This is a genomic window from Pseudomonas sp. PH1b (assembly GCF_000633395.1).
Lineage (GTDB): Bacteria > Pseudomonadota > Gammaproteobacteria > Pseudomonadales > Pseudomonadaceae > Aquipseudomonas.
Window position 1 is genome coordinate 1 of sequence record NZ_AYMU01000013.1, and the last position, 115,343, is coordinate 115,343.

A 115,343-nucleotide genomic window follows, 5' to 3' on the forward strand; every position below is an offset into this window, starting at 1 on the left:
GCTTTTTTCATGCACGGGCGAAACCTGCAGGAGCGGGCTTGCCCGGGAACGCCAGGCCCTACTTGAACCCCAGTTGCCGCCAGCCTTCATAGACCGCCACGGCCACGGTGTTGGACAGGTTGAGGCTGCGACAGCCTTCGCGCATCGGCAGGCGCAGGCGCTGTTCGCCCGGCAGGGCCTCCAGGACCTCAGCAGGCAGGCCGCGGCTTTCCGGGCCGAACAGGAAGGCGTCGCCTTCCTTGAAGCTGGCGTCGTGGAAGGGCCGCGAGCCCTTGGTGGTGAAGGCGAACAGGCGAGGGTGGCCGAGGCTTTCCAGGCAGCTGGCAAGGTCGGTGTGACGCTGCAGGGTGGCGTATTCGTGGTAGTCGAGGCCGGCGCGGCGCAGGCGCTTGTCGTCCATTTCGAAACCCAGCGGCTCGATCAAATGCAGGTGGCAGCCGCTGTTGGCGCACAGCCTGATAACGTTGCCGGTATTCGGCGGAATTTCTGGTTGAAAGAGGATGACGTGAAACATGCACGGCTCCGAAGAGAAAGACAGGCTGCATTCTACGCCTGAAGCGTACTCGCGGCCGAAGCTAATGCTGCGGGTGTTCGGCTCCCTGGCGATCGCCGGGATGATGGTGGGCCTGATGATCGGTCGCCTGACCCAGCCCGATCCCGTCGAGTTGCAGCAGGTTGAAGTCGCCCCCGATGGCCTGGTGTTGTGGTTCAACCACGAGCCCAAGCTTCACGGTGAACATGTCGATGGCGCCGTAGCGTTGCTGATCGATGCCCAGGGGCATCGGCAAAACGGCCAGTTGCAGGTCAATCGGAAGCAGGTGAACTGGCGAATCCGCCTGGCGGACCAGGGCCTGTTGCTGAACCTGGTGGCGGCCCGGCCGTTGCGCGGTGATTGGGGCGGGGATGAGGTCGATGGGCGCTGGCGCCTGACGATCCACCTGCGGGAGGAATAAAGAGGGAATCCCCGGCCTGCCTGTACCGAGGTTCCCGAAAGCCTGGCCCGTCGCTGTGGGCGAGATGGGCCGGGTGTTAAAGAGGGAATCCCCAGCCTGCCTGTACTGAGGTTCCCGAAAGCGTGGCCCGTCGCTGTGAGCGGGATGGGCCGGGTGTTAAAGAGGGAATCCCCGGCCTGCCTGTACCGAGGTTCCCGAAAGCGTGGCCCGTCGCTGTGGGCGGGATGGGCCGGGTGTTAAAGAGGGAATCCCCAGCCTGCCTGTACTGAGGTTCCCGAAACGCTGGGCCCGTCGCTGTGAGCGGGATGGGCCGGGTGTTAAAGAGGGAATCCCCGGCCTGCCTGTACCGAGGTTCCCGAAAGCGTGGCCCGTCGCTGTGAGCGGGATGGGCCGGGTGTTAAAGAGGGAATCCCCAGCCTGCCTGTACTGAGGTTCCCGAAACGCTGGGCTCGGCCCACGGTGCGTGCCGAACCCGGTATTAAAGCGGGGAGTCCCCGGCCTGCCTGTACCAAGGTCCCCGAAACTGGGTAGTGAGAGGGTTATTGCAGGGGGCGTGCCAATTTTGCCGGGGGCGGGTTCAACTGCCTGGATAAACAGCACAAAGCCCCGTATTCCGGGGCTTTTGCGTTTTCGAAGGAGAGGTTTTCAGATGTGGAACCCAGGTTTTGCCTGTGCCCGATTGCGCTGCGTTGCGCCTTCTGGCAGTGCATGCAACCCATCCTGGTGCACGCTGGACCTTGTTGTAGGAGCCGGCTTGCCGGCGAAAGCGCTTGTCAGCGCGTTGCAAGGGGCAAGGGCCTCTTCGCTGGCAAGCCAGCTCCTACGCAGGGGGGAAGGCTTCAGCCTTCTTCTCCCTCATCCTCGTCGCCACCATCGACCTTCATTCCCAGTTCCTTGATCTTGCGGGTCAGGGTATTGCGCCCCCAGCCCAGCAGGACCGCTGCATCGCGCCGGCGACCGGCAGTGTGCTTGAGGGCTGTCTCGATCATGATCCGTTCGAAACTCGGCACGGCGCTGTCCAGAAGGTTCGATTGGCCCCGGGCCAGGGCCTGGTCGGCCCATTGGCGCAACGCCTGTTCCCAGTTGGTCACGGGGGCCGAATCCTGGGGCAGGCTCAGCAGCTCCGGCGGCAGGTCGCTGATGTGCACTTCGCGCCCCGAGGCCATCACGGTGATCCAGCGGCAGGTGTTTTCCAGCTGGCGCACGTTGCCGGGCCACGGCAGGTTCTTCAGGTATTCCTCGGTTTCGTTCTTCAGCAGCTTGGGTTCCACCGCAAGTTCCTGGGCGGCGCGGCTGAGGAAGTGTCGGGCCAGGGTCGGGATGTCTTCGCGACGGTCTGAGAGGCGCGGGATATGGATACGGATCACGTTGAGGCGGTGGAACAGGTCCTCACGGAACTTGCCGGCGTGCACCAGGGTTTCCAGGTTCTGGTGGGTCGCGGCGATGATGCGCACATCGACCTTGACCGGCGTATGCCCGCCGACCCGGTAGAACTCGCCATCGGCCAGGACGCGCAGCAGGCGGGTCTGGGTTTCCGCCGGCATGTCGCCGATCTCGTCGAGGAACAGGGTGCCGCCATCGGCCTGTTCGAAGCGTCCGCGGCGCAGGTTGGCCGCGCCGGTGAAGGCGCCTTTCTCATGGCCGAACAGCTCGGACTCCATTAGGTCCTTGGGGATCGCCGCCATGTTCAGGGCGATGAACGGCGAGGCTGCCCGCGGGCTGTGGCGGTGCAGGGCGTGGGCCACCAGCTCCTTGCCGGTACCGGACTCGCCGTTGATCAACACCGTGATGTTGGAATGGCTGAGACGGCCGATGGCTCGAAACACCTCCTGCATCGCCGGCGCTTCGCCGATGATCTCCGGGGTGCGGGTCAGGGGCGGGGCGACCTCCAGGCCTTGTTGTTCCTGGGCGTGCTGGTTGGCGCGCTTGACCAGGGACACCGCCTCATCGACATCGAACGGCTTGGGCAGGTACTCGAAGGCGCCGCCCTGGTAGGAGGCGACGGCACTGTCCAGGTCGGAGTGGGCGGTCATGATGATCACCGGCAGGCGCGGGTGCTGTTCGCGAATCCGCGCCAGCAGGTCGAGGCCGCTGGCCCCGGGCATGCGAATGTCGGAAATGATCACGTCGGGAGCCTGGCGGGCCAGGCGGCTCATCACCCCGTCGGCACTGTCGAAGCTCTGGGTGGTCATGCCTTCCTGCTGCAGGGCTTTTTCCAGGACCCAGCGGATAGAACGGTCGTCATCGACGATCCACACGGTTTCACTACGGCTCATGTCGATGGGGCTCCTTGTTCCAGTGGCAGAAAGATCGAGAAGGTGGTGTGGCCGGGATGGCTGTCACATTCGATCAGGCCCTGGTGCTGGCTGATGATGTTCTGGGTAATGGCCAGGCCCAGCCCGGTACCGTCCGGACGGCCACTGACCATGGGGAAGAAGAGCGTGTCCTGCAGCTCGGCGGGTATCCCCGGGCCGTTGTCGATGATCTCGATCTTGGTCACCAGGCGATGGCGCACATGGCCGATGGTGAACTGGCGCATGGTGCGGCTGCGCAGGGTGATGCGCCCCAGGCGCAGTCCATTCTGGCTGCTGATGGCCTGCATCGCGTTGCGCACGATGTTGAGCACCGCCTGGATCATCTGCTCGCGGTCGATCAGTACGTCGGGAATGCTCGGGTCGTAGTCCCGGACCAGGGTGATGCAGCCCTGGCTTTCGGCCTCCACCAGGCTGCTGACCCGCTCCAGCACTTCATGGATGTTGGTCAGCGCCAGGGACGGCAGCTTGTTCGAGCCGAGCATGCGATCCACCAGATTGCGCAGGCGGTCGGCCTCTTCGATGATGACGTTGGTGTAGTCCTTGAGGCTTTCCTCGGGCAGTTCCCGGGCCAGCAGTTGCGCGGCGCCGCGAATCCCGCCCAGGGGATTCTTGATCTCGTGGGCCAGGCCGCGCACCAGCATCTTGCTGGTTTCCTGCTTGGACAGCTGGGCCTCCTCCTTGGTGATCCGCAGCAGGCGGTCTCGGGGGTGCACTTCCAGCAGCAGCAAGGTGGCGCCATTGCTGAGGATTGGCGTCACTGCATAGTCGACGGTCAGGGTCTGGCCGGTCAGGGCGGTGAGCATCGCCTCGCGCTTGGTGAAGGGGTGCGCCTGTTCCACGGCCTGGCGCAGGGAGCTCAGGGCTTCGGCCGATTCGGTGAACAGTTCGCTGATGAATTGCCCATGGCTGCGTTGGCCACTGATGGCCAGGAGCATTTCCGCCGCCGGGTTCATGTACTCAAGGCGCAGGTCGGCGTTGAGCAGGATGGTGGCGGTGGTCAGGTTGTCCAGAAGCAGACGGTGCAGTGGATCGCTGATGGTCATGGGTAGACGTTGACCTCTTTTGAAGCAAGACGATTCAGGGCCGGCCCCGAAATGCGCGCACGGGTTAAGCGCTGATGTGGAGAAAATGCAAAAACCAAACCAAGGCTCCGAAAAGAAGCGTTCGAGCCTTGAAACAGGCGTTTCAAGCCCAATTGCGTGGCGCTTTGCCAGCTCTGGCGGGTATTTTCGAACCAAAATGGGCTGGCAATGGTTCCGGGGCGCATGGTGTTGCACCAATATAGTGCATGATTCCCCAAGGTGCTCGCCGGGTGCGCAGCAGCAGCGGAATCAACGCCCGTTTTTCAGCGGTGGCTGACGGGGAGCGGGTTTAGAGTGTTCGGACTCGATGTTTCAGGATTCAGGATGGAGCCATGGAAAACGCCACTTTGCTGTTCCAGCTTCCCGACGACGACACGCTGTACCAGGCGCTGCTGGAGCGTGATCCGGCCTATGAGGGCTTTGCCTACGTCGGGGTGAAAAGCACCGGTGTGTTCTGCCGCCTGACCTGTGCGGCGCGCAAGCCCAAGCGTCAGAACAGTGTGTTTTTCAGCTCCATCAAGGGCTGCCTCGAAGCGGGTTTCCGTGCTTGCCTGCGCTGTCGCCCCCTGGAGCGGGCCGGGGCCCAGGAGCCCTGGGTCAAGACCCTGCTCGACGCCCTGGAGCATGACGCCGAGCGCCGTTGGTACGAGGGCGACCTGATCCGCCTGGGGCTGGACCCCTCCACCGTGCGGCGGGCGTTCAAGCGTTACTTCGGGGTGACCTTCCTGGAAATGGCCCGCCTGCGCCGCATGGGCCAGGGCATGCAGCAGTTGGCTTCGGGGGAGCCGGTGATCGAGGCGCAGCTCAGTGCCGGCTTTGATTCCGACAGCGGCTTTCGCCGGGCCTTCACGCGCCTTGCCGGCCAGCCGCCATCAAACCTGCGGGGGCGCGAGCTGCTCAAGGTGGATTGGCTGCAGACCCCGATCGGCGTGATGCTGGCGGTGGCCGACGCTCAGGTTTTGCATCTGCTGGAGTTCTTCGATCGTCCGGCCCTGGCCGCCGAGTTGCAGAGCCTGCAGAAAAACAGCGGTTCGAGCATCGGCTTCGGACGCTTTGCCCCCATCGATCAGATCGAGGCGCAATTGCAGCGCTACTTTGCCGGGGAGTCTGGAGACTTCACGACGCCCCTGGCGATGAACGCCTCGCCTTTCACCCGCACGGTCTGGCAGGCATTGCGGGCGATCCCCCTGGGCAGCACCTGCAGTTATGCCGAGGTGGCGAGCCGGATCGGCTCGCCCTCAGCGATACGTGCGGTGGCCCGGGCCAATGGGGCCAACCCGATCGCCATCGTGGTGGCCTGCCACCGGGTGATTGGCAGCGACGGCTCCCTCACCGGCTATGGCGGTGGCCTGTGGCGCAAGCGCTGGCTGCTGGAGCACGAGCGCCGGATGCGCCTTTCCCAGGGAGAGTCAGCGAGCGGCTTGTAGCTGGTTCAGGCAAGTGCCTGCGGCCGGTTCCGTCGGGGCGTCGGCAGCGTGCTGAGGGGGCACCTGCCCGGCCTGCCGGGCCAGCTCATCGGCATCCGCCTGCTCCGCTGTGGACAGCTCGGAGGCGTTGTGGCCGATGCGCTTGAGCAGCAACAGCATGCACACCAGCGAGACCAGGGTGTAGCAGGCCGAGGCGATGGCCACGCCGACGATGCTGCCGGTGCTGTTGAGGATGCTCTGGGCCAGCACCGGGGTGGCGCCCCCCACCAGCAGTGAGCACAGCTGGTAGGAGATCGACAGCCCGCTGTAGCGCACCCGGGTCGGGAAGGCCCGGGCCAGGATACCGCCCACCGCCCCGTAGAACATCGAGTGCGGCACCGTGGCCAGGCACATGCCGAGCACGGCAATCCAGTAGGTGCCGGTCTCCACGGCGAAGAACATCATCGGCATCAGCAGCAACTCTGGCACCACCATCAGCACCATCGCCTTGCGCATGTCGATTCGCGATACCAGTACTGCGCCCAGGGGCTGGGTGATGAACTGCACCACCAGGGCGATGACGATCACGCTGAGGAAGCTGCCCTGGCTGTAGCCCAGTTCCTTGGTGGCCCAGGACAGGGCGAAGGTGCTCTTGAAGTAGGTGACATGGATGATCGGCAGCACCCCGGCGCCCAGCAGCACGATGCGCCAGTGGCTGCGCAGGACTTCGAGAATCGGCAGTTTGACGGTCTTTTTCTGCTCGATCAGGCGCTTCATGTCATCGGACTCCTCGAGCTTGAGGCGGATGATCATGCCGACGATCACCAGCACCGCCGAGAGCAGGAACGGAATGCGCCAGCCCCAGAGCAGGAAGTCCGGCGCTGGCAGGGCGCTGAGGCCGAAGAACACCAGGGTCGCCAGCAGGTTGCCGGCCGGAGAGCCTTGCTGGGCGAAGGCGGCATAGAGGATGCCCTTGCCCTTGGGCGCGCTTTCGCTGGCGATCAGGATTGCCCCGCCCCATTCGCCACCCACGGCGATGCCCTGGATGATTCGCAGTGTCACCAGGGCGATCGGCGCCCAGATGCCGATCTGCAGGTAGCCGGGCAGCAGGCCGATGCAGGTGGTGGCCACGCCCATCATGATCAGGGTGATCACCAGGGTGGTCTTGCGGCCGATCTTGTCGCCCATGTGGCCGAAGATGATGCCGCCGATGGGGCGGGCGATGAAGCCGGCCCACAAGGTCAGGAAAGACAGCAGGGTGGCGGTGCCCGGGGGCAGGTCGGCGGGGAAGAACACCTTGCCGAACACCAGGGCGGCGGCGATCCCGTAGGCGTAGAAGTCGTACCACTCGATGGTGGTGCCGATGAACGAGGCAACGCCCGCCTTGCGGGCTTTCTTGTGGGCGGCAGCTTCCAGGGCGGCGGTCATGTTCAACTCCTGCTTGTTATTTTTATAGGCACCGGCGGCGGGCGCATGGACCTCATGCACGGTCCGACCGCTGGCAGCCTATACAGGCGGGAATCGAAAAATATAATGATTAAATCTTATGGTTTGATACGTGATTTCGTATCGCCAGGCGAGGCTCAAGGCCCCGTGGTTACGGGTGGCAGCAGGGACTTGAGCGTGCCGAGGAAATTCTCGGCGGCGGCCGATGGCTTGGCCTCCAGGCGAATCGCCAGGATCTGCGAAGGCGCGCCCGGGCCTTCGATCTCGCAGTAGCGCACCCCCGGCTGGCCGATCATCGCCAGGGTCTGGGGCACCAGCGCCACCCCCATCTCATGGGTGACCATTGCCACCACGGTTTGCCAGAGCCGGGTTTCGTGACGGATGCGCGGGCTGAAACCGGCCGCTACGCAGCGGGCGATGATCAGGTCGTGATAGTGCGGCGAGACTTCCCGGGGAAACAGGATGAAGTCGTCGTTGGCCAGTTGTGCCAGGTCGATGCGCGACACCTGGGCCAGTCGGTGCCCCAGGGGCAGGCAGCACAGAAAGGGTTCGGCCAGCAGCGTTTCGCTGTGAATGCCGGCGGCAAAGGTGCCGCCATGCACGAAGCCGAGATCGATCTGGCCGCGCTGCAGGGCCTGGGCCTGGTCGGCGCTGTTCATTTCCATCAATACGATCTCGGTGTCCGGGTGGTCGCGTTCGAAGGCCTTGACCGCCTGGGGCAGCCCGCGGTGCAGGATCGAGTTGACGAAGCCCAGGCTCAGGCGTCCGGCAAAACCCTCGGCCGAGCGCTGGGTCAGGCGTCGTGCCTGCTCGGCCCGCAGCAACAGGTAGCGCGCCTCCTCCAGCAACACCTGGCCGGCATTGGTCAGGCTCACGGACTTGTTGTTGCGGTTGAGCAACTGGATATCCAGCTGCCCTTCGAGTTTCTTGATGTCGAAGCTCAGTGCCGGTTGCGAGATGCACAGGCGGCTGGCGGCACGCCCGAAGTGCAGCTCTTCGGCCACCGCGACGAAGTAGCGCAGTTGTTTGAGGTCCATGGCGATCCCGGCTTCTACGATATTGTTTTCTTATCGTAGTTGATGAATTTTGTATTAGATACTTATCGATGGCGGCTCTAGTCTCGGCCTACAAAAATCAGGAGACGCGCCATGACCGCCGAGCCCCGCCCCATTGAAGACAGCCTGAACATCCCCGACAGCCGGGGCATCAACCTTTTCCAGTGCGATGCCGGCCTGGCCGCGTTGCTCAAGGTTTACCTGCCGCCCTCGGTCTATCAGCAATGGCTGCCCAGCCTGCAGCGCCTGGGCGCCCGGGCCGGCGCTGAACTTGATGTACTGGCCCTGTCCGCGGACAAGCACCCGCCGGTGCTGCAGCCGCGCACCCGCCGTGGCGAGAACCTGCAGAGCATTGCCAAACACCCGGACTACGTCGCCCTGGAACGGGTGGCCTACGCCGAGCTGGGCCTGGCCGCCATGAGCCATCGGCCCGGTGGCCCGCCGCCGTTGATCAAGTACGCCCTGACCTACCTGTTCGTCCAGGCCGAGTTCGGCTTGTGCTGCCCGGTGAGCATGACCGACTCGCTGACCCGGACCCTGTGCAAGTTCGGTACGCCGGAACTGGTGGCGCGTTACTTGCCATCCTTGCAGTCCCAGGATTTCGAGCAGTTGTTCCAGGGGGCGATGTTCATGACCGAACAGGCTGCCGGCTCCGATGTCTCGCGTACCGAAACCTGTGCCCGGCTGGAAGACGGCCAGTGGCGCCTGTTTGGCGAGAAGTGGTTCTGCTCCAACCCGGATGCCGACCTGGCCATGGTCCTGGCGCGGCCGCAAGATGCGCCCGCGGGCATGGCCGGGGTCAGCCTGTTCCTGCTGCCGAAGGTGCTGGCGGACGGCTCGCGCAACCACTACCGGATCCAGCGCCTGAAGGACAAGCTGGGCAGCCGCTCCATGGCCAGTGGCGAAATCACCCTGGAAGGCGCCAGCGCCTATTTGATTGGCGAGGTGGGCCGCGGCTTTCAGCAAATGGCCGACATGATCAACATGTCGCGACTGTCCAACGGCGTGCGTGCGGCGGGGCTGATGCGGCGCGGCCTCAACGAGGCCCTGTTCATCGCTCGCCAGCGCAAGGCGTTCGGCAAGCACCTGATCGAGATGCCGCTGATGCAGCGGCAACTGCTGAAGATGATGCTGCCCACCGAACAGGCGCGCTCGATGTTCATGCAGATCGCTACCCTGCTGCCACGGGCCGATGGCGGTGACGAGACGGCGCGCAAGTGCGTGCGCATCCTCACCCCGTTGATCAAGTTCCGCGCCTGCCGGGATGCCCGCCGAGTGACCGGCGATGCCATGGAGGTTCGGGGCGGCGTCGGCTACATCGAAGAGTGGAGCGATGCCCGTCTGGTACGTGATGCCCATCTGGGGTCGATCTGGGAAGGCACCAGCAATATCGTCGCCCTGGACATTGCCCGGGCGGTGACGCGCGAGCAGGCATTGGAACCGCTGCAGGGGTATCTGGCCGGGTTGCTCGCCGAAGCCGATTTGCCCCAGGCCAGCCGCGTGCTGTTCGACTCGGCCCTGCTGCGCAGCGTGACCTGCTTTCACAACGTGGCGCAACAACGCCGGGACGAGCAGGTGCGCCAGGCCGGCAGTGTCCTGTACCACCTGGCCAGTGCGATTTTCATGGCCTGGGAAGCAACGCGCCAGGCGCCGGACTATCGGCGCCTGGCCCTGGCGCACCTGGTGCTGGTGCACAAGGTCCTGCCCCGTGACCCCTTGAATCTGGATGCGCCAATCGACGCCGAGCTGCTGGCGCGCCTGGCCACCGAGAGCCCGCTGTCCCAAGCCGAAGCCATGCGCCTACTGCCGGCCTGAATGACCTTTGTGCAACTCACCGGAGTACTTTCATGACGCTTGCCCAAGGGGCCCTGACGGGCCTGAAAGTCATCGACCTCAGCCGTGTGCTCGGTGGTCCCTACTGTTCCCAGGCCCTGGCCGACCATGGCGCCGAAGTGATCAAGCTGGAGCCCCTGAGCGGCGACGAAACCCGGGGCTGGGGGCCACCTTTCGAAGGCGCCGACGCTTCGTACTATCGCGGCGTCAACCGCAACAAGCAGGGAATCGCCGTCGACCTGTCCCGCCCCGAAGGCCTGGAGTTGCTGATGCAACTGCTCGAAGGGGCCGACGTGCTGATCGAGAACTTCAAGCCCGGCACCCTGCGACGCTGGGGCATCGGTTATGCCGAAGTGCTGAGCCAGCGTTTTCCGGCGTTGATCCACTGCGCGGTTTCCGGCTTTGGGGAGGATGGTCCCCTGGGCGGCTTGCCCGGCTATGACGCGGTGATCCAGGCCATGGCCGGATTGATGAGCGTCAACGGCGAGGACGAGGGTGGGCCGTTGCGCATCGGCCTGCCGATCGTCGACATGGTCACCGGCCTGAATGCCCTGGCGGGGATTCTCCTGGCGCTCAACGAACGTCAGCGCAGCGGCCTGGGCCAGTCCCTGGACATTTCCCTGTACGACTGTGGCGTTTCGTTGCTGCACCCGCATTTGCCGAACTATTTCGCCGCCGGCAAGACCCCGCGGCGCACCGGCAACGCCCATCCCAACATCGCTCCGTACGACAGCTATCGCACGGCTGGCGAGCCGATCTTTCTCGCTGTCGGCAACGACCGCCAGTTCACCCGCCTGTGCCAGGAACTGGGAGCCTGCGAGTTGCTGGATGATCCGCGCTTCGCCAACAACGGCCAGCGCTCGGTCAATCGCGAGGCCTTGAAGCAACAGCTGGAACGGCACCTGCAAGCCCATGATGGTCCCTCACTGGCCCAGCGGTTGATCGGCCTTGGGGTGCCTTGCGGTTCGATTGCCACCGTCGATCAGGTCGTGGCTCATCCCCACACCCGGCACCGCGGCCTGCTGGTGGAGATCGACGACTACCGGGGTATTGGCTCTCCGGTGAAGCTCTCGCGTACCCCGGCCAGTTACCACAGTGCCCCGCCGACCCTGGGGCAGCATACCCGTGCGGTGCTGGAGGGGCTGGGGCTGGATGAGCCGACCATCGCCGCCCTGCTGGCCAGCGGTGTGGTACGGGGTTGAGGCCGGCGCAGGGTCAGGGCCGGCGGGCTCGCAGCAGAGTGAAGGTGAGGTCCGGACTCTGCTGCAAGACTTGCTGCTGGCCGTCGAGCACCTGGACTGCCAGGCGATGCTCGCCCCGGTCGAGGTTCACCAATGGCAGGCTTGGCCCAGGCGTGGCGAGGCCATAGGGCTTGCCGTCCAGTACCAGGCGCAGGCGGTGGGACGCCTGCAGCTCCGGTTGCAACTCCACCTGCACGCTGAAGCTGCCATTGTTGGCCCGCAACGCAGCGTGCTCTGGCACTGCGCTCAACTGCAGCCGGGCGTAGGGCCTGGGGGTGGGTGCTTGCGCTGGCGCTGTTTCCCGGGGCAGTGGCGTGGGGCTCGGCATGCGATTGACCACGGACGTCTCGATCGACGGGTGCCCGGTCTTCGGCGGCTGGTCGCTGTAGGCGCGATGGCCCGTCCCATCGGTGTACTGATAGATCTGGGCGATGGCCGGCAGGGTGATTATCCACAGCAGGCAAAAGACTGCGGCCCGCATGACAGTGCTCCCGGCCGCGAGGGCCTTCGCTGGAAAGGCTCCAGCATAGGGCGCCACACCCATTGGCGTGGCCGTGGTTAACCTTTGAACACACATAACTCGGCCGTGGCGCGGATCATCGCCAGTTGGCGCAGTGGGTCGGTGCTGCTGGTCTTGTTGGCCTGGGCCAGCCATTGCGGGCATTGCGGGTCGGTACGGTGAGGGCTGAAATCGGCCAGTTGCTGCAACAGGCGCTTTTGTAACCGATCGAGTTGCGGACGAATCTGCCCGACCAGGTCCGCCCGTGGCGTATCCGGCGCCTTGCCCTGCAGGTGCCAGGTGGAAAGCCTGGCGTACTGCACCAGTTTGTTGGCTTCGATCTGGGCCGCGAAGAATGGCTCCACCACCTCCTGGCCCAAGTGATAGGTGGCGGCCTGGCTCGCGGCCCCGGCGATCACCTGCTGTTCCCGCGGGCGGTCTTCCACGGCCTTGTGACTGTCCCATTTGCTCAGGGCCACCTGATCGGCAATGTCCAGGCGTTCGCCAATGCTGGCCAGCAGCGGGGCGAGGGCGGTCGGGGCGTCGGCGGCACGGGCGGCGGTGGCGGTGGCGAACAGACTGCAGGTCAGTGCCAGGTACAGCGTGAGGCGTGAGGGCATGGGGAGGCTCGGCTATTGTTCAATGAAGTGGCGCCCATGATGCACGCAACCGCCCTGCACCGGTCAAACCTGCATCCCTCGCCAGCCAAGACTCCGGCTATTTTGCAGGCATAAAAAAAGCCTCCCGAAGGAGGCTTTTTCATCACGCCGTTCGCGCAGGCGCTACCGGATCAGCAGCTGTAGTACAGCTCGTATTCCAGTGGGTGTACGAAGGTACGGACCTTGATTTCTTCTTCGCTTTTCAGGGCGATGTAGGCGTCGATGAAGTCGTCGCTGAAAACGCCGCCTTTGGTCAGGAACGCGCGACCTTTGTCCAGCTCTTCCAGGGCTTCCTTCAGGCTGCCGCAAACTTGTGGGATCTCTTTGGCCTCTTCAGGCGGCAGGTCGTACAGGTTTTTGTCAGCAGCGTCGCCAGGGTGGATCTTGTTCTGGATACCGTCCAGGCCGGCCATCAGCAGGGCAGCGAAGGCCAGGTACGGGTTGGCAGCCGGGTCCGGGAAACGCGCTTCGATACGGCGGGCCTTAGGGCTCGACACGTAAGGAATGCGGATCGAAGCGGAACGGTTGCGCGCCGAGTAGGCCAGCATGACCGGGGCTTCGAAGCCTGGCACCAGACGCTTGTAGGAGTTGGTCGCCGGGTTGGTGAAGCCGTTCAGGGCCTTACCGTGCTTGATGATGCCGCCGATGAAGTACAGGGCGGTGTCGGACAGGCCGGCATAGCCTTCACCCGCGAAGGTGTTCTTGCCGTCTTTCCAGATGGACATGTGCACGTGCATGCCCGAGCCGTTGTCGCCGTACAGAGGCTTGGGCATGAAAGTGGCGGTGCGGCCGTAGGCATCGGCCACGTTGTGCACCACGTACTTCAGGGTCTGGGTTTCGTCGGCTTTCTTCACCAGGGTGTTGAACTTGACGCCGATTTCGTTCTGGCCGGCAGTCGCCACTTCGTGGTGGTGAACTTCGACGGTCAGGCCCATTTCTTCCAGTGCGTTGCACATGGAGGTACGGATTTCGTGGTCGTGGTCGAACGGTGGAACCGGGAAGTAGCCGCCCTTGACGCCAGGACGGTGGCCCTTGTTACCGCCTTCGATGTCCTGGTCGGACATCCACGAACCTTGCTCGGAGTAGATCTTGAACATCGAACCGGAGATGTCGGACTTGAATTTCACCTGGTCGAAGATGAAGAACTCTGGCTCTGGACCGGCGAATACGGTGTCGCCGATACCGGTGGCCTTCAGGTGCTCTTCAGCGCGCTTGGCGATGGCCCGTGGGTCGCGGTCATAACCCTGCATGCTCGAAGGTTCGATGATGTCGCAGACCAGGATCAGGGTCGGTTCTTCGGTGAAGGGGTCCAGTACGGCAGTGCTGTCGTCCGGCATCAGGATCATGTCGGAGGCTTCGATGCCTTTCCAGCCAGCGATGGAGGAGCCGTCGAACATCTTGCCCGCTTCGAAGAAGTCTTCATCCAGCGCATCACGAGCCGGCATGGTCACGTGATGTTGAGTGCCCTTGGTGTCAGTGAAGCGCAGATCAATCCATTTGACGTCATGATCTTTGATGAGTTGAACCGACTTCGACATAGTGTCCTCCGGGTGGCTTCGGGCTTGGTGTTGGAGTGCCCTTAGAATGTGGGTGATGCCGGCGCGAATACTCTGCCATGGCAACCTGCCTCACAAGGGAGCAAATTGCATGCCAGTGCCCCGAGATGGGTTTTCTGCCCCAAAATCACGCTTTATACGGCGGATTCGGTCAAATGCCGGCATCTGGCGCACTGCAATGTAGCGTCTTTGCCAATAAATGACCCGTTTTGGTGCATCGAAAACCTTCTGCACATTAACTGGTTAAACCTTGAGCAATTTCCGCTATAATCCGCGCCCCCCTTTTTCGGCTGGCCCAGCGCGCGCTGTTTTCATGAAACTAATCGTTAAAGTTTTCCCGGAAATCACCATCAAGAGCCGCCCGGTTCGGACGCGTTTCATCCGTCAGTTGGCGAAGAACATCCGTGCCGTGCTCCGCGACCTGGACCCGGCCGTGGTGGTCAATGGTGTATGGGACAACCTCGAGCTGGAAACCGCCGTCAGCGAGCCCAAGGCCCTGAAGGACATGACCGAGCGCCTGGGCTGCATGCCCGGCATCGCGCATTTCCTGCAGGTCGACGAGTACCCTCTGGGCGACTTCGACGACATCGTTGCCAAGTGCCACCAGCACTTTGGCGAGTCCCTGGCGGGGAAGGTTTTTGCCGTGCGCTGCAAGCGTGCCGGCAAGCATGAATTCAGCTCCATGGACGTGGAAAAATACGTCGGCAGCCAACTGCGTCGGCAGTGCGGCGCCGCCGGAATTTCCCTGAAAGCGCCGGAAGTTGAAGTGCGGATGGAAATTCGCGACCAACGGTTGTTCGTGATCCACAGCCAGCACAATGGCATCGGCGGCTACCCGCTGGGCGCCCTGGAACAGACCCTGGTGCTGATGTCCGGCGGTTTCGATTCCACGGTGGCGGCCTACCAGATCATGCGCCGCGGCCTGATGGGGCATTTCTGCTTCTTCAACCTGGGCGGGCGTGCCCATGAACTGGGCGTGATGGAAGTTGCGCACTATATCTGGAAGAAGTACGGCAGCTCCCAGCGCGTGCTGTTCGTCAGCGTGCCGTTCGAGGAAGTGCTCGGGGAAATCCTCGGCAAAGTCGACAACAGTCATATGGGCGTCATTTTGAAGCGTATGATGTTGCGTGCCGCGTCGAGCATCGCCGACCGCCTGCACATCGACGCGCTGGTCACCGGCGAGGCGATTTCCCAGGTGTCCAGCCAGACCTTGCCGAACCTCTCGGTGATCGATTGCGTGACCGACAAGCTGGTGCTGCGTCCGCTGATCGCCAGCCACAAGCAGGACATCATCGACCTGGCCGTGGAGATCGGCACCGCCGACTTCGCCAAGCACATGCCGGAGTACTGCGGGGTCATCTCGGTGAACCCCAAGACCCATGCCAAGCGCCATCGCGTCGAGCATGAAGAGAAAGAATTCGACATGGCCGTGCTCGAGCGTGCGATCGAGCGGGCCAAACTGGTGCCGATCGATCGGGTGATCGATGAGTTGGGCCAGGATGTGCAGATTGAAGAAGTCAGTGAAGCGCTGGCCGGTCAGATCGTCATCGACATCCGTCATCCGGATGCCGAGGAAGATGACCCGCTGGACTTGGCTGGCATCGAAGTAAAAGCGCTGCCGTTCTATGCATTGAACGCCCGCTTCAAGGAACTGGACCCTACGCGCCAGTACCTGCTGTATTGCGACAAAGGCGTCATGAGTCGCCTGCATGCTCACCATCTGCTCAGTGAGGGACATGCCAATGTGCGCGTTTATAGACCGAGCTAAGTGCCCGGGGATGTTTGCCTGTGGCTTGCGTCACCGTCCCCCCGACGCCGCCGTAAAGCTGTAACGGCAAAGCCTGACTCTATTGTTAATCGCTGCCATAACTTGTCAGCACACCGAATCCTCTGATCGAGATACACAAGTGATCGAAAATCTACGCAACATCGCCATCATCGCCCACGTTGACCACGGTAAAACCACCCTGGTAGACAAACTCCTGCGTCAATCCGGCACCCTGGAGCGCAACGAGCTCAACGACGAGCGCGTGATGGACTCCAACGACCAGGAAAAAGAGCGCGGCATTACCATTCTGGCGAAAAACACCGCCATCAACTGGAACGGCTACCACATCAACATCGTGGACACCCCGGGCCACGCCGACTTCGGCGGCGAAGTTGAGCGCGTAATGTCCATGGTCGACTCCGTGCTGCTGCTGGTCGACGCTCAAGACGGCCCTATGCCGCAAACCCGTTTCGTGACCAAGAAGGCTTTCGAAGCCGGCCTGCGTCCAATCGTGGTGATCAACAAGGTTGACCGTCCGGGCGCGCGTCCTGACTGGGTTCTGGACCAGATCTTCGACCTGTTCGACAACCTCGGCGCTACCGAAGAACAGCTGGACTTCAAAGTCGTCTACGCCTCGGCCCTGAACGGCATTGCCGGTCTGGACCACACCGAAATGGCCGAAGACATGACCCCGCTGTACCAGTCGATCGTCGACAACGTGCCAGCGCCAAGCGTTGACCGTGACGGTCCGTTCCAGATGCAGGTTTCCGCTCTGGACTACAACAGCTTCCTGGGTGTGATCGGCGTTGGCCGTATCGCTCGCGGTCGCGTCAAGCCGAACACCCCGGTGGTGGCCATCGACGTCAACGGCAAGCGCCGCAACGGTCGTATCCTCAAGCTGATGGGTCACCACGGTCTGCACCGTGTAGACGTTGAAGAAGCAGCTGCCGGCGACATCGTCTGCATCAGCGGTTTCGACGAGCTGTTCATCTCCGACACTCTGTGCGACCCGACTGTTGTCGAAGCGATGAAGCCACTGAGCGTTGACGAGCCAACCGTTTCCATGACCTTCCAGGTCAACGACTCGCCATTCTGCGGTAAAGAAGGCAAGTTCGTGACCAGCCGTAACATCAAGGAGCGTCTGGACAAGGAGCTGCTGTACAACGTTGCTCTGCGCGTTGAAGAAGGCGACTCGGCTGACAAGTTCAAGGTTTCCGGCCGTGGTGAGCTGCACCTGTCGGTACTGATCGAAACCATGCGTCGCGAAGGCTTCGAGATGGGCGTTGGCCGTCCTGAAGTGATCATCCGTGAAGTTGACGGCGTGAAGCAGGAACCCTTCGAAAACGTCACCATCGACATCCCTGAGGAATCCCAGGGCAAGGTCATGGAAGAAATGGGCCTGCGTAAGGGCGACCTGAGCAACATGGTTCCGGATGGCAAGGGCCGTGTACGCCTGGAGTACAACATCCCGGCTCGTGGTCTGATCGGTTTCCGTAACCAGTTCCTGACCCTGACCAACGGTGCAGGCATCCTGACCTCGATCTTCGATCGTTACGCTCCAATGAAGTCCGGCCACATGTCCGGCCGTCAGAACGGCGTACTGGTATCGGTAGAAACCGGCAAGGCCCTGACCTACTCCCTGGAAACCCTGCAAGCGCGCGGCAAGCTGTTCGTCGAGCACGGCCAGGAAATCTACAACGGTCAGATCGTTGGTCTGAACAGCCGTGACAACGACCTGGGCGTCAACCCTACCAAGGGCAAGAAGCTCGACAACATGCGTGCTTCGGGTAAAGACGAAACCATCGCCCTGGTTCCACCTGTTCGCTTCACCCTGGAACAGGCTCTGGAATTCATCCAGGACGACGAGCTGTGTGAAGTGACTCCTAAGTCCATCCGTCTTCGCAAGAAGATCCTGGACGAAGGCGAGCGTACTCGCGCTGCCAAGAAAGCCAAGAACTGAGTCTTTAGTTCCGGCTGAATGAAAACGCCCCCGGCCTTGCGGTCGGGGGCGTTTTTTTTCGCCCGGAGAAAACGCCGGAGCCTCAGTTGTAGCCGCTGCCGAGCCTGCGATACAGCGACCGCTCGCGCAGCGGCCGCCAACCCGGGCGGCGAGTGCTACCTGAACGGTCGTGGTGGCTGTTTTGCGGCTGCATTGCAGCCGATCGCAGTTGCAGCCTCGGGGCGGCTACAGCAGCGACGGGGGAGGCTCAGAAGCGTTCCAGGGTCCGGCTGCTGGTATTGGTCGGACGCACCTGGGGCTTGGGCTTGTAGGCGCAGTAGCCCGGACGCGGACCGATCTTCGGGTGGTTGCGGCAGGTGTCCGGGCGCTTGTCATAAATGGTGCACAGGCGGCTTTTACGATCCAGATACAGGCAGTCGTTGTTGCTCATGCGCTGCAGGGTGAAGATTTCCGACTTCTGGTTGTAGCGCTCGACGATGCCTTCCTTCTGCAGGCGCTTGGCGATGTTCTTCGCCGGCTCGCCGCGTTCGAATTCATCGACGATGCCAATGCGGATCAGGTCCTTGATCTTCACTTCCACCGGCAGGGTGCAGCAGCTGGACATGCAGGAACCGCACATGGGCGCAGAGTATTTGGCCCAGGTATCGAGACGATCGATTTCCGCGGCGGCGATCAGGTTGGACTTCATCAAGGTGGTTTTTCCGGCATGTTCCAGGGCGCGCGATCATACCGGGACTGGTGGATTTTTGAACAACTTTGTGTCGGATTTTTCGTCATGTGGCGCCGTTCAATGCCTGGCGGCACGGCATCTGCATCTTTTCCCCGGCTGGCGCAGAAGACTCTCTCTTTGACCGAGCCATTTGAAACAGCGTCGAACCAGAGCCTTTGCCTTCTGTCAGACCGACTAGGCTCAGACAATTCCATGCTCACTGTGTATCTCGTCAGAGGTCGTATCGATGACTCAGGAACCCCTTGTTCGTGACGCTGAGGTGGCCGCTTTCCGCGAAGCCGTCTTGACCAAACTCACCTACGCGGTAGGCAAAGACCCGGATCACGCCTTCGACCACGATTGGTTCGAGGCCATTGCCCTGGCCGCGCGGGACCATATGGTCGACCACTGGATGGATCACACCCGGCAGATCTACCGCAAGGGCCAGAAGCGGGTGTACTACCTGTCCCTGGAGTTCCTGATCGGCCGCCTGCTGTTCGACAGCCTGAGCAACCTCGGGCTGCTGGAGGTGGCCCGCGAGGCCTTGACCGACCTCGGGGTGGACCTGGAGCGCATCCGCTTGCTCGAGCCCGATGCGGCCCTGGGCAATGGCGGCCTCGGGCGCCTGGCGGCGTGCTTCATGGAGAGCATGTCGACCCTGGGCATCGCCGGGCATGGCTATGGCATTCGCTATGAACATGGGCTGTTCCGCCAGGCCATCGTCGACGGCTGGCAGCAGGAGCAGACCGAGCACTGGCTGGATTTCGGCAACCCCTGGGAGTTCGAGCGCCCGGAGGTGATCTACTCCATCGGTTTTGGCGGCAGTGTCGACACCGTGACCGACGAGACCGGCAATAGCCGACAGGTCTGGTGGCCGGGGGAAACCGTGCGCGCGGTGGCCTACGACACGCCGGTGGTGGGCTGGCGCGGGGCCAGCGTCAACACCCTGCGCCTGTGGCGGGCCCGGGCCATGGAAGACCTGCACCTGGAGCGCTTCAACGCCGGCGACCACCTGGGGGCGGTGGCAGAAGTGGCCCGGGCCGAAAGTATTTCCCGGGTGCTGTACCCGGCCGACAGCACCGAGGCCGGCCAGGAGCTGCGCCTGCGCCAGGAGTATTTCTTTGTTTCGGCATCGCTGCAGGACCTGTTGCGGCGCCACAAGAACATGCACGACTCGGTGCTCAGCCTCGGCGAGCATGCGGCGATCCAGCTCAACGACACCCACCCGTCTATCGCCGTGGCCGAGCTGATGCGCCAGCTGGTGGACCTGCACGGCATTGCCTGGGATGCAGCGTGGCAGGTCACCGTGGAAACCCTGTCCTACACCAACCACACCCTGCTGCCCGAAGCCCTGGAAACCTGGCCGGTGGGCCTGATGGAACGCATGCTGCCGCGGCACATGCAGATCATCTACCTGATCAACGCCCAGCACATCGACGCCCTGCGGGCCAAGGGCCTGCATGATTTCGACGTGCTGCGGGCAGTGTCGCTGATCGAGGAAGACAACGGCCGCCGGGTGCGCATGGGCAACCTGGCGTTTCTCGGCTCCCACAGCGTCAACGGCGTGTCCGGGCTGCACACCCAGTTGATGCGCAGCACGGTGTTCTCTGAACTGCACAAGCTGTACCCCGAGCGGATCAACAACAAGACCAACGGCATCACCTTCCGCCGCTGGCTGTATCAGGCCAACCCGCAGCTCACCGAGATGCTGGTGGAGGCATTGGGCCCTGAGCTGCTGGACAGCCCAGAGGAACTGCTGCGCGGGCTTGAGCCTTTTGCCGAGAAGCCGGCGTTTCGCAAGCAGTTCGCCGAGCAGCGCCTGCACAGCAAGCGCGCCCTGGCAGCGATCATCCACGAGCGCCTGGGCATCGCGGTCAACCCGGCGGCGCTGTTCGATGTGCAGGTCAAGCGCATCCACGAATACAAGCGCCAGTTGCTCAACCTGCTGCACACCGTGGCGCTGTACCAGGCGATCCGCGCCGAGCCGGAAACCGACTGGGTGCCGCGGGTGAAGATCTTTGCCGGCAAGGCTGCCGCCAGCTATCACCAGGCCAAGCTGATCATCAAGCTGACCAACGATATCGCCCGTACGGTGAACAACGATCCGACCGTGCGCGGGTTGCTCAAGGTGGTGTTCCTGCCCAACTACAACGTCAGTCTGGCGGAGAGCATCATTCCGGCCGCCGACCTGTCGGAGCAGATTTCCACTGCGGGGTTCGAGGCCTCGGGCACCAGCAACATGAAGTTCGGCCTCAATGGCGCCCTGACCATCGGTACCCTGGACGGCGCCAACGTCGAGATGTGCGAGCAGGTCGGCGCCGAGCACATGTTCATCTTCGGCCTCAGCGCCCAGCAGGTGGAGGCACGCAAGCGCAACGGCGAATTCAGTGCCGGGCCGGACATCGCGGCTTCCCATCGTCTCAACGATGTCTTGCAGGCCATCCGGGGCGGGGTGTTCTCCCCGGATGATCCGTCGCGCTACACCGGGCTGATCGATTCGCTGATCGACTACGACCGCTTCCTGGTCTGCGCCGACTTCGATGCTTACTGGAGTGCCCAGGCGCGGGTCGAAGAGCGTTGGCACGACACCAAGGAGTGGTGGCGCTCGGCGGTGCTCAACAGCGCGCGGATGGGCTGGTTCTCCTCGGACCGGACCATTCGCGAATACGCCACGCAGATCTGGAAGGCGCTGGACTGATTGACCAGGAAAACTCTGGAACTGTGCGCGAGGCCCAACGTTTGTTGGGCCTTGTCGCTATACTGACGCGGTTTTTTAGCCCTCTGTTCGTGTCTTTTGGCGGATATTCAACTTCAAACACAAGCGCATGCCTGCCTGCAGGCGTAGGCTGGCCGCAATGCCGCCAGGGCAAGGCGCATAACAAAACGCTGCTCCTGTCCTTCAATGGACTGCTTAGGGATGTCGACACATGCAATGGATGTTCATGGTGTTGGGGGTCGTGCTGGGCTGGATCGTTGACGAGTCGTTCGGCGATGCCCTGATTGGCGCGTTTGTGGGCCTGGCCATCGGCTTGGCCTTGCGTCTCGGCACTGTGCAGCGACAGGTCGCCGGCCAGCAGCGTGAACTGGAGCAGGCCAAGGTGGCCCTCTCCACGCTGGGGCAGCGACTGGCTCAGCTCGAAGCCGCTGGCCCTCCACCTGCCGAGCCGATGCCCGAGCCGCAGGCTGCCGCCAGCCATGCGCCGGCTCCGGAACCGGCCAGCGCCTTCAGCCCGGCAGCAGAGTCGGCACCGCTGCCAGAGTTCATTCTCGACGAAGTCCAGCCCGTTGCACCGGCACCCGCTGCGGTGGAACTGGTCTGGGAGCTGCCGGCCGCAGTACGGCCGGCAACCGACAGCAGCCAGCCCTTGCCCGATTCGGTCTGGCAATCCCAGGTGCCACCTGCGCCTGGGCAGCCACTCGAGCCTGCGCCAGCGCTTCCACGGGAACCGAACCTGATCGAACGCGCCATCAACGGTGCGCGCAACTGGCTGTTCGGCGGCAATACCGTGCTGCGGGTCGGTGCGGTGCTGCTGTTTCTCGGCCTGGCCTTCCTCCTGCGCTATGCCACTGAAGGCATGGTGGTGCCCATCGAACTGCGTTACGCCGGGGTCGCCGCCTGCTCCCTGGGCCTGCTGGGCCTGGGCTGGTGGCTGCGCCGACGCAACAGCAGCTACGCCTTGATGCTGCAAGGCACCGGGATCGCGGTGTTGTACCTGACGGTGTTCGCGGCGATGCGCCTGCACCCGTTGCTCGACCCTTCCGCCGCCTTGGGCCTGCTGGTGGCGGTGACGCTGTTTTCGGCGATCCTGGCCGTGACCCAGGATGCCCTGGGCCTGGCGGCCGCTGCGGCGCTGGGCGGGTTTGCCGCGCCGATCCTCACCTCCACCGGCGCCGGCAGCCATGTGGCGCTGTTCAGCTACTTCGCCCTGCTCAACGCCGGCATCCTGGCCATTGCCTGGTTCAAGGCCTGGCGCCTGCTGAACTTGATCGGCTTTGTCGGCACCTTCGGCATCGGTTTTGCCTGGGGCCTGCGTTCCTATGCCCCGGAGCTGCTGTGGAGTACCGAGCCGTTCCTGATCCTGTTCTTTGTCATGTACCTGGCCATCGGCCTGCTGTTCACCCGGCGCAAGCTGCAGGAGATGACCGATGCACCGGCGGACGACAGCCGCCAGGCGCTGCTGCACTGGTCGGCGCGCAAGGGCGACTACGTCGACGGCACGATGTTGTTCGGCCCGCCGCTGGTGGGGTTCGGCTTGCAGTTGGCGCTGGTTCAGCACCTGGAGTTTGCGGCCTCCTTCAGTGCCCTGGCGCTGGGCCTGATCTACATGCTGCTGGCCCGGGTGCTGTTGGGCGGGCGGGCCATGCTGCTGGGTGAAACCTGCCTGGCCCTGGGGGTGATTTTCGCCAGCCTGGCGATTCCCCTGGGCCTGGATGCACGCTGGACCTCCGCCGCCTGGGCGGTGGAAGGCGCGGGAATATTCTGGCTCGGCCTGCGCCAGCAACGGCCGCTGGCTCGGGCTTTCGCTCTGTTGTTGCAAGTGGGTTCGGCCCTGGCCTTCCTCAGTGAGCTGCGTCCTGGCGATACCAGCCTGCTGGCCGGGGCGCCGTTGGGGGCATTGCTGCTGGGCATCGCGTTGCTGTTCAGCTTCGAGCAGTTGCGGCGAGCGCAGAAGACCCAGGTAGCGAGTTGGGAGCTGGGCATTGCGCCGATCCTGGCGGTGGCCGGGCTGGCCTTCCTGTACTTGCTGGCGCCGTTGTTCCTGTTCACCCAGGGCACCGCCATCAGTTGGGCGCTGGCCGGGTTGGCGACGCTGTTCGTCGGCCTGCGCCTGCAATCGCGGACCTTCCTGTTCACCGCCTTCGCCGTGCAGCTGTTGGGCGGTGCGCTGTTCCTGATGCGCCTGCAAGGCGCCGGCGGCGATGCCGGTGCGGTATTCAGTGCTGGCTGGAGCGGCTTGATGAGCGCTTCGCTGATTGGCCTGGCGCTGATCGGCGGCATGCTCCTGGCGGCCCGCGATGACATGGTGCGCAGTGACCCGCGGCTGCTGCGGGGCCTGTCCCTGGTGCTGCTGGCCGGGTTGGTGATGATCAACCTGGCGGTGCTGTTCGTCCTGCCCTGGAACACCGCCAGTGGTGTCTGGGCGGCCAGCGGCCTGCTGATCATCTGGCTCAGCCTGTACCTGCAGCAGCGGGCCAGTTTTGTCTTCGGCCTGGTGCTTCAGGTGATTGGCGGCAGCACCTTCCTGCTGGCCGGTTCGGACGGGTATTTCGTGGCGCTGGCGGATGCTGCGCGGCCCCTGGCCAATGGCGACTTCTGGACGCCGATGGTCCTGGCCCTGGCGGCCCTGGTGGGTGCCTGGCGTTTGCAGCGGGGCAACCATGGCTCGGCCTTCGATGCCTTGAGCCTGGGCCGTCTGTCCGACCTGTTGCTGGCCTGGGGCGCTTGCTGGTGGGCCTTTACCTGGCTCAAGGAAGTGCTGCGCTTCGCTCCGGCCCATTGGCAGGCCAGCCTGCTGTTGCTGATTGCCGCGGCCAGTGTGCTGCTCTGGGCGCTGCTGGCGGTACGCCTGAAATGGTCGTCCCTGGGCTTGCTGTGCAGCCTGTTGATACCGGCCGCTGGCCTGGTGCTGCTGGCGTCCTGGGCGCCGCGCTATCACCCGGCGGCGGATTTCGGCTGGCTGGCCTGGACCCTGCTGTTCGCCGTGCACTTCTTCAGCCTGCGGCGCCTGGCGGCGCTGTTGCCGGAACGGGTGGCGAGCATCGCCCATGTGCTGGGCTGCTGGTTGCTGATCGGCGTGCTGGCCCTGGAACTGCGTTTTGGCCTGCTGCTGTTGTCCGAGCAGTACAACGCCTGGCGCTGGCTGGGCTGGGCGCTTCTGCCGAGCCTGTACCTGGTGGCGATGGCCGCACCGCGCAACTGGCCGTGGCCGGTCTCCGCCTATTCCCGGGAATACCGCCTGTATGCCGCACTGCCCCTGGCGGTGTTGATGCTCGGCTGGTTCTGGCTGGCCAATACCTTCAGCGATGGCCGAGCCGAGCCGCTGCCCTACCTGCCGCTGCTCAACCCGCTGGAGCTGGGGCTGCTGTTCGCCCTGTTCGGCGTCTATGTCTGGTCCCGCAGCGCGGTGCAGGAACTGGCGATCCGCGCCGATTACGCCGAACGCGCCACGCAACTGGTGGCGGGGCTGTCGCTGTTCGCCTTCTTCACCGTGCTGGTGATGCGCGCGGCCCACCATTGGAGCGGCGTGCCGTTCCAGGCGGATGCGTTGCTGGAGTCGATGATGGTCCAGGCCGGGTTGTCCATCGTCTGGACCCTGATTGCCCTGGGGTTGATGATCGGCGGCCATCTGCGCCATCGCCGCGAAGTCTGGCTGATTGGCGCCGTGCTGATCGCGCTGGTGGTGGCCAAACTGTTCCTGGTGGAGCTGAGCAACCGTGGCGGCTTGGCGCGGATCGTCTCGTTTATCGGGGTGGGAGGATTGCTGCTGGTGGTGGGCTATTTCGCCCCGTTGCCGCCCAAGCGTGTCGAGGCTGAAGCCGAGCCCGGCAAACCGTTGAATGAAGGAGTGTCGTCGTGATTTCGAAGCTGAGCCTGGGCTGGTTGGGGGCTGTTGGCCTGTGTGTGGCGCTGTCTGCCGTGGCCCAGGACAAGCCGGGGGATTTCAAGTCCCTGGTGCCCTTGAACCTGAGCGGCGAAGGCCCCTGGTATCGCCTGGAGTTGCCGCTGGCGGTGCAGCTGCATGCCAGCCAGACCGACCTGCAGGATATTCGCGTGTTCAACGCCGCCGGCGAGCCCCAGGCCTATGCCCTGGCGCGCCAGCAGGCGCAAACCCGCGAGCAGCGCCATCTGACCGAGGTGAAGTGGTTCCCGCTGTACAACTCGCTGGATGCTGCCGACAGCCCCCCCAGTGTGCGGGTGCAGTCCACCAGCAATGGCACCCTGGTGGAGGTCCAGCCCTCCACCCAGCTGGAGGCCGGCGAGGAAGTCCTGCGCGGCTGGCTGCTGGACGCCAGTGCGATCAAGGCGCCGTTGCAGCAACTGGTGCTGGACTGGACCAGCGAGCGCGACGGCTTCCAGCGCTTCAGCATCGAGGCCAGCGACGACCTGCAGCACTGGCAGGCCTGGGGTGAAGGCCAGGTGGCGCGCCTGTCGTTTGCCGACGAGCGGGTCGAGCAGCATGAGGTGGCCTTGCCCGGGCAGACGGCGCGCTACCTGCGCCTGTTGTGGAACACCCCGCAGGCGGCGCCGGTGCTGACCTCGGCGCAATTGCAGAGCAGCACCACCAGCAGCCTGCCGTCGCCGCTGGTGTGGTCGCAGCCCCTGGGCGGCAGCAGTTCCAAGGCCGGCGAATACACCTGGCAGTTGCCCATGGGCCTGAACCTGGAGCGGGTGCGGATTGCCCTGACCCAGGCCAACAGCCTGGCCCCGGCCACGCTCTATGGGCGGCGTGAAAGCAGCCTGCCGTGGCAGCCCCTGGGCAACGGCCTGCTGTATCGCCTGACCCAGAGCGGCCAGGACGTGCAACAGAACGAACTGCAGCTGCCGGGGCAGACCGTGCAGCAACTGAGGCTGGTGGTGGACGAGCGCGGCGGCGGCCTGGGGGCCGAGGCCCCAAGCCTGGAGTTCGCCGTGCGCGGCACCCAGCTGGTGTTCCTGGCCCGGGGCGAGGGGCCTTACACCCTGGCCCTGGGCAACCCTACCGCGAGCGCGGCCAACCTGCCCCTGGCGACCCTGATCCCCGACTACAGCCCACAGCGCCTCAAGCAGTTGGGCCAGGCCCGGGTCGAGGGCACGATGCAACTGACATCGGCGACTGGCGCACCTGCCGCTGCCGTGGCGGCCGGCGGGCCGGACTGGAAGAAGATCGGCCTGTGGGCGGTATTGCTCCTGGGGGTGCTGGCCCTGGGCGGCATGGCCTTCAGCATGTTGCGCAAGCCGGCAGCCTGAGGCGGGTACTTGTGCGAGGGCGCGGGCTGCCGCTGGGGCGGCCGGTGCTCCGGGGCGCAGCTGCGCCGATGGCAACAACCCCATTCCCGCAGCCAAGCGACGGCGACAGGTTTTACGAGCGCAGCGCGGCCGAGCGGCAGCCAGCTCCCGCGCCACGGATGCCCAGCGTGTCTGGGGTTTTTGACTACGCTGAAACCGGCGCCTGAACTCTATCTGCCGGTTCCCTGTCTGAGAGGAGGAAATGCGCCTCGACTCGCGTTAAACTGCGCGGGTTTTTAGCCCCCCATTCCTCCGGAGCCTTCCATGTCCCGCGTTACCCTGAGTCGCTATTTGATTGAGCAGACCCGCAGCAACAACACTCCTGCCGATCTGCGCTTCCTGATCGAAGTGGTGGCGCGTGCTTGCAAGGAGATCAGCCACGCTGTGTCCAAGGGCGCCCTGGGCGGTGTCCTGGGCAGCATGGGTACTGAAAACGTGCAGGGCGAAGTGCAGAAGAAGCTCGACGTGATCTCCAACGAGATCCTCCTCGAAGCCAACGAATGGGGCGGTCACCTGGCCGGCATGGCGTCCGAGGAAATGGACAATGCCTACCAGATCCCGGGCAAATACCCGAAAGGCGCCTACCTGCTGGTGTTCGACCCGCTGGACGGTTCGTCGAACATCGATATCAACGCGCCGGTCGGCACCATCTTCTCGGTGCTGCGCTGCCCGAACGAACACCTGAGCCAGAACGAAGCCCTGAACGAAAAGGCCTTCCTGCAGCCAGGCACCCAGCAGGTCGCCGCCGGTTACGCCATCTACGGCCCGCAGACCATGCTGGTGCTGACCCTGGGCGACGGCGTCAAGGGCTTTACCCTGGACCGTGAAATGGGCAGCTTCGTACTGACCCACGAAGACATCAAGATCCCGGAGTCCACCCAGGAGTTCGCGATCAACATGTCCAACCAGCGTCACTGGGAAGCGCCGGTACAACGCTATGTCGGCGAACTGCTGGCAGGCGAAGAAGGCCCGCTGAAGAAAAACTACAACATGCGCTGGGTCGCCGCGATGGTCGCCGACGTGCACCGTATCCTGACCCGTGGCGGTTTGTTCATGTACCCACGTGACAGCCGTGAGCCGGAGAAACCGGGCAAGCTGCGCCTGATGTACGAAGCCAACCCGATGTCCTTCCTCATCGAGCAGGCGGGCGGTGCTTCCAGCAACGGCCACCAGCGCATCCTCGAGATCAAGCCTGAAGGCCTGCACCAGCGTGTGGCGGTGTTCCTCGGTTCGAAAGAGGAAGTGGCTCGCGTAACCGCTTACCACAAGGAATAAACCATGCTTGCGCCCTGGCAGCCTCTGCTCCAATGGTGGTTCGGTCTGGCCGATAAACCGGCCGAGATAGTGGCTGACAAGGGGCGTCTGTGGTTTGGCAAGCGCGACAGCCAGGACCTCGAGGCCCGCGAGCGCTTCGGTGACCTGGTGGAGCAGGCCCTGGCCGGCGGCTTGAGCGAGTGGGCGCAGGATCCGCAAGGTTGGCTGGCCCTGGTGCTGCTGCTCGATCAGTTGCCGCGCATGATCTACCGCGACACCCCCAAGGCGTTCGCCGGCGATCCCCGGGCCCAGGCACTGGTGGCCCAGGGCATCGCCGCGGACCTCGACCGGCGCCTGCCGGCCATGCGGCGCAGTTTCATCTACCTGGTGTTCGAGCATTGCGAGCACCTGGCAGTGCAGAACGAAGGGGTCTCGCGCTTTGCGGCCCTGCACGATGAACAGCCGGCCGAAGATCGCCCGGTGTTCGCCGACCATCTGGACTACGCCGAACGGCACCAGAAAGTCATTGCCCGCTTCGGGCGCTTCCCCCATCGCAATGAAATCCTCGGCCGTGAATCCACCGCCGAAGAACTGGCGTTCCTGAATGAGCCCGGTTCGCGCTTCTGACGGCCGGCCAGCATCACTTCTCCATTCGCCATAGGCGCTTCATCAGCAGTGACTGCAGATCCTTGCGTGTGTCGGCACTGATGTGGATAAAGACCCTGCTCTCCCGCACTTCGTAGATCACCCGGCTCATGCCCCACAGTACCTGGCGCTAGTGGCGCAGATTGAGCTGCTGGATTTCGTCAGCTACTACGCCAGGCTTGGGTAGGGAATCGACTGGTCAGGTAGTGTCTGAGCTCTTTGAGGTCGTGTTCTGCCGAATGCAGAATGACCACCTTGAAGATCATTGCGGGTCGTCCTGCTCCTGCTCGGCAAACACCTGCCCTGTATTACGCAACTGGCCGGCTTCAATCTCCCGGTGGCCCAGGGCCAAAAGCCTCAACATGGCCAGGGTCGCTTGCTGTTTCTCAAAGCTCTGTACATCCATGACCAGCCGCTTGGCTTCAGCATTCTGGGTAACAACCTGCGGCTCGCGGCTCGCCGTCCGTTGCTTGGCGATCTCGGCGGTGTGGTTTTTCAGGTAGCTGATGAGCTTGATCTGGGATGAAAGCTTCATGGGGCAGCTGGAAAGGCAGGGCTGAGCTTAGTCTTAATCCAGTTCTGTTGGGGGCGTACAGACCCGTGACTGTAGGGCTGAATGTCCGCGATCGAATGATTTCGCCGGCACGTCGGCTCCTGCGGGAGGGTGGCAGGAGCCGCTTGCCGGCGAAGTGGTTTCTCAGATCCGGAAGCTGCCCACCAGGTGCTGCAGGCGCTTGGCCTGTTGTTCCAGGTCGGCGCAGGCGCGCAGGGTGGCCTGCAGGTTTTCCACGCCCTCCTGGTTCAAGGTGTTGATCTCGGTGATGTCGACGTTGATCGACTCCACCACCGCGGTCTGCTCTTCGGTGGCGGTGGCCACCGACTGGTTCATGCCGTCGATCTCGCCGATGCGCTGGGTCACGCTGCCCAGGCGCTCGCCAGCCTGATTGGCGATGCCGACGCTGCTTTCGCTCTCGCGCTGGCTTTCGGTCATGGTGCCCACCGCTTCGCGGGCGCCCACCTGCAGTTCTTCGATCATCTTCTGCACTTGCTGCGCCGAGTCCTGGGTGCGGTGGGCGAGGTTGCGCACTTCGTCCGCCACCACCGCGAAGCCACGTCCGGCTTCACCCGCCCGCGCCGCTTCGATGGCGGCGTTGAGGGCCAGCAGGTTGGTCTGTTGGGAAATGCTGGTGATGACCTCGAGGATCTGCCCGATGTTCACCGTGTTGCTGTTGAGGGTCTCGATGTTGTCGCAGGAGCTGCTGATCTTTGCCGACAGCTGATGCATGGCCGCGATGGTCTGGTCCACCACCTGCTGGCCGTCTTGCGCCAGGCTGCGGGCGTCGCTGGAATGCTGGGAGGCGAGGGCGGCGTTCTGGGCGATTTCCTGGGCGGCGGCGCCCAGTTGATTGATGGCCGCGGCCACGCTGCTGGTGCGTGAGGCCTGCTGGTCGGAGTTGAACATCGACGAGTTGGAGGCCGCTACCACCCGCAGCGCCACTTCGTTGACCTGGCCGGTGGCCGAGGAGACCTCGCGGATCGAGCTGTGGATGCGCTCGACGAAGCGGTTGAACGACAGGCCCAGGGTGCCGAATTCGTCGTGGCCGTGGATCACCAGGCGCTTGGTCAGGTCACCTTCGCCTTCGGCGATGTCATGCATGGCCCGGCCCATCAGGTGCAGGGGCTGCATCAGCATGCGGATCAGCATGCCCAGCAGGCCGATGATGATCACCACCGCAATCAGCATGGCGATGATCGCCGAGGTGCGAAATTCGCTGAGCATGCCGTAGGCGGTGTCCTTGTCCAGGACCAGGGCCACGTACCAGTCGGCCGAGGGCACGCCATTGATGTGGGTGAAGGAGATGAACTGGGTCTTGCCATCCAGTTGCACTTCCTTCAGGCCGGGACTGATGCGCGGCGCGCCAGCGGGATAGGCCTCGGCCAGGCTCTTGAGCACCTGCTTGCTGTCGGGATGGATCAGGATCTTGCCATCGGCGCTGACGATGAAGGCCTGGCCATGACCGCCGAAGTTCAGGGAGTTGATGATGCTGCTGATGTTCGACAGGTCGATGTCGGCACCGGCCACGCCGATCATCTGGTTCTGGTGCTGCACCGGGGTGGCGACGGTGATCACCAGCTTGCCCGACGAAGCGGCGATGTAGGGTTCGGTGACTATGGTCTGCTGGGCGCTGTTGGCCGCCTTGTACCAGCCGCGGGAGCGGGGGTCATAGTCGGCGGCGCGGTTGCCGGCGGGCACCGAGAACATCACGCCGTCCTGGCCGCCGAAGTAGCTGAGCTGGAAGTTGCCGGTGTAGGCGGGCAGGCCGATGCTGCGCTTCAGGCTATCGGTGCCGCTGCCATCGACGGCGATCTGCTGGGCCAGGGACTGCAGCAGCTGGATGCGACTTTCCAGCCAGGTCTGGATGTTGCTGGTGGTCAGGCTGCCCAGCTCCTGCATCGATGATTCGGTACTGCTGCGCAGGGCCTCGCGCTGTCGATAGTCGTTGAACAGAATAAAACAGGCGAACGCGACGGCGACCACAAGGGCGGCGGCCAGCAGGATCTTGTGGCTGAACTTCATATTTCTGGTCATTAAGTGAACTACCGCGAGGGGCTGGTCAACGAGGGGCGTCAATTTGCCACAGTAGAGGGCTTTGCGCTGCAGTTATGTCGACTGGCCAGCATCGAACATGAGGCCATCGCCGGGAAAGCCGACGAAGTGCAGGCAGCGGGAAAAAGGTGATTGATTTGCAGAGGAAAATGCCCGAGTTGCCAGGCAACAAATACCCGGCGCTGCGGGGAACCAGATGGGGGTTTTCTCTTCTAAGCTTCTGGTTGGCCGCCAGGCCTTCCCCCTTTTGTCCAGGAGTTCACCATGTCCCTGCGTTCTCTCGCTCTGTTGTCGTTCTGCGTGCTGCTGGCCGCGTGCAGCAAGGTCAATCAGGAAAACTATTCCAAGCTGTCGGCGGGCATGCCCAAGGCCGAGGTAGAACAGCTGCTGGGCAAGCCAACGGACTGTTCAGGCGCGCTGGGCATGTCCAGTTGCACCTGGGGCGACAAGAACAGCTTTATCAGCGTGCAGTATGCCGGTGACAAGGTGCTGATGTTTTCCGGGCAAGGCCTGAAGTAAAAACCGGGGCTTCGGGCCCACGGGAGAAAAATAATGATGCGTTTTGTATTCACTCTTCTGGTCGGCCTGCTTTTGGCCGGCTGCGCCACGTCCCGGGACGATTCGCTGGCGCCCAAGACCGTCAACCACGTCGATCTCAAGCGTTACCAAGGGACCTGGTACGAGCTGGCGCGGTTGCCGATGTATTTCCAGCGCAACTGCGCGCAATCCGAGGCTCGTTACACCTTGCTCCCGGATTCCACGGTGGCGGTGCTCAATCGCTGCCTGACCCCGCAGTGGAAGTGGGAAGAAGCGCGTGGCACGGCGACACCGCAGGTGCCGGGCAAGACCGACAAGCTGTGGGTCCAGTTCGACAACTGGTTCTCGCGGCTGCTGCCAGGGGCGACCAAGGGCGACTACTGGGTGCTGTATGTCAGCGATGACTACAAAACCGCGATTGTCGGTAACCCCAACCGGCGCTACCTGTGGCTGCTGTCGCGTACGCCGGAAGTCAACGAGACGGTGCGTGAAGAGTTGCTGAGCAAGGCTCGCCAGCAGGGTTATGACACCACGCGGCTGATCTGGCGGGTGTCGGATTCGGCCATGGCCCAGACTTCGAAATAAGCTCATCCGTAGGAGCCGGCTTGCCGGCGAAGGCGCTCGTGAGAATGCTTTCGCCGGCAAGCCGGCTCCTGCGGGTTGGGGTCAGTTGAGCAGGTCGCGCAGGACCTGGGTGAAGGCCCGGCTACTGTCTTCTTCGGCAGCGTGGCGCCCGTCACGCACCAGCCACTGGCCACCCACCATCACGTCCCTCACCTGGCGGTCGCCGCCGGCAAACAGCCAGCGGTTGAGAATCCCGTCGCCATCGGCGGTGGCCAGATAGGGGTCGTTGCCATCGAGCACCAGCCAGTCGGCGCGCTTGCCCACCGCCAAGGCGCCGATGGCCTGCCCCAGGGCCTGGGCGCCGCCGTCCAGGGCTGCGTCGTACAGGGTCCGGCCGACCATGGGCTGGTCCGGGCGATACAGGCGGTTGCGCCGCTGATCCCGCAGGCGCTGGCCGTACTCCAGCCAGCGCAACTCTTCCACCAGGCTCAATGACACATGGCTGTCGGAACCGATACCCAGACGGCCCCCTTGAGCGAGGAAGTCCACCGCCGGGAAGATGCCGTCACCCAGGTTGGCCTCGGTGGTCAGGCACAGGCCGGCAATGGCCTGGCTCCTGGCCATGAGGCTGACTTCCTCGGCGTTGGCGTGGGTGGCGTGCACCAGGCACCAGCGCTGATCCACCGCGACGTTTTCATACAGCCATTGCAGCGGACGCCGCCCGCTCCAGCCCAGGCAGTCATCGACTTCCTTCTGCTGTTCGGCAATGTGGATGTGCACCGGGCATTGCTGGTCGCTGGCGGCCAGCACTTCGCTGATCTGTTGCGGGGTGACCGCCCGCAGGGAATGAAAGCACAGGCCCAGTTGCTGGTTGGCCTGCTGGGCCAGCAAGGGCTGCAGGTGTTGCTGCAGCTTGAGGTAGTTGTCCGTGCTGTTGATAAAGCGGCGCTGGCCATCATTGGGTGTCTGGCCGCCGAATCCCGAGTGGCTGTACAGCACGGGCAGCAGGGTCAGGCCGATACCGCTGCTGGCGGCTGCCTGGCTGATGCGCCGGGACAGTTCGGCAGGGTCGGCATAGGGCTGGCCGTCGGTGTCGTGATGCACGTAGTGGAACTCGGCCACCGAGGTATAGCCGGCCTTGAGCATCTCGATGTACAGCTGGCGAGCGATGATCTCCAGCTGTTCGGGGCTGATCTTGCCCACCAGGCGGTACATCAGGTCGCGCCAGGTCCAGAAGCTGTCATTGGGATTGCCGGCCACTTCCGCCAGCCCGGCCATGGCCCGCTGGAATGCATGGGAGTGCAGGTTGGGCATGCCCGGCAGCAGCGGGCCCTTGAGCCGTTCAGCACCTTCTGCGCTGGCATTGGCCTGCAGGTGAGTCAGTCGCCCGTCGGCACCGACCTCAAGACGTACATGGTTGGCCCATCCATCAGGCAGCAGTGCGCGCTCGGCAAAGAAGGCGGACATGGTTCAAGCACCCCATCGTAGGTTGTTTGTTATTTGTATATACATATACAGACGTTTGCCTGCCCGGTAAACTCCGGCAAGCTAGCCTCTTTCTCCGACCAACAAGGACCCATCGTGCCGACTCCGACTGCCACCTCGCTGCTGGCTGCCCATCTGGGCGATAGTCCGGCGCCCTTGTATGCCCGCGTCAAACAGATGATCACCCAGCAGATCGAGAGCGGAAACTGGCCGCCGCACTACCGTGTCCCGTCGGAAAGCGAGCTGGTCAGCCAACTGGGCTTCAGTCGCATGACCATCAACCGCGCACTGCGGGAGATGACTGCCGAAGGCATGCTGGTGCGCATGCAGGGCGTGGGCACTTTCGTCGCCGAGCCCAAGAGCCAGTCGGCGCTGTTCGAAGTGCACAACATCGCCGACGAGATCGCCTCCCGTGGCCATCGCCACACCTGCCAGGTCATTACCCTGGGCGAGGAGGCTGCCGGCTCCGAGCGTGCGCTGGCCCTGGACATGCGCGAAGGGCAGAAGGTCTTCCATTCGCTGATCGTGCATTTCGAGAACGACATCCCGGTGCAGATCGAGGATCGCTTCGTCAATGCGCTGGTGGCACCGGAGTATCTCAAGCAGGATTTCACCCTGCAGACTCCTTATGCCTACCTGTCCCAGGTGGCGCCGCTGACCGAGGGCGAGCATGTGGTGGAGGCGATTCTCGCCGAGCCCGAGGAATGCCGGCTGCTGCAGATCGAGCGGGGCGAGCCGTGCCTGCTGATCCGCCGTCGCACCTGGTCCGGGCGCCAGCCGGTGACGGCCGCGCGCCTGATCCACCCCGGTTCCCGTCACCGCCTTGAAGGACGCTTTCATAAATGATCCAGTCCACGCTGTTACGTGCCGCCGACTACCCGCGCATGCCCTGGAAGAACGGCGGTGGCAGCACTGAAGAGATCGCCCGCGATGCCGGCGCCGGCCTGGATGGCTTCGGCTGGCGCCTGTCGATTGCCGACATTGCCGAGTCCGGTGGCTTTTCCAGCTTTGCCGGGTATCAGCGGATCATTACCGTGCTGCAGGGCTCGGGCATGCAGCTCAGGGTCGATGGCGAGGAGGTGCGGCCCTTGCTGCCCTTCGATGCATTCGCCTTCAAGGGCGACAGTCAAGTGGACTGCACCTTGCTCGACGGGGCGATCCGCGACTTCAACCTGATCTATTCCCCCGAGCGCTACAGCGCCCGTTTGCAGTGGCTCGATGGCCAGCAGCGGTTCTTTACCCAGGCGCACAGCGTGCTGGTGTTCAGCGCGGCCGAACAGGTGTGGGTGGATGTCAATAACGCGCCCGTGCAGGCCTTGGGTCGTTATGACTGCCTGCACCTGGACGGCAATCTCCAGGTGCTGGAAATCGCCCTCGACGGGCATTGCTGCGTGATCGAGCTCAGCGGCGTCTGATCCATCCGCGGTTTCCCCCGGCCTGGGGGCATTGCAGAACTCCCTCTCTCCCTTGATCTGTACCTCGGTCCGTCCCGGACCGAGGCGTTCGATGCTGGGCAAGGCCTAGCCCCTGTATTCCCCCGCAAGCTGTTTCTTCTGTGCAGCAAATTGTTACTGAACGCCCCAATACGGCGCAAAGGCGGGTTCTGGTAACAGCGGCGCGCCTGACGAAAAACGCCAGCCCCCAAAAACCTGTCTAGCCAAAGCCCCGTGCCACAAGGGTTGCAGATTATTTCCGAGGTTTATCAGATTCCTCTCGATGGAGTTGGCCGCTTGATTGCATATGCTTGTATGTACAAGTAAATATGTGTGCGTAAGAGTCGATGGAATCCTCTTCGCACCTTGGACTCATCGCCGAGGAGTTTTTCCGTGACTGACAGCAAACCTACGAAATACCGGAACGTCGAAATTCGCGCTGCCCGTGGCAACAAGCTGACCGCCAAGAGCTGGCTGACCGAAGCGCCGCTGCGCATGCTGATGAACAACCTCGACCCGGAAGTTGCCGAGAACCCCAAGGAACTGGTGGTCTACGGCGGTATCGGCCGCGCTGCGCGCAACTGGGAGTGCTACGACAAAATCGTCGCCGCCCTGACCGAGCTGAATGACGACGAAACCCTGTTGGTGCAATCCGGCAAGCCGGTGGGCGTGTTCAAGACCCACAGCAACGCGCCGCGGGTGCTGATCGCCAACTCCAACCTGGTGCCGCACTGGGCCACCTGGGAACACTTCAACGAACTGGATGCCAAGGGCCTGGCCATGTACGGCCAGATGACCGCCGGCAGTTGGATCTACATCGGCAGCCAGGGCATCGTCCAGGGCACCTACGAGACCTTCGTCGAGGCCGGTCGCCAGCACTACAACGATGACCTCAAGGGCCGCTGGGTCCTGACCGCAGGCCTCGGCGGCATGGGTGGCGCCCAGCCACTGGCCGCGACCCTGGCCGGTGCCTGCTCGCTGAACATCGAGTGCCAACAGACCAGCATCGATTTCCGCCTCAAGACCCGCTATGTCGACGAGCAGGCCAAGGACCTGGACGACGCCCTGGCGCGCATCGCCAAATACACTGCCGAAGGCCGCGCGATCTCCATTGCCTTGTGCGGTAACGCCGCCGAGATTCTTCCGGAAATGGTCCGTCGCGGCGTGCGCCCGGACATGGTCACCGACCAGACCAGCGCCCACGACCCGCTCAACGGCTACCTGCCGGCCGGCTGGACCTGGGACCAGTACCGCGAGCGCGCCAAGACCGAGCCTGCGGCGGTGGTCAAGGCGGCCAAGCAATCGATGGCAGTGCACGTCAAGGCCATGCTCGACTTCCAGAAGCAGGGCATCCCGACCTTCGACTACGGCAACAACATCCGCCAGATGGCTCAAGAAGAAGGCGTCGAGAATGCCTTCGACTTCCCCGGTTTCGTCCCGGCCTATATTCGTCCGCTGTTCTGCCGCGGTATCGGTCCGTTCCGCTGGGCCGCACTGTCGGGTGACCCGCAGGACATCTACAAGACCGACGCCAAGGTCAAGGAACTGATCCCCGACGACGCCCACCTGCACAACTGGCTGGACATGGCGCGCGAGCGCATCAGTTTCCAGGGCCTGCCAGCACGTATCTGCTGGGTCGGCCTGGGCCTGCGCGCCAAGCTCGGCCTGGCGTTCAACGAAATGGTGCGCAGCGGCGAACTGTCGGCGCCGATCGTCATCGGCCGCGACCACCTGGACTCCGGTTCCGTGGCCAGTCCGAACCGTGAAACCGAATCCATGCAGGACGGTTCCGATGCCGTGTCCGACTGGCCATTGCTCAACGCCCTGTTGAACACCGCCAGCGGCGCGACCTGGGTTTCCCTGCACCACGGCGGCGGCGTCGGCATGGGCTTCTCCCAGCATTCGGGGATGGTCATCGTCTGCGACGGTACCGACGAAGCGGCCGAGCGCATCGCCCGGGTCCTGCACAACGATCCGGCCACCGGGGTCATGCGTCACGCCGACGCCGGTTATCAGATCGCTATCGATTGCGCCAAGGAACAGGGCCTGAACCTGCCGATGATCACCGGCCAATAACCACCCCCTCTCTGTAGGAGCCAGCTTGCTGGCGAAGCAAGCAGCGCGCTGCGTCAGACACAGCGCCGCGCGAGCAAGCTCGCTCCTACAGCTGACATCGTCTGCAGTGCCCATAGAGGTTCGACGTCCATGGCTTCATCGAATGATCGTGCAAGCAACAAACCGTTGATCGAAAGGCGTTCGATCGACTACATCCCGGAAGCGGAAAGACACGGTCGTCTGTTGAGCCAGTTCACCCTGTGGCTGGGTGCCAACCTGCAAATCACCGCGATTGTCACGGGTGCCCTGGCGGTGGTGTTGGGCGGTGATGTGTTCTGGTCGTTGATCGGCTTGCTGGTCGGTCAATTGCTGGGAGGCGGGGTCATGGCCCTGCATGCGGCCCAGGGCCCGCAGCTCGGGCTGCCGCAGATGATCTCCAGCCGCGTGCAGTTCGGCGTCTATGGCGCGGTGATTCCCCTGGTGCTGGTGTGCCTGATGTACGTCGGCTTTTCCGCCAGCGGTTCGTTGCTGGCCGGGCAGGCGGTGGCGCAACTGCTGCACGTTGAAGACTGGGTCGGCATCCTGCTGTTCGCCGGCTCGATCATGGTCTTCACCATCTTCGGCTACCGGGTGATCCACGGCATCGGCCGGATTGCCAGCGTGCTCGGCGTGGTGGCCTTCATCTATCTGTTCTACAAGCTGCTGGCAGGCAACGACATCGCGGCCCTGCTCGGCAACAAGCATTTTTCCCTCGCCAGCTTCCTGCTGGCGGTGTCGCTGTCGGCCTCCTGGCAGATCGCCTTCGGCCCCTATGTGGCGGACTACTCGCGTTACCTGCCGCGCAGCACCTCGGCGGCCAAGACCTTCTGGGCAGTGGGCCTGGGTTCGGTGATCGGCGCTCAGGCCTCGATGGTCTTCGGGGTGTTCGCCGCGGCCCTGGCCGGGTCGCAGTTCGCCCACCACGAGGTGTCGTTCATCGTCAGCCTCGGCGGTACCGGGATCGTTGCCGGCCTGCTGTATTTCGCCGTGGCCTTCGGCAAGGTCACGGTGACCACCCTGAACGCTTACGGCAGCTTCATGTCGATCGCCACCATCATCAGCGGCTTCCGTGGCAGCCGGCATATCGGCAGCGGCGTACGCCTGCTCTACATCTTCATCATGGTGTCGCTGGCCGCCACCCTGGCGCTGCTGGGCAAGGATTCGTTCCTCAAGGACTTCTCCGCCTTCATCCTGTTCCTGCTGGCGTTCTTCACGCCCTGGAGCGCGATCAACCTGGTGGACTTCTACTGCATCACCAAAGAGCGCTATGACATCCCGGCGCTGTCCAACCCGGACGGTCGCTACGGTCGCTGGAATGTCATGGGCATCAGTATCTATGTGTTCGGCGTGTTGATTCAGATGCCGTTCATTTCCACCCACTTCTACACCGGCCCCCTGGTGGCGAGCCTGGGAGATACCGACATCTCCTGGATCATCGGCCTGGTGGTGCCCGCGGCGTTGTACTACGTCTGCGCGAAGAAGTGGCATGGCGCGGTGCCCGAGCACCTGATCCTGCCGGTAGAGCAGGACGCGCCCATCGAACAAAAGCTGAGTGAGGCCGGCCGCGCAGCTGCGGTGTGAGTCTTGACGGGACGTGGACAGGGCTGGATGCCTCTTAACTGCCGTAAGCCAACTCATGATTAGGAGCGTCACACAATGAAAATGCATAAGACCCTGCTGACCACGTTGCTGTCCATGGGCCTGCTGGCCGCTTCCGGCGCCCAGGCCGCGGGCTGGTGCGAGTCGGGCAAGGCGGTGAAGTTCGCCGGCCTGAACTGGGAAAGCGGCATGCTGCTGACCGACGTGATGCAGGTGGTCCTGGAGAAGGGCTACGGCTGCAAGACTGACAGCCTGCCAGGCAACTCCATCACCATGGAGAACGCCCTGGGCAGCAATGACATCCAGGTCTTCGCCGAAGAGTGGGTGGGCCGCAGCGAGGTGTGGAACAAGGCCGAGAAGGCCGGCAAGGTGGTGGGTGTCGGCGCGCCAGTGGTGGGAGCCATCGAAGGGTGGTACGTGCCGCGCTATGTGATCGAGGGCGACGCCAAGCGCAAGCTCGAGGCCAAGGCCCCGGACCTGAAGAACATCGCTGACCTGGGCAAGTACGCCAGTGTCTTCAAGGATCAGGAAGAACCGACCAAGGGGCGCTTCTACAACTGCCCGGCGGGCTGGACCTGCGAGCTGGACAACAGCGAGATGCTCAAGAGCTACGGCCTGGAAAGCAGCTACACCAACTTCCGCCCGGGCACTGGCCCGGCCCTGGATGCGGCGGTGCTGTCGAGCTACAAGCGCGGCGAACCGATTCTCTTCTACTACTGGTCGCCGACCCCGCTGATGGGCCAGGTGGACCTGGTCAAGCTCGATGAAAAACCTGGCGTGGACAAGAGCGTGACGGTCAAGGTCGGTCTGTCGAAGACCTTCCATGACGAGGCCCCGGAGCTGGTGGCCGTGCTGGAGAAGGTCAACCTGCCGATCGACCTGCTGAACCAGAACCTGGCGCGCATGACCAAGGAGCGCATCGAGTCGCCGAAACTGGCGAAAGTGTTTCTCAAGGAACATCCTGAAGTCTGGCATGCCTGGGTCAGTGAAGAGGCGGCCAGGAAAATCGACGCGGCCTTGTAGGTGGAGCCTTCCCGGAGATCCCACGGGGTCTTCGGGAGCTGCGCCATCCTCCACCTGATCGAGAGTTTCTTATGTTTCCAGAAAGCTTCACCTTTTCCATCGCCGACTGGGTCAACGGCTGGGTCGACTCCCTGGTGACCAACTATGGCGACGTGTTCCGGCACATCTCCGACACCCTGCTGTGGGCCATCGTCAACCTCGAAGGCCTGCTGCGCATGGCGCCCTGGTGGCTGATGCTGGCGATTGTCGGCGGCATCGCCTGGCACTCGACGCGCAAGCTGCTGACCACCGCGGTGATTGTCGGCCTGCTGTTCCTGGTAGGGGCCGTCGGCCTGTGGGACAAGCTGATGCAGACCCTGGCGCTGATGCTGGTGGCCACGCTGATCTCGGTGCTGATCGGCATTCCCCTGGGGATCCTCTCGGCCCGCAGCAACCGCCTGCGTTCGGTGCTGATGCCGTTGCTGGACATCATGCAGACCATGCCCAGCTTCGTGTACCTGATCCCGGTGCTGATGCTGTTCGGCCTGGGCAAGGTGCCAGCGATCTTCGCCACCGTGATCTATGCCGCGCCGCCGTTGATCCGCCTGACCGACCTGGGCATTCGCCAGGTGGACGGCGAAGTGATGGAGGCGATCAACGCCTTCGGCGCCAACCGCTGGCAGCAACTGTTCGGCGTGCAACTGCCCCTGGCCCTGCCGAGCATCATGGCCGGGATCAACCAGACCACCATGATGGCCCTGTCGATGGTGGTGATCGCCTCGATGATCGGTGCCCGCGGCCTGGGCGAGGATGTGCTGGTGGGCATCCAGACCCTCAACGTCGGTCGTGGCCTGGAAGCCGGGCTGGCGATCGTGATTCTGGCGGTGGTGATCGACCGCATTACCCAGGCCTACGGTCGTCCACGCCATGAGGTGAGCAAATGAGCAGCCCAGCCGTCAGCAAGATCGAAGTGAAGAACGTCTTCAAGATTTTCGGCAGCCGTTCCGCCGACGCCCTGGCGATGATTGGCCAAGGCAAGGGCAAGGACCAGGTGCTGGCCGAAACCGGCTGCGTGGTCGGGGTCAATGACCTGTCCCTGAGCATCGGCACCGGTGAGATCTTCGTCATCATGGGCCTGTCCGGCTCCGGCAAGTCGACCCTGGTGCGCCACTTCAACCGCCTGATCGACCCCACCAGCGGGGCGATCCTGGTGGATGGCGAGGACATCCTGCAGTACGACATGGAAGCCCTGCGCCAATTCCGCCGGCACAAGATCAGCATGGTGTTCCAGAGCTTCGGCCTGCTGCCCCATCGCAACGTCCAGGACAACGTCGCCTATGGCCTCAAGGTGCGCGGCGAGAACAAGTCGCTGTGCGCCGAGCGCGCCCTGCACTGGATCAACACCGTGGGCCTCAAGGGGTACGAGAAGAAGTACCCGCACCAGCTGTCCGGCGGCATGCGCCAGCGGGTCGGCCTGGCCCGGGCCCTGGCCGCGGACACCGACATCATCCTCATGGACGAAGCCTTCAGCGCCCTCGACCCGCTGATCCGCGCGGAGATGCAGGACCAGTTGCTGGAACTGCAGAAGACCCTGCACAAGACCATCGTCTTCATCACCCACGACCTGGACGAGGCGGTGCGCATCGGCAACCGCATCGCGATCCTCAAGGACGGCCGCCTGATCCAGGTCGGCACGCCGAAGGAGATCCTCCACTCGCCGGCGGATGAGTACGTCGACCGCTTCGTCCAGCGCCGCGCCGCGACGGTGTAGGAGCCGGCTTGCCGGCGAATGCCCCACCACAGAGTTCACGATGAGGTTCCCGATGTCCCTGGCTGAAAAGATCGTAATCGCCGACGCCCCCCTGGGTTGGCAGGATGTTGCTGCCGTTGCCCGGCACGGCGCGCAGCTTGAGTTGACGGACTCGGCCTGGGCGCGGATCGACAACGCCCAGGCCATCGTCCGTCGGGTGGTCGACAGCGGCGAGCGCGCCTATGGCATCAGCACCGGCCTTGGAGCCTTGTGCAACGTCATGCTGACCGGCGAGCAACTGAGCCAGCTGTCGCGCAATACCCTGCTCAGCCACGCCTGTGGCGTGGGCCCGGCGCTGGCCGATGAGCAGACCCGGGCCATCCTCTGCGCCGCGATCATCAACTACAGCCATGGCAAGTCCGGCATTCACCGGCAAGTGGTCGAGGCCCTGCTGGCGTTGCTCAATCGCGGAATCACCCCGCAGGTGCCGTCCCAGGGTTCGGTGGGCTACCTGACCCACATGGCGCACATCGGTGTCGCCTTGCTCGGCATCGGCCTGGTCAGCTATCGCGGACGGGTGGTCTCGGCCGAAGTGGCGATGGCGGAGGAGGGGCTGCAACCCGTGCAGTTGGGGGCCAAGGATGGCCTGTGCCTGGTCAACGGCACGCCATGCATGACCGGCCTCGGTTGCCTGGCCCTGGCCGACGCCAGCCGCCTGCTGCAGTGGGCCGACGTGATCGGCGCCATGAGCTTCGAGGCCCTGCGCGGCCAGATCGCCGCCTTCGACCCCGAGATCATTGCCCTCAAGGCCCATCCCGGGATGCAGGTGGTGGGCCGCAACTTGCGGGTGCTGCTCGAAGGCAGTGAGGTGATTGCGTCCAGCCAGGGCATCCGTACCCAGGATGCCCTGAGCATCCGCTCGATTCCCCAGGTGCACGGCGCCGCTCGGGACCAGTTGGCCCATGCGGCGAAACAGCTGGAAACCGAGCTCAACGCCGCCACCGACAACCCGTTGCTGCTCGGCACGCCGGAGCAGTATCGGGTGGTTTCCCAGGCCAATCCCCACGGTCAGTCGGTGGCCCTGGCGGCGGATCTGCTGGCGATTGCCATGGCCGAGATCGGCTCCATTGCCGAGCGTCGCCTGGATCGCCTGATCAATCCTCATGTCAGCGGCTTGCCGGCGTTCCTGGTGGCCGAGCCCGGGGTCAACTCCGGGATGATGATCGTGCAGTACGTGGCCGCCTCGCTGTGCGCGCAGAACCGCCAGCTGGGGCAGCCGGCGGTGCTCGACAACTACGTGACCTCGGGCCTGCAGGAGGACCACCTGAGCCTGGGCACCAATGCCGCGCTGAAGCTGCACCAGGTGCTGGAGAACTGCACCCAGATCCTCGCCATCGAGTACCTGCTGGCAGCCCAGGCTTTTGAGTTTCTCAAGCAGCAACGCTTTGGAACGGGGACCGGGATTGCCTGGTGCCTGCTGCGCGAGCGGGTCCCGGCCTATGACCAGGATCGCTGGCTGGCGCCGGATATCTCCAGTGCGGCGTCGCTGCTCAAGGACCCGCAACTGCTGAACAAACGTTTTTCCAAGGTGCAATAAACGAATTTCCCCATAGCCAGCGTGCCAAGGCGTCACCCGCTCGATACAGCGCGTGACGACGGATAACGGAAGCTTCCGGAGCGACTGGCAGTTATTACAAAACTCTCAAAAGGAGCATGAATGTGACTGCGCTAAACCTGATTCCCGGCCAACTGACCCTGGCCCAACTGCGGGCCATCTATCAGCAGCCGCTGACCCTGACCCTGGATGGCAGCGCTTCGGCGCAGATTGACGCCAGCGTTGCCTGTGTCGAGCAGATCCTTGCCGAGAACCGCACGGCCTACGGGATCAACACCGGTTTTGGCCTGCTGGCTTCGACCCGCATCGCCAGTGCCGATCTGGAAAACCTCCAGCGCTCCCTGGTGCTGTCCCATGCCGCTGGCGTGGGCGAGCCGATCAGCGACGAGCTGGTACGCCTGATCATGGTGCTCAAGGTCAACAGCCTGAGCCGTGGCTTTTCCGGTATCCGCCGCCAGGTGATCGATGCCCTGATCGCCCTGATCAACGCCGAGGTCTATCCGCACATCCCGCTCAAGGGCTCGGTGGGGGCTTCCGGTGACCTGGCGCCACTGGCCCACATGTCCCTGGTGCTGCTGGGCGAGGGCAAGGCGCGCTACAAGGGCCAATGGCTGGAAGCGACCGCAGCCCTGGAAGTTGCCGGTCTCAAGCCCCTGACCCTGGCGGCCAAGGAAGGCCTGGCGCTGCTCAACGGCACCCAGGTTTCCACTGCCTTCGCCCTGCGCGGGTTGTTTGAAGGTGAAGACCTGTTCGCCGGCGCCCTGGTGTGCGGCGGCCTGACCGTGGAAGCGGTGCTCGGCTCGCGCTCGCCCTTCGACGCACGGATCCATGCCGCTCGCGGCCAGCGCGGCCAGATCGACACCGCTGCCGCCTACCGTGCGCTGCTGGGGGACAGCACCGAGGTTTCCGCGTCCCACCAGAACTGCGACAAGGTCCAGGACCCGTACTCCCTGCGTTGCCAGCCCCAGGTCATGGGTGCCTGCCTGACCCAGTTCCGCCAGGCCGCCGAAGTGCTGGTGGTGGAAGCCAACGCGGTCTCGGACAACCCGCTGGTGTTCGCCGCCGAAGGCGACGTGATTTCCGGTGGCAACTTCCACGCCGAGCCGGTGGCCATGGCCGCCGACAACATGGCCCTGGCCATCGCCGAGATCGGCTCCCTGAGCGAGCGTCGCATCTCGCTGATGATGGACAAGCACATGTCCCAGTTGCCGCCGTTCCTGGTGGCCAATGGCGGGGTCAACTCCGGCTTCATGATCGCCCAGGTGACTGCCGCGGCCCTGGCCAGCGAGAACAAGGCCCTGGCCCATCCGCATTCGGTGGACAGCATCCCGACCTCCGCCAACCAGGAAGACCACGTCTCCATGGCCCCGGCCGCCGGCAAACGCCTGTGGGAAATGGCCGAGAACACCCGCGGCGTGCTCGCTGTGGAATGGCTGGCGGCCTGTCAGGGCCTGGACCTGCGCGAAGGCCTGAAAACTTCGCCGGCCCTGGAAAAAGCCCGCGCTACCTTGCGCGAGAAGGCCGCGTACTACGAGAAAGACCGTTTCTTCGCGCCGGACATCAACGCCGCGAGCGAACTGCTGGCCTCGCGCTGCCTGAACGATCTGTTGCCTGCCCGGTTGTTGCCGAGCCTGTGATGGGCGGCGGCCGGCCTGTCACGCGGTGTTCGCTAGACAGGGACGGCCCGTGAGGGGGTGCGTTACCCGCAAGACAGAGCTGGAGCAGCTGCTCCAGTCACCCTGCGCAGCCGCGCAGGGTGGTCCTGTCCGATAACAATAAAAGGGACGAAGACATGCAATCGCAAGAGAAAGGCTTACGCCGGGGCCTGACCGCCCGCCACATACGTTTCATGGCTCTGGGGTCGGCGATCGGCACCGGGCTGTTCTATGGCTCCGCTTCGGCGATCCAGATGGCCGGTCCGGCGGTACTGCTGGCCTACCTGATCGGTGGCGCGGCCGTATTCATGGTGATGCGCGCCCTCGGAGAGATGGCGGTGCACAATCCGGTGTCCGGCTCGTTCGGCCACTACGCCAGCCAGTACCTGGGGCCGTTGCCGGGCTTCATCCTGGGCTGGACCTACGCTTTCGAGATGCTGATCGTCTGCCTGGCGGATGTCACGGCCTTCGGCATCTATATGGGCTTCTGGTTTCCCGAGGTGGCGCGCTGGGTCTGGGTGCTGGCCATCGTGCTGTTCATCGGCGGCCTGAACCTGTGCAACGTCAAGGTGTTCGGCGAGATGGAGTTCTGGCTGTCGCTGCTCAAGGTTGGCGCGATTGTCGCGATGATCCTCGGCGGCTTCGGCATCATGCTGTTCGGTATCGGCAGCGCTGCCAGCGAGCAGGCCACCGGCGCCAGCAACCTCTGGGCCCATGGCGGCTTCATGCCCAATGGCATCTCCGGGTTGATCGCTTCTTTCGCGGTGGTGATGTTCGCCTTCGGCGGTATCGAGATCATCGGTGTCACCGCCGGTGAGGCCCAGGATCCGAAGCGGGTCATTCCCAAGGCGATCAACGCGGTGCCGTTGCGCATCCTGTTGTTCTACGTGCTGACCCTGTTCGTGCTGATGTCGATTTTCCCCTGGCCGCAGATCGGCACCCAGGGCAGCCCCTTCGTGCAGATCTTTGACAGCCTGGGCATCAGCTCGGCGGCGACCATTCTCAATATCGTGGTGATCTCGGCGGCAGTATCGGCCATCAACAGCGATATTTTCGGTGCCGGGCGCATGATGTACGGCCTGGCCCAGCAAGGGCAGGCGCCCAAAGGTTTTGCCCAGGTGTCCAAGCACGGCGTGCCGTGGATGACCGTGGTGGTGATGGCGGCAACCCTGCTGATCGGCGTGGTGCTCAACTACCTGATCCCGGAAAACATCTTCCTGGTGATCGCCTCCCTGGCGACTTTCGCCACGGTCTGGGTGTGGCTGATGATTCTCCTGACCCATGTGGCCATGCGCCGCTCCATGACTGCCGAGCAAGTGGCCAAGCTGGAGTTCAAGGTACCGTTCTGGCCCTGGGCACCGGCAGCGGCCATCGCCTTCATGCTGTTCATCTTCGGTGTGCTGGGCTACTTCCCGAAAACCCAGGCGGCGTTGGCGGTGGGCGTGGTGTGGATTGTTTTGCTGGTGGTGGCCTATATGCTCTGGGTCAAGCCTTTGGCTGGCCAGGTGCAGCGGGTCAATGCCGATACTTCTTTACCTACTGATCATTAACGGAGGCCTTGGATGAAAACTCTTTGGCAACACTGCAACGTCGCCAGCATGGCCCAGGGTAGCTACTCGATCATCGAGGACGCGGCCATCGTGACGTCAGGGGCGCACATCGAGTGGATCGGCCGGCGCCAGCAGGCGCCGGTCGCCGATTACCACCAGGTCCAGGACCTGGCGGGCGCCTGGGTCACCCCGGGCCTGATCGATTGCCACACCCACACGGTATTTGGCGGCAACCGCAGCGGCGAGTTCGAACAGCGCCTGCAGGGCGTGAGCTACGCCGAGATCGCCGCCGCCGGTGGCGGTATTGCCAGCACCGTGCGGGCGACCCGCGCGGCCACTGAGGATGAGCTGTTCGCCAGTGCTCGCAAGCGCCTGCTGAGCCTGCTGCGCGATGGCGTCACCAGTGTCGAGATCAAGTCCGGCTACGGCCTGGACTTGGCCAGCGAGCGCAAGATCCTGCGGGTCATCCGTCGTCTCGGCGAGGCGCTGCCGGTCAGCGTGCGCGGTACCTGCCTGGCGGCCCATGCCCTGCCGCCGGAATACGCCGAGCGCGCCGATGACTACATCGAGCACATCTGCAGCGAGATGCTCCCGGCCCTGGTGGCCGAGGGGCTGGTGGACGCCGTGGATGCCTTCTGTGAGTACCTGGCGTTCTCCCCGGCCCAGGTGGAACGGGTGTTCATTGCCGCGCAAAAGCTCGGCCTGCCGGTCAAGCTGCATGCCGAGCAGCTGTCGTCCTTGCATGGCTCGAGCCTGGCGGCGCGCTACCATGCGCTGTCTGCCGATCACCTGGAGTTCATGACCGAGGATGACGCCATCGCCATGGCGGCTTCGGGCACCGTGGCGGTCTTGCTGCCCGGGGCCTTCTACTTCCTGCGGGAAACCCAGTTGCCGCCGATGGACGCCTTGCGCAAGCACGGGGTGAAGATCGCCGTGGCCAGCGACCTCAATCCTGGTACCTCGCCGGCCCTCTCGCTGCGACTGATGCTGAACATGGCCTGCACCTGCTTTCGCATGACCCCCGAGGAGGCCCTGGCCGGGGTTACCCTGCATGCGGCCCAGGCCCTGGGCATGGAAAACACCCATGGTTCGCTGGAGGTGGGCAAGGTGGCGGATTTCGTCGCCTGGCAGATCGATCGTCCCGCCGACCTGGCCTACTGGCTGGGGGGCGACCTGGAAAAACGCGTCGTGCGACACGGCGTTGAAGTGACTGTGTAGGAGAAGGGTTGTGGATAAGGTTCTGAATTTCAAACAAGGCCGGGTGCCGCTGCTGATCAGCATGCCCCACGCCGGTACGCGCCTGACCCCGGCGGTAGCCGCCGGGCTGGTGCCCCAGGCGCAGAGCCTGCCGGACACCGACTGGCACATTCCACGGCTGTACCAGTTTGCCCAGGAACTGGGAGCCAGCACCCTGGCGGCCGAGTATTCGCGTTTCGTCATCGACCTGAACCGCCCGTCCGATGACAAGCCCCTGTACGTGGGAGCCACCACGGGCCTGTACCCGGCCACCCTGTTCGACGGCGAACCCTTGTTCGTCGAAGGGCAGGCGCCGTCCAAGGAAGAGCGCGAGCAGTACCTGCACGAGGTGTGGGGGCCTTACCACCGCACCCTGCAGGAGGAGCTGGCGCGGCTCAAGGCCGAGTTCGGCTATGCCTTGCTGTTCGATGCCCACTCCATCCGCTCGCTGATCCCGCACCTGTTCGAGGGCAAGCTGCCGGACTTCAACCTCGGCACCTTCAATGGCGCCAGCTGCGATCCGCAACTGGCCAGCCGGCTGGAGGCGATCTGCGCCGGCCACAGCGACTACACCCATGTGCTCAACGGGCGCTTCAAGGGCGGGCATATCACCCGCCACTACGGCAACCCGGCCGAGCATGTCCATGCCGTGCAACTGGAGCTGGCACAGAGCGCCTATATGGAAGAGTTCGAACCGTTCCGCTATCGCGAGGACCTGGCAGCACCGACCCAGGTGGTGCTCAAGGAATTGCTCCAGGGGCTGCTGGCCTGGGGGCAGGAACGTTACGCCTGACAGCAAGCGCTCCTACCGCGGGTACACGCCTTTGTGTAGGAGCGAGCTTGCTCGCGAAGCGCCTTCGATCCCAGCGTAAACCTGCGAACAACCCTGTTTTCTCCAAGGACATGCTCATTGCGTCATTCGGGTTTATGATGCCGGACGGCAGAATAAATGAAGTCCCCACCAGGGATGAACCCGACCTCCACGGAGCGCGTAATGCAGACTTTGTACCCGCAGATCAAACCCTATGCCCGGCACGATCTGGCCGTCGACAAGCCCCACGTGCTGTATGTCGACGAAAGTGGTTCACCGGAAGGTTTGCCGGTGGTGTTCATTCATGGCGGTCCCGGCGCGGGCTGCGATGGTGCGAGTCGTTGCTACTTCGACCCCAACCTGTATCGCATCGTCACCTTCGACCAGCGCGGTTGCGGCCGTTCCACCCCCCACGCCAGCCTGGAAAACAACACCACCTGGGACCTGGTGGCCGACCTTGAGCGGATTCGCCAGCACCTGGGCATCGACAAGTGGGTGCTGTTTGGTGGTTCCTGGGGGTCGACCCTGGCCCTGGCCTATGCACAAACCCACCCGGATCGGGTCCTCGGCCTGATCGTGCGGGGCATCTTCCTGGCCCGGCCCCAGGAGATCCAGTGGTACTACCAGTGTGGCGCCAGCCGCCTGTTCCCCGACTACTGGCAGGACTACGTGGCGCCGATTCCCCTGGAAGAGCGGCATGACCTGGTCAGCGCCTTCCACAAGCGCCTGACCGGCACCGACCAGATCGCCCAGATGCATGCGGCCAAGGCCTGGTCGGGCTGGGAAGGGCGCACTGCGACCCTGCGCCCCAACCCGTTGGTGGTGGACCGTTTCTCCGAGCCGCAGCGGGCGCTGTCGATTGCCCGGATCGAATGCCATTACTTCACCAATAACGCCTTCCTCGAACCTGACCAGTTGATCCGCGACATGGGCAAGATCGCCCATTTGCCCGGAGTCATCGTCCACGGTCGCTACGATGTGATCTGCCCCCTGGACAACGCCTGGGAGCTACACCAGGCCTGGCCCAACAGCGAACTGCAGGTGATTCGCGACGCCGGTCACGCGGCGTCCGAGCCAGGCATCACCGATGCCCTGGTGCGCGCCACCGACCAGATGGCCCGGCGCCTGCTCGACCTGCCGCCTGAAGAAGCATGAAGGGCCTGTTGCAACGCGTGGCCGGCGCGCGAGTGGAAGTTGCCGGCGAGGTGGTCGGCGCGGTGGACCAGGGTTTGCTGGTGCTGGTGGCGGTAGAGCCCGGGGACACTCGGGCCAGCGCCGACAAACTCCTGCATAAGCTGCTTAACTATCGGGTGTTCAGTGACGCCGAGGGCAAGATGAACCTGTCCTTGGCCGATGTGCAGGGCGGATTGCTGCTGGTGTCGCAATTCACCTTGGCGGCGGACACCAAAAGCGGCCTGCGGCCGAGCTTTTCCACGGCCGCGCCACCGGCCCTTGGCGAAGAGCTTTTCGACTATCTGGTCGCCAAGGCGCAACAGTTACATGGCAAAGTGGCATCAGGGCGTTTTGGTGCTGACATGCAGGTGCACCTGGTCAATGATGGCCCGGTAACCTTCCTGTTACAGGCCTGAAAGCGTCTGAAACATCTTTTTCCGCTGTTTTACCGTGGAAACAGCTGTTTTTCGCGATAAATACTTTGTTACCCCTGATGCGTTGTAACGCGGGCTACTAGATAATCGCGCGCTACGGGGATCAGCGTTCGTTGGCCCATTTTGACTTAAGTAGAGACTTGTCCACGGCCGCTTGGGGAATCATTTAGCCCCATCGGAGTCGGAACAATGCTCGCCAACCTGGCATATAGATAGCTGGCCGTTGGTTTTTTGATCTGTTTTCGGCGAGGGTTGCTCGTGATTGTTAGTCCCTGTAATGCACCAAACTTGTTTGCCAAACGGTTACGAAACGCACTGGTGACGGGCTCTGCGCTGGCCTGCCTGTTCGGTGCTGGCCAACTCATGGCATTCAACCTGGATGACGTGTCGGCCAAAGCCAAGGAACTGGCCGGGCAGAAATACGAGGCTCCGCGCAGTAACCTGCCGAACGAGTTCCGTGAGATGAAGTTCGCGGATTACCAGAAAATTCGCTTCCTCACCGAAAAAGCCGAATGGGCCGATCAGAAAACCCCGTTCAAGCTGTCGTTCTATCACCAGGGCATGCACTTCGACACGCCGGTGAAGATCAACGAGATCAGCGCCAACACCGTTACCGAGATCAAGTACGACCCCAACCGTTTCGATTTCGGCGACGTGAAGTTCGATCCCAAGGCCACCGAGAAACTCGGCTACGCCGGTTTCCGGGTGCTGTACCCGATCAACAAGGCCGACAAGCAAGACGAGATCATGACCATGCTCGGCGCGAGCTATTTCCGCGTCGTCGGCAAGGGCCACACCTATGGTCTGTCCGCCCGTGGCCTGGCGATCGATACCGCCTTGCCGTCCGGTGAAGAGTTCCCGCGCTTCAGCGAGTTCTGGATCCAGCAACCCAAGCCGACCGACAAGCACCTGGTGATCTATGCCCTGCTGGATTCGCCGCGCGCCAGTGGCGCCTATCGCCTGACCCTGCGCCCGGGCGCCGACACCATCGTCGACGTCAAGGCCCGGGTGTTCCTGCGTGACAATGTCGGCAAGCTGGGCCTGGCCCCGCTGACCAGCATGTACCTGTTCGGTGCCAACCAGCCGTCGAAAGTCCTCAACTACCGTCGCGAGCTGCACGACTCCAGCGGCCTGTCGATCCATGCCGGCAATGGCGAGTGGATCTGGCGTCCGCTGAACAACCCGAAACACCTGGCCGTGAGCAACTTCTCGGTGGAGAACCCGCGCGGCTTCGGCCTGCTGCAACGTGGCCGCGACTTCAGCCACTATGAAGACCTCGACGATCGCTACGACAAGCGCCCAAGCGCCTGGATCGAGCCCAAGGGCGACTGGGGCAAGGGCACCGTCGACCTGGTGGAAATCCCGACGGCAGACGAAACCAACGACAACATCGTGGCGTTCTGGAACCCGGAAAAACAACCTGAGCCAGGCAAGCCGCTGGACTTCGCCTACCGTCTGCACTGGACCATCGACGAAGCCGCCCTGCATTCCCCTGACAGCGCCTGGGTACAACAGACCCTGCGCTCCACCGGCGACGTCAAGCAGTCCAACCTGATTCGCCAGCCTGATGGCAGCGTGGCCTACCTGGTGGACTTCGAAGGTCCGTCCCTGGCGGCATTGCCGGAGAACGCCGACGTTCGCAGCCAGGTCAGCGTCGGCGACAACGCCGAGCTGGTGGAAAACAGCGTTCGCCACAACCCGGAAACCAAGGGCTGGCGCCTGACCCTGCGGATGAAGATCAAGGACGCGAGCAAGTCCACCGAGATGCGCGCTGCCCTGGTCCGTGATATTCCGCAACCCGAGCCGGCCAAGGCCTCGACGCCCAACTCCAATTCTTCCATTGCCAAGGCCGACAAGCTCGCCGCCAAGCAGCAGGAGAAGAAAGACAAGGAAGCCGCCGCGGCCGCTGCCAAGCAGGCGCAAGCCAAGCCGGCCCAAGAGGCTAAAGACGCCAAGAACGCCAAGGACAAGGACCACAAAGACGCCAAGCAGCCAGCGGCTGCAGAAGCGGCCCCAGCCACACCGGAACCGGTTAAAACTGAACAAGTCCTGACCGAGACCTGGAGCTACCAGTTGCCTGCCGATGAGTAACTCTCAACTACAGCCAGCGTCTCTTGCCGAGTACCTGGCGCACCTGCCGATGTCGGATGAGCAGCGCGCGGAACTCGCGGGCTGCCAGTCCTTCAGCGAACTGCACCAACGCTTGTCGTCATCGACCTTCGATGGCCCCACCGACGCCGCCCAGGCCTCGGTGGGCCCGCGCCTGAGCCTGAGCACCGCCGCTGAACTTGAAGACGCGGAAATGCTCGCGGTCGACGCTGAAGGCCGGGTCTGCCTCAAGGCCACGCCGCCGATCCGCCGGACCAAGGTGGTCCCGGAGCCGTGGCGCACCAATATCCTGGTGCGTGGCTGGCGGCGCCTGACCGGGCGCACCAATCCACCGGCACCGAAGAAGGACGAACGCGTGCTGCCGGCGGCCCGCTGGCGCACCGTGGGTTCGATCCGCCGCTATATCCTGCTGGTGCTGATGCTCGGCCAGACCATCGTCGCCGGCTGGTACATGAAAGGCATCATGCCGTACCAGGGCTGGTCCTTCGTCGACCTGGAAGAGGTCATGCACCAGCCGCTGATGCAGACCGCCCAGCAAGTGCTGCCTTATGCCCTGCAGACCAGCATCCTGATTCTGTTCGGGATCCTGTTCTGCTGGGTGTCCGCTGGTTTCTGGACCGCGTTGATGGGTTTCCTGGAACTGCTCACCGGCCATGACAAGTACCGGATTTCCGGTGCCAGTGCCGGCAACGAGCCGATTCCCAAGGACGCTCGTACCGCGCTGGTGATGCCGATCTGCAACGAAGACGTGCCCCGGGTGTTTGCCGGCCTGCGTGCGACCTTCGAGTCGGTGGCGGCCACCGGTGACCTGGACCGTTTCGATTTCTTCGTCCTCAGCGACAGTAACGACAGCGATATCTGCGTGGCCGAACAGCAGGCCTGGCTGGACGTCTGCCGGGAAGCCAAGGGCTTCGGCAAGATCTTCTACCGCCGCCGTCGCCGTCGGGTGAAGCGCAAGAGCGGCAACCTCGACGACTTCTGCCGCCGCTGGGGCGGCGACTACAAGTACATGGTGGTGCTCGACGCCGACAGCGTGATGAGCGGCGAATGCCTGACCAGCCTGGTGCGCCTGATGGAGGCCACGCCGGATGCGGGGATCATCCAGACCGCGCCCCGGGCTTCAGGCATGGACACCCTGTATGCGCGCATGCAGCAGTTCGCCACCCGGGTCTACGGCCCGCTGTTCACCGCCGGCCTGCACTTCTGGCAGTTGGGTGAATCCCACTACTGGGGCCACAACGCGATCATTCGCATGCAGCCGTTCATCGAGCACTGCGCCCTGGCGCCGTTGCCCGGTAAAGGTGCCTTCGCCGGTGCGATCCTCTCTCACGACTTCGTCGAAGCCGCGCTGATGCGCCGTGCCGGCTGGGGCGTGTGGATTGCCTACGACCTGCCGGGCAGCTACGAAGAACTGCCGCCGAACCTGCTGGACGAGCTCAAGCGTGACCGGCGCTGGTGCCACGGCAACCTGATGAACTTCCGCCTGTTCCTGGTCAAGGGCATGCACCCGGTGCACCGTGCGGTGTTCCTCACCGGGGTGATGTCCTACCTCTCGGCGCCGCTGTGGTTCTTCTTCCTGGTGCTGTCCACTGCATTGCTGGCGGTCAACACCCTGATGGAGCCGCAGTACTTCCTCGAGCCGCGGCAGCTGTATCCGCTGTGGCCGCAGTGGCACCCGGACAAGGCCATCGCCCTGTTCTCCACCACTATCGTGCTGCTGTTCCTGCCCAAGCTGTTGAGCATCATCCTGATCTGGGCCAAGGGCGCGAAAGAGTTCGGCGGCAAGTTCAAGGTGACCCTGTCGATGCTCCTGGAGATGCTGTTCTCCATGTTGCTGGCGCCGGTGCGGATGATCTTCCACACCCGTTTCGTACTGGCCGCGTTCCTCGGCTGGGCTGCGACCTGGAATTCGCCGCAGCGTGACGACGACTCCACGCCGTGGAGCGAAGCGGTGCGCCGCCACGGTCCGCAGACCTTGCTGGGCTTCTGCTGGGCGCTGCTGGTGATCTGGCTGAACCCGAGCTTCCTCTGGTGGCTGGTGCCGATCGTCGGTTCGTTGATGCTGTCGATCCCGGTCTCGGTGATCTCCAGCCGGGTGGGCCTGGGCCTGAAGTCCCGTGATGAAAGCCTGTTCCTGATCCCCGAGGAATACGCTCCGCCCCAGGCGCTGCTGGCCACCGACCAGTACACCCACGAAAACCGCTGGCATGCGCTCAACGACGGCTTTGTCCGGGCCGTGGTCGACCCGCAGCAGAACGCCCTGGCCTGTGCCCTGGCGACCTCCCGCCATACCCAGGCCGAGCCGATCGAATGGCTGCGCCAGGAGCGGGTGCGCCATGCCCTTAAAGTCGGCCCACAGGCCTTGAACAACAGCGAGCGCCTGGCGCTGTTGAGCGATCCGGTGGCCTTGGGGCGCCTGCACCAGCAAGTCTGGAGCGAAGGCCACAGCGATTGGCTGAGTGCCTGGCGCCAGTCGGTGGATGCCGATCCCCATGCGCCGCTGCTGCCGTTGCAGCCGCTGAACACGGCGCCGCAACCGGCTTGAAGCCAACGCCCTTGAGCTCCCACTCAAGGGCGTTTTGCTGTGTGCGACCAATAGTCCCCCATCCCCCTCTGTAACAACAAAAATCCTTGTGCAAATGGCCGAGTGCGTTAGCATCGCACCCGCAAATTTCTGTGCGTGATCGACAACGGCTTGATGTCCGAAGGTTTCCGTTCCAGGCCCGCTGCGCGCAGACACCACAATAAAATGGTTTCAGGGGACTTGAGATGAAGAAGTATCTTTCGCTGCTGCTGGCAGGTGCCGCAGCCATGCTGGCGGTCAATGCGGCCCAGGCCGGCGCCATCGACGATGCGGTCAAGCGCGGCACACTGAAAGTCGGCATGGACCCGACCTACATGCCGTTCCAGATGACCAACAAGCGCGGCGAGATCATCGGTTTCGAAGTCGACCTGCTCAAGGCCATGGCCAAGTCCATGGGGGTCAAGCTGGAGCCGGTTTCCACCGGCTATGACGGCATCATCCCGGCCCTGTTGACCGACAAGTTCGACATGATCGGCAGCGGCATGACCCTGACCCAGGAGCGCAACCTGCGCCTGAACTTCAGCGAACCCTTCATCGTGGTCGGCCAGACCCTGCTGATCCGCAAGGAACTGGAAGGCACCATCAAGTCCTACAAGGACCTCAACAGCGCCGACTACCGCATCACTTCCAAGCTGGGCACCACCGGGGAAATGGTCGCCAAGAAGCTGATCGCCAAGGCCAAGTACCACGGCTATGACAACGAGCAGGAAGCGGTGCTGGACGTGGTCAACGGCAAGGCCGATGCCTTCATCTACGACGCCCCGTACAACGTGGTGGCGGTGAGCAAGGTCGGCAATGGCAAGCTGGTCTTCCTCGACAAGCCGTTCACCTACGAGCCCCTGGCATTCGGCTTGAAGAAGGGTGACTACGACAGCATCAACTTCATCAACAACTTCCTGCACCAGATCCATGAAGACGGCACCTACGATCGCATCCATGACAAGTGGTTCAAGAGCACCGAGTGGCTCAAGGACATGGAATAACGCGGGTCGTGCGCTGCGCGCCGCTTTGCTGGTTGCGCGCCGTTTTCCTGCGCCGGCAAGCCGGCTCCTACGAGGGCATGTGTAGGAGCCGGCTTGCTGGCGAAAGCGTCTGATTTCGCCACACCCACCCCGGAACCTGCACAGTAATGAAACAGAAAAAAGCCCAATGGCCCTGGCACCTGCTGACGGTGCTGGTGTTGGTCGGCCTGGCCGGCTCCCTGTACTACGCCACCTCGCTGATGTCCTACGAGTGGCGCTGGAACCGCGTCCCGCAGTACTTCGCCTATCAGGCCGAAGAGTCCCAGCGGGCGGCGGAAATCTCCACGGTCGCCGAGGTCGTGCGCCAGGGCGGCAAGGCGCAGGTCACCCTGCGCGGTGACTCGGGTGCCGAGCAGCACCTGAGCGTCGATGAAAACAGCCTGCAGGTGGCTAGCGGTGATGACGTGGCCGAAGGCGATGTCATCGGCGTGACCCGGCACTGGGCCGCGGGCCCGTTGCTCTGGGGCCTGTGGACCACTTTGTGGCTGTCGGTGGTATCCGGGGTGCTGGGCTTGCTGATCGGCCTCGGCACCGGCCTGTGCCGGCTGTCGAGCAACCCGACCCTGCGTGACCTGTCGACGATCTATGTCGAGTTGGTGCGGGGCACGCCACTTTTGGTGCAGATCTTCATCTTCTACTTCTTCATCGGCACGGTGCTCAACCTGTCCCGGGAGTTCGCCGGGATTGCCGCGCTGTCGCTGTTCACCGGGGCCTATGTGGCGGAAATCGTCCGCGCCGGGGTGCAGTCCATTGCCCGCGGGCAGAACGAAGCAGCCCGCTCCCTGGGACTGAGCGCCGGCCAGTCGATGCGGCATGTGGTGCTGCCCCAGGCTTTCAAGCGGGTGCTGCCGCCATTGGCCGGGCAGTTCATCAGCCTGGTCAAGGACACCTCGCTGGTGTCGGTGATCGCCATTACCGAACTGCTCAAGAGCGGCCGGGAGGTGATTACCACCTCGTTTTCGCCGTTCGAGATCCTGTTCTGTGTGGCGGGCCTGTATTTGTTGATCAACCTGCCGCTGTCGAAGATGGCCAGCCGGCTTGAGCGGAGGCTCGCGCAAAGTGATTGAAGTCCGCGATCTGGTAAAAGTCTTCAACACCCGCGGCCAGGTGGTGCGTGCGGTGGATAACGTCACCACCCAGGTGGCCAAGGGCGAAGTGCTGGTGGTGATCGGTCCGTCCGGGTCCGGCAAGTCGACTTTCCTGCGCTGCCTCAACGGCCTGGAGACGTTCGACTCCGGCTCGGTGAGCATCGACGGCCTGCAGTTGGCCGATCCCAAGACCGATGTGAACGCCTATCGCCGGGAAGTCGGCATGGTGTTTCAGCACTTCAACCTGTTCCCCCACATGACGGTGCTGGAAAACCTCTGCCTGGCGCAGAAGGTGGTGCGCAAGCGCGGCAAGCAGGAGCGCGAGGCCAAGGCCCTGGTGCTGCTGGAGAAGGTCGGCATTGCCCAGAAGGCCCACGAGTTCCCCTCGCGGCTGTCCGGCGGCCAGCAGCAGCGAGTGGCGATTGCCCGCGCCTTGGCCATGGAGCCCAAGGTCATGCTGTTCGATGAGCCGACCTCGGCCCTGGACCCGGAGATGGTCGGCGAGGTGCTGGACGTGATGAAGACCCTGGCCGTGGAAGGCATGACCATGGTCTGTGTGACCCACGAAATGGGCTTTGCCCGGGAAGTGGCGGACCGGGTGCTGTTCTTCGATCACGGCAAACTGCTGGAAGATGCGGCGCCGGATGTCTTCTTCGACGCCCCGAAAGACCCACGGGCCCAGGCGTTCCTGCGTCAGGTGCTGTAAAGCCTTCGCCGGCAAACCGGCTCCTACATTCCCCTGTAGGAACCGGCTTGCCGGCGAAGTGGGTCAGACCCGGAAGCGTCCCACCAGGCCCTGCAGATGGATCCCCAGGCGCGCCAGCTCGGCGCTGGAAGCTGCGGTTTCTTCGCTGGCCGATGAGGTCTGTTCAGACACATCACGCACATTCAGCACGCTGCGGTTGATCTCTTCCGCCACGGCGCTCTGCTGCTCGGCCGCTGCGGCGATCTGCTGGTTCATCGCCTGGATCGCAGACACCGTGCGGGTGATGTTTTCCAGTGAGCCGCCGGCGCGGCGGGTCAGTTCGACACTGCTGTCGGTCAGGCTGCGGCTGGTGTCCAGGGTGCTGGCCACCTGTTGAGTACCGCTTTGCAGGCCGACAATCAGCTCGGCGATCTCTTCGGTCGACTGCTGGGTGCGTTGTGCCAGGCTGCGCACTTCGTCCGCCACCACGGCAAAACCGCGTCCGGCTTCACCGGCCCGGGCCGCTTCGATGGCCGCGTTGAGGGCCAGCAGGTTGGTCTGCTGGGCCACCGACTTGATCACGTCGAGGACGCTGCCGATCTTGTCGCTTTCCTGCTTGAGGTGGCCCATGGCTTCGGTGGAATGGCCCACCTCGCTGGCCAGGCGCTCGATCTGGGCGATGGCTTCGTTGACCACCCGGTCGCCCTCGCGAGCCTGTTGGTCGGCGGCCACTGCGGCCTCGGAAGCCTCTTCGGCGTTACGTGCGACCTCCTGCACCGTGGCGGCCATTTCATTCATCGCCGTGGCCACCTGGTCGGTTTCGACTTTCTGGCTGTTGACCCCGGCACTGGTCTGCTCGGTGACCGCGGACAGCTGTTCGGCGGCGCTGGCGATCTGGGTCACGCCGTCGCTGATGCCGCCGATCAGTTCCCGCAGCCCCAGGGTCATGCGCTGCATGGCCTTCTGTAGCTGGCCAAGTTCGTCGCGCCGGTCCACCGCGAGGTTTTGGCTGAGGTCGCCGGATGCGACGCGCTCGGCGGCCTTGAGGGTCTGTTGCAGGGGCTGGATGATCTGCCGGGTGATGGCCCAGGCGGCGACCAGGCCGAACACCAGGGCCAGCAGCGTGGCGATCAACAGGGTGCTTTGGGCCTGCGCGGCGTCGCTGTCGCGCTTGGCGGTCTGGGCGCTGGTCAGTTGCTTGCTCAGGTCCATCAGCCGGTCGCCCTGGGCGGCCATGCGTTGCAGGGCGTCGGCGCTGGCCACCTGGGAGGCGCCGAAGTCGCTGACCGCGGTGCGATAGTCCTTCAGCGAGGCAGCGGCCTGTTGCAGGTTGGCAATGTGCTGTTCCGGCAGCTTGGCGGGCAGGCTGTCCAGGTTATTCAGGGCATTGTCGATGGCGTCCAGCGCGGGTTGCCGGGCATCGGCCTTGCCGCTGTAGGTGTAGCCACGGACCTGGAAGCGGGCCTGCTGGAGCAGCTTGGAGAGTTCGATGACGCTGTTGAACTGGGTGACGCTGTCGCCTTGCAGCAGGGATTTCTCGACCTCGCCAACCCGAGCCACGGCATTGTCCGCGGTGGCGCCAAGCCTGGCGCGGGCGGCTTCGCGGCTGGCAGTGGCCCGGGTCATGTCGGCGAAGGCCTGTTGGTACTCGGTCACGGCGCTCAATTGCTGGTCGACCATGGCGATGCTTTCAGGTTGCTGCAACTGGTCGCGGGCTGCTCGCAAGCCGTCGTTGAGCTGTTTGAGAATATCGTTGACTGCCGCCGGGCCTTGTTCGCCGTGTTGCATCTCGTAGGAGAGGCGGGCGATGCGCAGGTCCTTGGTCATGGCGTAGAGAATGGAGATGTTGCCCAGCTTGTCGCCGCGGTCGATCACCCGGCCCAGGCCGGTCCAGCCGGTGGCGGTAATCACCAGGGTGAGGAGCAGTACCAGGCCGAAGCCGATACCGAGTTTACGGCTGACGCTCACATTTCCCAGTTTTTGGGCTAGCCAACGGTACATGCTGCGAACTCCCTTTGAGCAGATTGTGCTTAACCATAGGCTATCGGCGGCAACAGGCATTCCTGTAGGTGCCGACGGCCTGGCATGGGCGGTTTCCGGTGCAGGAAGACCCCGGCGGGCTGCCGGGGACGGGGCTCAGAACAGGCGTGAGAGCAGGGCGGTGACGGCGATTTCGACCCGCAGGATGCGTTCGCCCAGCTGCACCGGTTGCAGGCCGGCCTTGCCCAGCAGATCGATCTCGTAGGGGATCCAGCCGCCTTCAGGGCCGATGGCCAGGGTCACGGCTTGTTCCAGGCCACGGGGGCAGGGCGGGTACTGGCCGGGGTGGCCCACCAGGCCCAGGGTGCCTTCGGTCAGGGCTGGCAGGCGGTCCTCGACGAAAGGCTTGAAGCGTTTTTCGATCAGCACTTCGGGCAGTACGCTGTCGCGTGCTTGTTCCAGGCCGAGGATCAGTTGTTCGCGAATGGCCTCGGGTTCCAGGAACGGGGTTTGCCAGAAGCTCTTCTCCACCCGGTAGCTGTTGACCAGCACCAGCCGGGGCACGCCCATGGCGGCAACGGTCTGCAGGACCCGACGGAGCATCTTCGGTCGGGGCAGGGCCAACACCATGGTCAACGGCAGCTTGGCCGGGGGCGGCAGGTCGAGGGTCACTTGCAGTTCGGCTTCGCCAGGTTCCAGGCGCAGCACCTGAGCCGAGCCCATCAGCCCGCCGATACGCCCGACCCGCAGGCTGTCGCCTACGGCCACGCGATGCACTTCCTGCATGTGGGTCAGGCGTCGGTCGCGCAGCACTACACGGTCGGCCGCGATGAAGTCGGCCTCCTCAAGCAGCAGCAGGTTCACGCTTGGGTCGCTGGCGGCTGGTCGTTGTGATCGTCAGCCGGCGCATCGTCCGGATGGTCGCCGCGCTTGCTGATCAGCCCGCCAAACAGCACGCCGATCTCGAACAGCAGCCACATGGGCACGGCCAGCAGGGTCTGGGAGAAGATGTCCGGCGGGGTGAGGATCATGCCCACCACGAAGCAGCCGATGATCACGTAGGGGCGGATCTTGCGCAGGTACGCCACGTTGACCACACCGATCCACACCAGCAGGACCACGGCCACCGGGATCTCGAACGCCACGCCGAAGGCGAAGAACAGGGTCATGACGAAATCGAGGTAGCTGGTGATGTCGGTCATCATTTCCACGCCGGCCGGGGTGGCGGCAGCGAAGAACTTGAAGATCAGCGGAAACACCAGAAAGTAGGCGAAGGCCATGCCGGTATAGAACAGCAGGATGCTCGACACCAGCAGTGGCACGGCGATACGTTTTTCATGCTTGTACAGGCCGGGAGCGATAAAGCCCCAGATCTGGTGCAGGATCACCGGGATCGCCAGGAACAGCGAGACCATCATGGTCAGCTTCAACGGCGTGAGGAATGGCGAGGCGACGTCGGTGGCGATCATCGTCGCCCCCACCGGCAGGTACTGGCGCAGTGGCGTGGAGACGATGGTGTAGATCTGCTGGGTGAAGGCGAACAGCCCGGCGAAGATGATGAAGATCGCCGCTACGCAGCGCAGCAGGCGGGTGCGCAGCTCGGTGAGGTGCGACACCAGCGGCATGTGTTGGTCGTTCTCGGGGATATCGCTCATGGTGCTCGCGGCGGCAAAGTGGAGTCGTGGGAAGCCGTGGTGGCGGGTGTCGCCACTGGGGCTGCGGGCTCTGCGGTCGGTGCCGCAGCTTCGGGCGCGGGCACTTCGCTGGCTGGCGGCGCTTCGGCGACCACAGCGGCGCCTGGGGCGTGAATCGTCTGCTCGGCCACAGGCTCTACCGGAGTCGGCTGCTGCTGGGTCGGCGCGAGGATTTTCCGCGCTTCCTGCTCCAGGGACAGAATGTGCTCGTTGTGCAGTTGCCGGCGGATTTCGTCGGCACCGATTTCACGTTCAACTTCCTGTTTTATCGCGTTGAAGCTGCGCTTGAGGCGCCCGACCCACAGGCCGGCGGTGCGCGCAGCGCCGGGCAGGCGCTCGGGGCCGAGCACCAGCAGGGCCACCAGGCCCACCAGCAGCAGTTCAGAGAAGCTGATACCAAACATTAGTCAGTGCTCACGAGTCTTTGCGGGTCGGCTCTTCGACTTTCTGCGCCTGCACATCAATGGTGTGCGGCTGGTTCAACGGCGCGCTTTGCTGCGGCTGAACCGGTGGCGCCGGCTGTGCGGTCGGTGGCACCACGGGATCGGCGGGCTTTTCATCGTCGTTCATGGCCTTGCGAAAGCCCTTGATCGATTCGCCGACGTCGGTGCCCAGGTTCTTGAGCTTCTTGGTGCCGAATACCAGTACCACGACCACCAGGATGACGATCCAGTGTTTCCAGTCAAAAATGCCCATGCTGCGTTTCCTCTTAGAAAGTTGTTCAGGCGGACGGACGCGAGGCTTTCTCGGCGTGTCCGGACAAGCCGAAGCGACGGTCCAGCTCATCGAGCACGGCCTGGGGATGCTGCCCCAGTTGCGCGAGCATGACCAGAGTATGGAACCACAGGTCCGCGGTTTCGTAGATCACATCGCTGCAGTCACCGCTGATGGCGGCATCCTTGGCGGCGATGATGGTTTCCACCGACTCTTCGCCGACTTTTTCCAGAATCTTGTTCAGACCCTTGTGATACAGGCTGGCCACATAGGAGCTATCGGCGGCAGCATCTTTACGCTCTTCCAGCACCTGGGCCAGACGGGTGAGGGTATCGCTCATGTCAGTGTCCTGCAGAATAAATCGCGTGCGGGTCCTTGAGGACCGGTTCGACGGTTTTCCACTCGCCGTCTTCATAGACGCGGTAGAAACAGCTGTGGCGGCCGGTGTGACAGGCAATGTCGCCGATCTGCTCGACCATCAGGATGATCACGTCAGCGTCGCAGTCCAGGCGCATTTCATGAAGCTTCTGCACATGCCCGGACTCTTCGCCCTTGCGCCATAGCTTGCCACGGGAACGTGACCAATAAATGGCGCGGTTCTCGGCAGCGGTCAGGCCCAGGGCCTCGCGGTTCATCCAGGCCATCATCAGCACGCGCCCGGTCTTGTGGTCCTGGGCGATGGCCGGCACCAGGCCGTCCGCGTCCCATTTGATCTGGTCCAGCCAATCTTTCATGTTCGACTCCGACAACCGGGCTCAACCCGCTGGTGACGCCTCGGCGATTGCGACAGTTTGCCAGCAGGTCGCGCCACTGGCTATCGACGAACGATCAGATACAAACCGACCGCAATCATGATGCCTGCGGGCCAGTGCCCCAGCTCATGCAATGGACCGCCGGCAGCCAGGACGGCACCGCCGCCCAGATGGGCGGTGCCCAGCAGGCGCAGGAACCAGTCGTCCTTGCGCTTGTGCCAGGGCGCCGGTGGATCGGCGGCGTGGGGCTGCGACATGCGTTCCAGCAGGTCGCGGGTCATGTTGGCCAGGTGCGGCAGTTGTTCGATCTGGCTGTGGATATTGCCGAGCACGACTTTCGGGCTGACACGCTCGCGCATCCAGCGTTCGAGGAAGGGTTGCGCGGTGTTCCACAGGTCCAGTTCCGGGTACAGCTGGCGCCCCAGGCCCTCGATGTTGAGCAGGGTCTTTTGCAGCAGCACAAGCTGCGGCTGCACTTCCATGTTGAAGCGTCGGGCGGTCTGGAACAGGCGCATCAGTACCTGGCCGAAGGAAATGTCCTTCAGCGGTTTTTCGAAGATCGGCTCGCACACGGTGCGGATCGCCGCCTCGAATTCGTTGAGCTTGGTTTCCGCCGGGACCCAGCCGGAATCGATGTGCAACTGGGCCACGCGGCGATAGTCGCGCTTGAAGAAGGCGAACAGGTTGCGTGCCAGGTAGTCCTGGTCTTCCGGGGTCAGGCTGCCGACGATGCCGCAGTCGATGGCGATGTACTGCGGGCTCCAGGGCTGCACGGTGCTGACGAAGATGTTGCCCGGGTGCATGTCGGCGTGGAAGAAACTGTCGCGGAACACCTGGGTGAAGAAGATTTCCACGCCGCGCTCGGCGAGCATCTTCATGTCGGTGCGCTGGTCGGCCAGGGTGGCCAGGTCGGTGACCTGGATCCCGTAGATGCGCTCCATCACCAGCACTTTGGGCCGGCACCAGTCCCAATAGACCTGGGGCACATACAGCAGGGGCGAGCCTTCGAAGTTGCGCTTGAGCTGGCTGGCGTTGGCCGCTTCGCGCAGCAGGTCGAGCTCGTCGTAGATGGTTTTCTCGTAGTCGCTGACCACGTCCACCGGGTGCAGCAGGCGCGCATCGGCAGAGACCTTTTCCGCAGCCCGGGCGAGGATGAACAGCCACGCCAGGTCCTGGGCGATGATCTGCTTGAGCCCGGGGCGGATCACCTTGACCACCACTTCTTCGCCGGTCTTGAGCTTGGCGGCGTGGACCTGGGCCACCGAGGCCGAGGCCAGGGGTTCGATGTCGAAGCGGCTGAACACCTCGTCGATCTTCTTGCCCAGTTGCTCTTCGATCAGGGCCACGGACTTTTGCGAATCGAAGGGGGGCACCCGGTCCTGCAGCAGCATCAGTTCATCGGCGATGTCTTCGGGCAGCAGGTCGCGACGGGTCGAGAGGATCTGCCCGAACTTGATGAAGATCGGCCCCAGGTCCTGCAGCGCCAGGCGCAGGCGCGCGCCGCGGCTCAGGTCCAGGGGCTTGCGCGGGAACCAGCGCCAGGGCAGGGCGAAGCGCAGGGCCAGGAGAAACCAGGGCAGGGGCAGCTCGAACAGCAGGTCATCGAGACGGTAGCGGATCACAACGCGCTGGATGCGCAACAGGCGGCGGACGGCAAGCAGCTTCATGCGTTATCGCTTGGGTCAAGGGATCGGGAGAGGCGCTCGAAGCGCGCCTCGAGACGTTCCAGGTCGAGTTTGGCCTGGTCCAGCTCGCGAAACCGCGCTTCGGCTTCGCGCAGGCCGACCAGGGTCCGCGATTCTTCGGCGAGGAATTCGCCGAGGTTCTGATTGAGGCTGGCAAACCCCTGCTGATACCAGCGTGCGCGGCTGCGCACGTGGCCGCTGAACAGTTGAGTGGCCACCGGGCCGAGCCAGCGGGAGAGCTCGTACTCCCAGTCCAGTTCCAGGTCCTGGAGGATTGCCGCCAGGTCCAGCAGCACGCCACTGTCACCTTCAAGCTCCACTTCGGGGCCGTGCAGGACGCCAGTCTTGTCCTTGCTCAGGGCCAGGCGCACCAGGCTGGAGGCCGGTGCCCGCAGGGTGCAGTCCGGGTCCGCAGCCCACTGGCTGGCGAGCATCAGGCCCTCATCGCTGGGCAGGATGAACAGCTGCAGCGCCGGGCTGCGGCAATCCACGGCGATCACCTTGCCCGTGAGGTGCTGCAGGCGCGGCAAGGCCGTGCTGTCCAGACGCAGCACCCGATTGATGCCGGTCTCGACGCTGGCGAGCAGGCCGCTGAGCAACATCAGGGCTTGATGCCGCGGTGCAGAGCGACGATGCCTGCGGTCATGTTGTGATAGGTCACGCGGTCGAAACCGGCCTCGACCATCATCGACTTCAGGGTTTCCTGGTTCGGGTGCATGCGGATCGATTCGGCCAGGTAGCGGTAGCTTTCCGAGTCGTTGGTGATCAGCTTGCCGGCCAGGGGCATGAAGGCGAACGAGTAGGCGTCGTAGACCTTGGACATCAGCGCGTTGGTCGGCTTGGAGAACTCCAGCACCAACAGGCGGCCGCCAGGCTTGAGCACCCGCAGCATGGAGCGCAGGGCGTCTTCTTTATGGGTCACGTTGCGCAGGCCGAAAGCGATGGTCACGCAGTCGAAGTGGTTGTCCGGGAACGGCAGTTTTTCCGCGTCGGCCTGGACGAACTCGACATTGCCGGCCACGCCCAGGTCCAGCAGGCGGTCACGGCCGACCTTGAGCATCGATTCGTTGATGTCCGCCAGCACCACCTGGCCGCTAGGGCCGACCAGTTGGGAGAAACGCCGGGTCAGGTCGCCCGTGCCGCCGGCGATGTCCAGCACGCGGTTGCCGGCGCGTACGCCGGACAGCTCGATCGTGAAGCGTTTCCACAGACGGTGCATGCCCCCGGAGAGCACGTCGTTCATCAGGTCGTACTTGGCCGCCACCGAGTGGAACACCTCAGCGACTTTTTCCGCTTTCTGGCTTTCAGGAACGTTCTTGAAGCCGAAGTGAGTGGTGGGTTCGGCATCGCTGCCTTTGCGCTGATCAGTCATATCGCTGTCACCAAAAGAGAATGCGGGACATTCTAATGCCGGTGGCGGCCTTTGTCTTGGCAAGGCTGAAGGTAAGATAGCGAACCGCCGGGACGTTTTGACGCACGCAGGGTCAAGATGCTTCAGGCAAGTCCCGAAACAGCAGGAGTCCTTAGATGGCCCGTATTAGTGTTGAACGTGCCCATGGCCTGGGTAAGCAGGCAGCCCGTGAAAAGGCCGACAAACTGGCGCAGAAACTCGCCGATCAGTATGGCCTTGAGCCCAAGTGGGCGGGGGATGTCCTGAATCTCAAGCGCTCCGGGGTCAAGGGGGCGGTGCATGTGGGCGAGGCATCCATCAGGATCGATGTGGAGCTGGGCCTGCTGATGTCGGCCATGAGCGGCACCATCAAGTCCGAGATCGAAAAGGCCCTGGACAAGGCCCTGGCCTGACCCCACCGGTAGGAGTCGGCTTGCCGGCGAATCCCAGGCACTGCAACGGTGCCAGGCAAAGAGCCTTTGCGGCGAGCCGGCTCCTACATGAATTCATGACATTCGTTAGGGTGCCGATTCTAATTTTTCTCTCTAGGTTGTGCCTCAGGTCCTCAATCCGAGGGCAGTTCCTCAAACCTTCTGCGCGTGAGGTGCACCATGGCCAAAGTAATTCTGAAGAAAAAAGTTGATGCCCAATCGACTGCTCTGAGCGAAGTCAAATCCTATGCCCGCAAGATCTGGCTGGCAGGCCTGGGTGCCTACGCCAAAGTCGGTCAGGAAGGCAGCGAGTACTTCCAGGAGTTGATCAAGGCAGGTCAATCCGTTGAAAAGAAAGGCAAAAAAGTTGTCACTGAACAACTTGAGGCCGCCAACAGTCAGATAGACAACGTCAAGGGCGATGTCACCACGCTCAAGGGCAAAGTCGAAGTGCAGTTGGACAAGGTCGAGAAGGCTTTTGACACGCGCGTCGCCAGTGCCTTGAATCGTATCGGCATTCCGTCTAAACATGACGTTGAGACACTCTCTGCTAAGCTCGATGAGCTGACGGCGTTGCTCGAACGTGTCGCGCGTAAACATTAAGGAGAACGGGATGGCTGGTAAAAAGAATACTGAAAAAGAAGGCAGCTCGTGGATCGGGAAAGTCGAAGAGTACTCCCGTAAAATTTGGCTTGCTGGTTTAGGCGTGTACTCGAAAATCGACTCCGACGGCAGCAAGCTTTTCGAGACGCTGGTCAAGGACGGCGAGAAAGCCGAGAAACTCACCAAAAGCGTAGTCGGCAAGAAAGTCGATGCCGCCAAGGACTCCGCAAGCTCGGCCAAGTCGCGCATCAGCGACGTCAAGGACCGCGCTCTGGGCAAGTGGGATGAGCTGGAAGGCGCTTTCGACAAGCGCTTGAACAGTGCCATCTCGCGTCTGGGCGTGCCTAGCCGCAATGAAGTGAAGGTGCTGCACGACAAGGTCGACACCTTGACCAAGCAGATTGAAAAACTCACCGGTGCCAAGGTTGCGCCAGTGGCGACCAAGACCGCCGCTGCCAAACCCGCGCCCAAGGCTGCCGCCAAACCTCTGGCCAAGCCCGCTGCCAAGCCGGCCGCCAAAGCCGCTGCCAAACCTGCCGCCAAGCCAGCAGTGAAAACTGCTGCGGCCAAGCCGGCTGCTAAACCGGCTGCCAAGCCTGTCGCCGCCAAGCCAGCGGCAAAACCTGCCGCGAAGCCGGCTGCCAAGCCTGCGCTGAAAGCTGCCGCCAAACCAGCGGCCAAACCCGCGGCCAAGCCTGCGGCGAAACCGGCTGTGGCGAAAAAGCCCGTGGCCAAGAAGCCTGCGGCCAAACCTGCTGCTGCCAAGCCTGCAGTTGCGGCCAAGCCAGCCACGCCAACGGCCTCGGCCACCTCGGCAAACTCTGCCGCAGCGCCAAGCCCGGCCGTCACCCCGACTGCTGCGTCGACCCCAGCGACGCCAAGCAGCCAGTCCTGATTGCATCAGGAACACTGAAAACGCCCGGCCTGCAAAGTCCGGGCGTTTTTTATCGGCGAAGCAATCAGCAGGGCGGGTCTACCGCTGTTCATCCAGGTAGCGTAGCGCCATCTGCTCGGTGGCCAGTTTTGCCGGCGGCAACAGGTGGGGAGCCACCAGCATCATGATCTGGTAGACCACCAGGCGCACTTCGCCCTCGCGATCGAGAATCCGCTGGTAGTCCAGGGAAAACAGCAAGGTCAGGGTGATTTGTTCCACCAGTTGCCCCAGGGCCTGGGTGCCACTGACCAGTTGCCCCATCGCCTTGAGCCGGGCCAGCAGGGAGGCCAGGGTGCGCTTGAGGGCATTGAGCAGGTTGCGGATGCCCTTGGCCAGTTTCGGCAGGCGCCCGGCGAGGTTGGACAGGTCCTGGAACAGGAAACGATAGTGGGCCAGGCGTTCGACGATCAGGTGCAGGAAAAGCCAGTAGTCTTCCGGTGCCAGCTGGGCGTCGGACGGGGGATCCAGCAACGGGGTCAACTCGTTCTGGAAGCGCTCGAACAGGCCAAGCACCAGCGGTTCCTTGCCGTGGAAGTGGTAGTAGAGATTGCCGGGGCTGATCCCCATTTCATTGGCCACCTCCATGGTGGAGACGTTGGGCTCGCCCTTCTGGTTGAACAGCTGCAGGGCACATTCGAGAATCCGGTCGCGGGTCTTCATCCTGACTTCTTGTCGGTCCATTGAGGGTGCGGCTCCGCGGTGGAGCCGGGTGCAAATGGGGCTTCAGCGTACGCGCACGTAGGTGCCCGGGGCCGCCTCCATCGGTGGGTAGTTCTGGTTGCCGAGAGTGGCCAGGGTTTCCCGTTGCGCCCCCGAACGCTCCTGGACCCATGCCAGCCACTGGCTCCACCAACTGCCGTCGACATGCTTGGCGTCGTAGTACCAGGCCCGAGGATCGCTGCTGAGCTTGGGGTTCTCCACGTAGTTGGCCTTGGGGTTGCTCGGCGGGTTGAGGATGCTCTGGACATGGCCGCTGTTGGACAGCACGAAGCGACGCTCACCGCCCAGTAGCAGGGTCGAGCGGTAGACCGCGTCCCAGGGGGTGATGTGGTCGTTGATCCCGGCCACGCTGAAACTGTCCACCGTGACCTTCTGCAGGTCGATGGGGGTGCCGCACACCTCCAGTCCTCCAACATGGCTCAGCGGGTTGTGCTTGAAGAAGTCCAGCAGGTCACCGTGCAGGGCCGCGGGCAGGCGGGTGCTGTCGTTGTTCCAGTAGAGGATGTCGAAGACCGGCGGTTCCTTGCCCAGCAGGTAGTTGTTGACCCAGTAGTTCCAGATCAGGTCGTTGGGGCGCATCCAGGCAAACACCTTGGCCATGTCGCGGCCGTCGAGAACGCCCTGCTGGTAGGAGCGCCGCTTGGCTGCCTCCAGGGTCTTTTCGTCGGCGAACAGCGTGGCCGGGCTGTCCAACTGGCTGTCCAGCAGGCTCACCAGGTAGGTGGCACTGGAGACCCGACGCATCTGCCGCTTGGCCTGCAGGTGGCCTTGCAGGGCGGCAATGGTCAAGCCGCCGGCACAGGCCCCCACCAGGTTGACTTCCCGGCTGCCGGTAATGGCTCGGGTAACGTTCAAGGCTTCCTCGGCGGCTTCGACATAGGTCGACAGGCCCCATTCGCGGTGGCGCACATCGGGGTTGCGCCAGCTGACCATGAACACCTGCAGGCCGTTCTTCAGCGCGTACTGGACGAAGCTGTTGGCGGGGCTGAGGTCGAATATGTAGTACTTGTTGATCTGCGGCGGCACGATCAGGAGCGGCTTGGCGTACTGTTTTTCACTCATGGGGCTGTACTGGATCAACTCCAGCAGCTCGTTGCGAAACACCACCGAGCCAGGGGTGACCGCCAGGTTCTTGCCGATCTCGAAGGCGTGCTTGGTCACCTGGCTGGGCAGGCCGTTGTTGTGCAACAGGTCATTGACCAGATTGCCGATGCCGCGCACCACGCTGTTACCCCCGGTGTTGAAGATCTCCTTGAGCGCCAGGGGATTGAGCAGGGTGTTGGAGGGCGCCACGGCGTCGTTGAGCAGGGAGAAGGCAAAGTGCGCCCGAGCCCGGTCGTCTTCGCTCATGCCGCTGTCGTCGATCCAGTGCCGTACCTGTTTCTGCCAGCTCAGGTAGGCCTGCAGGCCCCGCTTGTAGAAGGGGTTGAGGCTCCAGGCCGGGTCGGCGAAACGATTGTCCTTGGGGTTGGTTTTATGCAGGGTCTCGCCCAGCAGCACGCGCCCCAGCTGGCCACCCAGGGCCAGGGTATGACGGGCACTGTGCAACGGGTTGCGCAGGCTGTGGCTGGCAAGGCTGCGCAATGTGGAGAGCAGGTCCCGGCCGCGCAGGCCGGTGATCGCACTCTGCGCATTGATATACGCGGCAGGGGAGGGCAACGCGCCCTGCGCAGGTTTGTCTTGCATGAGTCAACACTCCTTCGTCAAACCACTAACAAGCAGACCAATCCAAGAGAGACAACATAGTCGCTCCCGGCCCTTCTTGCGCGCGACGATCCTGTCGACCTATGTCTTTTTATCGGGTGGGACGCAGAGGCTCGGGGTGCGGGTGCATGACTGCCCTCTGCCGCTCCTCCTGGAGAAACTTCATGATGATGGGGGCGACGGCTTCGGCCCGGGTGATCAGGAACAGGTGGCCGTCGTCGATGATGTGCAACTGGGCATTGGGAATTCGCCAGGCCAGCATGCGCATGTTGATCAGCGGGATCAGCGGGTCGTCATCCCCGGCCAGTACCAGGGTTGGCTGATGGATCTTGTGCAACCAGTGGATGCTGGTCCAGCCCAGGCCGGCGAACAGTTGCCAGTAGTAGCCCAGCTTGCCGGCCGAGCGCACTTTGGCCGCGTGCTCGGCGGCCAGGCTCGGGTCGCGACGGAAGGAACCGCCGTAGATCAGCGGCGCGATGCGCATGACATGGGAGGGCTGCACATAACGCCGCGGGCTGGCCATCATCCACAGCACCTTGGGTTTGCCCGGGACCATGAAGGCCCCGGCTGCGGTGGCGGCCAGCACCAGCTTCTTGCAACGCTCCGGGTAGTCGTAGGCGAACTGCTGGGCCAGCGCTCCACCCCAGGACACACCGACGGCATTGACCTGGCCGTAGTCCAGGTAGTCGAGCATCCGCGCGGTCAGCTTGGCCAGGCCAGGGAACCGGTAGGGATGGCTTGGGGTCGAGGATCCGCCAACACCCGGCACATCGAAGGCAATGACCTCCAGATCCGGGTCCAGGGCCTGGACGAAGGGGAACACCAGCTCCAGGTTGGCGCCGATACCGTTGAAGATCAGCAAGGGCGTCAAGTGAGGCTTGCCGGGACGTACCGCGGTACGGATGGTCTGGCCATCCAGGTCGACGGTGCGGAAGATAAAGGAATGTGGCATGCCGTAGCCCTGTGAATTGAACCATTGGAGGCGCCGTCCCGGGCGACATCCGGATTTCCTGAGGCCTGGCCTCGTACCAAGAATAGGGCGTGGCGGCACCTCCTGGTGCCGCATCATGCAAAATCGGGTCTCAACGTTCGTGGACGTAGGTTCCCGGTGCCGCCTCGGCGGCCGCGTACTTCTTGTTGCCCAGCACGCTCGGTGCCGGCTTCAGTTCGCCCGAGCGCTCCGCCTGCCAGGCTTGCCAGTGCAGCCACCAGGAGTCGGTGTGCTTCACCGAGTTTTCCTGCCACTGGTCAGGGCAGGCGGGAATCTCGGTGCTGGTCATGTAGCGCGCCTTGGGGTTGCCCGGCGGGTTGAGGATGCTCTGGATATGGCCGCTGCTGGAGAGCACGAACTCCACATTGCCACCAAAGAGTTGCGCCGACTTGTAGCAGGACTTCCACGGGGTGATGTGGTCGTTGGTGCCGGCCAGGGAAAAAATGTCGGCGGTCACCTGCTTCAGGTCGATTGGCGTGCCGCACACTTCCAGTGCATCGGCCCGGGTCAGCGGGTTGTTCTTGAACATCTCGATCAGGTCGCCGTGGAACGCCGCGGGCAGGCGGGTGGTGTCGTTGTTCCAGAACAGGATGTCGAACACCGGCGGTTCGTTGCCCAGCAGGTAGTTGTTGACCCAGTAGTTCCAGATCAGGTCGTTGGGGCGCATCCAGGCGAACACCTTGGCCATGTCGCGTCCCTCCAGAACCCCGGCCTGGTAGGAGTGGCGCTTGGCCGCCTCCAGGGTCTGTTCGTCGACGAACAGCGCCACTTGGGTATCCAGGGTGGTGTCGAGCACGCTGACCAGCAGGGTCAGGGCATTGACTTTCTGTTCTCCCAACGCGGCGTAGTGGCCCAGCAGCGCGGTGCAGGTGATGCCCCCGGAGCAGGCGCCGAGCATGTTCACGTCCTTGCTGCCGGTGATCGCGGTGACCACGTCGACGGCCTCTTTCAGGGCCTCGATGTAAGTGGACAGGCCCCATTCCCGTTGCGCCTTGGTAGGGTTGCGCCAGCTGACGATGAAGGTCTGCACGTTGTTGCGCAGGCAGAAGCGCGCCAGGCTCTTGTCCGGGCTGAGGTCGAAGACATAGAACTTATTGATCTGTGGCGGCACCACCAGCAGCGGGCGCTCGTGCACCTGCTCGGTGATCGGCCGGTACTGGATCAGCTCCAGCACGTCGTTGCGAAACACCACCGCGCCTTCACTGGTGCCGAGGTTCTTGCCCACTTCGAAGGCGTCCATGTTGACCTGGCTGGGCATGCCGCCGTTGTGCACCAGGTCCTTGGCCAGGTGGGACAGGCCGTCCAGCAGGCTCTTGCCGCCGGTTTCGAAGAAGCGCTTGACCGCGGCAGGGTTGGCCGCGCTGTTGGTCGGGGCCATGGCTTCGGTCATCAGGTTGATCACGAAGTGCCCGCGGCTGATGTCCTGTTCCGACAGGCTGCTGTCGCCGATCCAGTCGTGGAGCTCCTTGCGCCACGCCAGGTAGGTCTGCAGGTAGCGTTTGTACAGCGGGTTCTGGCTCCAGGCCGGATCACTGAAGCGACGGTCGTCGCCCTCCGGCTGCAGGGTCGATTTGCCGAACATCACGTTCTTCAGTTCAAGGCCGAAGTGCGCGACATGCTTGACGCTGTGGATGGGTTGTTTGATGGCCTGGGCAAGCACCATACGAGCAGAGGTAAGCAGGTCCTTTCTACGCAAGCCGATGACTGGATTGAGCCCCAGGGTGTTTTCCGAGGCTTGGCGTTTCAGGTCATCGTTATTCTTGTTACTCATCTACGACGCTCCATTGTCCTGAGACGAGTACCGGACCTGCTGTGCAGTCACACAGCACGACGCCAGGTACTACTGCTCGGGTAACCGTTGATTGCGCACCGCTGCTTTTTGGTTGGCAAAGCTCTGCAGGGAACTTGCCAGATCCATTGGTTACCCGAGTTTAATTTTTTTCGCAAGCAGGCCATTCATTGGCCATACCGCCACGCATTCAAACAGATGGAATTAGAAAATGCCCTCTAAACAACTGGAGGCTTGAGCTAGAGCATCAGCTTGATGACGGACTGATGGGGATCGCGGGTTTTTCCGGCGGCCTTCAGCTCGGCCAGATAGTCGTTCCACAGGTCTTCCTGGCGCAGTGCCAACTGATACAGGTAGTCCCAGGTGAACAGTCCGCTGTCATGGCCGTCGTCGAAGGTCAATTTCAGTGCGTACTGGCCGGCCGGTTCGATCTTGCTCAGGCCGACGCCGAGCTTGCCGAATTGCAGGATGGGTTTGCCGTGGCCCTGGACCTCGGCGGAGGGGGAGTGCACCCGCAGGAATTCCGCAGGCAGGTGATAGACCTCGTCCGGCCCGTAGGTCAGGCTCAGGGTCTTGGAGGCTTTGTGCAGATTGATACCGGTGGGGAGTTTGCTCATCAGTTGTAGTCCTTCCGGTAGGAGCCGGCTTGCCGGCGATCGGGGGGTGGCCCTATCGCTGGCAAGCCAGCTCCTACATGGGTGGCGAAGGCTTACAGGATATAACGGGAAAGGTCTTCGTTCTGCGCCAGTTCACCCAGGTGGCTGTTGACGTAGGCCGCGTCGATACGGATCGGCTCTTCGTTGTGGGCGCTGGCCAGGTCGCCGGCGCTGAACGACACCTCTTCGAGCAGGCGCTCGAGCAGGGTGTGCAGGCGACGGGCACCGATGTTCTCGGTCTTTTCGTTGACCTGCCAGGCGATTTCCGCCAGGCGCTTGATACCGTCTGCCTGGAACTCGATGGCCAGGCCTTCGGTCTTCAGCAGCTCGCGGTACTGCTCGGTCAGCGATGCATGGGGCTCGCTGAGGATGCGCTCGAAATCTTCCGGCGACAGGGCCTTGAGCTCGACGCGGATCGGCAGGCGACCTTGCAGCTCGGGGACCAGGTCGCTGGGCTTGCTCAGGTGGAAGGCACCGGAAGCGATGAACAGGATGTGGTCGGTCTTGACCATGCCCAGCTTGGTGTTGACGGTGCAGCCCTCGATCAGTGGCAGCAGGTCGCGCTGCACGCCTTCGCGGGACACGTCGACGCCGCCGGCATTGCCGCGCTTGGCCACCTTGTCGATTTCGTCGATGAACACGATGCCGTGCTGCTCGACGGCTTCCAGGGCCTTGGCTTTCAACTCTTCGTCGTTGACCAGGCGGCTGGCTTCTTCATCGCGCACCAGTTTCAGCGCTTCCTTGACCTTGAGCTTGCGGCTCTTGCGCTTGCCCTTGCCCATGTTGGCGAACAGGCTCTGCAGCTGGTTGGTCATCTCTTCCATGCCCGGTGGCGCGGAGATATCGACACCGGCGACTTCCGCCACTTCGATCTCGATTTCCTTGTCGTCCAGCTGGCCCTCGCGCAGGCGTTTGCGGAACAGCTGGCGGGTGTTGGAGTCCTGGGCCGGTGCTTCGTCGCTGCTGAAACCCATGCGTGCCGGTGGCAGCAGGGCATCGAGGATGCGCTCTTCGGCGGCATCCTCGGCACGGTGGCGCACCCGGACCATTTCCTGTTCGCGGAACATCTTGATCGCCGCATCGGCCAGGTCACGGATGATCGACTCGACGTCGCGGCCGACATAGCCGACCTCGGTGAACTTGGTGGCTTCGACCTTGATGAACGGGGCGTTGGCCAGCTTGGCCAGGCGCCTTGCGATCTCGGTCTTGCCGACACCGGTCGGACCAATCATCAGGATGTTCTTGGGGGTCACTTCAACGCGCAGCTCGGCCGGCAGCTGCATGCGACGCCAGCGGTTGCGCAGGGCGATGGCGACGGCGCGCTTGGCATCGTCCTGGCCGATGATATGGCGGTTGAGTTCGTGGACGATTTCGCGGGGTGTCATGGACATAGTAATTGGCGGTCCTCAAGCAAGAATGAAAGCCGTGGCGCTAAGGCCGAAACAGGCTTATTCCGCGAGATCCTGCTCCTCGATGGTTTGAGTGTGGTTGGTGAATACACAGATGTCGCCGGCGATGCCAAGAGCGGTCTCGACGATCTCGCGGGCCGACAGGTCGGTCTTTTTCAGCAGGGCGCTGGCAGCGGCCTGGGCGTAGGCGCCACCGGAGCCCATGGCGATTAGGCCGTCTTCGGGTTCAACCACGTCGCCGTTGCCGGTGATGATCAGGGAGGCGTCCTTGTTGGCCACGGCCAGCATGGCTTCCAGGCGGCTCAGGGAACGGTCGGTGCGCCATTCCTTGGCCAGTTCGACGGCGGCCCGGACCAGATGGCCCTGGTGCTTCTCCAGTTGGCCTTCGAAGCGTTCGAACAGGGTGAAGGCGTCAGCGGTGGCACCGGCAAAGCCGGCGATGACCTGGCCGTGGTACAGGCGACGGACTTTTTTCGCGTTGCCTTTCATCACGGTGTTGCCGAGAGAAACCTGGCCGTCGCCGCCCATGACGACTTTGCCGTGGCGGCGGACTGAAACGATGGTGGTCAAGGGGGTGTCTCCACGCAGCGGGGCGAAAGTGCCCTGATGGAAACTCATATGGGGGTGGCGAGAGGTTTTTCAACTGCAAGGCCGGCAGAGAGACGAGTGGCGTGCAGTACTGGGTGCGCGAGCCCGGCCAGAGGCTGTGGCCGCAAGGCTGGCTATGCTGCGGCGAGCGTCAGGGGCCGACCCCGCTGTCGAAGCGGGGTGGCTGCTGCGTGCCGGCGCTCGGCTTCGGGTTGCAGTGCGCCGGCACGTCCTTTGACCTGACGGCAGCAGGCTCCCCCTTGACGGGGGATCAGCGGCTTTGGCGCTGTTGTAACAACAGGTTGCTGAAACCGGCACCCGCCAGTTGTTTCTGGGCCACGGTCAGTTGTTCACGGTTGCTGAACGGACCAACCAATACCCGGTACCAGGTTTCCTCTTTTACCGTGCCGGATTCGACCGCAACCGACTGCCCGAGCAGGATGATCTGCGCGCGGACTTTGTCGGCATCGGCTTCCTTGCGAAACGAGCCGGCCTGGAGGAAGAACTTGGTCACCGGAGCCGCCTTGGCCACAGGGGGCGCTGGCGGCGGCGTGATCCCGGCCAGGGCCGCCTGGGCCCGGGCGGTGTCGATCTTCGCCGCTTCCGCTGGAGTCACCGGGGTGGTTGGCACCGTCGGCACCTGGGGCGTCGGCAGGGTTTTTTCCGGCACCGCTTCGGGCGGCACTATGACTTCCGATTCCGGCAGCAGGGTATAGAAGTCGTATTTGGGCTTCACCGGTTGCTGCGGGCTTGGCGGGGTCTTGTTGGCCTCGGCGATCTTGCTGGCTTTTTGCTGCTCGATCTTTTCGCGCTTGACGCTGTCGCCGCCCTTGCCAGGTTCGAGCTTCATCAGGAATACGATGAAGGCGCCAATGGTCAGGCCGATGGCCAGCCACAGCCAGCCCGGAATCGGCTGTTTGGCCGGGGCCTGGTAACGGCTGGCGCCACGCTTGGGTGCAGGTTTTTTCTTGGCAGCCAACTTACATTTGCTCCAGGACTTCAAGGCCCAGCAATTCCAGACCTTGCTTGAGGGTACGGCGAGTCAGCTCGGTGAGGCGCAGGCGGCTGTGCATCTGCGCCGGCGTCTGGGCCGCGAGGATCGGGCAGTTCTCGTAGAAGCTGGAGAACAGCCCGGCGACGTCGTACAGGTAGGTGCAGAGGGTGTGCGGCGTGCCTTTCTCGGCGACGCCGTTGAGGATCTCGCCAAACTGCGCCAGCTTGGCCGCCAGTTCCAGCTCATGGGCGGCGTCGAGGGTGATCTGGCCCTGCACTTCGCTGAAGTCCTTGCCCAGCTTGCGGAACACCCCGGCGGCGCGGGTGTAGGCGTACAGCAGGTAAGGCGCGGTGTTGCCTTCGAAGTTGAGCATCAGGTCGAAGTTGAAGCTGTAGTCGCTGGTGCGGTGCTTGGACAGGTCGGCATATTTCACCGAATCAATGCCCACCACCTTGGCAATGCGGCGCAGGTCGGCTTCCGGCAGTTGCGGGTTCTTTTCCTTCACCAGGACGTAGGCGCGTTCTTCGGCCTCGGTCAACAGGTCGATCAGCTTCACGGTGCCGCCATCGCGGGTCTTGAACGGGCGGCCGTCGGCGCCGTTCATGGTGCCGAAGCCCATGTGCTCCATTTCCATCGGATGGGTCACGAAGCCGGCCTTGCGGGCCACGGCGAACACCTGCTGGAAGTGCAGGGCCTGGCGCTGGTCGACGAAGTACAGGGCGCGATCGGCCTTGAGCGTGCCGCTGCGGTAGCGCACGGCAGCGAGGTCAGTGGTGGCGTACAGGTAGCCGCCGTCGGCCTTGACGATGATCACCGGCAGCGGCTCGCCTTCGGCGTTCTTGAACTCGTCGAGGAACACGCATTGGGCGCCGTTGCTTTCCACCAGCATGCCCTGGGCCTTGAGGTCGTTGACCACATTGATCAGGTCGTCGTTGTAGGCACTCTCGCCCATCACGTCGGCCATGGTCAGCTTGACGTTGAGCAGCTCGTAGATCTTCTGGCAGTGGGACAGGGAGATGTCCTTGAACTTGGTCCACAGTTCCAGGCACTCCGGGTCGCCGGCCTGCAGCTTGACCACCAGGCCGCGGGCGCGGTCGGCGAAGGTTTCGGACTCGTCGAAGCGCTGCTTGGCGGCGCGGTAGAAGTTTTCCAGGTCCGACAGCTCGTCGCTGGTGATGGGGTTTTCTTCCAGGTAGGCCATCAGCATGCCGAACTGGGTGCCCCAGTCGCCCACGTGGTTCTGGCGGATCACGGTGTCGCCGAGGAACTCCAGGACCCGGGCCACGCCGTCGCCGATGATGGTCGAACGCAAGTGGCCGACGTGCATTTCCTTGGCCAGGTTCGGCGCCGACATGTCGATCACGGTGCGTTGTACCGGGCCGGCCTTGCGCACGCCCAGGTGCTCGTCACCGAGGGCGGCGTCCAGGCGTGCAGCCAGGGCCTGGGTGTTCTGGAAGAAGTTGATGAAGCCCGGGCCGGCGATTTCCGCCTTGCTCAGGTTCTCGTCGGCCGGCAGCGCGGCAATGATCTTCTCCGCCAGGTCGCGGGGTTTCATGCCGGCCGGCTTGGCCAGCATCATGGCGATGTTGCTGGCGAAGTCGCCGTGGGTCTTGTCGCGGGTGTTTTCAACCTGGATCGCCGGCGTCAGGCCTTCTGGCAACACACCTTCGGTGACGAGTTGGGTGATGGCTTGCTGGATGAGCTGGCGAATGGTGTCTTTCATGGGCTTCTCTTTCGACCGCTGGCGCGGCGGCGCTTCAGTGCGCAGGTGGAAAAACTGGGTATTATCCGTTGCCGGAACGGGCTTGCCAACCATTGGCGGGCGAGCGGCAAGCGGCAGGCTATCAAGATAGAGCACTCTGCACGCCCGCCGCCGTGCCTTGCAGCTTAAAGCTTGAAGCTTGCCACTTATCTAGTACAAATCCACCGGATCCACATCCAGCGACCAGCGGACTTGTCGCCCGCTGGGCATCTGCTCCAGCACCAGCAGCCAACTGCTCAGCAGGCGGTGCAGGGGCGCCCGGGCATTGGCCTGCAGCAGCAATTGCGCGCGATAGCGTCCGGCCCGGCGCTCCATGGGGGCCGGCACTGGCCCCAGCAATTCGATGCCCCCCAGGTTCTGCTCCGTGAGCAAGCGCTCGGCTTCGCTACAGGCTTCATCGAGAAATCCTTCGGCCTGTCCCGGTTTGTGGGCCTCTGCTCGGAGCAGGGCCAGGTGGGCGAAAGGCGGCAGGCCGGCGGCCCGGCGTTCGCTCAGGGCCTGCTCGGCAAAGGCGAAATAGCCCTGCTCGGTGAGTTGCACCAGCAGCGGATGGTCGGCCAGGTGGGTCTGGATGATCACCTTGCCCGGTTCTTCGGCGCGGCCGGCGCGGCCGGCCACCTGGACAATCAACTGGGCCATGCGCTCGCTGGCGCGGAAGTCCCCGGAGAACAGGCCGCCGTCGGCATCGAGGATCGACACCAGAGTGACCCGGGGGAAGTGGTGCCCCTTGGCGAGCATCTGGGTGCCCACCAGGATGCACGGGTTGCCTTTCTGGATCGTGGCGAACAGCTGGTTCATCGCGTCTTTGCGCGAGGTGCTGTCGCGATCCACTCGCAGTACCGGGTAATCGGGGAACAGGATTCCCAGTCGCTCCTCGGCCCGCTCGGTGCCGGCCCCCACCGGCCGCAGGTCGACCTTGCCGCATTGCGGGCAGTGCCGGGGCACCCGCTCGACATGGCCGCAGTGGTGGCAGCGCAGCTCGCCGGAGCGCTGGTGCACAGTCATGCGTGCGTCACAGCGCTGGCACTCGGACATCCAGCCGCAGTCGTGGCACAGCAGGGTCGGGGCAAAGCCGCGCCGGTTGAGGAACACCAGCACCTGCTGGCCGGCGGCCAGGGTTTGGCCAATGGCTTGTTGCATGGGGCCGGAAATGCCGCTGTCGAGGGGGCGGCTCTTCACATCCAGGCGCAGGAAGCGCGGTTGCTTGGCGCCCCCGGCCCGTTCATTCAGGCGCAGCAGGCCATAGCGACCGATGTAGGCGTTATGCAGGCTTTCCAGGGATGGCGTGGCCGAGCCAAGGACGATCGGAATGTTTTCCTGGCGGGCGCGTACCAGGGCCAGGTCGCGGGCGTGGTAACGCAGGCCTTCCTGCTGTTTATAGGAGCCGTCGTGCTCCTCGTCGATGATGATCAGTCCGGGGTTCTTCATCGGCGTGAACAGGGCCGAGCGGGTGCCGATGATGATGTCGGCCTCGCCGTCCCGGGCGGCCAGCCAGGCGTCCAGGCGCTCGCGATCGTTGACCGCCGAGTGCAGCAGGGCGATGCGCGCGTTGAAGCGCTGTTCGAAGCGCGCCAGGGTCTGGGGGCCGAGGTTGATCTCGGGGATCAGCACCAGGGCCTGCTTGCCGGCTTCGAGGGTTTCGCGGATCAGTTGCAGGTAGACCTCGGTCTTGCCGCTGCCGGTGACCCCGGCCAGGAGAAACGCGTGGTAGCTGTCGAAGCCGGAACGGATGGCCTCGTAGGCGGCGCGCTGTTCGCTGTTCAGTGGCAGTTCCGGCTGGGCCAGCCAGTGTTCGTGGCGCGCCCCGGGGGCATGCTTGCGTACTTCCACCTGGACCAGGTCCTTGGCCAGCAGCAGGTCCAGGCTGTCCTTGCTCAGCATCAGCTTGCTCAGCAGCGTATGGGGCACGCCGTGGGGATGCTGGGCCAGGGTCGCCAGGGCCTCGCGCTGACGCGGGGCGCGGGCGATGCGCGGATCGTCGTGGCGGGCACCGGGAACGATGGACCAGAAGCGCTCCTGGCGGGCCTCGGCCAGTTCGCCCTGGCGCAGCAGTACCGGCAAGGCCCAGCTCAGGGTGTCGCCCAGGCTGTGCTGGTAGTACTGGGCGGTCCACAGGCAGAGCTTGAACAGGGCTGGCGGCAAGGGCGGCGTGGGGTCGAGCAGGGCCAGTGCCGGCTTGAGCTTCTCGGCCGGGACTTCGCTGTGATCCGCCACTTCCACCAGGATGCCGATCATTTCCCGGCGGCCGAACGGCACCCGCAGGCGCATGCCCGGGTGCAACTGGGCACGCAGTACACCGGCCGGGGCACGGTAGTCGAACAGGCGGCGCAGGGGCGAGGGCAGGGCGAGGCGCAGAATGGCGTCGGGCACGCGGGACAGTCTCTTTGGGCGAACGGTAAATAGGCCTCGGAGCCTAACAGACGAGCGGTGGAGTGTCCTGCACAAGCGCGCGAGGTCCCCGCTGGCCGGGGGCTGATGCTGTTCAGGTCGGCAGTTGCGTGGCGCCCAGGGGCAAAGAGGGGGCTGTCAAGGTGGCCAGCGGTTTTTCTGATGGAGTGTCATCAGGATCTCTTGCGCGATTGACGCGGTCTGGTAGAATTCGCGCCCTAATTCGTGCGGTATTCAACAATAGTGTTGGGTGGCGGCACGCTAGCCTGAGGAATACACCATGAAAGCCGATATCCATCCAGTATACGAAGCCATTACCGCTACCTGCAGCTGCGGTAACGTCATCGAAACTCGCTCCACCCTGGCCAAGCCTCTGAGCCTGGACGTGTGCAACGAGTGCCACCCGTTCTACACCGGTAAGCAAAAGACTCTGGACGTTGGCGGTCGTGTCGACAAGTTCAAATCGCGCTTCGGTGCTTTCGGCGCAACGAAAAAGGCCTGAGGCTGATCGTTCTGGAAAGCCGATACCGACTTTCCTCGCTGATGAAAAAGGCGTCCCTAGCGGGCGCCTTTTTTGTGTCTGCGATTTGGCTGACAGCCGCCCAGGCATTTTGCCCGGCGCCCAAGGGGCTGGCCCCGGTCATTGTGCAGCGGGTGGTTGATGGCGACACCCTGCGCCTCAAGGACGGTCGCAGCGTGCGCATGATCGGTCTCAACGCGCCGGAACTGGCCGGCAGGGGGCGGCCCGCGGAACCCTTTGCCGTCGCGGCGCGGCAACGCCTGGAGCAGTTGGTGGCGCAGAGTGGTGGCCGGCTCGGCCTGTTGCCAGGGCGCGAGCGACGCGATCGCTATGGCCGCACCCTGGCTCACCTGTACGGCGCCAATGGCCGTAACCTCGAAGCGCAGTTGATTGCCGAAGGGCTCGCCTACCAGATCGCGGTGGTACCGAACGTCGCTCTGGTGGCTTGCCAGCAGGCTGCTGAAAACCATGCGCGGCGAGCCAGGCTGGGGCTTTGGCGGCATTCGCCTGTACTGAAAGCGGAGCAGATCCGCCGCTCGGGTTTTGCCCTGCTCAAGGGGCGTGTGAGCAAGGTGCAGCGCAATCGTGGCGGGCTTTGGATCACATTGCAGGGTTCGGTTGTATTGCGTATTGCACCCAATGTGCAGAGCAGGTTCGCGCGCGGGTTGCCCAGACGCCTGGTTGGGCGGCAGATCGAGGCACGGGGCTGGGTGGTGGAGCGCTTGCCTCGAGGGCAATCATCGGGGGGGTATTCACGCTGGATAATGTCTCTGAGTGACGGCTCAATGCTCAGACTTCTCTGATAAAGAAAAAATTGTAGACATTTTTTAAATGGATTGTGAACAGTTGAAAGCCTTGTACCCCGCGGCTCTTGGCCCAAAGTCGTACGCTAGGGGCCTTGACAGGGGTGACTGGCCAGTCTTGTGGGGACTATGCGACACGCGTATCCTCGGCGGTCCGTCTGTCCAACAGCAAAAAGCGGAATGCCCACATGTCTGATTTGAAAACTGCCGCTCTCGAATATCATGCCAATCCTCGTCCAGGAAAGCTGAGTGTCGAGCTCACCAAGGCCACTGCTACCGCTCGTGATCTGGCGCTGGCCTACAGCCCCGGCGTAGCCGAACCGGTACGCGAAATCGCTCGCGATCCGGAACTGGCCTACAAGTACACCGGCAAAGGCAACCTGGTTGCCGTCATTTCCGATGGCACCGCAATTCTCGGCCTGGGCAACCTCGGCCCATTGGCCTCCAAGCCAGTGATGGAAGGCAAGGGCGTACTGTTCAAGCGTTTCGCCGGCATTGACGTCTTCGACATCGAAGTCGACTCCGAAAGCCCACAGGCCTTCATCGACACCGTCAAGCGCATCTCCATCACCTTCGGTGGCATCAACCTGGAAGACATCAAGGCCCCTGAGTGCTTTGAGATCGAGCGCGCTCTGATCGAGCAGTGCGACATCCCGGTTTTCCACGATGACCAGCACGGCACCGCGATCGTGACCGCTGCCGGCATGATCAATGCCCTGGAAATCGCTGGCAAAACCCTGTCCGATGCCAAGATCGTCTGCCTGGGTGCCGGCGCCGCCGCCATCTCCTGCATGAAGCTGCTGGTGAGCATGGGCGCGCAGATCGAGAACATCTTCATGGTGGACCGTACTGGCGTGATCCACGCTGGCCGTGACGACCTGAACCAGTACAAGGCCGTGTTCGCCCACACCACCGACAAGCGCACCCTGGCCGACGCCCTGCAAGGCGCCGACGTGTTCGTTGGCCTGTCCGGCCCGAACCTGCTGAGCGCTGAAGGCCTGAAGTCCATGGCACCCAACCCGATCGTGTTCGCCTGCTCGAACCCGGATCCGGAAATCGCTCCAGAGCTGGCTCACGCCACCCGTGACGATGTGATCATGGCCACCGGCCGTTCGGACTACCCGAACCAGGTCAACAACGTACTGGGCTTCCCGTTCATCTTCCGTGGTGCCCTGGACGTTCGCGCCAAGCGCATCAACGAAGAAATGAAGATCGCTGCGGCCAACGCCCTGCGTGAACTGGCCAAGCTGCCAGTGCCACAGGAAGTGTGCGACGCCTACGGCGGCATCAAGCTGGAGTTCGGTCGTGAGTACATCATTCCGAAGCCGATGGATGCCCGTCTGATCACCGTGATCTCCGATGCCGTGGCCAAGGCCGCTATCGAGACCGGTGTTGCTACCCTGCCGTATCCGAAGAACTACCCGCTGAAAAGCGTGAACGACGTGTTCAACGGTTGATAGCAGACCCATAAAAAACCCGGCCTTGGAGCCGGGTTTTTTTATGGGGAAGTTTCAAGCTGCAAGCTGCAAGAGGGGCTGTGTTGCTTTCTCTTGCGGCTTGTACGCGCCTCTTCGTCGGCCGGTAGCGGGCTGCCTGGGACGGCGCCATTGCCCAGCTCGTGGACCTAAGGCGTGGTTTTTTTGAACAGCTCGAAACAGGCATTGGCGCGGCCGATGTCGATCCGCAAACTGAGAGCCGTTAACAGCAGACCCATAAAAAACCCGGCCTTTGAGCCGGGTTTTTTATGGGGAGTTTCAAGCTGCAAGCTGCAGGAGGGCTGTGTCGCTTTCTCTTGCGGCTTGCAGCTTGCACTGCTGTCCTCTTAGAAGAGGTCGATCGGCGCCGCTTCGTCGGCCGGCAGCGGGCTGCCAGGAGCCGCGCCATTGCCCAGCTCGTTGACCGAGGGCGGGGTGTCTTCGCTCTTGAACAGTTCGAAATAGGCGTTCGGCGTGCCCGGGGTCGCGGCGCGGCCACTCACCGGGTCGACCCGCAGGCTGAGGATGCCTTCCGGTTCCGGCTGGGTGTGCGCCGGCTTGTCCTTGAGGGCGGCGCCCATGAAGCTCATCCAGATCGGCAGGGCCACAGTGCCCCCATACTCGCGGCGTCCCAGGCTTTCCGGTTGGTCGAAACCGGTCCAGACGGTGGTCACGTAGTCGGCGTTGTAGCCGGAGAACCAGGCATCCTTGGATTCGTTGGTGGTACCGGTCTTGCCTGCCAGGTCCGTGCGGCCCAGGGCCAGTGCGCGGCGACCGGTGCCCAGCTTGATCACGTCCTGGAGCATGCTGTTGAGGATGTAGGTGGTGCGCCCGTCAATGATTCGCTCGGCAATCGCCGGTGTCTGGACCGGTGCCTGGGTCGGGGTCTCGCCGGCCACGGTATTGACCGTGAAGCTTTGCTCCGGCGCGGCAACACCGCTGCTGGCGGTATTGCCAGTGGGGACGCTGGGCGGGTTGGCGCTGAACAGGGGCTCGCCGTTGCGGCTTTCGATCTTGTCGATGATGTACGGGGTGATCTTGTAGCCACCGTTGGCAAAGGTGCTCCAGCCGGTGGCGATCTCCATCGGCGTCAGGGTCGCAGTGCCCAGGGCCAGGGACAGGTTGCGCGGCAGGTCCTGCTTGTTGAAGCCGAACTTGCTGATGTAGTCGATGGTGTGGTCCACGCCCATGCTTTGCAGCAGGCGGATCGACACCAGGTTGCGCGACTTGTACAGCGCCTCGCGCATGCGGATCGGCCCGAGGAAGGTGTTGGTGTCGTTCTTCGGACGCCAGACCTTGTCCAGGTATTCGTCGACGAACACGATCGGCGCATCATTCACCAGGCTGGCCGGGGTGTAGCCGTTGTCCAGGGCGGCGCTATAGATGAACGGCTTGAAGCTCGAACCGGGCTGGCGCTTGGCCTGCATCGCACGGTTGTAGTTGCTCTGTTCGAAAGCGAAGCCTCCCACCAGTGCGCGGATCGCACCGTTTTGCGGGTCCAGGGTCACCAGGGCGCCCTGGGCCACCGGGATCTGGCTGAACTTCAGCGAGTTGTCTGCCTGGCGCTGTACGCGAATCAGGTCGCCGACCTGGACCACGTCCGCCGGCTGGCGAGGTGTCGGGCCCATGCTGTTGGTGTTGAGGAAGGGGCGAGCCCATTTCATGCTGTCCCAGGCCAGATGCTCCTCGCCGTTGCGGGTCAGTACCTGGGCGCCGTTCTTCTCGACCTGGGTGACAATCGCCGGCTCCAGCCCGCTGATGGTCCGCTGCTTGGTCAATTCGGCGGCCCAGGCGGCGTGGGTCTTGCCCGGCAGGCGGGATTCCGGCCCGCGATAGCCGTGGCGCTGGTCGTAGGTCATCAAGCCTTCGTGGACCGCGGTATTGGCCATTTCCTGCAGGTCGCTGGGCACCGTGGTGGTCACCCGGAAACCTTCGGTGTAGGCGTCGCTGCCGTAACGGCCGACCATTTCGGCGCGGGCCATTTCGGCAATATAGGGGGCGTTCACTTCCGGCGTCGGCACGTGATAGCTGGCGTTCAGCGGTTCGTTGATCGCCTCGGTGTAGGCCGCCTCGTTGATCTTGCCGAGCTTGTACATGCGCCCGAGGATCCAGTCGCGACGCTCTTTGCTGCGCGCCGGGTTGGCCAGGGGGTTGAAGCGCGAAGGCGCCTTGGGCAGGCCGGCGATCATCGCCATCTGCGCCAGGCTCACGTCACGGATGGACTTGCCGTAATAGACCTGGGCCGCTGCCTCGATCCCGTAGGCACGGTTGCCCAGGTAGATCTTGTTGACGTACAGCTCGAGGATCTCGTCCTTGGTCAACTGCCGCTCGATCTGCAGGGCCAGGAGGATCTCGGTGGTCTTGCGCGAGAAGCTGCGCTCGCTGCTGAGGAAGAAGTTCTTCGCCACTTGCATGGTGATGGTGCTGCCGCCGGACTGGATGTGTCCGCTCTTGACCAGTTGGGTTGCGGCGCGCATCAGGCTGCTGGGGTCAACCCCGTAATGGTTAGCGAAGTTGTCGTCTTCAGCACTTAGTAACGCATTGATGAAGTTGGGGGGAATGTCGGCGAAACGTATGGGTGTGCGGCGCATTTCACCGAATTCGGCGATCAACTTGCCGTCGCTGCTGTACACCCGCAGAGGGATCTGCAACTGGATGCTTCTCAGGGCCTCTACCGAGGGCAGGCCGGGACTAAGATAGAGAAACGCACCGGAGAGGGCGAGGAGGAGCCCGCAGAACACCGCGACGATGGACCACCCGAAAAACTTCAGCAGACGAATCAAGGCTTTTGGATTTCCAGAGAAAGGAATGAATTAGGCGTCAGGGTATTCACGGTAATCAGGGACCGACCCACGCAGCAGGTAAAAGCGGAAAAAAACGCTGGGCATTATAAGCATTTTCCGAAGAGAGCGTCATTTGGCCGTCTGTCAAGATGCGGCGATTGAACGCAATGTCGCTTAAGGAGTCCGTAAGTCACGGATAGTCATAGGGAATTGGTCGTGCTTGGACTCTTCAGCAAAAAGCCGAGTTCCCTATTGGGGATCGATATCAGTGCGACATCGGTCACGCTTCTGGCCTTGAGTCGGCGGGGGCGGGGTTACCGGGTCGACGCCTATGCCAGGGAAGACCTGGCGCCCAACGCCTTGCAAGATCAGCACATCGCCGACCCCGAGGCCGTGGCAATGGCGCTGTCGAGGGCCTGGCTCAAGAGTGGCAGCCGGCTCAAGCGTGCTGCAGTGGCGGTGGCTGGCGAGGCGGTGATCAGCAAGCTGATCGAGATGCCGGCGGGGCTGTCTGCCGATGAACTGGAGCAACAGCTCAGGCTGGAGGCCGGCCAGTACATTCCCTACCCCCTGGAGGAGGCCGCCATCGACTTCGAGGAGCAGGGTATGGTCCCTGGCAATCCCCAGAGGGTCCGGGTGCTGCTGGTGGCCTGTCGCAATGAGCCGGTAGAGTCCCTGGAGGCGGTGCTGGCTCTGGCCGGCCTGACCCCCCGAGTGGTGGACACCGCACCGCTGGCCGTGGAGCGCTGCCTGGCGATGCTGGCAGCGCAGAGCCCGATGGCGTCCCAGGGTGCCATGGCATTGGTGGATATCGGCTCGAGCCTGAGCGTCTTCAGCGTGTTGCATGATCAGCAATTGATCTTCAGCCGGGAGCAGCTGTTCGGCAGTCGGCAACTGAGCGAGGCCCTCGAGCGGCGCTATGCACTGACATTGCCGGCGGCGTTGCAGGCCGAGCGCGAGGGGCGTCTGCCGGCGGGTTGCGCCGAGGAATTGCTGCAACCGTTCGAGCAGGAGTTGCAGTTGCAGGTAACCCGATCCCTGCAGCTGTTCGCCGCATCGCCTGGACAGCAGCCGGTGACGCAGTTGTTGCTGGCTGGCGCCGCCAGTCGCCTGACCGGCCTGGATCGGCGGCTGGCCGAGCGAATGGGAATCGCCACGGCGGTCGCCGATCCGTTCGTCGCTATGGCCTTGGGCGGTCAGATCGATGCCCGCGCGCTGGCCGACCAGGCGCCACAACTGCTGCTTGCCTGCGGCCTGGCCTTGAGGGGGTGTGACTGATGGCCGGGATCAATCTTCTGCCCTGGCGCGAGACCGAGCGTGCCTTGCGCCGCAAGCGCTTCCTGCTGGCACTGGCGGCCATGGTCCTGCTGGGGCTGGCTCTGGTGTTGCTGATCGATGGGTTTATCGCTCGGGCGATCGAGCGGCAACAGGCGCGTAACCACTATCTGGGGCAGGCGACTGCCCGACTGGATCAGCAGATCGCCAGCATCCACGAGCTCAAGGCCAGGCGTCAGCAATTGCTCGAACGGATGGAGGTCATCGAAGGCCTGCAGGGCAATCGTTCGGCCAGCGTGCGGATTTTCGAGCAGTTGGCGCGCAGCCTGCCCGATGGCGTGTACTTCACCGAAGTGGACCTGCAGGGGCAAAGCCTGAGCGTCAGTGGCGCGGCGGAATCGAACAATCGGGTATCCGATCTGATGCGCAACCTGCAGGCCGCGCAGGGTTTTGCCGCTCCCAGTCTGACCGAGGTAAAGAATGCGGCCCAGGCCGACCAGGGATTGGGCAACCTGTTCCGGCTCAGTGTGGAGCAAGTACCCCGGGTGCCCGAGGAGCCGAAACCATGAGCCTTGGGCAATGGCTGGCACAAATGCGCCGCACCGACCTGAGGGAACTGGGGCTGGAAGACCTGGGTTCCTGGCCCGGCCCGGCCAAGACGCTGGCGGCGGCGATGCTGTTGCTACTGGTGCTGGTGGCGGGCTACAGCCTTTACCTGAGCCCGCATCTGGAGCAACTGGCCCGGCAGCGCCAAGAAGAGACCGGGCTCAAGCAGCAGTTCGCCGGCAAGGCCCGGGAAGGTGCCAATCTTGAACGCTACCGTGAGCAGCTCAAGGTCATCCAGGGCAGCTTCGATGCTTTGTTGCGCCAGTTGCCCAGGGGCACCGAAGTCCCGGGGCTGCTGGAAGACATCAGCCGGGTTGGTCTGGGCAGTGGCCTGGCGTTCGAAGAGATCAGGCTGCAGCCCGAGGAGAGCCGGCAGTTCTATGTCGAGCTGCCGATTCAGATCACCGTCACCGGGGCCTATCACGATCTGGCGACATTCGTCAGTGGCGTTGCCGGCCTGCCGCGCATCGTCACCCTGCATGATTTCCAGGTCCGGCCCGTGGAGGCCGGCCATCCCGACCGGCTGCGCATGAGCATCGAGGCGCGCACCTACCGCTATGACCGTCCGGGGCCGCAGTCATGAAGCGCTTGCGCTGGCTTGCGCCCGGGTTGTTATGGATGGGCCTGTGGGGCTGTGGTAGTGGCGAAGACTTCGCCGACCTGGATGCCTACATGAATGAAATGCGCCTGCAATCGCCTGGGCCAATTGAACCAACACCGGTAATCCGGTCTTACCCCTCATTCACCTACAGCGCTGGTGCACTGCGCAGCCCGTTCCAGCCACCGCAAAGAGCCGAGCTTGTCGCAGGCCCCCAGGGTGCCAGTGCGGTCCGGCCCGATCCTGACCGGCTCCGGCAATACCTTGAAGGCTTCGACATCGAGCAGATGCAGATGGTCGGGACCCTGTCCAACGCCTCCGGAAGCTTCGCCCTGTTGCGCGCGGCCGGTGGGATACACCGCTTGCAGGTGGGCGACTACCTGGGGCGCAACGAAGGACGGATCGTGGCCATCAGTGATTCACAGCTGGAGGTGGTGGAGATTGTTCCCGATGGAGCGGGAGCCTGGCAGCAGCGCCCGCGGACACTGCCCCTGAAAAAGCACTCTTAAGTGGGATCTGGAAAATGAACAGGATTGTTTCAGCCTTCGGCGTGGCGCTATGGATGGCGCTGCTGACGCCGCTGGTCGGCGCCGCCGAACTCAAGGGCGCCTCGGTCGGTGCACCGGGCCCGTTGCCCGCCGTTCGTGCGGCCGCCAACGAAAACATGCCGCGCTCGATCCAGGGCGTGGATTTCCAGCGCGGCGAGCGGGGCGAGGGTAACGTCCTGATCGACTTGTCGGATCCAGGGATCAGTGCCGACATCCAGCAGCGTGATGGCAAGATCGTTCTCGGCTTTGCCGGAACCCGGTTGCCCGAATCATTGCGGGTGCGCCTGGACGTCAAGGATTTCGCCACGCCGCTGCAGTTCATCAGCGCCGATACACAGAACGGGCGCACCACCATCACCCTGGAGCCCAGGGGGGCTTTCGACTATTCGACGTTCCAGACCGACAACCGGCTGACCATCAGTGTCCGCCCCCTGGCCGAGGCCGGGGCTCGGCGCGAGGGCGGGCGTCCAGCCTACAGGGGCGAAAAGCTCTCGCTGAATTTCCAGGACATCGAAGTGCGTTCAGTGCTGCAACTGATCGCCGATTTCACCGGCCTCAATCTGGTAGCCAGCGACACTGTTCAGGGCGGCATCACCCTGCGTCTGCAGAATGTGCCCTGGGATCAGGCTCTGGACCTGGTGCTCAAGACCAAAGGCCTGGACCAGCGCAAGATCGGCAACGTGCTGCTGGTGGCCCCGGCGGATGAAATAGCCGCCCGGGAGCGCCAGGAGCTGGAGTCGCAGAAGCAGCTGGAAGACCTGGCGCCGCTGCGCCGGGAACTGCTGCAGGTCAACTACGCCAAGGCGGCAGATATTGCCAAGCTGTTCCAGTCGGTGACCGGCGCCGAGGAAAGGGCCGACGAGCGAGGTTCGATCACCGTCGATGAGCGCACCAACAACATCATTGCCTATCAGACCCAGGAGCGCCTCGACGAGCTGCGGCGCATCGTCACGCAACTGGATATCCCGGTGCGCCAGGTGATGATCGAGGCGCGCATCGTCGAGGCCAATGTCGACTATGACAAGAGCCTGGGCGTGCGCTGGGGCGGTTCGGTGCAGAACAGGGGCAACTGGAATGCCTCCGGCGTGCAGAACGGTGCCAATGGTTCGTCCACCATCGGCACCCCGGGCAGCAGTGGCAGCAACACGCCTTTCGTCGACCTGGGAGCCACGGCCAACACCTCGGGCATTGGTATCGCCTACATCACCGACAATGTATTGCTGGACCTGGAACTGACCGCCATGGAAAAGACCGGCAATGGCGAGATCGTCTCCCAGCCCAAGGTGGTCACCTCCGACAAGGAGACTGCGAAGATCCTCAAGGGCACCGAGATTCCCTACCAGGAAGCCAGCTCCAGTGGCGCCACCTCGGTGTCGTTCAAGGAGGCCTCGCTGTCCCTGGAGGTCACGCCGCAGATCACCCCGGATAACCGCATCATCATGGAGGTCAAGGTCACCAAGGATGAGCCGGACTACCTGAACAAGGTCCAGGATGTGCCGCCGATCAAGAAGAACGAGGTCAATGCCAAGGTGCTGGTCAACGACGGGGAGACCATTGTCATCGGTGGGGTTTTCTCCAACACCCAGAGCAAGGTTGTAGATAAAGTGCCATTTCTTGGCGATGTGCCGTATCTTGGCCGCCTTTTCCGGCGTGACGTGGTGTTGGAGAAAAAATCCGAGCTGCTGGTATTTCTCACTCCGCGTATCATGAACAACCAGGCGATTGCTGTGAGTCGTTGATTCTGTGCGAAATTTGATTCTTGTTGGGCCGATGGGGGCTGGAAAAAGCACCATAGGCCGTCTACTGGCCAAAGAGCTGCGCCTGCCATTCAAGGATTCCGATAAGGAAATTGAACTGCGCACCGGCGCGAACATCCCGTGGATCTTCGATAAGGAAGGCGAACCGGGCTTTCGTGATCGCGAGCAGGCGATGATCGCCGAGCTGTGCGAAACCGACGGTGTGGTCCTTGCCACGGGCGGGGGCGCAGTGATGCGCGAAGCCAATCGTCGGGCATTGCATGCTGGCGGACGAGTGGTCTATCTGCATGCTTCGGTGGAGCAGCAGGTGGGGCGCACCGCCCGGGACCGCAATCGTCCCCTGCTGCGCACCGCCGATCCGGCCAAGACCCTGCGCGACCTGCTGGAACTCCGCGACCCGCTTTATCGGGAAATCGCCGATCTGGTGGTGGAAACCGATGAGCGGCCGCCACGAATGGTGGTGCTGGACATACTGGAGCGCCTGCAGCAGCTGCCACCCCGTTAATGCGCCGAGCGAAATGCGCTATTCTCGGCGTCGCGCCAGACCGCCAAGGTGTGGCGCAGAGCTATCGGGCTGCGTCACAAGACCAGGCGAGGCTCAACGTCAATACAAGGCAGAATGCCTGCTTCCATCTTCACTGTGGGGACACATGCAGACACTTAAGGTCGATCTAGGCGAGCGCAGCTACCCGATTCACATTGGTGCAGGACTGCTGGACCAGCCCGAGCTGCTGGTGCCGCATATCGCCGGGCGGCAAGTGGCGATCATTTCCAATGAAACCGTCGCGCCCCTGTACCTTGAGCGTCTGACCCGCAGCCTGGGGCAGTTCTCGGTGATCTCGGTGGTCCTGCCCGATGGCGAGGCCTACAAGAACTGGGAAACCCTGCAGCTGATTTTCGACGGCCTGCTCACTGCCCGTCACGATCGGCGCACCACCATCATCGCCCTCGGCGGCGGCGTGATCGGCGACATGGCCGGGTTTGCCGCTGCCTGCTACCAGCGTGGCGTGGACTTCATCCAGGTCCCGACCACCCTGCTGTCCCAGGTCGACTCCTCGGTCGGCGGCAAGACCGGGATCAACCATCCCCTGGGCAAGAACATGGTCGGTGCCTTCTATCAGCCGAACGTGGTGCTGATCGATACCGACAGCCTCAACACTTTGCCCCGCCGCGAGCTGTCGGCGGGCCTGGCAGAAGTGATCAAGTACGGGCTGATCTGCGATGAGCCATTCCTCACTTGGCTGGAAGAGAATGTCGACCGCCTGCTGGCCCTCGACCAGCAGGCGCTGACCTATGCCATCGAGCGCTCCTGCGCGGCCAAGGCTGCGGTGGTGGGCGCCGATGAGCGTGAGTCGGGGGTGCGTGCCACCCTCAACCTGGGCCATACCTTCGGCCACGCCATCGAGACCCACATGGGTTATGGCGTCTGGCTGCACGGCGAGGCGGTGGCTGCTGGCACCGTAATGGCCCTGGAAATGTCCGCGCGCCTGGGCTGGATTTCCAGCCAGGAACGCGACCGCGGTATTCGCCTGTTCCAGCGTGCGGGCTTGCCGGTCATCCCGCCTGAAGAGATGACCGAAGCGGATTTTCTCGAACACATGGCAATTGACAAGAAAGTGATCGACGGTCGTTTGCGTCTGGTGCTGTTGCGCCGCATGGGCGAAGCCGTAGTGACCGACGATTATCCGAAAGAGGTTTTACAGGCCACGCTGGGGGCGGATTACCGCGTCCTGGCTCAGCTTAAAGGTTAATAAGATCCCGATGACTAGTTTGCATGCCGACGAGGCGTTCCTCGGCCATTACCAGTTGAGCCACGATCCTTTCGCTCCCCGGGTCCCTGGCTTCAAGTTCTTTCCTGCCCAGCGCAAGCCTGTGCTGGGGCAACTGCATCACCTGGCCCGCTACAGCCAGCTGTTGCTGGTGGTCACCGGCCCGCAGGGCAGCGGCAAGACCCTGCTGCGTCAGGCGCTGGTGGCCAGTACCAACAAGCAATCGGTGCAGAGCGTGGTGGTTTCCGCTCGTGGCGCCGGCGATGCCGCTGGCGTGCTGCGCCAGGTAGCCCAGGCGCTGAATGTGGCCCAGGCCGAAATCGGCGCGATCCTCGCCCAGGTGGTGCAACTGGCCCTGACCGGCCAGGAAGTCTATCTGCTGGTGGACGATGCCGAGCAGCTTGACGAGTCTGCGCTTGAGGCCCTGCTGGCCCTGGCGGCGGGCGCTCCGGAAGGCCGCCCTCACGTGTTCCTGTTCGGCGAGTCGTCGTTGATCGCGGCCCTGGACCAGTTGAGCACCGAAGAAGAGCGCTTCCACGTCATCGAGTTGCAGCCTTACGCCGAAGAGGAAACCCGTGAATACCTGGCCCAACGCCTCGAAGGCGCGGGTCAGGGCATCGAACTTTTCTCCGCAGATCAGATCAGTGATATTCACGAAAGCTCCGATGGCTGGCCGGGCAACATCAACCAGGTCGCCAGGGATGCAATGATCGAAGCCATGATCGCCAGCCGCTCTGCGGTCAAGCGTCCAAGTATGGGGTTCAACATGCCGAAGAAACACGTATTGGCCATTTCCGCTGTAGTGGTGGTGGCCGTGGCTGCAGCCTGGTTGATGCCGGGTCGCAGTAAGGCGCCAACCACCGGGGCTCCGGCCAGCGAGCAAGCGCAACTGCCTCTGGGGCAGACCCCGACACCGAATGCCAATGGCAGTCCATCGGTGGAATTTGCCGGTTCGTCTCAGCCGATGCCGCTGCCGTTGGTCGGCCAGTCACAACCGGTAATGCGCGGTCCCCTGGCTGAAGCCGCAGGCGGTATCACCGAGGGCGACGATGGCGTTCCTGTAGAAGGTTCCAGCGCCGTTCCGCCAACCGTGACCACTACGGCGCCACCGGCGGGTGCAGTGGCCGGCCCGGCACCGACTCCGGCGGCACGTCCGACTCCGGCCCCGACCCAGGTCGCCACTGCCAAGCCGACGCCTGCGCCCAAGCCGGTAGAGAAACCAGCCGCCGCCAAGCCTGCTGCAGCCGCCAAGCCGGCAGAAAAACCGGTCACCGTAGCCAAGGCTGCCGGTGGCAGCTGGTATGCCGGTCAGGCGCCAGGCAACTACGTGGTGCAGATCCTCGGCACCAGCTCGGAAGCCACCGCGCAGAACTTCGTCAAGGAACAGGGCGGCGAGTACCGCTACTTCAAGAAAGTCCTCAACGGCAAGCCGCTGTACGTGATCACCTACGGCAACTTCACAAGCCGCGATGCCGCGGTCAGCGCCATCAAATCCTTGCCAGCGAAGGTTCAGGCTGGTAAACCTTGGCCTCGCACTGTCGCTAGCGTTCAACAAGAACTGGCAACAACCCGCTGAAGATTCGGCGGCCTTACCCAGGCCGCCTCTCCCGGCAACCTCAAATTTCCGCATCGGCATGCTGCCTTCCGGGCCGCGTGCCTTGTGGTGTCTGCGTTACAGTAGTTTTTGAGTGGCGGCAGTCAGAACCAAAAAATTTTGACTAGCACGACATATCGCTTTAAAACGTTCATAAATGCGACATGAATTTGCGACAAATCGTCGCTAAATTTGTGGGGCTTTGTGTCGGTATGTACAATGACCTCCCTTTTGCCCCCGCAAAGCTGGCGTACGTTCGGCGCGGATTGCAAGTGGTTGAATTGAAAAGAAAATTGTCTCGATAAGAGGCAGCCTGGTGAGAAAGTGTCTATGAAAGCAGGTCTGTACCAACCCGATGAATTTAAGGATAACTGTGGTTTCGGCCTGATAGCCCATATGCAGGGCGAACCCAGTCATACCCTGTTGAAAACGGCCATCGAGGCCCTGACCTGCATGACCCACCGCGGTGGGATCAACGCGGACGGCAAGACCGGTGACGGTTGCGGTCTGCTGATGCAAAAGCCCGACCTGTTCCTGCGTGCTGTCGCCAAGGAGCACTTCGGCACTGACCTGCCCAAGCAATATGCGGTGGGCATGGTGTTCTTCAACCAGGATCCGGCCAAGGCCGAAGCCGCTCGCGAGAACATGAACCGCGAGATCCTCGCCGCCGGCCTGCAACTGGTGGGCTGGCGCAAGGTGCCGATCGATACCAGTGTGCTCGGGCGTCTGGCCCTGGAGCGCCTGCCGCAGATCGAACAAGTGTTCATCGGTGGCGAGTCCCTGAGCGATCAGGATTTCGCCATCAAGCTGTTCAGCTCCCGTCGTCGCTCTTCGGTGGCCAACGCCGCCGACACCGACCACTACATCTGCAGCTTTTCCCACAAGACCATCATCTATAAAGGCCTGATGATGCCGGCGGACCTCGCCGCCTTCTATCCGGACCTGGGTGACGAGCGCCTGCAGACCGCAATCTGCGTGTTCCACCAGCGCTTCTCCACCAACACCCTGCCGAAATGGCCGCTGGCCCAGCCATTCCGCTTCCTCGCCCACAACGGCGAGATCAACACCATCACCGGCAACCGCAATTGGGCCCAGGCCCGGCGCACCAAGTTCAGCAACGACCTGATGGACCTGGAAGAACTCGGCCCGCTGGTCAACCGCGTGGGTTCCGACTCCTCGAGCATGGACAACATGCTGGAACTGATGGTCACCGGCGGCATCGACCTGTTCCGTGGCGTGCGCATGATCATTCCGCCTGCGTGGCAGAACGTCGAAACCATGGACCCGGACCTGCGTGCGTTCTACGAGTACAACTCGATGCACATGGAGCCGTGGGACGGCCCGGCCGGCGTGGTCATGACCGACGGCCGCTACGCCGTCTGCCTGCTGGATCGCAACGGCCTGCGCCCGGCGCGCTGGGTCACCACCACCAACGGCTTCATCACCCTGGCTTCGGAAATCGGCGTGTGGAACTACCAGCCCGAGGACGTGATCGCCAAGGGCCGGGTCGGCCCGGGGCAGATCTTTGCCGTGGACACCGAGACCGGGCAGATCCTCGACACCGATGCCATCGACAACCGTCTGAAATCCCGTCATCCGTACAAGCAATGGCTGCGCAAGAACGCCCTGCGCATCCAGGCCACCATGGAAGACAACGACCACGGCTCGGCCTTCTACGACGTCGACCAGCTCAAGCAGTACATGAAGATGTACCAGGTCACCTTCGAAGAGCGTGACCAGGTGCTGCGGCCCCTGGGCGAGCAGGGCTACGAAGCGGTCGGCTCCATGGGCGACGACACGCCGATGGCCGTGCTGTCCCAGCGCGTGCGCACGCCGTACGACTACTTCCGCCAGCAGTTCGCCCAGGTCACCAACCCGCCGATCGACCCGCTGCGCGAAGCCATCGTCATGTCCCTGGAGATCTGCCTGGGTGCCGAGCGCAACATCTTCCAGGAGTCGCCCGAGCACGCCTCGCGCGTAATCCTCAGCTCGCCAGTGATTTCGCCCGCCAAGTGGCGCTCGCTGATGAACCTCGATCGCCCGGGCTTCGAGCGTCAGGTGATCGACCTCAACTACGACGAGAGCCTTGGCCTGGAAGCGGCGATCCGCAACGTGGCCGACCAGGCTGAAGAAGCCGTACGTGCCGGCCGTACCCAGATCGTCCTCAGCGACCGCCATATCGCGCCGGGCAAGCTGCCGATCCACGCGTCCCTGGCCACCGGCGCGGTGCACCACCGCCTGACCGAGAAGGGCCTGCGCTGCGACTCCAACATCCTGGTGGAAACTGCCACTGCCCGTGACCCGCACCACTTCGCGGTGCTGATCGGTTTCGGCGCCTCGGCGGTCTATCCGTTCCTGGCCTATGAAGTGCTGGGCGACCTGATCCGCACCGGTGAAGTGCTGGGCGACCTCTACGAGGTGTTCAAGAACTACCGCAAGGGCATCACCAAGGGCCTGCTGAAGATCCTGTCGAAGATGGGCATCTCCACCATCGCCTCCTACCGCGGCGCCCAGCTGTTCGAAGCCATCGGCCTGTCCGAGGAAGTCTGCAACCTGAGCTTCCGTGGCGTGCCGAGCCGGATCAAGGGCGCGCGTTTCGTCGACATCGAAGCCGAGCAGAAAGCCCTGGCGACCGAAGCCTGGAGCCCGCGCAAGCCGATCCAGCAAGGCGGCCTGCTGAAGTTCGTCCACGGCGGCGAATACCACGCCTACAACCCGGACGTGGTCAACACCCTGCAAGCCGCCGTGCAGCAGGGCGACTACGCCAAGTTCAAGGAATACACCGCGCTGGTGGACAACCGTCCGGTGTCGATGATCCGCGACCTGTTCCAGGTGAAGACCCTGGACACGCCGATGGACATCAGCGAAGTCGAGCCCCTGGAATCGATCCTCAAGCGTTTCGACTCCGCCGGCATCTCCCTGGGCGCCCTGTCGCCCGAGGCCCACGAAGCCCTGGCCGAAGCCATGAACCGCCTCGGCGCGCGTTCCAACTCCGGTGAAGGCGGCGAAGACCCGGCGCGCTACGGCACCATCAAGAGCTCGAAAATCAAGCAGGTGGCCACTGGCCGTTTCGGCGTGACCCCGGAATACCTGGTCAACGCCGAAGTGCTGCAGATCAAGGTGGCCCAGGGCGCTAAGCCCGGCGAGGGCGGCCAACTGCCTGGCGGCAAGGTCAACGGCCTGATCGCCAAGCTGCGTTACGCAGTGCCTGGCGTGACCCTGATCTCGCCGCCGCCGCACCACGACATCTATTCGATTGAAGACTTGTCGCAGCTGATCTTCGACCTCAAGCAGGTCAACCCTCAGGCGCTGGTCTCGGTGAAGCTGGTGGCGGAAGCCGGGGTCGGCACCATCGCCGCCGGCGTGGCCAAGGCCTATGCCGACCTGATCACCATCTCCGGCTACGACGGCGGCACTGGCGCTTCGCCGCTGACCTCGATCAAGTACGCCGGTGCGCCGTGGGAACTGGGCCTGGCGGAAACCCACCAGACCCTGCGCGGCAACGACCTGCGCGGCAAGGTCCGGGTGCAGACCGACGGCGGCCTGAAAACCGGCCTCGACGTGATCAAGGCAGCGATCCTCGGCGCCGAGAGCTTCGGCTTCGGCACCGCGCCGATGATCGCCCTGGGCTGCAAGTACCTGCGCATCTGCCACCTGAACAACTGCGCCACCGGCGTGGCGACCCAGAACGAGAAGCTGCGCAAGGACCACTACATCGGCACCGTCGACATGGTGGTGAACTTCTTCACCTACGTCGCCGAGGAAACCCGCGAGTGGCTGGCCAAGCTCGGCGTGCGCTCCCTGGAACAACTGATCGGTCGTACCGATCTGCTGGACATCCTCGAAGGCCAGACCGCCAAGCAGCATCACCTGGACCTGACCCCGTTGCTGGGCAGCGACCATATCCCGGCGGACAAACCACAGTTCTGCCAGGTGGACCGCAACCCGCCATTCGACCAAGGCCTGCTGGCCGAGAAAATGGTCGAGATGGCCCGCTCGGCGATCAACGACAAGAGCGGTGCCGACTTCGCCCTGGATATCTGCAACTGCGACCGTTCCATCGGCGCACGGATCTCCGGTGAAATCGCCCGGCTCCACGGCAACCAGGGCATGGCCCAGGCGCCGATCACCTTCCGCTTCAAGGGCACGGCCGGCCAGAGCTTCGGCGTGTGGAACGCCGGCGGCCTGAACCTCTACCTGGAAGGCGACGCCAACGACTACGTGGGCAAGGGCATGACCGGCGGCAAGCTGGTGATCGTTCCGCCCAAGGGCAGCGTCTACAAGACTCAAGACAGCGCGATTATCGGCAACACCTGCCTGTACGGCGCCACCGGCGGCAAGCTGTTCGCCGCCGGCACCGCGGGCGAGCGTTTCGCCGTGCGCAACTCCGGGGCCCACACCGTGGTGGAAGGCACCGGCGATCACTGCTGCGAGTACATGACCGGTGGTTTCGTCTGCGTCCTGGGCAAGACCGGTTACAACTTCGGCTCAGGCATGACCGGTGGTTTCGCCTACGTGCTCGACCAGGACAACACCTTCGTTGACCGGGTCAACCACGAACTGGTGGAAATCCAGCGGATCAGCGGCGAAGCGATGGAAGCCTATCGCAGCCACCTGCAACGCGTGCTGAACGAGTACGTCGAGGAAACCGACAGCGAATGGGGCCGTAATCTCGCCGAGAACCTCGACGACTACCTGCGCCGTTTCTGGCTGGTCAAACCGAAGGCGGCGAGCTTGAAATCTCTGCTCTCCAGTACTCGTGCCAACCCGCAATAAAGCAGCTGCAAGTGGCAAGCCTCAAGCTGCAAGTGAAGCAGTGCGAGGTTTGCCGGGCATACGTGATCGACTTGCGGCTTGCAGCTAAGAGCTTGCAGCTGCTGTATAGAGGTTTTTGAAAATGGCTGAACGTCTGAATAACGACTTCCAGTTCATCGAGGTCGGTCGTAAAGACCCGAAGAAGAAACTGCTGCGCCAGCGCAAGAAGGAGTTCGTGGAAATCTACGAACCCTTCAAGCCCCAGCAGTCCGCCGACCAGGCTCACCGCTGCCTGGGTTGCGGCAACCCGTATTGCGAGTGGAAGTGCCCGGTGCACAACTTCATTCCCAACTGGCTCAAGCTGGTGGCCGAGGGCAACATCCTCGCCGCCGCCGAGCTGTCGCACCAGACCAACACCCTGCCGGAAGTCTGTGGCCGGGTCTGCCCGCAGGATCGTCTGTGCGAGGGTGCCTGTACCCTCAACGACGGCTTTGGCGCGGTGACCATCGGCTCGGTGGAGAAGTACATCACCGACACCGCCTTCGCCATGGGCTGGCGCCCGGATATGTCCAAGGTCAAGCCTACCGGCAAGCGCGTGGCGATCATCGGCGCGGGCCCGGCGGGCCTGGGCTGCGCCGACGTGCTGGTGCGTGGCGGGGTGACCCCGGTGGTGTTCGACAAGAACCCGGAAATCGGCGGCCTGCTGACCTTCGGCATCCCCGAGTTCAAGCTGGAAAAGACCGTGCTGAGCAACCGTCGCGAAGTCTTCAGCGGCATGGGCATCGAATTCCGCCTCAACACCGAGGTCGGCAAGGACGTGACCATGGAGCAACTGCTCGCCGAATACGATGCGGTGTTCATGGGCATGGGCACCTACACCTACATGAAGGGCGGCTTTGCCGGCGAGGACCTGCCAGGGGTGTACGACGCCCTGGATTTCCTGATCGCCAACGTCAACCGCAACCTGGGCTTTGAAAAGTCGCCGGAAGACTTCGTCGACATGAAAGGCAAGAAGGTGGTGGTACTGGGCGGCGGCGACACCGCGATGGACTGCAACCGCACCTCCATCCGTCAGGGCGCCAAGTCGGTGACCTGTGCCTATCGTCGTGACGAAGCCAACATGCCCGGCTCGCGCAAAGAGGTGAAGAACGCCAAGGAAGAGGGCGTGAAATTCCTCTACAACCGCCAGCCGATCGCCATTGTCGGTGAAGACAAGGTCGAAGGCGTGAAGGTGGTCGAGACCCGTCTCGGCGCGCCGGATGCCCGTGGCCGCCGCAGCCCCGAGCCGATCCCGGGTTCCGAAGAGATCATCCCGGCCGACGCCGTGGTCATCGCCTTCGGTTTCCGTCCAAGCCCGGCGCCGTGGTTCGAGCAGTTCAGCATCCAGACCGACAGCCAGGGCCGGGTCGTGGCCCCCGAGCAAGGTCAGTACAAGCACCAGACCAGCAACCCGAAAATCTTCGCCGGTGGCGACATGGTGCGCGGTTCCGACCTGGTGGTGACGGCGATCTTCGAAGGCCGTAACGCCGCCGAAGGCATCCTCGACTACCTGGGCGTCTGATCCAACCTGTAGGAGCCGGCTTGCCGGCGAAAAACCACCACGCGGTGCAACTGGATGCACCGCGTCGTCTGCTTCGCCAGCAAGCTGGCTCCTACGGGATGTGTGCCCGTCCCCGTGACAAATTGCCCCCATAGACATAAAGAAACGGCTCTTGCCGTGCCTTTTGTGTCGCGCTCTGAGAAAATGCCCCCACTTTTTTTCCGGATGCCGACATGACTGCCCTGAAGAACGACCGTTTCCTTCGTGCCCTGCTCAAGCAACCCGTAGACGTCACCCCGGTGTGGATGATGCGGCAAGCCGGGCGCTACCTGCCTGAATACCGCGCCAGCCGTGCCAACGCCGGTGACTTCATGAGCCTGTGCATGAACCCGGAGTTCGCTTGCGAAGTCACCCTGCAGCCTCTGGACCGCTACCCGCAGCTGGATGCGGCGATCCTCTTCTCCGACATCCTGACCATCCCCGATGCCATGGGCCAAGGCCTGTACTTCGAGACCGGCGAAGGCCCGCGCTTCAAGAAAGTGGTCAGCACCCTGGCCGACATCGAGGCCCTGCCGATCCCTGATCCGCAAAAGGACCTGGGCTATGTGATGGATGCGGTCAGCACCATTCGTCGCGAACTCAATGGCCGTGTGCCATTGATCGGTTTCGCCGGCAGCCCCTGGACCCTGGCCACCTACATGGTTGAAGGCGGCTCGTCGAAAGACTTCCGCAAGTCCAAGGCCATGCTCTACGACAACCCGCAAGCCATGCACCTGCTGCTGGACAAGCTGGCGCAGTCGGTGACCTCCTACCTCAACGGGCAGATTCTGGCCGGTGCCCAGGCGGTGCAGATTTTCGACAGCTGGGGCGGCAGCCTCTCGGCGGCGGCTTACCAGGAGTTCTCCCTGGCCTACATGCGCAAGATCGTCAGCGGCCTGATCCGTGAACACGACGGGCGCAAGGTGCCGGTGATCCTGTTCACCAAGGGCGGTGGCCTGTGGCTGGAAAGCATTGCCGATGCCGGCGCCGATGCCCTGGGCCTGGACTGGACCTGCGACATCGGCGAGGCCCGGCGTCGGGTCGGCAGCAAGGTATCGCTGCAAGGCAACATGGACCCCACCGTGCTCTACGCCAACCCGCAGGCGATCCGCAGCGAAGTGGCGCGCATCCTCGCCAGCTACGGCAAGGGCAGCGGCCACGTGTTCAACCTGGGCCACGGCATCACCCCGGAAGTGAAGCCGGAGCATGCCGGTGCTTTCCTGGAAGCGGTTCACGAGCTGTCGGCGCAGTACCACGCATAAGCGCCACCCCATGAAAAAACGCCCGGCACCTGCCGGGCGTTTTCATTGGCGCACCCCTTTTTTGTAGGAGCCGGCTTGCCGGCGAAGGGGCCCTCAAGCCCCGCACCTGCCTGACGGACGCCTTCGCTGGCAAGCCAGCTCCTACAGGAGCCCGGCGGTACGATCTGTTCTGTGTAGGAGCCAGCTTGCTGGCGAAGGGGCCTTCGAGATTTGCACCTGCCTGGCGGACGCTTTCGCTGGCAAGCCAGCTCCTACGAGGGCCCGGCGGTACGATCAGTGCTGTGTAGGAGCCAGCTTGCTGGCGAAGGGGCCTTCGAGATTTGCACCTGCCTGGCGGACGCTTTCGCTGGCAAGCCAGCTCCTACAGGGACCCGGCGGAACGATCTGTGCTGTGTAGGAGCCAGCTTGCTGGCGAAGGGGCCTTCGAGATTTGCACCTGCCTGGCGGACGCTTTCGCTGGCAAGCCAGCTCCTACAAGGGCCCGGCGTAACGATCAGTCCTGTGTAGGAGCCAGCTTGCTGGCGAAGGGGCCTTCGAGATTTGCACCTGCCTGGTGGACGCTTTCGCTGGCAAGCCAGCTCCTACGCAGGCCAGGCGTTACAAAGGCGGGAGTTTGGCCAGCTTCATGGCGATCAGCAGTGCGCCCACCAGCAAGGCACCGATAAACAGGCCAATGCCGTTCCAGCCCGCCAGGTGCCAGAACACGCCACCAGCGGTTCCGGCAATGCTCGAACCCGCGTAGTAGCTGAACAGGTACAGGGAAGAGGCCTGGCCCTTGGCCTTGGTGGCCCGGCGGCCGATCCAGCTGCTGGCCACCGAGTGGGCGCCGAAGAAGCCGAAGGTGAACAGCAGCATGCCGATCAGCACCAGGGACAACGGCGTCAGCAGGGTCAGGGCAATCCCTGCCAGCATCAGCACGATGGTGGCCCAGAGCACCCGGCGCCGCCCCAACTGGTCGGCCAGGGCGCCAATCTTCGCCGAGCTGTAGATCCCCGACAGGTACACCACCGAGAGCATCCCGACCCAGGCCTGGCTCAGTTGATAGGGCTCGGCCAGCAGGCGGTAGCCGATGTAGTTGAACAGGGTGACGAAGGCCCCCATCAGCAGGAAGCCTTCGAGGAACAGCCAGGGCAGGCCAGCATCGCGAAAGTGCATGCTGAAACCCTCCAGCAGGCTGCGCGGGTGCAGCGAGCGAGGGCGGAAGTTGCGCGACTCGGGCAGGATGCGCCAGAACACCGCCGCAGCGATCAGCGCCAGCCCACCGATCACCAGCATCGCCGTGTGCCAGCTGACGAAGTCGATCAGCACCCCGGTGATCAGCCGTCCGCTCATGCCGCCAATGGCGTTGCCGCCGATGTACAGGCCCATGGCCAGGCCGATGTGCTGCGGGTGGATCTCTTCGCTCAGGTAGGTCATGGCCACCGCGGCCAGCCCGCTCAGGGACAGGCCCACCAGCGCACGCATCAGCAGCACCCCGTGCCAGCTGGGCATCAGCGCGCTGGCGATGGTGCACAGGGCGGCGGCAAGCAGGGCGGCGACCATCACCGGCTTGCGGCCGATGCGATCGGAAATCGGTCCGGTGATCAGCAGCCCGATGGCCAGCATGCCGGTGGCGACCGAGAGGATCAGGCTGCTCTGGGCGGCGTTGATGGAAAAGTCCCGGGACAGCAGCGGCATCATCGGTTGCACGCAGTACAGCAGGGCGAAGGTGGCGAAACCGCCGGAGAACAGCGCCAGCACCGTGCGCATGAACAGCGGCGTGCCTTTCTCGATATAGACCTCGTTGAGTTGGGCGACCACCTCGTCCAGGGGCGTGGCAGGGGGTTCGTGGGCAGCGGGGGCAACAACGGCAACAGCGGATTTCACGGGGGACCTCGGGGGGGAACGCAGCCGGTCAGGCAATGGAAAAAGCATATAGCTGGCTAATGATTCTTTCCAATATATTGTTCGACCTGTTTGATAGGTTTGAAGACTTAATGAGGTCCCCATGGAATTGCGTCACCTGCGCTACTTCATTGCCGTCGCCGAAGAGCTGCATTTCGGCCGCGCGGCCCAGGTGCTGGGCATCTCCCAGCCGCCCCTGAGCCAGCAGATCCAGGCGCTGGAGCAGGAGGTTGGTGCCCGTTTGTTCGAGCGAACCAATCGTCGGGTCGAACTCAGCGAGGCCGGGCGCCTGTTCCTCGAAGAGGCGCGGCTGGTGCTGGCCCAGGTGGACAAGGCGGCGGATGTGGCGCGGCGTGCGCAACTGGGCGAGTTGGGGGAGTTGAAGATCGGCTTCACCTCGTCGGCTCCGTTCAACTCGACCATTCCCCAGGCGATCTTCGCCTTTCGCCAGCGCTTCCCTGCGGTGCACCTCAAGCTCAAGGAAATGAGCAGCACCCAGGTGGCCGAGGCGCTAGTGGACCAGTCGATCCAGGTCGGCATCATGCGGCCCTTGCCCCTGCCGGATTCGCTGTCGGTGGTGGAGCTGTTGCGCGAGCCGCTGGTGGCGGTGCTCAGCGCCAAGCACCCGCTGGCCGGTGGCAGTGAAGAGGGACTGCATCTGGCGGCGCTGGCCCACGAGCCCTTCGTGTTCTTTCCCCGCAGCTATGGCAGCGGCCTGTACGCCCAGTTGCTGAGCCTGTCTCGGGATGCCGGGTTTACCCCGCATTTTGCCCAGGAGGCGGGCGAAGCCATGACCATCATCGGCCTGGTGGCCGCCGGGCTGGGGGTCTCGGTATTGCCGGCGTCCTACCAGCGCATGCGCATCGATGGCGTGGTCTATCGGCGCCTGCTGGACCCCGAGGCCATGTCGGCGGTGTGGCTGGTGCAGCGCAAGGACCAGAACTCGCCTATGGCCCAGGCCTTTGTCGAGCTACTGACGCGCAAGACCGGGGCCGCGCCCTGAGGGGAGGTTGGGCCGCACCGGGGCCTGGAGGTACACCAGGTCGCCGCGCAGGGCCACGCCGGCCATCAGCACCCCGGCGTGGCATTCGTAGGTGTTCAGGTCCTTGCGCACATGGTGCTTGTAGTAGCTGACGATATTGGTCACCGCGTTGGCACCAACCCGCTTGGCCGCCGCTTGCAGGGTGATCAGGGCCGACTGCAGGGCCCATTCGCAGGCGTCGATGTCGCTCTTGTTGAAGGCATTGGTCTTCTTGTTGGTGGCCAGCTCAGTGACCTGGACCCTGAGCAGCGGCGGATGCGGGTTGCCCGCCAGGTAGAAGCTCACGCTGCCGTCCAGGCGCCCGGCGCGCTGGGCATCGGCGACGACTTTCTCGAAGGGCATGTACATCAGGTTGGTGGCCTGGCTGGTGGGGCTCAGGACAGCTAGCAGGGCCAGGGCAATCAGCGCTTTCACTTGCATGGTCGGCTCCTTGACGGACGTGAAAGGGGTGCCACCGTCACGCCGGTCGAGGCCCGGCCGCGCAGCTTGGCTCCCGCAGGCGGCGATGCTCCGGCCTGCTGTTGCGAGTGTAGACGGCGATTGGCGCGCTTCCGGAAAAATCCCGGAAACGAAAAGGGCGCCCCCAAGGCGCCCTTCGCTGTCGACGGCAGGTCACTGGACCTTGGACAGATCCCCGCGCAGCGCGACGCCAGCCATGATGGCGCCGGCATGGCACTCATAGGTGGTGGCGTCCTTGCGCTCACGGCTCTTGTAGAAGCTGGCGATGTCGGTCACGGCATTGGCGCCGACTTTCTTCGCCGCTTCGTGCAGGGTGATCAGCGCCGACTGCAAGGCCCACTCGCAGGCCACCTGGTCGGCCTTGCCGAAGGCATTGGTCTTCTTGTTGGTCACGGCGCCGGGGCTGAGCACGCTGACCTTGCCGGCCGGCTTGTTGCCCGCCAGGTAGAACTTCACGCTGCCGTCGATCTTGCCGGTGCTGATGGCCTCGGCCACCACCTTGTCGAAGGGCAGGTACAGGGCGGTATCCCGGGCCTGGCTGACGCCGGGCAGGGTGCACAGCAGCAGGGTGGCGGTGGCCGCCAGTGTCTTCAAACGCATCGCATTCTCCATGACATCAAGGGGGGTAAAGCAGCCCGGCGAGCAGGGTCGCCGGGAAGGAATCATTGGGCGGCCGGGAAGCTCTTGGCGGCGCCATCGGACAGCTGTTGTGCGGTCCGCTCGTTCTGGTTGTCTCGCAGTTCGCGCAGGATGCCCTTGTCCAGCAGGCGCACCCAGCGGATGTAGTTCTTGTGGATCTTGCCGTCCTTGTAGTCCAGGTCACGGCTGTCGCGGTAGAGGATCTTGTAGTGGCTGGCGGAGTACTGGATATCGATCTCGGCGTGGAACTGTTCACGCACGGTGATCTCGGCCTGGATCAGCTCCGGGCTGATGCGCTGCACGGTCCACTTGCGGGCGACGAGGTTCTTCAGGATCGCCTGCTTGACCTGTTCCTGGTCGGCCTGGATGGTGGCCGGGATGATGCGGTTGGGGGTGTACATGCGCTTGCTGGTACAGGCGGTGACGCTCAGCAGAGCAAGGACGATGAGGGTGGCGCGAAACAGCGAAGACATTCCATTTCTCCAGAGAGGTGAGGCATCAGGACCAGCGGCGGAAGATCAACGAGGTGTTGACGCCGCCAAAGGCAAAGTTGTTGTTCATCACGTATTCGTGGCTCATGGCGCGAAAGCCGCCCTGCAGGTAGTCCAGCTCGCCGCAGCGGGGGTCGACCTGGTCCAGGTTGCAGGTGTGCACATACAGGTCGCGGTTGAGCATCTCGATGCTGAACCAGGACTCTAGGGCGCCACAGGCCCCCAGGGTGTGGCCAAGGAAACTCTTCTGCGAGCTGATGGGCATGCGGCTGCCGAACAGGCTGCTGGTGGCCTGGGTCTCGGCGATATCGCCCTGCTCGGTGGCGGTGCCATGGCCGTTGACGTAGCCGATGGCCTCCGGGAACAGGGCCGCATCCTCCAGGGCCAGTTCCATGGCCCGACGCATGGTGAGCTGCTCGGGACGGGTGGTGTGCTGGCCGTCGGCATTGCTGCCGAAGCCGACGATTTCCGCATGGATCCGCGCGCCCCGGGCCAGGGCGTGCTCCAGCTCCTCGAGCACCAGCATGCCGCCGCCTTCGCCGATCACCAGGCCGTCGCGATCGCAGTCGTAGGGCCGGGGACTGGTGTGCGGCGCATCGTTTTTCAGGCTGGTGGCATACAGTGCGTCGAACACCATGGCTTCGGTGGGGCACAGTTCCTCGGCGCCGCCGGCGAGCATCAGCGGCAGGCGGCCAAACTTGATCGCCTCGTAGGCGTAGCCGATGCCCTGGCTGCCACTGGTGCAGGCGCTGGAGGTGGGAATCAGGCGTCCGGTGAGGCCGAAGAAGATGCTGATATTGGCCGCGGTGGTGTGGGGCATCATGCGCACGTAGGAATTGGCGTTGAGCCCCTCGGCCACCGAGTTCAGCAGCATGTTGCCGAAGGCCTTGATCTCGTCGGTGCTGCCGGTGGAGGAACCGCAGGCCACCCCCATGCGCCCGTCCTTGATCGACGGGTCGCCCAGCAGCCCGGCGTCGGCCAGGGCCTGCTCGGCGGCGCCCACGGCCAGGCGCGAGACCCGGCCCATGCTGCGCAGTTGCTTGCGGGTCCAGTGTCCGGGCACCTGGAAGTCGTCAATGGGGCCGGCCAGGCGGGTGTTGAGTTCGCTGAAGCGGTCCCATTCGTCCATGCGTCGGATGCCACTGCGGTTGGCGCCGAAGCGCTCGGCGATGCTGGCCCAGTCGCTGCCCAGGGAAGTGATGCCGGCCATGCCGGTGACGACCACGCGTTTCATCAGCACAGGCCCCCGTTGACCGAGAGCACCTGGCGAGTGATGTAGCCGGCTTCGGCGGACATCAGGAAGTTCACCGCGCCGGCCACTTCTTCCGGGGTGCCCATGCGCTGGGCCGGGATCATTTTCAGCAGTTCGTCCACTGGCACGTTTTCATCCAGCATGGCGGTGTCGATCAACCCGGGGGCCACGCAGTTGACGGTGATCTTGCGCTTGCCCAGCTCGATGGCCAGGGCCTTGGCGGCGCCGATCAGACCGGCCTTGGAGGCGCTGTAGTTGACCTGGCCACGGTTGCCGATCAGCCCCGAGACCGAGGTGATGCAGATGATCCGCCCCGGTGCGCGACGACGGATCATCGGCATCATCACCGGGTGCAGAACGTTGTAGAAACCGTCGAGGTTGGTGCGCAGCACCTGGTCCCAGTCCTCTTCGCTGAGGGCCGGGAAGGCACCGTCGCGGGTCAGGCCGGCGTTCAGCACCACGCCGTAATAGGCACCGTGGGCCTCGACGTCGGCTTCCAGGGCGGTCCGGCAGGCATCCCGGTCCGAGACATCGAATTGCAGGATGCGGGCGCTGCGGCCCAGGGCCTCGACCTCGCCCTTGACGGCGTCGGCGTCGCTGCGGCCACTGCGGCAGTGCAGCACCAGGTCATAGCCGGCCTGGGCCAGACGCAGGGCGATGGCGCGGCCGATGCCACGGCTGGAGCCGGTGACCAGTACGGAGTCAGTCATGACGGGGTTCCTGTAGAAGAGGCAGGTGTTTCATCCAGGTAGTCGGCGGCCTGGGGCGGGCGGAACACGTTCAGGCGCGCGCTGGCGGCAATGCCGGGGCCACTGAGGTGGCACTCGAACACGCCCATGCCGTTGTCGTCTTCCAGAGAACGCAGGGCATGGATCTCCAGGGTGCTGCCGACGGCAAAGTGCTCGACATTGCATTCGAATTTACGGGTGCCCAGAAGGAAGCCCAACTCCACCGGCAGACCCTGCTGGCGGGCGCGGCAACCGGCATAGGCGGCCACGCTCTGGGCCATCAGCTCGACCCCGACCCAGGCCGGCAGGCTGCCGTCGGCGCGGTTGAACAGGCCGCCGGGGCGAACTTCGAGGCGGGTGCGGATCTGTTCTTCATCAAAGGCCAGGACCTGATCGATGAGGATCATGTCCCCGGCGTGGGGCAGCAACTCGGCGAGCGGCCAGTCAATCATGGGGCGTCTCCGATAATCAGGCTGACGTTGTTGCCGCCGAAGGCAAAGGAATTGCTCATCAGGCGGCGCGGGGCGTGACGGGGCAGGCGGTCGGCCGGGGTCACCCAGCGCAGCGCCGGCAAGGCAGGGTCGGCCTGGGCATCCCAGACATGGGGTGCCAGTGCCTGGTCGGGGTTGTCGGTGCCCAGGCTCAGCCAGCAGAACGCGGCCTCCAGAGCGCCCGCCGCCCCCAGGGTGTGGCCGCTCATGGGTTTGGTCGATGAGCAGGGCAGGTCCGCGGGGAACAGTTGCGCCACGGCCAGGCTTTCCATGGCGTCGTTGTGCTGGGTGGCGGTGCCGTGCAGGTTCAGGTAGTCGATCTGCTGCGGCTGCAGGGCCGCACTGCGCAGGGCCTGGTTCATGGCCTGGAGCGCGCCGCGACCATCGGGGGCCGGGGCGGAAATATGGTAGGCGTCGGAGCTGGCGCCCCCGCCCAGCAGGGCGATGGACGGCTGCGCGCCGGGGTCCCGGGTCATCAGGAACAGCACCGCCGCTTCACCGATGTTGATCCCGTCGCGGTTGCGCGAAAACGGGTTGCAGCGTTGCCCGGAGACCGCCTCCAGGGCCGTGAAACCGTTGAGGGTGAGCTTGCACAGGCTGTCGACGCCGCCGCACAGCACGGCGTCGCAAAGGCCCAGGTCGAGCAGGCGCCGGGCGCTGATCAGGGCCCGGGCACTGGAGGTGCAGGCGGTGGAGATCACGTAGGCCGGGCCGCTCAATTGCAGCCACTCGGCGAGAAAGTTCGCCGGGGCGCTGAGCTCCTGCTGGCGGTAGTCGTAGTCCGCCGGGAACTGCCGGTCTTGCAGGTAGCGGGCGATGCCGCGGCTGGCTTCGTCGATCCCCGAGGTGCTGGTACCCAGGACGATGCCGATGCGGCCACGGCCGTAGCGCCGGATCGCCTGCTGGATGTCGTCCTCGATCTGTCGCGAGGCTTCCAGCAGCAGTTGGTTGTTGCGACTGTTGTGGGGCTCGAGCCCCGCCGGCATGCAGGGCAGCGGGCCGCGTACGGTCGCCACCGGCAGGGTGCGCCCGGGTACCCAGTGGCTTTCCTCGCGCAGGCCCGAGCAGTCGCCGGCAAACAGGCTGCGGGCGACTTCCCGGCGATTGCGGCCCAGGGCGCAGATCACCCCGAGGGCGTTGAGGTAGGCCGTCATGGCGTGGCCTCGGTGCTCAGTGCAGTGATGTGGTAGTACGGGCCTTGGGGCAGGTTCAAGGTGAAATCCAGAGCGTGTTGATAGTCGACCCGCCAGCGCGGGCCGAGGCTACGTTGGGCGCCCTGTTGCCGGGCGTCCGGATAATTGGCCGTCAGCTCGGCAGTGGGTGTCAGGGCAAACAGCAAGGCCGCGAACAGCTCCCGGGCTTCCGGATTCGGTGGCAGCAGGCCGTCGGCCTGCCAGTGTCCGCCCACCAGGCGCTGACGGGCCTGGGGAATGCCCAGGGGGTCCATCAGTGACCAGCGCAGGCCCGGGCCTTCGGCCTGGATCACCAGCAGCCAGTCCTGGCGCTGGTCCTGTAGCTGGCGCTGGACGTGGAGCTGCAACGGCAGCTCCAGCGAGGGCGTGCGCTCGGGCAGCGGAGCCTGACTGACGCAAGCGCTCAGCAACAGGACACAACCGAGCAGCAGGGCACGGATCATTCGGACAGGCCTTCCTCGGCAACAGGGGGGGCGAGCGGCTTGCGGGCCACCACATTGACCAGGGTTTCCTCGCGCTGGCCCACCGGCGGCGGCCGGCGCAGGCCAAAGCGCTCCAGCAGGCCGAAGTCCTTGGCGCGGCTCCACCACAGGTAGGGATAAGACACGTTCTGCGGGCCGAATTCAAAGCCCTGCCGACCAATCATCTGCAAATATTCGCCGGCGCTCTTCTGCACGTGCATCGGGTGGCGGAACAGCCAGCGGATCACCCAGGTGTCGATGTAGGCTTCGGTGGATTCGGCGAACAGCAGGTAACCCCCGGGCTTGAGCACCCGGTAGAACTCGGCCAGGGCCTTTTCCTGTTCCACCAGGTGGTGGAAGGTCTGGTGGCAGAACAGCAGGTCGACGCTGGCGTCGGCCAGTTCCAGGGTCGCGCAGTCGCTGCCGATCAACTCCACCTGCATCTGCTGGCGCCGGGCTTCCTCGGCGCTGAGCTTGAGGCTGTGGGGATCGGCGTCGAGGCCGATCAGGCGTTGCGGGGCGAACACCTGGCGCAGGTACTGGAACGACTTGCCCTGGCCGCAGCCGGCATCCAGCAGCACCGGGTTGCGCGGCAGCTCGGCGTCGAACAGCGAGCGCAGGTCATTGATCGCCACCCGCAGCACATGGTGCTGCCAGGTGTGGCTGCGCAGGAACCAGAAGCCGAAGCGGGTTTCCTCGACGTAGCTGGCGCTCAGGTACTGGCTGCTCTGGTCATTCATGCGTTGTCCCTCGCGCAGACTTCCGACAGGGCCTTGAGTCGGCGCCGGGGCTCGCTGACAAAGGGGTTGCGCTCATCCCAGGCATAACCGGCGAGGATCGAGCTGATCATGCGGCGGATCTCCGGCGAGCTGCCCGGATGGTAGATCACGTCCTGGAAGGTGCCGGCGTACCAGCCCTCGACGTAGCAGCGGAAGGTGTCGACGCCGCGCTTGAGGGGTTCGGCGAAATCGCTCTGCCAGTCCACGCACTCACCCTGCAACTGCCGGTGCAGTACGGCAGCGGCCATGCTCGAGGAGCGCATGGCGATGGTCACTCCGGAGGAGAACACCGGGTCGAGAAATTCCGCGGCATTGCCCAGCAGGGCAAACCCGGGCCCATGCAGGGTGGTGACGTTGGCCGAGTAGCCGCCGATGGTCCGTGCCGGGGTGTCCCATTCGGCGTATTGCAGGACCCTGGCCAGGCTCGGGGTCTGGGCGATGAAACCGCGCAGGCAGGCGTCGAGGTCGGCGTCGCGGCCGGCGAAATGCTCCTCGGCGGCCACCACCCCCACCGAGCAGCGACCGTTGCTGAAGGGGATGCTCCAGAACCAGATGTCACGGTGTTCCGGGTGGGTGGTGATGAGAATCTTGTCGCGGTCGAAATGCTCGCAGTCGATGCGGTCCTCGACGTGGGTGAACACCGCCCGGCGCACCGGGAAGCTGGATGGCGCTTCCAGTTCCAGCAGCCGTGGCAGGACCCGGCCGTAGCCGCTGGCGTCGAGGATGAAGTCGGCCTCGATGCGGTACTGGCTACCGTCTTCGCGGCGGCAGTCCAGGTACGGCAGCGGGCGTTCGACGTCCACTGCGATGATCTCTTCGCCATAGCGGATCTCCACCCCTTGCAGGGCGGCCTGGTCGGCCAGCAACTTGTCGAAATCGGCCCGCTGCACCTGGAAGGTGGTGGGCTTGCCTTTGCTGAAGGTGTCGCCGAAATCGAAGGTGCTGTAGTGCTCGCCCCAGGCGAAGGCCGCGCCGTTTTTCAGCTGGAAGCCGGCGGCCTGCACGGCCTCGAGCATTCCGGCTTCCTCGACGAAGTCCAGGCAGTGGGACAGCAGGCTTTCACCAATGGAGAACCGCGGGAAATGTTGCCGCTCGACGATCAGCACGTCGTGGCCCTGGCGCTTGAGCAGCGCGGCCGCGATGGCCCCCGAAGGGCCGGCACCGATCACCACGACCTGGCGACGTTCCATTTCAACTGTTGGCACTGGGGCTCCTTGCCGGTTTGGCGATATTCAGGTTCAGGGAGGCCACGTTTGCCGGGGCCAGGGGAATTCGCTGCAGCCCGGCCAGGGCCGGCAGCAGGGTGGCGATCAGGCCCATGAGCATCAGCGCGAAGTACAGCGCCGGGCTGATCAATTGCTGTTGCAGCAGCAGGTTGAGAAAGACGATCTCGCTCAAGCCGCGAATGTTCAGCAGCAGGCTTTCCCGCCAGCGGCTGGCACCCTCGAAAGCAGCGCCGGCCCAGGCCAGGCCCAGCCAGTTGCCCAGCAGCTTGCTGGCGATCGGCAACAGCAACAGCGCCGCCAGCTGTACCCAGCCGAGGCTGCCCATGGCGCTGTGCACATCGATCTGCACGATGCCGAAGGTCAGGATCAGCGGGATGGCGACGTAGGTCTGCAAGCGGTGCATCCAGGCAGCCTGTAACGGCAGCACCAGCGCCAGCTTGAGGGCGGCCATGCACAGCAGGTAGCCGATGCCGAGGATCAGCGCATTGAGCCGGTAGTGCTCGGCCAGCACCAGCAGGCCGAAGAAACCCAGGCTGTAGAGTAGCGGCTGGCGCAGGCCCAGGCCGCGCAGCAGCAGGGGCAGGCAGGCGCCGGCCAGGGGCAGCAGCAGGCTGGCGAGGTGCAGGCTGCCCTGGGCCAGGGCGAACAGGCTCCAGCAGGTCAGGTCAATGAGGATTGCGCTCTGCACCAGGCGCCGGGTGGCGGCGGGCGGGTACTGGATGTGCCGCAGGTACAGGTAGAGCACCGGGATCGCGGTGATGGCGAACAGCAGGCCGACCGCCAGGGAGCTGATCCAGGGTTGCGCCGGCAGCAGGCAGAAAGCCGTGGCCAGGCCGCAGGCGAAGGGAATGCCGAAGCTTGGCACGGCGATCTTCAGGCTCTGGCGGTCCAGGCGCAGGTCGATCACGTCACTGAGGATATGCCCCAGCAGCAGGGCAAAGCCCAGGCTGTACAGGTGCTTGAGCCAGGGCGGCGAAACCAGTTGTGCGCCGCTGAGCTGCCAGTGCGGCTCGATCCACAGCAGCATCAGCAAGGGCAGGCCGAAGGTCGCCAGCAGCAGCTGGCTGACAATCGGAATCAGGCCCAGGCGCCGGCCGATGTGGGTGGCCAGGGCAAACAGCGCCAGGGCCAGCAGCCAGAACAGCAGGGTCAGCATGGCGCACGCTCTGCTTCGGGCGCCGGGTGCGGCGTGTGCCCGGCCCAGGGCGCGAGGATAAAGCTGAAGGCCAGCCCGAGGCTGACCGCCAGGCCGAAGTTGCTCACCGCCGGAGTGCTGGAAATTGCCAGCAGGCCGAACGACAGCCAGGTGGTCAGGGCCGCCAGCAGCGTGCCCAGCAGGCTCACCGCGGCGCCGCCGATCTGCTCGCGCATGAGGATCGCGTAGTCGACGCTGATGGCCGTCACCAGCAGCAGGCCGAACAGGCTGAACAGGGTCAGCGGCTGCCCCAGCCAGCCGAGGCTGGCCAGGCTGCACAGGGCCGCGAGCAAGGGCAAGGCCACCAGGCGCAGGGCACCGCCGACGCCGAAGGGCAGAATCAGCAGCAGCACGATCAGCCCGCAGGAGGCCAGCTTGAGCTCGGCGGCGCTGACCTGGGTGGCGGCGAACACCCGGTTCAGTTCACCCAGGCGGTCCACCAGTTGCACCCCTGGCAGGTCATCGGCCTGGATGCGCAGCAGGGTGGCGTCGTTCAGCCCCTGCAGGCTGACCATGGCCGCCACGCCGTTGGCGTTGGCTCCCAGCCACAGCGGGCGATAGGGCTCGGCCAGAGGCCCGGAAAGCGCCGCGTCGAGGTCTTCCACCGGCAATTGCTGCAGCTGTTCCAGCTCCGCTTGCAGCGCTGCCTGGGGCACCCCCAGGTCCAGCAGTGGCTGCCAGAAGCGCGGCAGTTGCTTGAGGGCCTCGCGCACCCGCTGCTGTTCGGTGGGTTGGCTGAGCAACTGGTTCAGCGACAGGTAGCCCTTGAGCTTGCTCAGGTTCACCAGTGGTTGCAGGCGCAGGTCCAGGGCGTCCAGGCGTTCCAGCAGTTGCTGCTGATCGGCAGCGCGCACCAGGAAGAACTGGCTGGTGGGCTGATAGCCGGTGATCCGCGCGATGGCCTGGGCTTCCTGCAACAGTTGCGGCGGTGCGCCGACCCACTGGCGGATGTCGTTCTTGCTCTCGAGCTGCCACAGGCCGGCGGCGCAGAACAGCGCCAGCAACACCAGCAGCACCGGGCTCGGCACGCGCTTGAGCAGGGCCGCGCGAACCTTGAGCAAGGCTTCGGCCACTTGCAGCGGCCACTGCGCCGGGCGCAGCTCCACACCCTTGAGCAGCGCCGGCAGCAGGCACACCGCTGCCAGGTAGGCGCCCACCAGGCCGGCGGCGGAGAACACGGCGATCTGGGTCAGGGCCGGGAACGGGGTCCAGGCCAGGGCCAGGTAGCCGATGCAACTGGTGGCCAGGCTCAGGCTCAGCCCCGGCAGGGTCAGGCGCAGCGCCGGCCAGCTGCGCCAGGGTTTCAGGCTCCAGCTCTTGGACAGGTAATGCAGCGGGTAGTCGACGGCCACGCCGATCAGGCTCGACCCCAACACCAGGGTCATCACGTGCATGTGGCCGAACAGCGCCACGCAGGCCACGGCGCCGAACAGCATGCCCACCAGCACCGGGACGAAGGCCAGCAGGGCGCGCCAGCGGCGAAAGGCCAACAGCAGCAGCAAAAGAATGCCCAGGGTGGCGCCACCGCCGACCCAGGTGATTTCCCGGGTGGCCTGTTGCTGGCCGTTGGCGGCGTACAGCAGGCCGCTGGCG

The 115,343-nt window shown here is 63.8% G+C and carries 97 protein-coding genes and 3 pseudogenes (1 of these 100 running past the window's edge); 51 read left to right on the forward strand and 49 right to left on the reverse strand.

The genetic code is table 11. The features are described 5' to 3' along the window. Nucleotides 1-58: 58 nt before the first annotated feature. Entirely contained in the window at nt 59-514 is a 456-nt protein-coding gene (locus U873_RS0121685; RefSeq protein WP_025130229.1) for a tRNA (cytidine(34)-2'-O)-methyltransferase, read from the reverse strand. On the opposite strand from U873_RS0121685, the gene U873_RS0121690 reads away from it, so the two are divergent. Then, a complete protein-coding gene (locus U873_RS0121690; RefSeq protein WP_025130230.1) occupies nt 513-953 on the forward strand; it encodes a hypothetical protein in 441 nt (146 codons plus the stop codon). The two genes, U873_RS0121685 and U873_RS0121690, sit on opposite strands and share 2 nt — an antisense overlap. 839 nt (nt 954-1,792) lie before the next feature. On the opposite strand, the gene ntrC is transcribed toward U873_RS0121690, so the two are convergent. The 3 genes from ntrC to U873_RS36755 are packed head-to-tail and all read right to left on the reverse strand — an operon-like array spanning nt 1,793 to nt 4,535. Further along, on the reverse strand, nt 1,793-3,229 hold the full coding sequence (ntrC, locus tag U873_RS0121695; RefSeq protein WP_025130231.1) for a nitrogen regulation protein NR(I): 1,437 nt from the start codon (nt 3,227-3,229) through the stop codon (nt 1,793-1,795). Then, on the reverse strand, nt 3,226-4,311 hold the full coding sequence (gene glnL, locus U873_RS0121700; protein ID WP_025130232.1) for a nitrogen regulation protein NR(II): 1,086 nt from the start codon (nt 4,309-4,311) through the stop codon (nt 3,226-3,228). The genes ntrC and glnL overlap by 4 nt, the downstream gene beginning before the upstream one ends. Next, entirely contained in the window at nt 4,308-4,535 is a 228-nt protein-coding gene (locus tag U873_RS36755; protein ID WP_157838116.1) for a hypothetical protein, read from the reverse strand. The genes glnL and U873_RS36755 overlap by 4 nt, the downstream gene beginning before the upstream one ends. Before the next feature lie 147 nt (nt 4,536-4,682). On the opposite strand from U873_RS36755, the gene U873_RS0121705 reads away from it, so the two are divergent. Continuing rightward, nucleotides 4,683-5,777, forward strand: a complete 1,095-nt coding sequence (locus U873_RS0121705) for a bifunctional transcriptional activator/DNA repair enzyme AdaA (protein WP_025130233.1) — start codon at nt 4,683-4,685, stop codon at nt 5,775-5,777. Here the strand turns inward: U873_RS0121705 and U873_RS0121710 are convergent. Together U873_RS0121710 and U873_RS0121715 are read right to left on the reverse strand one after the other, a co-directional pair. After that, the gene (locus U873_RS0121710) at nt 5,760-7,184 is read right to left on the reverse strand and encodes an MFS transporter (RefSeq protein WP_025130234.1); all 1,425 of its coding nucleotides are present in this window, start codon (nt 7,182-7,184) and stop codon (nt 5,760-5,762) included. The two genes, U873_RS0121705 and U873_RS0121710, sit on opposite strands and share 18 nt — an antisense overlap. Nucleotides 7,185-7,339: 155 nt before the next feature. Further along, complete coding sequence (locus tag U873_RS0121715) at nt 7,340-8,239, reverse strand: LysR family transcriptional regulator (protein WP_025130235.1); 900 nt, start codon at nt 8,237-8,239, stop codon at nt 7,340-7,342. A 111-nt stretch (nt 8,240-8,350) separates the two neighbouring features. Between U873_RS0121715 and U873_RS0121720 the strand changes: the two genes are divergently transcribed. Continuing rightward, the gene (locus U873_RS0121720) at nt 8,351-10,072 is read left to right on the forward strand and encodes an acyl-CoA dehydrogenase family protein (RefSeq protein ID WP_025130236.1); all 1,722 of its coding nucleotides are present in this window, start codon (nt 8,351-8,353) and stop codon (nt 10,070-10,072) included. 32 nt (nt 10,073-10,104) lie between these two features. Further along, complete coding sequence (locus U873_RS0121725) at nt 10,105-11,292, forward strand: CaiB/BaiF CoA-transferase family protein (RefSeq protein ID WP_025130237.1); 1,188 nt, start codon at nt 10,105-10,107, stop codon at nt 11,290-11,292. 13 nt (nt 11,293-11,305) lie between these two features. Here the strand turns inward: U873_RS0121725 and U873_RS0121730 are convergent, their stop codons facing one another. From U873_RS0121730 to glnA, 3 genes are all read right to left on the reverse strand, one after another. Further along, nucleotides 11,306-11,812, reverse strand: coding sequence for a DUF4124 domain-containing protein (locus U873_RS0121730; RefSeq protein WP_025130238.1), 507 nt, complete (start codon nt 11,810-11,812; stop codon nt 11,306-11,308). Nucleotides 11,813-11,889: 77 nt separating this feature from the next. Continuing rightward, entirely contained in the window at nt 11,890-12,450 is a 561-nt protein-coding gene (locus U873_RS0121735) for a chorismate mutase (protein ID WP_025130239.1), read from the reverse strand. 170 nt (nt 12,451-12,620) lie between these two features. Beyond that, complete coding sequence (gene glnA, locus U873_RS0121740; RefSeq protein ID WP_025130240.1) at nt 12,621-14,027, reverse strand: glutamate--ammonia ligase; 1,407 nt, start codon at nt 14,025-14,027, stop codon at nt 12,621-12,623. Nucleotides 14,028-14,358: 331 nt separating this feature from the next. Between glnA and thiI the strand changes: the two genes are divergently transcribed. Both thiI and typA read left to right on the forward strand, forming a co-directional pair. Continuing rightward, a complete protein-coding gene (gene thiI, locus U873_RS0121745; RefSeq protein ID WP_025130241.1) occupies nt 14,359-15,813 on the forward strand; it encodes a tRNA uracil 4-sulfurtransferase ThiI in 1,455 nt (484 codons plus the stop codon). Between the two features lie 139 nt (nt 15,814-15,952). Next, the gene (gene typA / locus U873_RS0121750) at nt 15,953-17,773 is read left to right on the forward strand and encodes a translational GTPase TypA (RefSeq protein ID WP_025130242.1); all 1,821 of its coding nucleotides are present in this window, start codon (nt 15,953-15,955) and stop codon (nt 17,771-17,773) included. Nucleotides 17,774-18,020: 247 nt separating this feature from the next. Here the strand turns inward: typA and U873_RS0121755 are convergent, their stop codons facing one another. Beyond that, a complete protein-coding gene (locus U873_RS0121755) occupies nt 18,021-18,461 on the reverse strand; it encodes a YkgJ family cysteine cluster protein (RefSeq protein WP_025130243.1) in 441 nt (146 codons plus the stop codon). A 268-nt stretch (nt 18,462-18,729) separates the two neighbouring features. On the opposite strand from U873_RS0121755, the gene U873_RS0121760 reads away from it, so the two are divergent. From U873_RS0121760 to U873_RS0121780, 5 genes are all read left to right on the forward strand, one after another. Beyond that, a complete protein-coding gene (locus tag U873_RS0121760; RefSeq protein WP_025130244.1) occupies nt 18,730-21,180 on the forward strand; it encodes a glycogen/starch/alpha-glucan phosphorylase in 2,451 nt (816 codons plus the stop codon). Between the two features lie 229 nt (nt 21,181-21,409). Continuing rightward, nucleotides 21,410-25,060 carry a DUF2339 domain-containing protein gene (locus U873_RS0121765; RefSeq protein ID WP_025130245.1) on the forward strand — a complete coding sequence of 1,217 codons (3,651 nt, stop codon included), beginning with the start codon at nt 21,410-21,412 and terminating at the stop codon, nt 25,058-25,060. Further along, nucleotides 25,057-26,430, forward strand: a complete 1,374-nt coding sequence (locus U873_RS0121770; protein ID WP_025130246.1) for a DUF3999 domain-containing protein — start codon at nt 25,057-25,059, stop codon at nt 26,428-26,430. Before U873_RS0121765 ends, U873_RS0121770 begins: the two co-directional genes overlap by 4 nt. A gap of 303 nt (nt 26,431-26,733) precedes the next feature. After that, nucleotides 26,734-27,744, forward strand: coding sequence for a class 1 fructose-bisphosphatase (locus U873_RS0121775; RefSeq protein ID WP_025130247.1), 1,011 nt, complete (start codon nt 26,734-26,736; stop codon nt 27,742-27,744). A 3-nt stretch (nt 27,745-27,747) separates the two neighbouring features. Continuing rightward, nucleotides 27,748-28,350 carry a DUF924 family protein gene (locus tag U873_RS0121780; protein ID WP_025130248.1) on the forward strand — a complete coding sequence of 201 codons (603 nt, stop codon included), beginning with the start codon at nt 27,748-27,750 and terminating at the stop codon, nt 28,348-28,350. Nucleotides 28,351-28,630: 280 nt separating this feature from the next. Here U873_RS0121780 and U873_RS0121790 read toward each other — a convergent pair whose 3' ends face one another. The 3 genes and pseudogenes from U873_RS0121790 to U873_RS37635 all read right to left on the reverse strand — a co-directional run. Further along, nucleotides 28,631-28,903 carry a type II toxin-antitoxin system Phd/YefM family antitoxin gene (locus tag U873_RS0121790; RefSeq protein ID WP_025130249.1) on the reverse strand — a complete coding sequence of 91 codons (273 nt, stop codon included), beginning with the start codon at nt 28,901-28,903 and terminating at the stop codon, nt 28,631-28,633. Nucleotides 28,904-29,065: 162 nt separating this feature from the next. Then, nucleotides 29,066-29,830 carry a methyl-accepting chemotaxis protein gene (locus tag U873_RS37630; RefSeq protein ID WP_371261331.1) on the reverse strand — a complete coding sequence of 255 codons (765 nt, stop codon included), beginning with the start codon at nt 29,828-29,830 and terminating at the stop codon, nt 29,066-29,068. Nucleotides 29,831-29,923: 93 nt separating this feature from the next. Beyond that, nucleotides 29,924-30,958 (reverse strand): annotated as a pseudogene (locus tag U873_RS37635) (cache and HAMP domain-containing protein); the annotation flags it as partial. 3 nt (nt 30,959-30,961) lie between these two features. Between U873_RS37635 and U873_RS36990 the strand changes: the two are divergent. The 3 genes from U873_RS36990 (at nt 30,962) to U873_RS0121810 (ending at nt 32,098) form a co-directional block, all read left to right on the forward strand. After that, nucleotides 30,962-31,108: a hypothetical protein gene (locus tag U873_RS36990; protein ID WP_177330301.1), complete on the forward strand. Its 147-nt coding sequence runs from the start codon at nt 30,962-30,964 to the stop codon at nt 31,106-31,108. A gap of 132 nt (nt 31,109-31,240) precedes the next feature. Then, nucleotides 31,241-31,495, forward strand: a complete 255-nt coding sequence (locus U873_RS0121805; protein WP_011058771.1) for a hypothetical protein — start codon at nt 31,241-31,243, stop codon at nt 31,493-31,495. Nucleotides 31,496-31,528: 33 nt separating this feature from the next. Next, complete coding sequence (locus U873_RS0121810; protein WP_025130251.1) at nt 31,529-32,098, forward strand: lipocalin family protein; 570 nt, start codon at nt 31,529-31,531, stop codon at nt 32,096-32,098. An 81-nt stretch (nt 32,099-32,179) separates the two neighbouring features. Here the strand turns inward: U873_RS0121810 and U873_RS0121815 are convergent, their stop codons facing one another. Beyond that, complete coding sequence (locus U873_RS0121815) at nt 32,180-33,544, reverse strand: formimidoylglutamate deiminase (RefSeq protein ID WP_025130252.1); 1,365 nt, start codon at nt 33,542-33,544, stop codon at nt 32,180-32,182. Between the two features lie 195 nt (nt 33,545-33,739). Here U873_RS0121815 and hutC point away from each other — a divergent pair, with 195 nt between their 5' ends. The 19 genes from hutC to U873_RS0121910 all read left to right on the forward strand — a co-directional run bounded on the left by hutC (nt 33,740) and on the right by U873_RS0121910 (nt 57,423). Then, nucleotides 33,740-34,408: a histidine utilization repressor gene (hutC, locus tag U873_RS0121820; protein ID WP_256244710.1), complete on the forward strand. Its 669-nt coding sequence runs from the start codon at nt 33,740-33,742 to the stop codon at nt 34,406-34,408. Beyond that, on the forward strand, nt 34,405-34,977 hold the full coding sequence (locus U873_RS0121825) for a HutD family protein (RefSeq protein ID WP_025130254.1): 573 nt from the start codon (nt 34,405-34,407) through the stop codon (nt 34,975-34,977). The genes hutC and U873_RS0121825 overlap by 4 nt, the downstream gene beginning before the upstream one ends. A gap of 411 nt (nt 34,978-35,388) precedes the next feature. Beyond that, entirely contained in the window at nt 35,389-37,071 is a 1,683-nt protein-coding gene (gene hutU, locus U873_RS0121830) for a urocanate hydratase (RefSeq protein WP_025130255.1), read from the forward strand. 129 nt (nt 37,072-37,200) lie between these two features. Beyond that, on the forward strand, nt 37,201-38,670 hold the full coding sequence (locus U873_RS0121835; protein WP_025130256.1) for a cytosine permease: 1,470 nt from the start codon (nt 37,201-37,203) through the stop codon (nt 38,668-38,670). 75 nt (nt 38,671-38,745) lie between these two features. Further along, entirely contained in the window at nt 38,746-39,711 is a 966-nt protein-coding gene (locus tag U873_RS0121840) for an ABC transporter substrate-binding protein (protein WP_025130257.1), read from the forward strand. A 71-nt stretch (nt 39,712-39,782) separates the two neighbouring features. After that, nucleotides 39,783-40,634, forward strand: coding sequence for a proline/glycine betaine ABC transporter permease (locus tag U873_RS0121845; RefSeq protein ID WP_025130258.1), 852 nt, complete (start codon nt 39,783-39,785; stop codon nt 40,632-40,634). Continuing rightward, nucleotides 40,631-41,461 (forward strand): glycine betaine/L-proline ABC transporter ATP-binding protein, encoded by an 831-nt coding sequence (locus U873_RS0121850; protein WP_051586104.1) that lies wholly within the window; start codon nt 40,631-40,633, stop codon nt 41,459-41,461. The genes U873_RS0121845 and U873_RS0121850 overlap by 4 nt, the downstream gene beginning before the upstream one ends. Nucleotides 41,462-41,513: 52 nt before the next feature. Beyond that, nucleotides 41,514-43,037, forward strand: coding sequence for a histidine ammonia-lyase (gene hutH, locus U873_RS0121855; RefSeq protein WP_025130259.1), 1,524 nt, complete (start codon nt 41,514-41,516; stop codon nt 43,035-43,037). Between the two features lie 116 nt (nt 43,038-43,153). Then, on the forward strand, nt 43,154-44,692 hold the full coding sequence (gene hutH, locus U873_RS0121860; protein WP_029978558.1) for a histidine ammonia-lyase: 1,539 nt from the start codon (nt 43,154-43,156) through the stop codon (nt 44,690-44,692). Between the two features lie 155 nt (nt 44,693-44,847). Beyond that, nucleotides 44,848-46,260, forward strand: a complete 1,413-nt coding sequence (locus tag U873_RS0121865; RefSeq protein WP_025130261.1) for an amino acid permease — start codon at nt 44,848-44,850, stop codon at nt 46,258-46,260. Nucleotides 46,261-46,272: 12 nt separating this feature from the next. Then, nucleotides 46,273-47,478, forward strand: a complete 1,206-nt coding sequence (gene hutI, locus U873_RS0121870; protein WP_025130262.1) for an imidazolonepropionase — start codon at nt 46,273-46,275, stop codon at nt 47,476-47,478. 10 nt (nt 47,479-47,488) lie between these two features. Beyond that, nucleotides 47,489-48,289, forward strand: a complete 801-nt coding sequence (gene hutG / locus U873_RS0121875) for an N-formylglutamate deformylase (protein WP_025130263.1) — start codon at nt 47,489-47,491, stop codon at nt 48,287-48,289. A 201-nt stretch (nt 48,290-48,490) separates the two neighbouring features. After that, nucleotides 48,491-49,462: a prolyl aminopeptidase gene (pip, locus tag U873_RS0121880; protein ID WP_025130264.1), complete on the forward strand. Its 972-nt coding sequence runs from the start codon at nt 48,491-48,493 to the stop codon at nt 49,460-49,462. After that, nucleotides 49,459-49,896, forward strand: coding sequence for a D-aminoacyl-tRNA deacylase (gene dtd / locus U873_RS0121885; RefSeq protein WP_025130265.1), 438 nt, complete (start codon nt 49,459-49,461; stop codon nt 49,894-49,896). Before pip ends, dtd begins: the two co-directional genes overlap by 4 nt. A gap of 276 nt (nt 49,897-50,172) precedes the next feature. Beyond that, complete coding sequence (locus tag U873_RS0121890; RefSeq protein ID WP_025130266.1) at nt 50,173-52,005, forward strand: glucan biosynthesis protein G; 1,833 nt, start codon at nt 50,173-50,175, stop codon at nt 52,003-52,005. Then, complete coding sequence (gene mdoH / locus U873_RS0121895) at nt 51,998-54,568, forward strand: glucans biosynthesis glucosyltransferase MdoH (RefSeq protein WP_025130267.1); 2,571 nt, start codon at nt 51,998-52,000, stop codon at nt 54,566-54,568. Before U873_RS0121890 ends, mdoH begins: the two co-directional genes overlap by 8 nt. Nucleotides 54,569-54,792: 224 nt before the next feature. Next, nucleotides 54,793-55,590 carry a transporter substrate-binding domain-containing protein gene (locus tag U873_RS0121900; RefSeq protein ID WP_025130268.1) on the forward strand — a complete coding sequence of 266 codons (798 nt, stop codon included), beginning with the start codon at nt 54,793-54,795 and terminating at the stop codon, nt 55,588-55,590. A gap of 146 nt (nt 55,591-55,736) precedes the next feature. Continuing rightward, the gene (locus U873_RS0121905; protein WP_025130269.1) at nt 55,737-56,696 is read left to right on the forward strand and encodes an amino acid ABC transporter permease; all 960 of its coding nucleotides are present in this window, start codon (nt 55,737-55,739) and stop codon (nt 56,694-56,696) included. Continuing rightward, nucleotides 56,689-57,423, forward strand: a complete 735-nt coding sequence (locus U873_RS0121910) for an amino acid ABC transporter ATP-binding protein (protein ID WP_025130270.1) — start codon at nt 56,689-56,691, stop codon at nt 57,421-57,423. Before U873_RS0121905 ends, U873_RS0121910 begins: the two co-directional genes overlap by 8 nt. A gap of 63 nt (nt 57,424-57,486) precedes the next feature. Here the strand turns inward: U873_RS0121910 and U873_RS37640 are convergent, their stop codons facing one another. The 11 genes and pseudogenes from U873_RS37640 to ubiE all read right to left on the reverse strand — a co-directional run bounded on the left by U873_RS37640 (nt 57,487) and on the right by ubiE (nt 65,599). Continuing rightward, on the reverse strand, nt 57,487-58,359 hold the full coding sequence (locus U873_RS37640) for a methyl-accepting chemotaxis protein (RefSeq protein ID WP_371261332.1): 873 nt from the start codon (nt 58,357-58,359) through the stop codon (nt 57,487-57,489). Beyond that, a pseudogene (locus U873_RS37645) lies at nt 58,345-59,463 on the reverse strand (methyl-accepting chemotaxis protein); the annotation flags it as partial. The pseudogene U873_RS37645 and the gene U873_RS37640, both read right to left, overlap by 15 nt. Before the next feature lie 75 nt (nt 59,464-59,538). Next, nucleotides 59,539-60,246, reverse strand: a complete 708-nt coding sequence (locus U873_RS0121920) for a 16S rRNA (uracil(1498)-N(3))-methyltransferase (protein ID WP_025130272.1) — start codon at nt 60,244-60,246, stop codon at nt 59,539-59,541. Then, nucleotides 60,243-61,037, reverse strand: a complete 795-nt coding sequence (gene tatC, locus U873_RS0121925; RefSeq protein ID WP_025130273.1) for a twin-arginine translocase subunit TatC — start codon at nt 61,035-61,037, stop codon at nt 60,243-60,245. Before tatC ends, U873_RS0121920 begins: the two co-directional genes overlap by 4 nt. Further along, the gene (gene tatB, locus U873_RS0121930; protein WP_025130274.1) at nt 61,034-61,480 is read right to left on the reverse strand and encodes a Sec-independent protein translocase protein TatB; all 447 of its coding nucleotides are present in this window, start codon (nt 61,478-61,480) and stop codon (nt 61,034-61,036) included. The genes tatC and tatB overlap by 4 nt, the downstream gene beginning before the upstream one ends. A gap of 10 nt (nt 61,481-61,490) precedes the next feature. Further along, on the reverse strand, nt 61,491-61,772 hold the full coding sequence (locus tag U873_RS0121935) for a twin-arginine translocase TatA/TatE family subunit (RefSeq protein ID WP_025130275.1): 282 nt from the start codon (nt 61,770-61,772) through the stop codon (nt 61,491-61,493). 25 nt (nt 61,773-61,797) lie between these two features. Continuing rightward, nucleotides 61,798-62,130 carry a phosphoribosyl-ATP diphosphatase gene (locus U873_RS0121940; protein ID WP_011058798.1) on the reverse strand — a complete coding sequence of 111 codons (333 nt, stop codon included), beginning with the start codon at nt 62,128-62,130 and terminating at the stop codon, nt 61,798-61,800. A 1-nt stretch (nt 62,131) separates the two neighbouring features. Beyond that, a complete protein-coding gene (hisI, locus tag U873_RS0121945; protein WP_025130276.1) occupies nt 62,132-62,524 on the reverse strand; it encodes a phosphoribosyl-AMP cyclohydrolase in 393 nt (130 codons plus the stop codon). A gap of 80 nt (nt 62,525-62,604) precedes the next feature. Further along, the gene (ubiB, locus tag U873_RS0121950) at nt 62,605-64,209 is read right to left on the reverse strand and encodes a ubiquinone biosynthesis regulatory protein kinase UbiB (RefSeq protein ID WP_025130277.1); all 1,605 of its coding nucleotides are present in this window, start codon (nt 64,207-64,209) and stop codon (nt 62,605-62,607) included. Beyond that, nucleotides 64,206-64,829, reverse strand: a complete 624-nt coding sequence (locus U873_RS0121955; RefSeq protein WP_025130278.1) for an SCP2 domain-containing protein — start codon at nt 64,827-64,829, stop codon at nt 64,206-64,208. The genes ubiB and U873_RS0121955 overlap by 4 nt, the downstream gene beginning before the upstream one ends. After that, the gene (gene ubiE, locus U873_RS0121960) at nt 64,829-65,599 is read right to left on the reverse strand and encodes a bifunctional demethylmenaquinone methyltransferase/2-methoxy-6-polyprenyl-1,4-benzoquinol methylase UbiE (protein ID WP_025130279.1); all 771 of its coding nucleotides are present in this window, start codon (nt 65,597-65,599) and stop codon (nt 64,829-64,831) included. Before ubiE ends, U873_RS0121955 begins: the two co-directional genes overlap by 1 nt. A gap of 155 nt (nt 65,600-65,754) precedes the next feature. On the opposite strand from ubiE, the gene U873_RS0121965 reads away from it, so the two are divergent. The 3 genes from U873_RS0121965 (at nt 65,755) to U873_RS0121975 (ending at nt 67,546) form a co-directional block, all read left to right on the forward strand. Then, nucleotides 65,755-66,030: a polyhydroxyalkanoic acid system family protein gene (locus U873_RS0121965; protein WP_025130280.1), complete on the forward strand. Its 276-nt coding sequence runs from the start codon at nt 65,755-65,757 to the stop codon at nt 66,028-66,030. 198 nt (nt 66,031-66,228) lie between these two features. Next, a complete protein-coding gene (locus U873_RS0121970) occupies nt 66,229-66,651 on the forward strand; it encodes a phasin family protein (RefSeq protein ID WP_025130281.1) in 423 nt (140 codons plus the stop codon). Nucleotides 66,652-66,661: 10 nt separating this feature from the next. Beyond that, nucleotides 66,662-67,546 carry a phasin family protein gene (locus U873_RS0121975; RefSeq protein WP_025130282.1) on the forward strand — a complete coding sequence of 295 codons (885 nt, stop codon included), beginning with the start codon at nt 66,662-66,664 and terminating at the stop codon, nt 67,544-67,546. A gap of 78 nt (nt 67,547-67,624) precedes the next feature. Here the strand turns inward: U873_RS0121975 and U873_RS0121980 are convergent, their stop codons facing one another. The 10 genes from U873_RS0121980 to U873_RS0122025 form a co-directional block, all read right to left on the reverse strand. Next, nucleotides 67,625-68,245 (reverse strand): TetR/AcrR family transcriptional regulator, encoded by a 621-nt coding sequence (locus tag U873_RS0121980; RefSeq protein ID WP_025130283.1) that lies wholly within the window; start codon nt 68,243-68,245, stop codon nt 67,625-67,627. A 63-nt stretch (nt 68,246-68,308) separates the two neighbouring features. After that, nucleotides 68,309-69,991, reverse strand: a complete 1,683-nt coding sequence (gene phaC, locus U873_RS0121985) for a class II poly(R)-hydroxyalkanoic acid synthase (RefSeq protein ID WP_025130284.1) — start codon at nt 69,989-69,991, stop codon at nt 68,309-68,311. Between the two features lie 109 nt (nt 69,992-70,100). Then, nucleotides 70,101-70,961 (reverse strand): poly(3-hydroxyalkanoate) depolymerase, encoded by an 861-nt coding sequence (gene phaZ / locus U873_RS0121990; RefSeq protein WP_025130285.1) that lies wholly within the window; start codon nt 70,959-70,961, stop codon nt 70,101-70,103. A 130-nt stretch (nt 70,962-71,091) separates the two neighbouring features. Then, complete coding sequence (phaC, locus tag U873_RS0121995; RefSeq protein WP_025130286.1) at nt 71,092-72,771, reverse strand: class II poly(R)-hydroxyalkanoic acid synthase; 1,680 nt, start codon at nt 72,769-72,771, stop codon at nt 71,092-71,094. Between the two features lie 257 nt (nt 72,772-73,028). After that, nucleotides 73,029-73,406, reverse strand: coding sequence for a gamma-butyrobetaine hydroxylase-like domain-containing protein (locus U873_RS0122000; protein ID WP_025130287.1), 378 nt, complete (start codon nt 73,404-73,406; stop codon nt 73,029-73,031). 92 nt (nt 73,407-73,498) lie between these two features. Further along, on the reverse strand, nt 73,499-74,836 hold the full coding sequence (gene hslU / locus U873_RS0122005) for an ATP-dependent protease ATPase subunit HslU (RefSeq protein WP_025130288.1): 1,338 nt from the start codon (nt 74,834-74,836) through the stop codon (nt 73,499-73,501). A gap of 57 nt (nt 74,837-74,893) precedes the next feature. After that, entirely contained in the window at nt 74,894-75,424 is a 531-nt protein-coding gene (hslV, locus tag U873_RS0122010; protein ID WP_003186641.1) for an ATP-dependent protease subunit HslV, read from the reverse strand. Nucleotides 75,425-75,713: 289 nt separating this feature from the next. After that, the gene (locus tag U873_RS0122015) at nt 75,714-76,421 is read right to left on the reverse strand and encodes an SPOR domain-containing protein (protein ID WP_025130289.1); all 708 of its coding nucleotides are present in this window, start codon (nt 76,419-76,421) and stop codon (nt 75,714-75,716) included. A gap of 1 nt (nt 76,422) precedes the next feature. Beyond that, nucleotides 76,423-78,159, reverse strand: coding sequence for an arginine--tRNA ligase (gene argS / locus U873_RS0122020; protein WP_025130290.1), 1,737 nt, complete (start codon nt 78,157-78,159; stop codon nt 76,423-76,425). Between the two features lie 189 nt (nt 78,160-78,348). Then, entirely contained in the window at nt 78,349-80,568 is a 2,220-nt protein-coding gene (locus U873_RS0122025; protein WP_025130291.1) for a primosomal protein N', read from the reverse strand. A 298-nt stretch (nt 80,569-80,866) separates the two neighbouring features. Between U873_RS0122025 and rpmE the strand changes: the two genes are divergently transcribed. The 3 genes from rpmE to U873_RS0122040 all read left to right on the forward strand — a co-directional run bounded on the left by rpmE (nt 80,867) and on the right by U873_RS0122040 (nt 83,366). Further along, a complete protein-coding gene (gene rpmE / locus U873_RS0122030) occupies nt 80,867-81,088 on the forward strand; it encodes a 50S ribosomal protein L31 (RefSeq protein ID WP_011058815.1) in 222 nt (73 codons plus the stop codon). 41 nt (nt 81,089-81,129) lie between these two features. Continuing rightward, the gene (locus tag U873_RS0122035; RefSeq protein WP_025130292.1) at nt 81,130-81,909 is read left to right on the forward strand and encodes a thermonuclease family protein; all 780 of its coding nucleotides are present in this window, start codon (nt 81,130-81,132) and stop codon (nt 81,907-81,909) included. A gap of 188 nt (nt 81,910-82,097) precedes the next feature. Continuing rightward, nucleotides 82,098-83,366, forward strand: coding sequence for a malic enzyme-like NAD(P)-binding protein (locus U873_RS0122040; RefSeq protein ID WP_025130293.1), 1,269 nt, complete (start codon nt 82,098-82,100; stop codon nt 83,364-83,366). 365 nt (nt 83,367-83,731) lie between these two features. Here the strand turns inward: U873_RS0122040 and U873_RS0122045 are convergent, their stop codons facing one another. Next, nucleotides 83,732-86,164: a penicillin-binding protein 1A gene (locus U873_RS0122045; protein WP_371261333.1), complete on the reverse strand. Its 2,433-nt coding sequence runs from the start codon at nt 86,162-86,164 to the stop codon at nt 83,732-83,734. A 219-nt stretch (nt 86,165-86,383) separates the two neighbouring features. Here U873_RS0122045 and pilM point away from each other — a divergent pair, with 219 nt between their 5' ends. The 11 genes and pseudogenes from pilM to hemE all read left to right on the forward strand — a co-directional run bounded on the left by pilM (nt 86,384) and on the right by hemE (nt 101,910). Continuing rightward, the gene (gene pilM, locus U873_RS0122050; RefSeq protein ID WP_025130295.1) at nt 86,384-87,445 is read left to right on the forward strand and encodes a type IV pilus assembly protein PilM; all 1,062 of its coding nucleotides are present in this window, start codon (nt 86,384-86,386) and stop codon (nt 87,443-87,445) included. Then, nucleotides 87,445-88,011, forward strand: coding sequence for a PilN domain-containing protein (locus tag U873_RS0122055; protein ID WP_025130296.1), 567 nt, complete (start codon nt 87,445-87,447; stop codon nt 88,009-88,011). Before pilM ends, U873_RS0122055 begins: the two co-directional genes overlap by 1 nt. Beyond that, complete coding sequence (locus U873_RS0122060) at nt 88,008-88,631, forward strand: type 4a pilus biogenesis protein PilO (RefSeq protein WP_025130297.1); 624 nt, start codon at nt 88,008-88,010, stop codon at nt 88,629-88,631. Before U873_RS0122055 ends, U873_RS0122060 begins: the two co-directional genes overlap by 4 nt. Then, nucleotides 88,628-89,155, forward strand: a complete 528-nt coding sequence (locus tag U873_RS0122065; protein ID WP_025130298.1) for a pilus assembly protein PilP — start codon at nt 88,628-88,630, stop codon at nt 89,153-89,155. The genes U873_RS0122060 and U873_RS0122065 overlap by 4 nt, the downstream gene beginning before the upstream one ends. Before the next feature lie 95 nt (nt 89,156-89,250). Next, nucleotides 89,251-90,933, forward strand: a pseudogene (locus U873_RS0122070) (type IV pilus secretin PilQ); the annotation flags it as partial. A gap of 4 nt (nt 90,934-90,937) precedes the next feature. Beyond that, entirely contained in the window at nt 90,938-91,456 is a 519-nt protein-coding gene (aroK, locus tag U873_RS0122075; RefSeq protein ID WP_025130300.1) for a shikimate kinase AroK, read from the forward strand. A 145-nt stretch (nt 91,457-91,601) separates the two neighbouring features. Then, nucleotides 91,602-92,702, forward strand: coding sequence for a 3-dehydroquinate synthase (aroB, locus tag U873_RS0122080; RefSeq protein ID WP_025130301.1), 1,101 nt, complete (start codon nt 91,602-91,604; stop codon nt 92,700-92,702). A 10-nt stretch (nt 92,703-92,712) separates the two neighbouring features. Continuing rightward, nucleotides 92,713-94,296 carry an SPOR domain-containing protein gene (locus tag U873_RS0122085; protein WP_025130302.1) on the forward strand — a complete coding sequence of 528 codons (1,584 nt, stop codon included), beginning with the start codon at nt 92,713-92,715 and terminating at the stop codon, nt 94,294-94,296. A gap of 348 nt (nt 94,297-94,644) precedes the next feature. Next, nucleotides 94,645-99,090 carry a glutamate synthase large subunit gene (gene gltB / locus U873_RS0122090; RefSeq protein WP_025130303.1) on the forward strand — a complete coding sequence of 1,482 codons (4,446 nt, stop codon included), beginning with the start codon at nt 94,645-94,647 and terminating at the stop codon, nt 99,088-99,090. A gap of 121 nt (nt 99,091-99,211) precedes the next feature. Further along, nucleotides 99,212-100,630, forward strand: a complete 1,419-nt coding sequence (locus U873_RS0122100) for an FAD-dependent oxidoreductase (RefSeq protein WP_025130304.1) — start codon at nt 99,212-99,214, stop codon at nt 100,628-100,630. 212 nt (nt 100,631-100,842) lie between these two features. Beyond that, on the forward strand, nt 100,843-101,910 hold the full coding sequence (hemE, locus tag U873_RS0122105) for a uroporphyrinogen decarboxylase (protein ID WP_025130305.1): 1,068 nt from the start codon (nt 100,843-100,845) through the stop codon (nt 101,908-101,910). A gap of 597 nt (nt 101,911-102,507) precedes the next feature. On the opposite strand, the gene U873_RS0122110 is transcribed toward hemE, so the two are convergent. Continuing rightward, a complete protein-coding gene (locus U873_RS0122110) occupies nt 102,508-103,824 on the reverse strand; it encodes an MFS transporter (protein WP_371261330.1) in 1,317 nt (438 codons plus the stop codon). Between the two features lie 73 nt (nt 103,825-103,897). On the opposite strand from U873_RS0122110, the gene U873_RS0122115 reads away from it, so the two are divergent. Then, nucleotides 103,898-104,797, forward strand: coding sequence for a LysR family transcriptional regulator (locus tag U873_RS0122115; RefSeq protein WP_025130307.1), 900 nt, complete (start codon nt 103,898-103,900; stop codon nt 104,795-104,797). Here U873_RS0122115 and U873_RS0122120 read toward each other — a convergent pair. The 12 genes from U873_RS0122120 to U873_RS0122175 all read right to left on the reverse strand — a co-directional run. Then, nucleotides 104,765-105,256, reverse strand: a complete 492-nt coding sequence (locus U873_RS0122120; RefSeq protein ID WP_025130308.1) for a hypothetical protein — start codon at nt 105,254-105,256, stop codon at nt 104,765-104,767. The genes U873_RS0122115 and U873_RS0122120 overlap by 33 nt on opposite strands. Before the next feature lie 192 nt (nt 105,257-105,448). Then, nucleotides 105,449-105,895, reverse strand: a complete 447-nt coding sequence (locus U873_RS0122125; protein ID WP_025130309.1) for a hypothetical protein — start codon at nt 105,893-105,895, stop codon at nt 105,449-105,451. Between the two features lie 62 nt (nt 105,896-105,957). Then, nucleotides 105,958-106,407, reverse strand: a complete 450-nt coding sequence (locus U873_RS0122130) for a hypothetical protein (protein ID WP_025130310.1) — start codon at nt 106,405-106,407, stop codon at nt 105,958-105,960. A gap of 25 nt (nt 106,408-106,432) precedes the next feature. Next, a complete protein-coding gene (locus U873_RS0122135) occupies nt 106,433-107,659 on the reverse strand; it encodes a beta-ketoacyl-ACP synthase (protein WP_025130311.1) in 1,227 nt (408 codons plus the stop codon). After that, nucleotides 107,659-108,387 (reverse strand): 3-oxoacyl-ACP reductase FabG, encoded by a 729-nt coding sequence (gene fabG, locus U873_RS0122140; protein ID WP_025130312.1) that lies wholly within the window; start codon nt 108,385-108,387, stop codon nt 107,659-107,661. Before fabG ends, U873_RS0122135 begins: the two co-directional genes overlap by 1 nt. Continuing rightward, a complete protein-coding gene (locus U873_RS0122145) occupies nt 108,384-108,857 on the reverse strand; it encodes a hotdog family protein (RefSeq protein WP_025130313.1) in 474 nt (157 codons plus the stop codon). The genes fabG and U873_RS0122145 overlap by 4 nt, the downstream gene beginning before the upstream one ends. Next, on the reverse strand, nt 108,854-110,050 hold the full coding sequence (locus U873_RS0122150; RefSeq protein WP_025130314.1) for a beta-ketoacyl-[acyl-carrier-protein] synthase family protein: 1,197 nt from the start codon (nt 110,048-110,050) through the stop codon (nt 108,854-108,856). The genes U873_RS0122145 and U873_RS0122150 overlap by 4 nt, the downstream gene beginning before the upstream one ends. Beyond that, a complete protein-coding gene (locus U873_RS0122155; protein WP_025130315.1) occupies nt 110,047-110,532 on the reverse strand; it encodes a hypothetical protein in 486 nt (161 codons plus the stop codon). The genes U873_RS0122150 and U873_RS0122155 overlap by 4 nt, the downstream gene beginning before the upstream one ends. After that, nucleotides 110,529-111,290, reverse strand: a complete 762-nt coding sequence (locus U873_RS0122160; protein ID WP_025130316.1) for a class I SAM-dependent methyltransferase — start codon at nt 111,288-111,290, stop codon at nt 110,529-110,531. Before U873_RS0122160 ends, U873_RS0122155 begins: the two co-directional genes overlap by 4 nt. Further along, nucleotides 111,287-112,534 carry an NAD(P)/FAD-dependent oxidoreductase gene (locus U873_RS0122165; protein WP_025130317.1) on the reverse strand — a complete coding sequence of 416 codons (1,248 nt, stop codon included), beginning with the start codon at nt 112,532-112,534 and terminating at the stop codon, nt 111,287-111,289. Before U873_RS0122165 ends, U873_RS0122160 begins: the two co-directional genes overlap by 4 nt. Beyond that, nucleotides 112,521-113,711: a hypothetical protein gene (locus tag U873_RS0122170; protein ID WP_025130318.1), complete on the reverse strand. Its 1,191-nt coding sequence runs from the start codon at nt 113,709-113,711 to the stop codon at nt 112,521-112,523. The genes U873_RS0122165 and U873_RS0122170 overlap by 14 nt, the downstream gene beginning before the upstream one ends. Continuing rightward, on the reverse strand, nt 113,705-115,343 hold the 3' portion of the coding sequence (locus U873_RS0122175; RefSeq protein WP_025130319.1) for an MMPL family transporter. It continues 704 nt past the right edge of the window; only the last 1,639 of its 2,343 coding nucleotides appear in the window; the start codon falls outside the window, past its right edge; it ends in the stop codon at nt 113,705-113,707. Before U873_RS0122175 ends, U873_RS0122170 begins: the two co-directional genes overlap by 7 nt.

Excerpts from the sequence above, each read along its gene's own strand:
- U873_RS0121690 (WP_025130230.1), top strand. The coding sequence starts at position 513 with ATGCACGGCTCCGAAGAGAAAGACAGGCTGCATTCTACGCCTGAAGCG.
- U873_RS0121685 (WP_025130229.1), bottom strand. The coding sequence starts at position 514 with ATGTTTCACGTCATCCTCTTTCAACCAGAAATTCCGCCGAATACCGGC.
- ntrC (WP_025130231.1), bottom strand. The coding sequence starts at position 3,229 with ATGAGCCGTAGTGAAACCGTGTGGATCGTCGATGACGACCGTTCTATC.
- glnL (WP_025130232.1), bottom strand. The coding sequence starts at position 4,311 with ATGACCATCAGCGATCCACTGCACCGTCTGCTTCTGGACAACCTGACC.
- U873_RS36755 (WP_157838116.1), bottom strand. The coding sequence starts at position 4,535 with ATGCGCCCCGGAACCATTGCCAGCCCATTTTGGTTCGAAAATACCCGC.
- U873_RS0121705 (WP_025130233.1), top strand. The coding sequence starts at position 4,683 with ATGGAAAACGCCACTTTGCTGTTCCAGCTTCCCGACGACGACACGCTG.
- U873_RS0121710 (WP_025130234.1), bottom strand. The coding sequence starts at position 7,184 with ATGACCGCCGCCCTGGAAGCTGCCGCCCACAAGAAAGCCCGCAAGGCG.
- U873_RS0121715 (WP_025130235.1), bottom strand. The coding sequence starts at position 8,239 with ATGGACCTCAAACAACTGCGCTACTTCGTCGCGGTGGCCGAAGAGCTG.
- U873_RS0121720 (WP_025130236.1), top strand. The coding sequence starts at position 8,351 with ATGACCGCCGAGCCCCGCCCCATTGAAGACAGCCTGAACATCCCCGAC.
- U873_RS0121725 (WP_025130237.1), top strand. The coding sequence starts at position 10,105 with ATGACGCTTGCCCAAGGGGCCCTGACGGGCCTGAAAGTCATCGACCTC.
- U873_RS0121730 (WP_025130238.1), bottom strand. The coding sequence starts at position 11,812 with ATGCGGGCCGCAGTCTTTTGCCTGCTGTGGATAATCACCCTGCCGGCC.
- U873_RS0121735 (WP_025130239.1), bottom strand. The coding sequence starts at position 12,450 with ATGCCCTCACGCCTCACGCTGTACCTGGCACTGACCTGCAGTCTGTTC.
- glnA (WP_025130240.1), bottom strand. The coding sequence starts at position 14,027 with ATGTCGAAGTCGGTTCAACTCATCAAAGATCATGACGTCAAATGGATT.
- thiI (WP_025130241.1), top strand. The coding sequence starts at position 14,359 with ATGAAACTAATCGTTAAAGTTTTCCCGGAAATCACCATCAAGAGCCGC.
- U873_RS0121755 (WP_025130243.1), bottom strand. The coding sequence starts at position 18,461 with ATGAAGTCCAACCTGATCGCCGCCGCGGAAATCGATCGTCTCGATACC.
- U873_RS0121760 (WP_025130244.1), top strand. The coding sequence starts at position 18,730 with ATGACTCAGGAACCCCTTGTTCGTGACGCTGAGGTGGCCGCTTTCCGC.
- U873_RS0121765 (WP_025130245.1), top strand. The coding sequence starts at position 21,410 with ATGCAATGGATGTTCATGGTGTTGGGGGTCGTGCTGGGCTGGATCGTT.
- U873_RS0121775 (WP_025130247.1), top strand. The coding sequence starts at position 26,734 with ATGTCCCGCGTTACCCTGAGTCGCTATTTGATTGAGCAGACCCGCAGC.
- U873_RS0121780 (WP_025130248.1), top strand. The coding sequence starts at position 27,748 with ATGCTTGCGCCCTGGCAGCCTCTGCTCCAATGGTGGTTCGGTCTGGCC.
- U873_RS0121790 (WP_025130249.1), bottom strand. The coding sequence starts at position 28,903 with ATGAAGCTTTCATCCCAGATCAAGCTCATCAGCTACCTGAAAAACCAC.
- U873_RS37630 (WP_371261331.1), bottom strand. The coding sequence starts at position 29,830 with ATGTTCAACTCCGACCAGCAGGCCTCACGCACCAGCAGCGTGGCCGCG.
- U873_RS0121805 (WP_011058771.1), top strand. The coding sequence starts at position 31,241 with ATGTCCCTGCGTTCTCTCGCTCTGTTGTCGTTCTGCGTGCTGCTGGCC.
- U873_RS0121810 (WP_025130251.1), top strand. The coding sequence starts at position 31,529 with ATGATGCGTTTTGTATTCACTCTTCTGGTCGGCCTGCTTTTGGCCGGC.
- U873_RS0121815 (WP_025130252.1), bottom strand. The coding sequence starts at position 33,544 with ATGTCCGCCTTCTTTGCCGAGCGCGCACTGCTGCCTGATGGATGGGCC.
- hutC (WP_256244710.1), top strand. The coding sequence starts at position 33,740 with ATGATCACCCAGCAGATCGAGAGCGGAAACTGGCCGCCGCACTACCGT.
- U873_RS0121825 (WP_025130254.1), top strand. The coding sequence starts at position 34,405 with ATGATCCAGTCCACGCTGTTACGTGCCGCCGACTACCCGCGCATGCCC.
- U873_RS0121835 (WP_025130256.1), top strand. The coding sequence starts at position 37,201 with ATGGCTTCATCGAATGATCGTGCAAGCAACAAACCGTTGATCGAAAGG.
- U873_RS0121840 (WP_025130257.1), top strand. The coding sequence starts at position 38,746 with ATGAAAATGCATAAGACCCTGCTGACCACGTTGCTGTCCATGGGCCTG.
- U873_RS0121845 (WP_025130258.1), top strand. The coding sequence starts at position 39,783 with ATGTTTCCAGAAAGCTTCACCTTTTCCATCGCCGACTGGGTCAACGGC.
- U873_RS0121850 (WP_051586104.1), top strand. The coding sequence starts at position 40,631 with ATGAGCAGCCCAGCCGTCAGCAAGATCGAAGTGAAGAACGTCTTCAAG.
- hutH (WP_025130259.1), top strand. The coding sequence starts at position 41,514 with ATGTCCCTGGCTGAAAAGATCGTAATCGCCGACGCCCCCCTGGGTTGG.
- hutH (WP_029978558.1), top strand. The coding sequence starts at position 43,154 with ATGAATGTGACTGCGCTAAACCTGATTCCCGGCCAACTGACCCTGGCC.
- U873_RS0121865 (WP_025130261.1), top strand. The coding sequence starts at position 44,848 with ATGCAATCGCAAGAGAAAGGCTTACGCCGGGGCCTGACCGCCCGCCAC.
- hutI (WP_025130262.1), top strand. The coding sequence starts at position 46,273 with ATGAAAACTCTTTGGCAACACTGCAACGTCGCCAGCATGGCCCAGGGT.
- pip (WP_025130264.1), top strand. The coding sequence starts at position 48,491 with ATGCAGACTTTGTACCCGCAGATCAAACCCTATGCCCGGCACGATCTG.
- dtd (WP_025130265.1), top strand. The coding sequence starts at position 49,459 with ATGAAGGGCCTGTTGCAACGCGTGGCCGGCGCGCGAGTGGAAGTTGCC.
- mdoH (WP_025130267.1), top strand. The coding sequence starts at position 51,998 with ATGAGTAACTCTCAACTACAGCCAGCGTCTCTTGCCGAGTACCTGGCG.
- U873_RS0121900 (WP_025130268.1), top strand. The coding sequence starts at position 54,793 with ATGAAGAAGTATCTTTCGCTGCTGCTGGCAGGTGCCGCAGCCATGCTG.
- U873_RS0121905 (WP_025130269.1), top strand. The coding sequence starts at position 55,737 with ATGAAACAGAAAAAAGCCCAATGGCCCTGGCACCTGCTGACGGTGCTG.
- U873_RS37640 (WP_371261332.1), bottom strand. The coding sequence starts at position 58,359 with ATGCAGCGCATGACCCTGGGGCTGCGGGAACTGATCGGCGGCATCAGC.
- tatC (WP_025130273.1), bottom strand. The coding sequence starts at position 61,037 with ATGAGCGATATCCCCGAGAACGACCAACACATGCCGCTGGTGTCGCAC.
- tatB (WP_025130274.1), bottom strand. The coding sequence starts at position 61,480 with ATGTTTGGTATCAGCTTCTCTGAACTGCTGCTGGTGGGCCTGGTGGCC.
- U873_RS0121935 (WP_025130275.1), bottom strand. The coding sequence starts at position 61,772 with ATGGGCATTTTTGACTGGAAACACTGGATCGTCATCCTGGTGGTCGTG.
- U873_RS0121940 (WP_011058798.1), bottom strand. The coding sequence starts at position 62,130 with ATGAGCGATACCCTCACCCGTCTGGCCCAGGTGCTGGAAGAGCGTAAA.
- hisI (WP_025130276.1), bottom strand. The coding sequence starts at position 62,524 with ATGAAAGATTGGCTGGACCAGATCAAATGGGACGCGGACGGCCTGGTG.
- ubiB (WP_025130277.1), bottom strand. The coding sequence starts at position 64,209 with ATGAAGCTGCTTGCCGTCCGCCGCCTGTTGCGCATCCAGCGCGTTGTG.
- U873_RS0121955 (WP_025130278.1), bottom strand. The coding sequence starts at position 64,829 with ATGTTGCTCAGCGGCCTGCTCGCCAGCGTCGAGACCGGCATCAATCGG.
- ubiE (WP_025130279.1), bottom strand. The coding sequence starts at position 65,599 with ATGACTGATCAGCGCAAAGGCAGCGATGCCGAACCCACCACTCACTTC.
- U873_RS0121965 (WP_025130280.1), top strand. The coding sequence starts at position 65,755 with ATGGCCCGTATTAGTGTTGAACGTGCCCATGGCCTGGGTAAGCAGGCA.
- U873_RS0121970 (WP_025130281.1), top strand. The coding sequence starts at position 66,229 with ATGGCCAAAGTAATTCTGAAGAAAAAAGTTGATGCCCAATCGACTGCT.
- U873_RS0121975 (WP_025130282.1), top strand. The coding sequence starts at position 66,662 with ATGGCTGGTAAAAAGAATACTGAAAAAGAAGGCAGCTCGTGGATCGGG.
- U873_RS0121980 (WP_025130283.1), bottom strand. The coding sequence starts at position 68,245 with ATGAAGACCCGCGACCGGATTCTCGAATGTGCCCTGCAGCTGTTCAAC.
- phaC (WP_025130284.1), bottom strand. The coding sequence starts at position 69,991 with ATGCAAGACAAACCTGCGCAGGGCGCGTTGCCCTCCCCTGCCGCGTAT.
- phaZ (WP_025130285.1), bottom strand. The coding sequence starts at position 70,961 with ATGCCACATTCCTTTATCTTCCGCACCGTCGACCTGGATGGCCAGACC.
- phaC (WP_025130286.1), bottom strand. The coding sequence starts at position 72,771 with ATGAGTAACAAGAATAACGATGACCTGAAACGCCAAGCCTCGGAAAAC.
- U873_RS0122000 (WP_025130287.1), bottom strand. The coding sequence starts at position 73,406 with ATGAGCAAACTCCCCACCGGTATCAATCTGCACAAAGCCTCCAAGACC.
- hslU (WP_025130288.1), bottom strand. The coding sequence starts at position 74,836 with ATGTCCATGACACCCCGCGAAATCGTCCACGAACTCAACCGCCATATC.
- argS (WP_025130290.1), bottom strand. The coding sequence starts at position 78,159 with ATGAAAGACACCATTCGCCAGCTCATCCAGCAAGCCATCACCCAACTC.
- rpmE (WP_011058815.1), top strand. The coding sequence starts at position 80,867 with ATGAAAGCCGATATCCATCCAGTATACGAAGCCATTACCGCTACCTGC.
- U873_RS0122035 (WP_025130292.1), top strand. The coding sequence starts at position 81,130 with ATGAAAAAGGCGTCCCTAGCGGGCGCCTTTTTTGTGTCTGCGATTTGG.
- U873_RS0122040 (WP_025130293.1), top strand. The coding sequence starts at position 82,098 with ATGTCTGATTTGAAAACTGCCGCTCTCGAATATCATGCCAATCCTCGT.
- U873_RS0122055 (WP_025130296.1), top strand. The coding sequence starts at position 87,445 with ATGGCCGGGATCAATCTTCTGCCCTGGCGCGAGACCGAGCGTGCCTTG.
- U873_RS0122060 (WP_025130297.1), top strand. The coding sequence starts at position 88,008 with ATGAGCCTTGGGCAATGGCTGGCACAAATGCGCCGCACCGACCTGAGG.
- U873_RS0122065 (WP_025130298.1), top strand. The coding sequence starts at position 88,628 with ATGAAGCGCTTGCGCTGGCTTGCGCCCGGGTTGTTATGGATGGGCCTG.
- aroB (WP_025130301.1), top strand. The coding sequence starts at position 91,602 with ATGCAGACACTTAAGGTCGATCTAGGCGAGCGCAGCTACCCGATTCAC.
- U873_RS0122085 (WP_025130302.1), top strand. The coding sequence starts at position 92,713 with ATGACTAGTTTGCATGCCGACGAGGCGTTCCTCGGCCATTACCAGTTG.
- gltB (WP_025130303.1), top strand. The coding sequence starts at position 94,645 with ATGAAAGCAGGTCTGTACCAACCCGATGAATTTAAGGATAACTGTGGT.
- U873_RS0122100 (WP_025130304.1), top strand. The coding sequence starts at position 99,212 with ATGGCTGAACGTCTGAATAACGACTTCCAGTTCATCGAGGTCGGTCGT.
- hemE (WP_025130305.1), top strand. The coding sequence starts at position 100,843 with ATGACTGCCCTGAAGAACGACCGTTTCCTTCGTGCCCTGCTCAAGCAA.
- U873_RS0122110 (WP_371261330.1), bottom strand. The coding sequence starts at position 103,824 with ATGCTTTTTCCATTGCCTGACCGGCTGCGTTCCCCCCCGAGGTCCCCC.
- U873_RS0122115 (WP_025130307.1), top strand. The coding sequence starts at position 103,898 with ATGGAATTGCGTCACCTGCGCTACTTCATTGCCGTCGCCGAAGAGCTG.
- U873_RS0122120 (WP_025130308.1), bottom strand. The coding sequence starts at position 105,256 with ATGCAAGTGAAAGCGCTGATTGCCCTGGCCCTGCTAGCTGTCCTGAGC.
- U873_RS0122125 (WP_025130309.1), bottom strand. The coding sequence starts at position 105,895 with ATGCGTTTGAAGACACTGGCGGCCACCGCCACCCTGCTGCTGTGCACC.
- U873_RS0122130 (WP_025130310.1), bottom strand. The coding sequence starts at position 106,407 with ATGTCTTCGCTGTTTCGCGCCACCCTCATCGTCCTTGCTCTGCTGAGC.
- U873_RS0122135 (WP_025130311.1), bottom strand. The coding sequence starts at position 107,659 with ATGAAACGCGTGGTCGTCACCGGCATGGCCGGCATCACTTCCCTGGGC.
- fabG (WP_025130312.1), bottom strand. The coding sequence starts at position 108,387 with ATGACTGACTCCGTACTGGTCACCGGCTCCAGCCGTGGCATCGGCCGC.
- U873_RS0122145 (WP_025130313.1), bottom strand. The coding sequence starts at position 108,857 with ATGATTGACTGGCCGCTCGCCGAGTTGCTGCCCCACGCCGGGGACATG.
- U873_RS0122150 (WP_025130314.1), bottom strand. The coding sequence starts at position 110,050 with ATGACGGCCTACCTCAACGCCCTCGGGGTGATCTGCGCCCTGGGCCGC.
- U873_RS0122155 (WP_025130315.1), bottom strand. The coding sequence starts at position 110,532 with ATGATCCGTGCCCTGCTGCTCGGTTGTGTCCTGTTGCTGAGCGCTTGC.
- U873_RS0122160 (WP_025130316.1), bottom strand. The coding sequence starts at position 111,290 with ATGAATGACCAGAGCAGCCAGTACCTGAGCGCCAGCTACGTCGAGGAA.
- U873_RS0122170 (WP_025130318.1), bottom strand. The coding sequence starts at position 113,711 with ATGCTGACCCTGCTGTTCTGGCTGCTGGCCCTGGCGCTGTTTGCCCTG.